Here is a 113,892-nt window from a genome sequence, read left to right on the forward strand (position 1 = left end):
GCCAGCCCGGCGCATTCTACTCGAATTCGCCATCCGTGCAAGCCCTGAATTTCGCTAACTTCTTGATTTGCAAGAGGTTTCGCCTAGGCCCTGCGCCGGAGAAGGTGCGCATTATAGGCACCCAGAAATGCCTGTCAACTGCGTTTCTGAATTATAAGAGCAAACTGTACATATATAGAAAAACTAAGACCCAGGGCGAACACGACATCAATGGAGCGGCGAGACCATATACAAGCTTTGCGGTTCAACGCGAAACGCTCTAAAGAAGTTAACCAGTGCTCATCTTGGGCATGAGCGACCCCGCCCGGGACGCTCCGCCCCATAGTTGTAAACCACTTCACAGTCGCATCAGTGCGTCACGCATAGGATGCGCACCTCATCAGGCGTGCCTGCATTTGCACGCAGCACCTCCAGCGCATGAAGCGCCCTGCAGCACTGCTAAGCAGGAACGAATCGAGTCACGGAATGACGTTTTCTACCAAGCTAGCCGCTCATTATTTAGCGGTAGCGAAATCTCCGATTACAGCAACCTCTTTTGCCGGCGATGACCTCCGCTACGCTGCTGAGTATGAAACGCTTGAACAAGAACTCGGGAAGGCAGCCTCGGTACACATCGCCGGGGCCATCGACTGGGAACTCGTGCGCGAAGGCTGCGAACGGCTGCTAACTACTCAGACAAAAGATCTGCGGATGGCCGCATGGCTAACGTGGAGCCTGTATCAGCGCGATTCGTTCACAGGACTCCATGCCGGCGTCGCCATGCTCAGCTACCTTTGCAGCGCTCATTGGGGTGAGCTCCATCCTCACAAGTCACGCACTCGCTCAGCAGCCATTACCTGGCTAGTACCCCGTATGGAGGATGTGCTGGCCGATCACGTGCCCATGGGAGAGCAGCTACCGCTTTTCGAGCACATCGCACTGGAGCTCCGGAGCCTTGAAAATAGCTTGGCGTCCCACTTAGGTGTTCAGGCCCCCCTCCTTTTACCGCTCTGTCGGCGGCTCGACGACATGGTCAAGCGTGCCGGGATTGCCCACCCGCAGCCAGGCCCCGTCGGCGCGGCCATTGCCCAGGTCAAACAGGCCGCCGCCCAGGTCTTAACCACAACCACTCCGGTCGAACATGAGAAGGACGCGCATAAAAGCTTGCGCGGCCTGCAGGATCAGGCACGACCATTATGCAGCTGGTGGCTGAAGCAAAAAGCAACCGACCTCAAACCGCTTCGACTGGCACGCACCCTGCTGTGGCTGCAGATCGACAGCCTGCCCGAGCGCAACGCTGAGCAAATCACCACTCTGCGTGGTATCCCAGCAGACAAGTTGGCCAATTATCGCGAACGTTTCGCCCAGGGCCTCTACGCCGATCTGCTGGCTGATCTAGAAGCCAGTATCGTTCGCGCACCTTTCTGGCTCGATGGCCAGCGCCTGGCCTGGGAATGCCTGAATGAGCTCGACGCCGAGCAGGCCATGCGTGAGGTTGAAATCCAGCTTGCGCTGTTTCTGCAACGTATGCCGGGTCTCGACGAGCTGCGCTTCCATGACGGCACGCCCTTTGCCGACGCGGAAACTCGCGCCTGGATCAGCGCCAGGGTGATGCCCCACGTGCAACCCGCCCAAGCGCCGAGCGAATCGCTCACTAGCCAGCCCGGCGCCCCCCCCGCTTGGGAGGAAGCCCTCCAGAACGTCCTTCCGCAGCTGCGCAAGGATGGCCTTAAAAGCGCCGTACAGAGCCTCAAGCCGGGTCTCAACCAGGCTCGCGGCGGACGCGAGCGCTTCTTCTGGCAGCTGACTCTGGCCCGGCTGTGCTTCCAAGCTAAGAAATACGACTTGGCCAAGACCCAGCTCGAATCCCTTGATCAGACGCTGCAAGCCTCCGGGCTCGGTGACTGGGAACCCATCAACGGCTGGCTGGCAGAGCAGGAGCTCATCACGACTCGCCACAGCCCGTGGGAATGGGAAGGCTTCGATTTTCTCGAGGATACCGATACCCCCAGCGCTGGGCTGGCCTACTACCTCAATGCGACTCGCCGCTTGTCCGACGATGAGAAGGCCAGCTACCAGGGCGCGATCGACCAGTCCGACAACGGCCCTGTGCGTAGCCGTCTCTACGACATCATCGACACCAACCGCGACAGCAAGATGACCTCGGAAGAGATCCAGGCGGCACTGGCAAAGCCCTGGCACGCCCAATCTATCTCGCAGCTCGTCACGCAGCATGAAAGCGAGTGGTTCTGGGAGGCTTCGCGCTGGGACGAACTCGATGATCTGATGGGCCACAGCCCCGATGATCCGAATCAGGATTGGGTCGAAGAGAAGAACCGCATCAAGACCCTGAGCTGGTGGGGCGATGTGGCCGACAGCCTGAAGCTGGATGCATCGGGCAAGGCCTGGCACTTCCAGCCGATCAACCTGGTGATGATGCAGAACCTTTCGGCCGCCCCGGCTTCCGAGCTGATCAGCGCCGAAGACATGAAGAAGATCTTCCCGTCCTCGCAAGAGGCCGTACGAGAAGAAGTCCGGACGCTATTCAACAAATATGCCGGGCTATTCGAGGTCAACACGCCAGAGCGGATGTCTCAGTTCTTTGCCCAAGTGAAAGCCGAAGTGGGCGACGCCCTCGTGGGCAAGGAAGAAGACCTGTGGTACTCGACGGCAGCGCTTCGCAGCCTGTTTGGCAGATACTTCAGCCATCACCCGCAGGAAGCGGACGAGCTGGGATACAAACGCATCACCATGCAGCAGTACAACGCCCTGCCCACCAGCGCGAAGAGTGGCTACAGGATCATCAAGAACTACGCCTATTCGCAGCTGCCGCAGGAAGACGAAATCGCCAAGCGCATCTACTGCTGTAGCGTGCACGGACAGAACTTCCACCTGACCCCCGGCGGCTGCGCGGAAGGGTTGTCCTACAAGGGCAAAGGCTTCATCCAGCTTACCTGGAAGGAAAACTACAAGTCCGTCGAGCGCCTGCTGAAAGCTAAGATTCCCAACGAAAACATCGACATCGTTGCCCACCCCAACCAGGTGCTGGAAACCAAATACGGCCTGCTGACTGCCCTGGGCTTCTGGGAGTGGCAAAGTCTGAACGCGAAGTCCGGCGACAGTACAACCCACACGGACGGGATCACTAAGGTCGTGAACTTCCACACCAAGAGCTACGACAAGCGGAAAGAAAACTTTGAATTCATCTACGGGATTCTGAAAAATGCACAATAAACTCAGCCTGCTGCATTTTTCGCTCGTTTCCACCCTGGCGCTGGTCAGTGCCATGGCCCACGCTGAAGCGATACGTTCCGAGGGACCGTCCTCGCTTCGGGAGCTGCGCCTCGTGGACAGTGGCGAGGCACGCGCCCAGCGCCTGGTGATCACCGACAGTACGGGCGCTACGGTGCTCGATACGGACAAGGCGCTGCCGCGCATCAAGAACGCCTACTCCCCTCACAGCTACGATGGCTATATCGCCAACCTGATCTCTGAACGGCAGGGAAAGCTAGCGGTGACCGATCTGCAGGGTGAGCGCCATACCCTACTTTCCTCCTCGGCCCAGGCGGGGGATTACCTGGCACTCATCACCCGGGAAGAGGGAAATGGCGCCTATAACTTCAACCTGAAATTCAGGTACGACGGTGCTGCGAAGTCTTTCGATCTGACGCAGATCCTGCTGAACGAAAACAACACCGAGTGCGACCAGTCCCTACTGAACACACATGCAGTCGACCGCGAGGCCCTCGCTTTCACGTCGCTCAGCGATTTTGACGGTACCCGCGCCTTTGACGCCCTGAAGGATCTGCGCCTCGCACACCAGACCTCGGGGCTGGCGGCGGAAAAGTTGATGCCGGAGGTGGCGTCCAGCAATTTCGACGCCGCTCTGAAGACCTACAAGGCGGGTAACGAGGACGAACTGAAAACCCTCGTCAGCTACTTCATGGCAGGGGATGAGGATGGCGCATGCGATCCCGAGAGCTACATCGTCGAAAAATACTACTTCCCGCAACAGGTCGGCTGGTCCAACGGTCTCGGCTTCCTGTTCGAGCAGGCGGGCTATTATCCGGAGGCCGCCGAACTCCTGAAACACATTACCCTGAAACACCCGGACAGAGTCGTTGCCTACCTGAACCTAGCGGACGCGTATTGGGCATTGGGCAAGCGAGCACAGGCCCAGGAAGCTTATAACCAGTATTACCAGAGAATGGCCGCCACCCAAAAGCAATCAAAAATTCCGCATCGAGTCATTTCGAGAAAGTGATGCGGACATGAAGTCAACGCTTCTCTTGAGAATGCTGTCCAGCTCCCTCGACGTCTTAAACATCAGCTGTTACACCAACCGACCACTTCTAGTAAACAGGGTGGATAACGCTCTGCTTATCCACCAGTCAATAGAGCGATGGGCTGGTGTTCACAGGTATTATACAGAGAACACGCGTGCTATTAGCCAATACAAACCAGGTCGAAATAGCGTTCTCCACCTCGAGAGCAACTAGAGTGCTCGGCATGAAAAAAATATCTATTGGTTTGCTCTTTCTTGCATTTCCAGCACTTAGCGATATCACTGGGGATCCATGTGAAAAAATTGAAATATCCCGGCAGGTAGTGCAATGCGCAGAATATAGAAAGGATCAGTCGGATAATATTCTGAATTTATCGTACAAGGCAGCTTTGGATCGAATCAGAAATCAGCACGGAAAGCCCCCCTCGTTGGCGGATCAATATATTTCTCTGTTGAGAGGGGCGCAGCGAGAGTGGATCGAACTACGAGACGCCGATTGCAAGCTCGAAGCTTTTGAAATAGAAGAAATGGAAGAAGCTTATCAGGTGACCATTAATAATTGCATGTCGAGGATGAGTGACGACAGGGCGACTTATTTGAATCGCATAGCGACTGATATATAAGTATCTATACGCACACAAACAAACCCTGAATTTACTCAATCTCAAGCTTATGTTAGTTACCTTATAGTAAAAAATAATAAATTGATCTTCAGATCGTATTGCGAGGCAAGCGGCAATTCCTTTTTAAGCCGAGCTGCCAAGCAAGGAATCGAAACAACTACGAAGCACCCTGAGAATTCAAATGAAATGTTAGTGGTCCGTATACAGATGTAACGAAGGCTCACTGCATTGTGTTCCGATCCTATTAATAAAATTAGAACCGCCCGGCAGGCGCATACGGCTCTGGATCCATAGCGGGGGTGCGCTCAAGCATCAGATCCGTTAGCAGCTGGCACGAAGCGGGTGCCAGCACCAACCCATTGCGGAAATGCCCGCAATTGAGCCAGAGCCCATCATGCCCCGGCACCGGCCCGATGTAGGGTATCCCTTCAGGCGAGGCGGGACGTAACCCGGCCCAGTGTTTGATCACCTCGGCATCGGCCAAGGCAGGAAGTAGATCGATCGCTGTCGCTCTGAGACTTTCGAATGCACTGCTAGACGGCGTCTTGTCAAAGCCGGCGTCCTCAAGCGTGCTGCCAACCAGGACATGGCCATCACGCCGGGGAATCGCATAACGCCGCTTGGCCAGAACCATGCTCGGCAGGAAATCTTCGGCGCATTTGAACAGAATCATCTGCCCTTTCATCGGCTTGACCGGCAATTCCAACCCCAGCGTTGCGAGCATGTCGCCACTCCACGCGCCAGCCGCTACGACCACCCGATCAGCACGCATTTCACCCCGCGCCGTCTCGACGCCAACCACCCGCTCGCAGTCACGAACGAAACCGGTAACCGGGCAATGCTCGATCACCTGCACGTTCGGTAGCTTGGCAAGCGCCACTCGCAAAGCGTCCAAAAGGCGCGGGTTGCGCACGTTGGCGACGTTCGGCATGAACACCGCGCGTGAGAACCCCGTTCCCAACGACGGAACGGAGGCACGAACCTGTTCCATCGGTACTCGATGCAACGGACGACCCTGACGCCCGGCCCAGTCCAGCGCCTCCTCTTCGTCATCCAGATCCAGCCAGTAAAGCCCGGTCTCGTACACTTCCGGATCGATACCGGTTTGCTCGAACAGACTCTCGCCAAGCTGCGGATAAAAATCCTGCGACCAATGAGCCAGAGCCGTGATCGCAGGACTGTAACGCCATGGGTAAAGCGGAGAAACGATTCCGCCACCGGCCCAGGAGGCTTCGGTGCCGACTCTTCCGGACTCCAGCAGGACAATAGTCTGCCCCGCATTTGCAAGACCGTAAGCCGACAACAAACCGATAACGCCGCCACCAACGATGATGGTTTCTCGTTCCACATGCTCCTCCGAGACTCTGGTTCACATTTCCAGCCATTAGCTCTTGGACTGACGCCAAGACTTGTCTAAAAGCTTCCTTTCGCCGTCCTGCGGGTCGGTCGAAGCCAGACGGCACCGCCATCAGGAAGGCGGCACATCATACGTGCAAAGGAACCGCACCATGCCGAACAAGGATCAAGGCTTTACTCTCGTCGAATTGCTGATCACCATCTCGCTGATTGCAATCATCAGCTCCATGGCCATGCCAGCACTGGCCGACCTCATCGCTTACAGCCGACAGCAGGCGCTGCTCACCCAAGTGCAGGATGCCATTCAGAACGCACGCTCCAAAGCGGTACTGCATCGTCAGACGGTCGTACTCTGCGGTACCAGCGATGCAGCCAGTTGCAGCAGCGACTGGAGCAAGGGTTGGCTGACCTTGGTGGAAGCGACCCAGGAAGTACTGGATGTGACTCAACTACCCACCGCCGATGAGCTGCGTTGGAGCGGCTTCGGCGATAGACGCATACGCTTCCATGCCAACGGCACCAGTCCTTTGAGTAATGGGCGTTTCTACCAGTGCCACAAGCAGGCTGTTGCCTGGCAACTGATTCTTAGTCGACAGGGCCGCTTGAAGCAGGGAACTCCGGCAGATAACGCAAGCAGAGCCTCACTCTGCAGCGCCTGACTGCGAATGACAAACATCGCCGCTCCATCCTCAAAGCATGGCTCCAGTCACGCCGGAGCCATCTCATAAGCCTGATAATCGTCCCGACAGCCGGTCATCATCACAAATGCACCGACCATCCCGGCATAACGGACAAAGCGCCCGAGCCACACCATTATCAACCGCTCAAGAATTCAAACGGAGCGCACCATGTCACGCCGCAGCGACATGCATGGATTCACCCTGATCGAACTGATGATCACTCTTGCCCTGCTGACCATAGTGTTAGGCATCGCAGTGCCCAACTTCACTGCGTTCATTCAGAAAACCCAGCTGCAGGGCCAGACCGACGATCTGATCGCCATCCTGCAGTACGCGCGTGGAGAAGCCGTCACACGCCGGACCACTGCCGAAGTACTCGTCGATGACGATGGCCCTTGGGTGGTACGCGTTGCTGGCCAATCCGCCAGAGAGCTAAGTCACACCACCAGCCAGGCCAAAATGGATGCAGATGTCGCAACCATTACTTATCGCGTCAACGGTACTGCCACCCCTGCCCTGATTACCGTCTGCCGGGACGATTCGCCCGAAACGGCCTATGTCGTGGAAGTACGAGCGAGCGGCGCGCCTGTTCGCCATGAGCGCGGCAAAGGCGCCGATGGTAACGCCCTGACCAGTTGCACGTTATGAGGATCGCCATGAGCAATAACAGAGGCTTTAGCTTGATCGAAGTGATGGTCACCCTGGTACTGACCACTATCGGCATTCTCGGCATGGTTGCCATGCAGGGCCGCAGCATTCAGTACACCCAGGATTCGGTACAACGAAACACAGCAATCATGCTGGCCAGCGACTTGGTCGAGATCATTCGCGCCAACCCTGGTGAAGTATTCACGAGGACCCCGCCGGCCGAACCCGTGTATAGCGGCTTCAAGAACACTTCTCTTTTTTACAAAGACAAAGGCAGTGATTTCACGACTGCTCCGGCGGACTGTGTCGCCAACCCTACGAGTGCCATCGAGATGCGCAACTGCTGGGTAGAAACCGTCGAAGCCTCTCTGCCTGGCGCTGAGGAACTCCTCGAATCTGCCTTCTATATCTGCCGCAGCTCCACACTCGGGACCTGTGACGGCAATGGCTCGATGCTGGAAATCCAGCTGGCCTGGACCGTCAAGGCAGGTGCCTGCCCCGATGATCAAGCGCCCAACGCCACCACCTGCATCTACAGAACGCGAGTAGAGCTATGAAAATTTCCCTCGTGCCCCAACAGAGGGGCATCTCCCTGATCGAACTGCTCGTAGCGCTGGCTATCAGCAGCTTCCTGCTACTCGGCATCTCCCAAATTTACTTGGATAACCAGCGTAACCACCTATTCCAGCAAAGCCAGTCCACGAACTTGGAAGGTAGTCGCTTCGTTGCGCTGATGCTCAACGACTATCTCGGCAAGGCAGGCTATCGTCGAGATCCAGCGCAACTGCTCGAAGATGCATTTCCCGAAGTATCGGCAAATAGTGACTGCGAAGCGTTTGCCAAAGGCGCAGTCATTGCTCCCACCAGAAACTCACTCGGTATCTGCCTGCGCTATCAGCCGCTCGTCAGCGGCGAACCTGACTGCCAAGGTGACGACAGCAAGGCGTTCGACGACAGCAAGCCCTTCCAGGCTCCGCCTGAAAGCGCTCTTATCACCTTGGCATTCAGCTACACGCCAGCCACCGAACTGCATCAGGGCTTGCTTGAATGCAAGAACCTTAACGCAAAGTCCCCTGGATCAATGGAACTCCTGGCAGGCATCGCGGATATGCGACTTGAGTTCGGCCTCGGCAGCAAGGACATGTTCGAGAAGAAACTGACGGAAGACAGTGGTCGGTTCATTGATGCCAGCACATGGACGATCAATAGCGGCCCGATCCGAGCAGTGCGTTACTCGATACTACTAGCCAGCCGTGAAGAACAACGCGACGGTGAATCCGCCATATTCGATGCATGGCTGGATAAAGCAGACACCACAAGCAAAGCCCGTCTGACCGCAGAAGACAAGAATCGCATCTACCAGGTTGCCAGCAGCACCCAGACGATCAGGAATCTAATGCCATGAAAGCTTTGAATCACGCCCGGCAACGGGGCGCAACCCTGCTGGTTGCGCTGGTCATGCTGCTAATTCTGACCGTTCTAGCCGTATCCAGCATGCGCGGCGTCGTGCTGGAGTCGCGAATAACGGGGAACAGGGCAGAGACCCAGCGCCTGCAAACCGCCGCGGAGGCCGCGCTACGCGAAGGAGAGTTCCGGTTCTATGGTCCAGCGTATCTGCGCGACAAGCTCGAGCCCCGAGAATCCAATTGTCAAAAGGCGAACAAACTGCAGGCCAATGGCGCCAACCGCCCGTGTCTGCTGGCAATAACCGCAGCAGAAGACCGCCTGGACTTCGTACTCAACCCATTACTCTTCCTGAAAAACAGCTCTGCGGATAACAAGACAGGGGCAGATAGCGATGCTGCTGCAAACACCGCTTTCATAACTTGGATGCCATATCGGGGAACAGTGCCAGGGGAGAATGAAAGCGATGAAAGCAATGTGACCAGTAGCGACCGCAACGCTTACTGGAATACTCATCTGATCGCCATGAACGAAGATGAATCCTCATTGAACCCTGAATACGGCGCAGTCATGGAAGGTCGGGGAACCTACTTCTACGTAGTAAATGGACAAGCGGCAGACGAATGGGCAGTGCAATCCACTACCGCGAATATCTATCTCGGCCTGAATAATTGAGAGTTGAAGAAATGAAAGGAAGACAGGTCAACAGCTCGACCAGTTTTATTATGAGCCTCATTGCAGGAACCACTCTAATGAGTGCAGCAATGAACATACAAGCAGCCGTATCGCAAAGCCCGCTCAGTCTGACGGTAGGTGTTCCACCTAATATCATTTTCACGCTTGATGAGTCGGGCAGCATGTCTTGGGGTTTTGTCCCTGACGCCATAGAGAGTCAAGTCATAAGCGGCAGCACCATAACACGCTTATATGCAGCACCAGAATACAACCCGATGTATTACAACCCCAACATCAAGTACATAGCACCGCCATCATTCGACACGAATGGCAATAAAATCGAGCTAACAACATCCTTCACAAACGCGCCCATAAATGGTTTCAGGCCAAACGACGGAAAACTTGACCTTTCCGATCACTATAGACCTACGGGAAAAGAGTACCGCATGCCAAGCGGCACGCACCAACGAGCCAACAACCCAAGCAATGATTTCAGTGTATCCATATCATTTTCAAGAAATGAGACAAAAACCGAAACTAGCGCTGCAGGAATAAGGTTTAAAGTAACCCGGTCCGGAAACAGCTACACATGTACGATTGAGCAAGCAGGCCCAGTCCTGAACAGTAACGACTTTTCCTGCGCAAGAAACAACAATATTTATACCGCTATAACACCAGCATACTATTATATTTATGATGACTCACTCGCCGGAGATTGTGACAAGACGAAAACAAGTTGCTACAAACTCGTCTTCGCCAAAGACAGCGAGAAGACAAATTTCGCCATCTGGTATTCGTTTTACAGAACAAGGGCGCTAGCGACCTTATCCGCCACCAGCTTGGCTTTTGCCCAACTTTCTCCAACTGTCCGTTTAGGCTGGCAAAATCTGGCATTGTGCACAAGCCTCAACGGGGGTGACACTAAGAACTGTAAAGACAATAAGTTCCGCCAATATGACGCCCAACATAAAGGACAATTCTATAGCTGGCTCAAAGATGTATATTTCAACAGCGGCACGCCACTACCAGCCGCAATGAAAAGGGCCGGAGAATTTCTCAAGGAAGACATTGCCTGGCATAAATTCCCAAATGCTCGCGTCTCATCCGATAAAAACACATCGGACAATACATATGCTTGCCGCCCAAGCTATCACATACTTATGACCGATGGGATGTGGAATGCCACAACTGGCAATCCCAGCTCTTTCAGGCATGACGGCATAGATATCAACTTACCTGACGGTAAGAAATATACCCAGCAACGCCCATATCAAGACGATACACCCAGCACACTTGCAGACTTGGCAATGCATTATTGGGCTACCGACCTCAACACTAAACTAGATAACAGAATCAGCCCTTATTTTGCCGACAAGGAAGGGACGGATACTGAGAAATACTGGAACGCCAAAAATGATCCTGCCACTTGGCAGCACATGAGCAACTTTATAATGGGCTTGGGGCTTACCAGTTCAATGAACGCTAGCGGTCTGCCATGGGAAGGAGACACATTCTCGGGAGGCTACAAGGCCTTGTTGGACGGTACGAAGAGCTGGCCCAAAGCATCATCAGGCTCGAATAATAACGTTTACGATCTATGGCACGCGGCAATCAACTCTCGCGGCGAGTTCTTTAGCGTTGACAGTCCTGACGCCATGGTTTCGGCCTTTGATGAGATTTTGAACCGGATTGCAGAACGAAAATCGACCGCAGCTAGACCTGCAATCAGCTCAGGACTAGTGATCGACGACACCGCTACCAGCGTTTCCTACCAGACCACCTATGCTAGTGACGAAAACTGGTCGGGTGATTTGAAGCGATTTTCCAAAAAGCTGGTAAAGAATGATGACGACCAATACGTAATTGAAAATACACAAGACTGGAGCGCGCAGAAACAGCTTCCGACTCCCGGCGGCCGCACGATAAAGATATCTAACGAAAATGGCGCAGATACCAACAAACTCAAAGACTTCAAGGTCGGTAATGCAGGCGATCCTGAAACCAAGGGCACCCTCGCCTACGCCCTGAACATAAATCCCGAGGTCGCCGGTGAGTCAGCGGACGGTAGATGGCAAGAACGGCTTAGTTACCTGCGCGGGGATAGCAGCAACGAAGGTTCTAACGCAGATAATTTCCGCCAACGCACTGCGGTACTGGGCGACCTATACGGCTCCAGCCCTGTCGTGGTATCAGGCGCCCGCTATCTGGAAGGATTCGCCAACAGGCTGGAAGGGCACATCGACGCTAATGGAGCTGTGACTCCTGGCGATAGCTCGTACTCTGCGTTCTTGGCAAAAACCATCGGAACAACAGACGGAGCGGTCAAACGCACGGGACGGGTCTATGTCGGTGGCAACGACGGTATGCTCCACGGTTTCAACACTGAAACCGGCGTCGAGGAATTTGCCTTCATTCCTTCCGCAGTTTTCGACAAGCTCAACAAGCTAACCGGTAAAAATTACAGCCATCAGTTTTATGTCGACGGCTCGCCTGTGGTAGCAGATGTCTACGATCACGATAACAAAAGGTGGCGCACCATTCTGGTCGGCACTTTGCGTGCCGGCGGCAAGGCGCTATTCGCTCTGGATGTCACTATCCCTGGCAGCGAACAATTACTCTGGGAATTCGATGCGAGCGATATCGAAGATGAAGATGCTGTCAAGCCAGGCTACAGTTTCGCTACCCCGACCATTGCCCGCCTGCATAACGGTCGCTGGGCCGTAGTTACCGGGAACGGCTATGAGAACGGTGCCAGCGATGGCAAGGCAGCGCTTTACGTCATCGACGCCGTGACCGGCGAGCTGACAAAGAGTCTGGAAGTTTCTGGAACCAGCGGCGCGGCAAATGGGCTTTCCAGCCCGGTACTGGCCGACTATAACGCCGATGGCGTCGCCGATTACGCTTATGCCGGAGACCTACAGGGGAACCTCTGGCGCTTCGATCTGCTGGGCCCGAATGCCAACCCTGAACGCGATTTGGCTGAGGGTGGCATCTACGGCGACAAGAACGGTAATGCTGATAACTTCAAGGTTTCTTACGGCGGAAAGCCGATGTTTACCGCAGCGTCCAGCAAGGATGCTGCGGCCCAGTCGATTACCGCCGCGCCTACTCTTATCCGTCATCCCAGCCGCATGGGTTATCTGGTGATTTTCGGCACCGGTAAGTTCTTCGAGGCAGAGGACAAAGATGGCGTCAAAACCCACGCCCAGAGCATCTACGGAATATGGGACACCAAAACCCGCGCGGAGAGTACCAGCGCACTCACTATCCAGCGGACTGATGATGAAGCCAATGGTCATCTGGTGAAACAGACGATCATCGAACAATTAACTGGAACCTATACCCAAGGTGGGACCAACCCGGCGCGCACAATCTCGAATAACCCCATTCAATGGACCACGGCCAATGCTGACGGCGTAGTCAGCGTCAATAAGTACGGCTGGTATCTGGATCTGGTAGTAAACGAGAACAAATTCGACGGCGAGATGCTGATCGAGAAGATGTCCACTCTCGGCCAGACCATTTTCTTCCAGACTTTGGTCCCCAACGATGACCCATGCGCCGACGGCGCAAGCAACTGGACCTACGCACTCAATCCCTTTACCGGCGGCAAGACTCTATTCCATGCTTTCGACCTCAGGCACGTCGACAGCAATAATGTTGTACATGTCGTAAGCGGTATCAAACAGGACGGTGAAGGCGGCATTACCATTTCACAGAACCCCGACAGCGGTTTCGAAGCCTGCACCGGCCTGGTATGCCAGACGATTTACCCGGACCCATCCAGTATTGGCCGCCAATCTTGGCGAGTAATAGGTAATTGAGCATGAAACAGCACAGCAAAGGCTTTACCCTGATCGAGCTGATGATCGTGGTAGGCATCCTGGGGATTCTCGCCGCGATCGCCTACCCCAACTATATGGAGTACGTACAACGCAGCAACCGGAGCGAGGGACAGGCATTGCTACAGGATGCAGCTGCGAGCCAAGAGCGATTCTTTGCGCAAAATAATAGCTATGTAACCGCTGCGGCTGACATCGCCAAACTTGGGCTGCGCGGCACCAATGGCACCACCGTCAAGTCGGATACAGGGAAATATACCTTGACCGTCGGCACAGGCGACGGGGGCTATTCACTGACTGCAACCCAAGCCTTTGGCGACGCTGCATGCGGCAATTTCACACTTAACGCGCTGGGCGTCAAAGGGAACACTGGGGGGAAAACCGTCGATCAATGCTGGAGGTAATGCGCTTTGGCGGCATGAAAAAGCCCGGCATCAATGCTGGGCTTTTTATGTAGAGAAGCAGGACTCACACCACTAATCGCAACTTGGGTGGTAATCAATTGATAGCTCTACACCTGCCTCACCCGCAGCTCCTTCGGCATCGAAAACGTTACGCTCTCCGGTCGCCCATCCAGCTCATTCACCCCGGTGGCGCCCCACTCACGTAATTGATCGATCACACCACGCACCAGCACTTCAGGCGCTGAGGCGCCTGCGGTGATGCCAATGCGGGCGTCTGCAGCGAACCATTCGCGCTTGAGGTCCTCGGCGCCGTCGATCAGGTAGGAGGGCGTATTCATGCGCTCGGCCAGCTCGCGTAGGCGGTTGGAATTGGAGCTGTTGGGGCTGCCGACCACCAGGACCACGTCGCACTCCCCTGCCAGTTGCTTGACGGCGTCCTGGCGGTTCTGGGTGGCGTAGCAGATGTCGTCCTTGCGCGGGCCGCCGATGCTGGGGAAGCGGGTGCGCAGGGCATCAATCACCCGGCTGGTGTCGTCCATGGATAGCGTGGTCTGGGTTACGAAAGCCAGCGCCTCTGGGTTGCGAACCTGCAACTGGGCGACGTCTTCCTCATCCTCGACCAGGTAGATCGAGCCGCCGTTGGCGGTATCGTACTGGCCCATCGTGCCTTCAACTTCCGGATGGCCCTCGTGGCCGATGAGGATGCACTCTCGCCCTTCGCGACTGTATTTGGTCACTTCCAGATGGACCTTGGTCACCAGCGGACAGGTCGCGTCGAAAACCTTCAAACTACGTCTATCAGCCTCTATTTTCACCGCCTGGGATACGCCGTGGGCGCTGAAGATGACGATGAAGCCATCCGGCACCTGATCGAGCTCATCGACGAAAATTGCGCCTCGCTCGCGCAGGTCTTCCACCACGAACTTGTTGTGCACCACTTCATGGCGCACATAGATCGGCGGCCCGAATACTTCCAGGGCACGGTTGACGATCTCGATGGCACGGTCGACACCGGCACAGAATCCGCGCGGGTTGGCGAGTTTGATTTGCATGTGACTTCTCGGCGCTCGGGGCGGGTGAGTTGTTGAGTGTAAATTTTTAGGCAGCAGTAAGAAGCGGGGCTGGCATCAGCACAACGACCATACGCGCGGCAGGGCTACGCACTCTGATTCGCCAGCAGGGATTAGCCGTCCCCAAATTCCTAAAGGAGCAGATTGCCTACGAAGCGAATTATTCAGACCGGCTTGACCTCGAATATCTCCACCTCGAACGTCAACGCCTTGCCAGCCAGCGGATGGTTGAAATCCACGGTCACCTGACGCTCATCGAAGGCTTTGACGATACCTGGCAACTCTGTTTTGGCGGCATCGTTGAAAATCACTAGCAGGCCTTCGGACAGCTCCATGCTTTCGAACTGACTGCGCGGCATGGTCTGCACATTTTGTTGATTGTGCTGACCGAAGCCTTGCTCTGGTGCGATCTGGAAGGTGCGTTTATCACCGGCTTTGAGCCCGAACAACTGCTGTTCGAACCCCGGCAACAAACTTCCATCACCGACCTTGAAGGTCGCCGGCTGCTTGTCAAAAGTCGTATCGACCTGCTCGCCATCTTCCAGACTCAACGCGAAATGGAGGGTGACCTGCATATCCTGCGCGATGCGTTGTTCAGTCATTTACCGCTTCTCCCGTTTTACTACTACGGAACATGTCCAGCGCCAGCATCACTGCGCCGATGGTGATGGCGCTGTCGGCAATATTGAACGCCGGGAAATACCAGCGGTTCTGCCAATGCACCAGGATGAAGTCGACGACATGGCCCAGTACGACGCGGTCATAGAGGTTACCGAGCGCGCCACCTAGCACCAGCGCCAAGGCAACCGCGAGCCAGGTCTCGTTCGGCTTCAAGCGCCTCATCCAGACCACCAGCACGGCACTGACGCCGATGGCGATCGCCGCGAACAACCAACGCTGCCAGCCGGAATGATCGGCCAGAAAGCTGAATGCCGCACCGGTGTTATAGGCCAGCGTCCAGGCGAAGTAATCGGGGATCACGTCGACCTTCTGGTACAGGCTGAAGTTGGCTTCGAAATAGTGTTTGGTCGCCTGGTCCAGGGCGATGACCAACACACTAAGCCATAGCCATGACAGCTTGCCGAAACGCGAAGTCATGCCTCTGCCCTCGAAAGAGCATGGCGGATTGCACCCGCCGTCGGGTCAAATCGTAGGGTGGGCCGGGCGACGCTCCGCTTCAGCCCACCGAGATTGCGTCCGTTCTGCCAACCGTGGGCTGAAGCCCACCCTACGAAGCCGACGCTCGCGACAGGCCGCAAAAGTCCACAGTGGGAACCCATCCTACGATCACGTGCGCTGTCACGCATAGTGACGCACCTCGCCAGCGCCTTCGATATTTTCAACACAGCGGCCGCAGATCTCTGGATGCGCCGCGTGACCACCGATGTCGGGCAGGTGGTGCCAGCAGCGGCCGCACTTGGCATAGTCAGTTTTGCTGACCTGCAGCTTGAGACCCGACAGCTCGCTTTGCACCGCATCGGCAGGTGCGTTGGCTAGAGGCGCTATCTTCACCGCCGAGGTGATCAGCACGAAGCGCAGCTCGTTGCCCAGCTTGGCCAGATCCGCCACCAGGGCGTCTTCGGCGTAGAGCACTACTTCGGCCTGTAGGTTGCCGCCGATGGTCTTGGCCGCGCGCTGGGCTTCCAGTTCCTTGTTCACCGCAGCCTTGACTGCCATGACCTTGCCCCAGAACTCACGGCCAAGTTCGACATTGCCTGGGAGCTCGGCCAGCCCCTCGTACCAGGTATTGAGCATGACCGATTCGTTACGCTCGCCCGGCAGGTACTGCCAGATCTCATCGGCGGTGAACGATAAGATCGGCGCGATCCAGCGCACCAGTGCCTCGGCGATGTGGTACAGCGCGGTCTGGCAGGAGCGCCGCGGCAGGCTGTCAGCGCCAGTGGTGTACTGACGATCCTTGATGATGTCGAGATAGAAACCGCCCAGTTCCTGTACGCAGAAGTTGTGCACTTTCTGGTAGACGTTCCAGAACTTGTAGGTGCCGTAGGCTTCTTCGATTTCCCGCTGCAACAACAGGGCGCGGTCGATGGCCCAGCGGTCGAGCGCAATCAGCTGATCAGCCGGAACCTGATGTTGCGCCGGGTCGAAACCGTCGAGGTTGGAGAGCAGGAAGCGCGCGGTATTACGAATGCGGCGATAGGAGTCGGCGCTGCGCTGCAGAATGACCTTAGAAACCGCCATCTCACCGGAATAATCGGTGGACGCGACCCACAGGCGCAGGATATCGGCGCCCAGGCTGTCGGTAACTTCCTGCGGCGCAACCACGTTGCCCAGCGACTTGGACATCTTGCGGCCGTTTTCATCGACCACGAAGCCGTGCGTCAGCAGCCCCGTGTAAGGCGCGTGGCCGTCGATGGCCGAACCGGTCAGCAGCGACGAGTGGAACCAGCCACGATGCTGATCGGAACCTTCCAGATACAGATCCGCACGCGGACCGTGGTCATGCCCCATCGGATGCGAGCCACGCATCACGTGCCAATGGGTGGTGCCGGAGTCGAACCAGACGTCCAGGGTGTCGCTGATCTTCTCGTAGTGCGCCGCTTCCTCGCCAAGCAGCTCGGCGGCGTCCAGCTTCGACCAGGCTTCGATTCCGCCCTGCTCCACGCGTTGCGCCACAGCTTCCATCAGTTCGACAGTACGCGGATGCAGCTCGCCGCTTTCCTTATGCAGGAAGAACGGGATCGGCACGCCCCAGGTACGTTGACGCGAGATACACCAGTCCGGGCGTCCGGCGATCATGCCGTGCAGTCGCGCCTGGCCCCAGGCGGGGACGAATTCGGTCTGCTCGATGGCATCCAGCGCCCGGCGACGCAAGGAACTGCCGTCGTGAGCAACCTTGTCCATACCGACGAACCATTGCGCGGTGGCGCGGTAAATCAGCGGTGTCTTGTGGCGCCAGCAATGCATGTAGCTGTGCTGGATGGATTCATGCTTGAGCAGCGCACCGACTTCAGCCAGCTTCTCGACAATCGCCGGGTTGGCCTTCCAGATGAACTGGCCGCCAAAGAACGGCAGATCCGATACGTAGACGCCATGACTCTGCACCGGGCTGAGAATATCGTCGTTCTCCATGCCGTAATGCTTGCAAGAGCGGAAGTCGTCTTCACCGTATGCGGGCGCCGAGTGAACGATGCCGGTACCGGCGCCGGTTTCCACGTAGTCAGCCAGATAGACCGGTGCGAAGCGCTCATAGAAAGGATGACGGAAACGGATGAATTCCAGCGCCTTGCCTTCGCAACGGGCGACAATCTCACCGCTCAGGCCGTAACGCTGCAGGCAGGATTCGACCAGTTCTTCGGCCAGCACCAGCAGGCGCTCGCCGATATCGACCAGGGCATAGACGAAGTCGGGATGCACGTTGAGCGCCTGGTTGGCCGGAATGGTCCAGGGCGTGGTGGTCCAGATGACGATACTGGCCGGTTTGGCCAACGCCGCCACGCCGAAGGCCGCTGCCAGCTTGTCCGCGTCCTCGACCTGGAAAGCGACGTCGATAGCGTCGGACTTCTTATCCTGGTACTCAACTTCTGCCTCGGCCAGTGCCGAGCCGCAGTCGAAACACCAGTTCACCGGCTTCAGGCCCTTGAAGACGAAACCACCTTCGACCATCTTCGCCAGCGCTCGGATTTCACCGGCCTCGTTGGCGAAATCCATGGTGCGATACGGATTGTCCCACTCACCGAGCACGCCAAGGCGGATGAAGTCAGCCTTCTGTCCCTCGATCTGCTCAGCGGCATAGGCGCGGCAGCGCTCCCGGGTCAGATCGGCTGGCTGGTTCTTGCCATAGGTGATCTCGACCTTGTGCTCAATCGGCAGGCCATGGCAGTCCCAGCCCGGCACATAGGGGGCATCGAAACCCGCTAGGGTCTTGGAGCGGACGATGAAATCTTTAATGACTTTGTTCACCGCATGGCCGATATGAATGCTGCCGTTGGCGTACGGCGGGCCGTCATGCAGGACGAACTTCGGGCGACCCTCGCCGATCTGCCGCAGCTTCCCGTAGAGGTCAATGCTGTTCCAGCGCTGCAGGGTCTCCGGCTCGCGCTGTGGCAGACCGGCCTTCATCGGAAATGCCGTGGACGGCAGATTGAGGGTCGCTTTGTAATCGGTCATTTCAGTCCTGACTCGTGGTAAAGGGTGAAGCTCGCCAGTATTCGCGAGCCGCGGCGATATCGGCTTCGATCGCCGTCCTGAGCGCCTCCAGCGAGGCAAAGCGCTGTTCGTCACGCAGCTTGCGATGAAAGGTCACGCGTAGCTGACGACCATAGAGGTCGCCCTGGTAGTTGAGCAAATGCACTTCGAGATGTGGCTTGCCGTCACTTTCGACCGATGGGCGCATACCGATATTGGCCACCGCCGGCTGCAGCACGTCATCGACCCCCGTACTCACCATAAACACCCCGCTGAGCGGCGTGCTCTTGCGCTTGAGCTGGACATTGGCGGTCGGCGCGCCAAGCTGACGCCCGAGCGCCTGACCATGCATAACCCGCCCGGCAAGGCTGAACGGACGACCGAGCAGGCGCTCGGCCAGAGCCAGATCGCCATCGGCCAACACTTGGCGCAGCCGCGTACTGCTGACGCGCTCTCCCTCCACCTCAATGGTGGTGGCAGCCTCGACACTGAAGCCTTCGGCAGCGCCCGCTTTCAATAGAAAATTGAAATCCCCGGCACGATCACAGCCGAAGCGGAAGTCATCGCCGACTTCGAGATGCTGGACGTCAAGCCCTTCGACCAGCGTCGCATGGACGAACTCAGCGGCGCTCATCTCGCGCAAACGACGATTGAAGGCCAGGCATAGCACCCGATCGATGCCCTGTTCAGCCAGTAGCTGCAGCTTTTCACGTAGCCGAGTCAGGCGTGCTGGCGCCTTGTCCGGCGAGAAATATTCGCGCGGCTGGGGTTCGAAGATCACCACACAACTGGGCAGGCCGAACTCGGCGGCACGCTCACGCAGGCGGGCCAGAATGGCCTGATGCCCACGATGAACGCCGTCGAAATTGCCGATAGTGGCAACGCAACCCCGATGCCGGGGCCGCAGGTTATGAAGACCTCGAACCAGCTGCATACCGCACTTCTTGCTTGAAAAGTCGCCGATTATACGCATGAGCCGCCAGTCGCGGACAGGTTTGCCGCGAGCCCGGCCCACCAATCAGTGACGAAGATGGCGCGGTCGCAAGCCGAGCACTACTAGCCCTGCAACGAAAGCCCCGATCCCGGCCACCACCAGCAGCCCCAGCTGCAACGCGCGCTGCTGCCACGCCCAGGCGAACCATTCGACCGACGGCGCGTTGAGGCACCAGATCGTCGCCACCATGGCCGCACAACCGCCCGCCAGCCGCAGGAGAAATACGCTCCAGCCCGGCGCAACTCGAAACACGCCGATCTTGTACAAGCCCCAAAACAGCAGTCCGGCGTTGAGCATTGATGACAGCGAAGTCGCCAGCGCCAACCCGACATGCTTGAGCGGCCAGATCAGGATCAGGTTCATCACCATATTGGCGACCATGCAAATAATCGCGACCCGCACCGGCGTCTTCAAATCCTGGCGAGCGAAGAAGCCGGGCGCGAGCACTTTGATCAGCATGAATGCCAGCACCCCAAGCGAGTAAGCCTCAAGCGCACGGGCCGACTGCACCACCGCCTCCTCGCTCATCGCGCCGTAGAAGAACAGGCTGGCAATCAGCGGCTCGGCCAGAATGCCCAACGCGAGCGCCGCAGGAATACCTACCAGCAGCACCATTCGCAGCGCCCAGTTGAGCGTATCGGAAAAAGCTTTGGGGTCTTCGCCGGCGTGCTGGCGCGAAAGGCTTGGAAGAATGACCGTACCAATGGCGATACCGAACGCGCCGAGCGGCAACTCCGAAAGCCGATCCGCGTAATAAAGCCACGACACGCTGCCAGTCTGCAGGAACGAGGCGAGCACCGTATCAAGCAGCAAATTGATCTGACTGACCGACACCCCAAATAACGCGGGAACCATCAACAGCATGATCCGTCGCACGCCCTCGTCACCGAACTTCACCCGAGGCCGCGGCAATAACCCCAGCTTGGCGACATAAGGAAGCTGGAAGGCCAGTTGAGCAAATCCAGCAATGAATACGCCCCAGGCCAGCGCCATGATGGGTTGATCGAAGTAAGGCGTAAGAAACACTGCCGAAGCGATCATGCAGACGTTAAGCAGCACCGGCGTAAAACCCGGCACAGCGAAGCGCCCATAGCTATTGAGCACACCGGACGTGAAGGCCGTCAGGGAAATCAACAGCAGGTACGGAAAGGTGATGCGCAGCAACTCGCCGGCCAACTGCATTTTCTCCGGCTCATCATGAAATCCCGGCGCGAAGAGCATCACGACATAAGGCGATGCCAGAACCCCAATGGCAGTAATGCCGGTCAGGATCAAGCCAAGCATGCCGGCCGTGCGATCGACCAGCAGCTTGACTTCCAGCAGCGTCCGCTTGGTTCGGTATTCTGACAGCACCGGCACGAACGCTTGGGCGAAAGCGCCTTCGGCAAACAGGCGCCGCAGAAAATTGGGAATTTTGAAGGCAATGAAAAATGCGTCCGCCGCAGCACCGGACCCGAAGTAGCTGGCCACGACCATATCGCGTACCATGCCCAGCACCCTGGACAGCAGCGTCATCACACTGACTACCGCGCTAGAACGCAGCAATCCGCTTTTGCCGGACGTATCGGACATTTGTTTTCCCAGAGGTTGCGACAGAGGTTCCGGCCAGCATTGGCCACCGGAATCGACGGGCAATTACGACAGATAAAGAGGCCGCGAGTTTAGCGGCAGCCCTTCTGTCCGGCCAGCGTCATCAATCTTCAGTCATGCTTGACAAGCCCGCGCCGCATCGGCATGATTCGCGGCCTTATTTGCTTTGTAATCCCACGTTTTCGAGGAGTTCGACGGTGGCCAACAGCCCTTCCGCCAAAAAACGCGCAATTCAGGCTGAGAAGCGTCGCAGCCACAACGCCAGCCTGCGCTCCATGGTCCGCACCTACATCAAGAATGTGGTCAAGGCCATTGATGCAAAAGATCTGGAAAAAGCTCGTACTGCTTACACCGCAGCCGTGCCTGTAATCGACCGCATGGCCGACAAGGGCATCATCCACAAGAACAAAGCCGCTCGTCACAAGAGCCGCCTGAACGGCCACATCAAGGCCCTCGGCGAAGCTGCTGCAGCCTAAACTGCAGGTTCTTGAAAAAAACCGGCCTAGCGCCGGTTTTTTTGTGCCTGGTTTTTGGATCGAGCACTGGCGAGCGATTGCCGCTTTAAGCGGCTATGCAGCGAATCATCGATCATATGCGTAGTAAGCCCTCCTCCGCAGGAAAGAGAACGTAAGAAAAACGTACATCAGCCAAGCGACCGTCGAGCTGACAATAGCTTGGTCGGTGTAGGGTGCGCTCCGCGCACCGGGCAAAGCCGGGCCGAAACGAGCCAGGCCTGGACTACGAGGCCCCAAGTTTCGGTGCGCGGAGCGCACCCTACGAGCTACGAACCTTATAGGCGCAATGCCTGGCTTCGCCGCCTATGGATTGTGCATCCAGGGGAGTATCGGAATCGCCGTTACGGCATTCTGCGGGCTACCTTCGATCACCCGGTCGCTATAAACCAGATAAACCAACGTATTACGCGCCTCATCGAAAAAGCGCACCACCTGCATGGTCTTGAACACCAGCGAGGTCCGCTCCTTGAACACCACCTCACCATCTTCAAGCTCATCACTCATGCGAATCGGCCCAACCTGCCGGCAGGCAATGGAGGCCTCGGCGCGATCTTCGGCAAGGCCGAGCCCGCCCTTGATGCCGCCGGTTCTGGCGCGAGACAAATAGCAGGTAACACCCTCGACCTTGGGATCATCGAACGCCTCCACGACGATCTTGTGATTCGGCCCGAGCCACTTGAAAACCGTGTCGACCTCACCCACTTCACGCGCCATGCTGACTGCCGGACAGACCAGCAGCACCATCAAAGCCTTCGCCAACCGCATCGAGCGCCTCATACCAGAATCATGTTGTCGCGGTGAATAAGCTCAGGCTCGTCGACATAACCAAGCAGCTTCTCGATTTCGTCGGATGAATGCCCCAGGATCCGCTGAGCCTCAGCAGCGCTGTAGTTGACCAGACCGCGGGCAACCTCCTGCCCTTCCGGCCCCACGCAGACCACCATTTCGCCCCGCCGAAACCCGCCCTGCGCCGCCTTGACACCGACCGGCAGCAAACTGCGATTCCCCTGCTTGAGCGCCTGCACCGCACCGGCGTCCAGTGTTAGCGACCCCCGCGTCTGCAGATGCCCCGCGAGCCACTGCTTGCGTGCGGCATGACGACTGCACTCCGGCGCCAACAGGGTACCCAACTGCTCTCCAGCCTTCAGCCTCGTCAACACGCTCTCGATGCGCCCACCGACAATCACCGTATGAGCCCCCGAACGCGCCGCCAAGCGCGCCGCGCGCAGTTTGGTCTGCATACCGCCACGGCCCAGCGCGCCGCCCGTCGAACCTGCCACTGCGTCCAGCGCAGGATCATCAGCGCGCGCCTCACTGATCAGATTGGCGTCGGGATTAGTCCGCGGGTCGGCATCGAACATACCGTCGCGATCGGTGAGAATGACCAGCAAGTCAGCCTCGACCAGATTAGCTACCAGCGCGCCAAGGGTATCGTTATCACCGAAACGGATCTCGTCGGTGACGACGGTATCGTTCTCATTGATGACCGGCACCACACCTAGATCTATCAGCGTACGCAGCGTGCTTCGCGCATTCAGATAGCGCTTACGGTCAGACAGATCGTCATGAGTGACCAGCACTTGGGCAGTTTGCTGCTCGCACCGACCGAAACTGGCCTCCCAAGCGCGAATCAGCCCCATCTGCCCCACCGCAGCCGCAGCCTGCAGCTCGTGAACAGCCTTGGGCCGTGCCGCCCAGCCAAGGCGACTCATGCCGGCGGCGACCGCGCCGGAAGAAACCAGCACCAGTTCGACCCCGGCCTGCCGCAGCGCCACCATCTGATCGACCCAGACAGCCATAGCCGCCTGATCGAGACCGCGACCATCAGCGGTCAACAAAGCGCTGCCGATCTTAACTACCCAGCGCCGCGCGCCGCTCACCTTGTCCCGCATCGATCCCGCCTTCTATCCAATATCCGGCCAAAACCATACCGGCGGGCAACGGACGAGCCAGCCCACCGAGCACCCGCACAAAGATCTGCAAACCACCACAACAAGCCTTAACGCACGTAGAAGATTTCCGCGCCGCCCTCGTCATCGTCGTCATCATCGAAGTCGTCGTCATCCACCTCATCTACCGGCTTGACGCCAGCGCGGCGCAACGCCCGCTGATCGTCAAGCGCCTGCAGGCGGGCACGCGCCTCGTCTTCGATCTGCTGATCCAGCTCGGCAAGCGCCTCGGCATAGGCCGGCTCTTCGCTAATACGCAGCGCTCGCTCATCCAGATAACGCATAATCGCCTGGCTCAATTCCTCGGTACCTTCCCGCTCCAACGCGGAAATCACGAAAACCGGCCCAGTCCACTCGAGACGCTCCACCACCTGACGCATGCGCTCCTCGCGCTCCTCGTCGAGCAGCTGATCAGCCTTGTTCAGCACCAGCCAGCGATCACGCTGAGCCAGCGCGGGGCTGAATTTCTCAAGCTCGTTGAGAATGACTTCGGCCGCATCGGCAGGATCACTTTCATCGAGCGGCGCCATGTCAACCAAGTGCAGCAGCAAACGCGTACGCGCCAGGTGCTTGAGGAAACGAATCCCCAAACCCGCACCTTCAGATGCACCTTCGATAAGGCCCGGAATGTCGGCAATCACGAAGCTTTTGTAGCGTCCCACGCTGACCACGCCCAGGTTCGGCACCAGCGTGGTGAACGGGTAATCCGCGACCTTCGGCTTGGCAGCCGACACGGAGCGAATGAACGTGCTCTTGCCGGCATTGGGCAAGCCCAGCAGGCCGACGTCTGCCAGCACTTTCAACTCAAGCTTCAAATCGCGCGCATCACCCGGCTTGCCCGGCGTGGTTTGCCGAGGCGCTCGGTTGGTGCTTGATTTGAAACGTGTGTTACCCAGGCCATGCCAGCCACCCTGCGCGACCAGCAGGCGCTGACCAGGCTTGGTCAGATCGCCGATGACTTCCTGCGTTGCCGCATCGATCACCGTCGTGCCAACTGGTACCGGCAGAACCAAATCCTCGCCCTTGGCACCAGTACATTCGGTGCTGCCACCTTTCTGGCCATTCGGCGCATTGAAGCGGCGGGTGTAGCGGTAGTCGACCAGCGTGTTGAGGTTTTCGTCGGCCATCAGATAAATGGAGCCGCCATCACCACCATCGCCGCCGTTGGGGCCGCCTTTCTCGATGAACTTCTCGCGACGGAAGCTCATCATGCCATTACCACCGTCACCGGCCTTTACAAAAATCGATACTTCATCGACGAATTTCATGGGAACGCCTCCCGCCGCAAGGACGGGCTAGAAAACAGGAATATAAGGGTCTTGCAGAACCATCGAAAACTAGAGCAAAGCAGTGTTTTGCAAGAGCCCTATAGAGGATACAGAAACAAAAAAGCCCCGTCGCATGACAGGGCTTTTCCAGCAACGCCGCAGTTAGGCTGCGACGACGCTCACGTAGCGACGACCAAAAGCGCCCTTCACTTCGAACTTGATCACGCCTTCGACTTTCGCGAACAGGGTGTGATCCTTGCCCATGCCAACGCCGTAACCGGCGTGGAACTGGGTGCCGCGCTGACGCACGATGATGTTACCGGCCTTGATGACCTGGCCGCCGTACATCTTCACGCCAAGTCGTTTGGCTTCTGAGTCGCGACCGTTGCGGGTAGAACCGCCAGCTTTTTTGTGTGCCATGAGTTCAATACTCCTATAAGGGGATTCAGGTCCGATTAGCCCTGAATACCGGTGATTTTGACCTCAGTGAACCACTGACGGTGGCCCTGACGCTTCATGTGGTGCTTACGACGGCGGAATTTGATGATGGTGACCTTGTCGTGACGACCCTGAGCAATCACTTCAGCAGTGACCTTGGCACCATCGACCACCGGAGCGCCGATCTTGACATCATCGCCGTTGCCAACCAGCAGAACGCGGTCAAAAGTGACTGCTTCGCCAGTGGCAACTTCGAGTTTTTCAATCTTGAGGTATTCGCCTTCGGCGACCTTATATTGCTTGCCGCCAGTAACGATAACTGCGTACATCTTGTATCTCCGTTGATCCTGCTCACCCAGCGCTTAAGTGAAATAGTTGGTGGCTGGCATGGCTGCTTGAGGTCCGGAGGGACACTCTTGCAATTGCGTAAGGCAGGGAAATGCCCAGGGGGAATGTTCAGGGTCCGCGATTGTACGCATCCGCCAGACCCGGCGCAATAGCCGCCTGGCCTCGCCTTGACAGTACCAGACCCGCCCCATAGCATGCCGCGCAACCTCCGAGGAGTACTCGTCCCCGATGCACCCCCAGTCCTTTTACCAAGTAGTGGCTGACGATTTTGCCGCAGTCGACGGCATCATCCGTAACCAGCTGACGTCTCGCGTACCGCTGGTTGAAAAGATCGGGGACTACATCACTTCCGCCGGCGGTAAGCGCCTGCGTCCACTGCTGGTCCTGCTCAGCGGTAACGCGCTCGGCCTCAAGGGTGATCAGCTGCGTCTGCTGGCTGCCATCATCGAATTCCTGCACACCTCGACCCTGCTGCATGACGACGTGGTCGATATGTCCGGCATGCGCCGCGGCCGCTCCACCGCCAATGCACTATGGGGCAACGCCCCAAGCGTACTGGTCGGCGACTTCCTTTATGCACGCTCGTTCGAAATGATGGTCGACTTAGGCTCGATGCCAGTTATGCGCATCATTTCCCAGGCCACGCGTGTAATTGCCGAAGGCGAGGTGCTGCAGCTGTCCAAGGTTCGCGACGCCAGCACCACCGAAGAAATTTATATGGAGGTCATTCGCGGCAAGACGGCCATGCTGTTCGAAGCCTCCACCCACAGCGCCGCCACTCTGGCCGAGGCCGATGAGGAACAACGCGAAGCGCTGCGCACCTTTGGCGACTATCTTGGCATTGCCTTCCAGCTGGTCGATGACCTGCTTGATTACCAGGGAGATGCCGAAACCCTGGGCAAGAACGTCGGCGACGACCTGGCTGAAGGCAAGCCGACCCTGCCGCTGATCTATACCATGCGCGAAGGCACTGATGAGCAGGCCGCACTGGTGCGCAAGGCTATCCAGAAAGGCGGTATCGAAGACCTCGAAAGCATCCGCAGCGCCGTACAAGCTTGCGGCGCACTGGACTACACTGCACGCCTGGCGCGCGACTATGCCGATCGAGCAATCGCCTGTCTTGAACTGCTTCCGGCCAACGCGTATCGCGATGCACTGGTAGAGCTCAGCCGCTTCGCCGTCGCTCGCACGCACTGATCCAGCAAAACAGGGTGCAACTGGCACCCTTCAGTTTCCTATCAGCCCACCTCGCCCTTCCTTCAGTCCGCTCCGCCATTGATCCCGACGAGTATTTTTGCGCTTGCATCTTTGCAAATAGCAATTATTCTCATTAAGGAAATCAACTGGAGCCGAACATGACTTATCTGATTGATGCATGGCTGGACCGCCCACAACCCTACCTGCGCATACTCGATCGCGATACCGGTGCGGTGTGCATTTCGTTGGAGGGAGACGCCCTGAACGAACTTCGTGACCAGGGCGATCTGGATCTGCAGGAGCTGAGCACCAGCGAACCCTGCGTGCTCAAGGAACAGGTACGCAACCTGTTCCTGTTCTCCTATGCCCGGGCGTTGCGCCCCTGAGGCCGAACGCATTGGCCGAAATAATTCGGTCCTACAGGCGTTTCGTTCGTGACGGTGAAGGACCACTTCTCCAGGCCCTGTCGAGCCGAACTTGTTCGGCCTTTTGCGTCTGCTGGCCGAATGAATCGGCCAAGGGCAATTCGACCGCGCCGAAACGCCAACAGCGTCCTATGGCGACTTACAGAACCGCGAGCAGTTCGACATCGAAGACCAGCACACTGTGCGGAGGAATGCTGCCGACACCCTGGGCGCCGTAGGCCAGTTCGCTCGGCACATAGAGACGCCACTTGCTGCCGACGCCCATCAGTTGCAGCGCTTCGGTCCAGCCGGCGATTACACCGCCCACAGGAAACTCTGCAGGCTGGCCGCGCTGGTAGGAGCTGTCGAAGACGGTGCCGTCGATCAAAGTGCCGTGGTAATGCGTACGAACCTGGTCCTCGCGGGTCGGCTTAGCGCCTTCACCAGCGGTCAGGACTTCATACTGCAGGCCCGAAGCCAGCGTGGTAACGCCTTCGCGCTTGGCATTATCAGCCAGGAACGCCTTGCCTTCGCCTGCCGCGGCTTCGGCTTTCTGCTGGGCTTCGGCCTGCATGCGCTCGCGGATCACGGCGAAGCTGGCGTTCAGGTCTTCCGGGCTGACTTGGCTGGCCACACCGCCAAAGGCATCGCGGATCCCAGCGATGACCGCATCCAGGCTGATGCCGGGCGGCGGATTCTCGCGCAGCTGATCGCCCAGCTGGCGGCCGATGCCATAGCTCACGCGCGTTTCGTCGGTGGTTAGGTTGAGGTCGGTCATGCCTGGGCTCCGCAGGAAAAAAGGGCAGCTAGCCTAGCACAGCTTGCGGCCCGGCCCGCCCGCCCACGCACGCACGCACGCACGCACGCACGCACTTTGTGGCCTAAACGTGCGGCTTGCAGCTGGACGATTTGCACTCAGTGCTTGGTGATCTTGTCCAGATAACCCATGGCGAAGGCGGAGAATACGAACGTCAAGTGAATGATCACGTACCACATCAATTGCTCGCTCTCTAGCTGCTGAGCATCCATGAACATGCGCAATAGATGAATGGATGAGATCGCCACGATCGATGCCGCGACCTTCATTTTCAACGAGCCGGAATCGATCTTCCCCAGCCAATCTAGCTTTTCCTTGCCCTCATCGACGTTCAGTTGCGATACGAAATTCTCGTAGCCAGAAAGCATCACCATGACCAGCAGGCCACCGACCAGCGCCATGTCGATCAGCGAGAGCAATTTGAGGATCAGATCGCCTTCGCTCAGCGAAAGCACGGCCGGGAGGATGTGCCAGATCTCCTGAAAGAACTTGATCGCTAATGCCAGCAGGGCAAACGCCAGGCCGAAATAGATAGGGGCAAGCAGCCAGCGGGCCGCATACATGGTGTTCTCGACGAAGCGTTCCATCTGTTCTCACTTGAGGAGCTGATATCGGCAGCGAGTATACGCAGCGCCACAGCGCCTTCAAGAATGCCTTTATGACAGCAGATTTTTCTTGTGGATAAGAATCTTGAGCGCCGACTCGATTCGCAAAGTCAGCCCTGCTCGCCCAGCACGAGCGTGGCCAGGAATCAGGTTCTGGATTCCCAACCGCTCAGATAGCGAGCCTGATTGGCGTTGATCTTGCGCAGCTCGGCGTGCATGTGCAACTGCCAGATCGATGGCGAATCGGACTCACAATAGCCCTGCCCGTGAAGATTGCTGGCGATCGCCTGCAGCACCGTCTCGGCCTCGCGAGGCCCATGGAATGGGCCCTGCGCCTTGATCGCGGTGGGTTGGCCGGCGTCGATCCCGGCCGCACAAAGCAAGGTCCACAAGCCTTGTCCGCCGTTTAGTGGACGAATGATGCATTCGATACGGGTAACCAGACCCAGGCATTGACGGTTCAGACAGAGTGTTTGAGACATGACGGCGATCCTCGCGCTCGGTTGCGCACCGTCATCCAGGACGAATGGGCGGGCCAACCTGTTTATCCCCAGAAGTTGTGGATAACCATGTGGACAGAGAGTGGGAATTCTCGTCCACTGCAGACCCGCCGCCGGCCGTATCGTTCCGTCCGGTTTTTGCTCAATGCAGAACCGGTCAGTTCTGCTCGCCCCCCTTCGCTTGTGCCAGCACCTCCTCTGGAGACGCCGCATCGCTTTTACTGTCATCCTCGAGCTCGATCTCGGCGATATCGCGCAAGCGCTCCACCACCCGGTCGTTAACGCTGCCTTGGGGGAAGTTTCCTTCCTTGTCCGCCGCACCTACCGGCTCGCCCACCAGCAGCGAAAGCGCCTCATCCACATGGCGGACCGCATACACGTGGAAGCGCCCCTGACGTACGGCTTCCAGCACACGCTCATCGAGCATCAGAGTGGTCACATTGGCGAAAGGTATGATCGCGCCCTGCTCGCCGGTTAAACCGCGCGCTTCGCAGAGACGGAAGAAGCCTTCGATCTTCTCGTTCACGCCACCAACCGCCTGCACTTCACCGAACTGGTTGATCGAGCCGGTGATGGCGAAGCACTGCTTCAACGGCGTACGTGAAATGGCTGAGATTAACGCGCAACATTCGCCCAGCGATGCACTGTCGCCATCGACGTACCCGTAGGACTGCTCCAGCGCGATGCTGGCGGAAATCTCAAGCGGGAATTCCTGTGCGTAGCGGCTGCCGAGAAAGCCGGTCAGGATCATCACGCCCTTGGAGTGAATCGGCTGGCCGAGGTTGACCTCGCGTTCGATATCGACGATCCCCGAGCCACCCGGATAAACGGTGGCGGAGATGCGCGCTGGCATGCCGAACGCCGAGTCGCCGACTTCCAGCACGGTGAGGCCGTTGCACTTGCCGATGGCCGCACCTTCGCTGTCGATGAGGATGACTCCGGCGAGGATGTCCTCGAGAATTCGCGCCGAGACACGGCCGGTCCGAGTCGCCTTGGCTTTCAGCGCCCGCTCGATGTGGCCAACATCGGTCACCTCGTCCTTGGCCAACTGGCGAATGAAATCCGCTTCACTGACCAATTGGAACAGATCGCCGATACGCGCCGACAAGCGCCCCTGATGCTCGGCCAGACGCGCGCTGTAGGTCGCCAGACGCGCCACCGCCGCTGCGGTCAGCGGCGCCATGCCCTCTTCCGAGGTGCGCGTCTTCATCAGCTGGGCGAACTGTTCGAGGCTGTCCTCGGCCAGCGGAATCTCCTCGTCGAAGTCCACCAGTACGCGGAACATCTCCTGGAAATCCGGATCCAGGTCTTGCAGGGTGTAGTACAGCTGCCGAGAGCCAATGATCACCACCTTGACGTTGAGCGGTATGACTTCCGGCGTCAGGGTGACGGTGGCCAGACGCCCCAGCTCGGCCAGCGGCGATTCCATTTTCAGCTTGCGCGACTGCAACGCACGCTTGAGCGCTTCCCAGACGAAAGGCTCGCCGAGCATCTTTTCCGCTTCGAGCATCAGGAAGCCGCCATTAGCGCGGTGCAGCGCACCCGGACGCAGCTGGCGATAACTGGTGTAAAGCGCGCCCTGATCGGTGCTGTACTCGATGCGACCGAACAGGTTGTCGTAGGTCGGGTGTGGTTCGAATACCACCGGCGCGCCGCCATCCAGCGGATGCCCGACCACCAGGCTCGGGCTGTACTGTTCTTCCAGCAGCTGGCGGGTCTGGGCGTCGGGGCGATTCTCGTCGACCAGCTGTTCCACCACGGTCTTCAGCAAGTTGACCTGCACGGCCTGCAAATAAGCTTCGATGCTCGCGTTTTCACCGTATTTTTCCGACAGCGGTGCCAGCAGCGGCTGCAATGCCTGGCTGATGGTTTCATCGTTGAGCTGACGCAACTGGTTGCTCGATTCGCGCTTCCACTGCGGCAGGCTGGCGAGCCCCTCGTTCAGCTGCACTTCCAGCGCGGAAATATCTTCGTGGTAGCGCTCGCGATCCGCCTCCGGCAGTTGCGCGAACTCGGCTTCGTCCATCGACTTGCCGTCTTTCATCGGCGTGAAGGCGATATTGCTACTGTCGCGGTAAAGTGCGATTTCCTTTTCCAGCGCGAGCTTCTCGATCACATCCAGCGCCTTGTCGTAGCGCTGATTGAAGGCGCGGTCGATGGCGCTCTTCTTCTGCTGGAAGCTCGGATGCTCGAACACCGCCGGGAAGGTCGCCATGAGATTGTCGATCAGTTGACCGATGTCGGCGATGAATTCACCCGCGCCGCCCTGTGGCAGTTCCACCACGCGCGGCTCGCGGGGCTCGTCGAAATTATTCACGTACACCCAATCCGACGGCGTATCCAGACGCTTGCCTTCAGCCTTGAGATAGCGCCGCACGAAGGAGAAACGCCCCGTGCCCGGCTCGCCCATCACGAAGACGTTGTAACCGGGACGCGGCATCGCCACGCCGAATTGCAAGGCCTCGACGGCTCGCTCCTGGCCAAGAACGCCCAGGAAAGGTTCCAGTTCATCAGTGGTTTTGAAGTCGAACTGGCTGGGTTCGAAGGGGCGGGTCAGCGCCTCGGGCGCCAGGCGCAGGCCGGCAGCGTCAGTTTGGGGCATCGGAAATCCTTGCTGGAGTGGCCGTGTGACCACGATTGATGCCGCCATTCTGGCGTTGCCACTGCCCTGCTGCAAGGCTGGCAGGCGAGCGCCCCGAGACGGCGTACGACAAGCGCGCGGCTCAGAGGCGGAAGATCGAGTGGGCATTTTTCTTGACCAGATCACCGGGCTTCAACGCAACTAACGTCGAAACATTTAGTAGCGAGCTAATTGATAGCAAGCGTCTGAAGCTCGCTATCGCTTGACCTGAATCAAGCCGTCGCTCGACGGAAACAGGCCTCCTAGAACCTGCCAACATCTATAAGGAGCCCCACTGATGAGCGCCCCACTTCCTCTGCTGCTCAGCGGTTTGCTGCTGGTCGCCGGCACCGCCCATGCCGACGAACTGCGCGACCGCGCCAACGCCATTTTCCAGCCGATCCCGGATAAGGTCACCGAAGTCCGTGGCCAGACCGTCAGCGAAGACCAGGCGATACTTGGGCACAAGCTGTGGTTCGATCCGCGCCTGTCGCGCAGCCACGTGATCAGCTGCAACACCTGCCACAACCTCAGCATCGGCGGCAGCGACAACGTCACCACCTCCATCGGCCATGGCTGGCAGAAAGGGCCGCGCAACTCGCCGACCGTGCTCAACGCCGTATTCAACGCCGCGCAGTTCTGGGATGGCCGCGCCAAGGACCTGCAGGAACAGGCCAAAGGCCCCGTCCAGGCCAGCGTCGAGATGAACAGCACGCCGGAGCGCGTGGAAGCGACGCTCAAGAGCATTCCCGAATATGTCGCCGAGTTCACCAAGGCGTTCCCCAAGGACAAGGACCCGGTCAGCTTCGACAATATGGCCTATGCCCTGGAGGCCTTCGAAGTTAGCTTGACCACGCCCAACTCGCCGTTCGACCGCTTCCTCAAGGGTGACGACGAGGCGCTGGATGCGCAGCAGAAGGAAGGCCTGGCGCTGTTCATGGATGCCGGCTGCATCGCCTGCCACAACGGCGTCAACGTCGGCGGCCAGAGCTACTTCCCCTTCGGCGTGATCAAGAAGCCGGGCGCCGACATCCTGCCGGAAGATGACAAGGGTCGCTTCGCCGTAACCAACACCGCCGCCGACGAGTACGTCTTCCGCGCCGCGCCGCTGCGCAACATCGCGCTGACGCCGCCGTACTTCCACAGCGGCGAGGTGTGGGATCTTGAACAGGCCGTGGCCATTATGGGTGACAGCCAGCTCGGTCGTCAGCTCAAGGATGACGAGGTCAAGGCCATCACTGCCTTCCTGCACAGCCTGACCGGTGAGCAACCGCAGGTGGCCTATCCGCTACTACCGGCTAGCACGGCGACCACGCCGAAGCCGGAATAAGCCACTCTGCTTCCCCGGCGCCCGCGCCGGGAGTTCCTTTCAGTATCCCTTTACCACCCCAGTGAGCGAACCGCTCAGCTCGCCTTGAACGGCTCCTCCCGGGCACCGACCTGGCCCGAGCAGGGGGCGGCGGCGGCTCGGGCGCTAGGGAGGCGATTCAGGACCGGTTCTGCGCGCGCAACGCATCGCGAATTTCGGTCAACAGTACCTCTTCCTTGGAGGGCGCTGGCGGGGCCGATGGCGCTTCGGCTTCCTTGCGTTTGAGGTGGTTGATGGCCTTGACCGCCAGGAAGATGGCGAAGGCTACGATGGTGAAGTCGAATATTGTCTGGATGAAGCTCCCGTAGCTCAGAGTGACTGCCGGCGTATCGCCCACGGCCTCCTTGAGCACGATTGCCAGGTCCGAAAAGTCCACACCGCCGATCAACAATCCCAGCGGCGGAGTGACCACATCCGCCACGAAGGACGAAACGATTTTGGTGAAGGCTGCACCGACGATGATGCCCACGGCCATGTCGATCACATTGCCCCTGACGGCAAACGCCTTGAATTCGCTGATCAGACTCATATCGAAAAATCCTTACGGTAATTGGCTTGCATCGGAATGCCGTCGTAATACGGCGTAACAACCGTTGTAGAGCATAGGCACCCTTCGGATCGCATACCAGAGCGGGCCGCACTCCGACGGCTGGAGCGCGAGGATATCGATCGCTTGATCGTCGTCAACCGGGTAAATCGGCCGCAACGCTAAGGTAGCTGCTCCCCTGTACATCCCCGGAGCAGCTCCATGCACGTCGAACATCACGCATTGATCAAGGACTTCCCAGAAAAACGCGAGCAGCTGCAAAAACTGCGCATGGAAAACCCAGTCTTCGCCCGTAAGACTGAGGAATACGAAGCGCTGGACAAGCGGATCAGCAGCGCCGCAGACATGGACGACGCAGCGCTCGAGGCGCTCAAGCAGGAGCGTGAGACCTTGAAGGACGATATTGCCCGAGACCTCAAGCGTGCCTCCGGCAGTTGCTGTGGCGGCTGCTGCGGCTAAGTGCCCACAAATACAGCCGAAGCCCGCAGTTATGGCGGGCTTTTTTTTCACTTGCCGCCGAGCCGTGTTTATAGATCTTCGCAGCAAGACTAGGCAGCCTCGCTGTTCCTACAAAAGCAGAGACCGCGTTATACCTTTAGGAGCGAGCTTGCTGGCGAATGGCGTTCGTAGATGGTGATCGGTCTAGAACAACCCACCAAACCGGAATCCCGACCCGACCCAGACGAACGCCACCGCCGTCAGGGTAATCAGCACAATATGCACGCCCAACTGCGGCAGGCGCTGCGCGTCCAGCTTCGGAATCAGCGCCAGCCGCGCGTGCACGCCTAGCGCAGCAGTAAGCGCTAGCAAGACCAGCTTGGCCTGGACCAGGTGAGCGATGGGTGAGTCGCCGAACCACTGCGAATGCGGCAACCAGCGCCGGGCCAGCCAGACGCCCGTGATGATCTGCACCAGCAAGGCAGGAATGCCGACCCGTTCGTAAAGCTGCTCGAAATGGCGCACCGGCTGCACGTCACGACCGCGCAACGCGCCGGGCAATACGCTGAACAGCAGCACCAGATGGCCGCCGACCCAGACGCTGGCGCCCAGCAAATGCAGAAACAACAGATGGCGCATGGCACTTCACTCCTGGTCGTTTGCCCACAGTCTGGCCGTTCGCGCGCCGCTTGTGGCTGATGCCGATCAAGCCAGCCGTTATCATGCGACTCCATTTCCCCGACGCGGAGTTCCCATGGCCAAGGCCAAGCGCATGTACGGCTGCACCGAGTGCGGCTCGACCTTTCCCAAATGGGCCGGCCAGTGCGGCGATTGCGGCGCCTGGAACACCCTTGTCGAAACGATCATCGACGGCGCCGCCCCGCCATCGGGCCGTGCCGGCTGGGCGGGCGAGCAGGCCAACATCAAGACTCTGGCCGAAGTCAGCGTCGAAGAAGTGCCGCGCTTTTCCACCGCGTCCGGTGAACTGGACCGTGTGCTCGGCGGCGGCCTGGTGGACGGTTCAGTGGTGCTTATCGGCGGTGATCCGGGCATCGGCAAGTCCACCATCCTGCTGCAGACACTCTGCGCTATCGCCCAGCGCTTCCCGGCGCTCTATGTCACCGGCGAGGAATCCCAGCAGCAGGTGGCCATGCGCGCGCGGCGGCTGGACCTGCCGCAGGACAAGCTCAAGGTCATGACCGAAACCTGCATCGAATCCATCATCGCCACCGCGCGGCTGGAAAAGCCCAAGGTGATGGTGATCGACTCGATCCAGACCATTTTCACCGAGCAGCTGCAATCGGCGCCCGGCGGCGTTGCCCAGGTACGGGAAAGCGCGGCGCTGCTGGTGCGCTTCGCCAAGCAGAGCGGCACGGCGATCTTCCTGGTCGGCCACGTGACCAAGGAAGGCGCGCTGGCCGGCCCGCGCGTGCTGGAGCACATGGTCGACACCGTGCTGTATTTCGAGGGAGAGTCCGACGGCCGCCTGCGCCTGTTGCGCGCGGTGAAGAATCGCTTCGGTGCGGTCAACGAGCTGGGCGTGTTCGGCATGACCGACAAGGGCCTGAAGGAAGTCACCAACCCCTCGGCGATCTTCCTCACCCGCGCCCAGGAAGCGGTGCCCGGCAGCGTGGTCATGGCCACTTGGGAAGGCACTCGGCCGATGTTGGTGGAGGTGCAGGCGCTGGTGGATACCAGCCACCTGGCCAACCCGCGCCGCGTCACCCTGGGCCTGGACCAGAACCGCCTGGCCATGCTGCTGGCCGTGCTGCACCGCCACGGCAGCATCCCGACCTACGACCAGGACGTGTTCATCAACGTTGTCGGCGGCGTAAAAGTGCTGGAGACCGCGGCGGATCTGGCGCTGATGGCGGCGGTAATTTCCAGCCTGCGCAACCGCCCACTTGATACTGACCTTTTGGTATTCGGCGAGGTCGGCCTGTCCGGCGAAATCCGCCCGGTACCCAGCGGCCAGGAACGCCTGAAGGAAGCGGCCAAGCACGGTTTCAAACGCGCCATCGTGCCCAAGGGCAACGCGCCGAAGGAAGCGCCGGCAGGGCTGCAGATCATCGCGGTGACGCGTCTGGAGCAGGCGCTGGATGCGCTGTTCGAGTAGCGAAACGACTCAGGTACCGGTCAGCAACGGCTGTTGCTCGGCTGCGCCCCATGAGCTGACGCCAAGCATGCACGCCAAGTTCGAGGCCGATCGCGCCTGAGCCGGCTTGGACTACAGCCCCGGCTGCTCTTCCGGGATATTCAACTGAACGCCCATCCTCGTTCCCTCCATGAGAATGTGTCGGCGCATCGCGGCACTGGCCACGGCGCTGTTCTTGTTGCGTATGGCGCGCACTACTGCTTCGTTTTCCTCCAGCCGCTCTGCCAGATGCTCGGGAGAATTGCGCAGCATGTCCGCGCTCTGCTTGAGCGCAATGCTGGTCTGTTGCACCACATTCTGAAAAATCGGGTTGGATGTCAGGGTAAACAGCTCCTCGTGAAAGGCGATGTACGCGTTGGCGCCCGCCTCACTGTCGCTGGCGTCGAGGGCCTCGCGCATGTCCATCAGGATAAGCCGCAACTGGCCAACCTCCTTGCTGCTGATGGCCTGCGCCACGAGTCCGACGATGAAGGGTTCGAGGGAGTAGCGAAGCTGCAGAACGTGCTCCAGGCTGGCGACGGCGACGCTCCCCTGGGCCGCCGGTACGCTTGGCGCATCGAGCACGACGACCCCTTTGCCGGGCATGGTGCGCAACAGCCCCTGGGTTTCCAGGACGATGATCGCCTCGCGCAGGCTCGGACGGCTGATGCCCCACTGCTCGGCGAGTTCACGCTGCCCGGGCAGCATTTCACCTGACCGCCATTGCCCCTGGGTCAGCGCGGAACGAAGCTTCTCTACAATTGAATCGACAACTGTCCGCGAGGTAATCACCGTTCGCTCCATGAAAATTCCAAGTATCGGCCAACCGAGTCTGTCAGCCCAACGCTGACAGACTCAAGCCCTGAGCTGCCGCCCCTCAATGCTGGAGCGGTGAGTTAGCCTTGAGAGCCTGGAAGCCGTAACCCTCATTACCAGCCAGTACCTTGTTCGCCCGCTCGAGGTCGATATCCTTTTCCCAGCGAGCGATAGCCACCGTAGCGACACAGTTGCCGATCAGGTTGGTCAATGCACGGCCGATGCCCATGAACCAATCCACTGCCAGCACCAGTACCAGCCCCACCACCGGAATTGCCGGTACGGCCGTCAGGGTCGCGGCGAGGATGACCAGAGCCGAACCGGGAATGCCATGGGCGCCTTTAGAGGTAATCAGAGAAACCAGCAGTATCGTCAACAGATCGGAGGTCGCCAGCGGCGTTCCGGTTGCGTTGGCGATGAACACGATGGCCAGTGTCAGGTAGATGGAAAAGCCGTCCAGATTGAATGAATAACCAGTCGGGATGACCAGCCCGACAGTCGAGCTGCCGATACCCAGATGCTCAAGCTTGCGCATGATCTGCGGCAACACCGCATCCGACGACGCCGTTCCGAGGACTATGGTCAGTTCTTCACGCAGATACTTGAACAGCGGCACGATTCTCAGCCCGGACAAGCGCATCACGAAACCTAGGACGAGCATGACAAAGGCGATGCAGGTGACGTAGAACAGCGCAACCAGGCCGCCCAGATGCTGCAGCGACTCCAGGCCGTATTTGCTAGTCGTGAATGCAATCGCACCGAACACGCCGATCGGCGCCAGGCGCACGATCATGCCCATGATGCGGAAGATCACGTGGCTCAGCTCATTGATCAGCCTCGAAATGCCGGCAGCCGGTTCGCCCACAAGATTCAATGCGCTACCGAACAGGACCGAGAAGAGCAGCACCTGAAGAATATTGTTCTCGGCAAAGGCACCGATGACGGACGAAGGAATCAGCGCCAACAGGAAGTCGGTCGTTCCCTGCATCTGCTGGCCACGCTCGGCGAACCCGGCGATATCGGCAGCGGCCAGTTCATCGAGATGAATATTGGCGCCACTGCCGACACCAGTACTGAATGCCAGCACCAACCCGATCACCAGCGCGATGGTGGTCAGCACCTCGAAATAGATGACCGACTTGAGACCTATGCGGCCCACCTTTTTCAAGTCACCGGCACCGGAAATACCACTGACGACAACACAGAAGACGATCAGGCCGATCAGCATCTTGATCAGCTTGATAAAGCCATCGCCCAAAGGTTTGAGCTGAGTGGAAAATTCAGGAAAGCTGAGTCCGCAGGCGATGCCAAGCACCAACCCCAGAACAACTTGAAGGAATATCGAACGCGAGCACCATTTGAGCATGGGAAGGATCTCTAGTCGGCGCTCTAGCTTCCGCGACCTGAGTACGGAGCCAGAACTTGATTATTGTGGTCTTACCGGTATGTCCAATGCGAGGCCAGTCTCTGGCGACCTAACGCGTAAAGTCAAGAGATAATCTGAAAATTGGGCTGACCGGTCTTACCAGCGATAACCGAGCTCACCCATCCCCATGGCTCGCTTGGAGACTGCGATGCGAAATCGCGATCGCCAGGCGCTTCAGCGCACGTTGCAGCAACAGACCCCGGCTCGTCGGCTGAGTCCGGCGCTCCACGGATTTATTAATGTTTGGCGAGCAGGCTCGTCCGGCGAGAATCGCCCGTGCCCTGAGTGCCTGGACGGAGACCGTCAGCACAATTCCAAGCGCGCCATCGCGCCAAGGGCGACGCGTCAACGCATGCGTCGACGGGGCCGCATGGTGCGGTTCCGGTAGGCGCTGGACACGCTGTTCAAAAAGCGTTCAACACTGGAGAACAGGTCGCGCCCCCACATGTCTGTCGAACCCCAGGCGTCTTTCATTCAGCCTTCCAGCGTTTTCTGATTTTTTGCTCTATCGGCTCGCGTCGTCACGCTCGCCAAGCGCGGCCAGCTCGCGATCAAGCAGCGTTTCATCACCCAGATTGAGTTCGACTAGACGCCGTAAATGGCTGATCGATTCGACATCGATATGGCGACAGACCAGGCCGATCAGCTCGCCTTCGGCATGCGCCATCTCGACTTCCATGCGCACCTCCGCATCGTCGGATAGACGAATCCGCGCATGGAAGGGTTGCGCGGGGTCGGCATCCCAGCTTGCCGGGCGATGGACCAGCAATCCTTTCAATGACAGATCGTGCAGCTCCACCGGCCAGCGGTTCTGCCCCTGAGCGAGCTCCGTTACGGCGTCGAAGTCGATACGCTGGAAGCGCCGACGGTCGTGGGTGTTTTCGGTCATGATTTCAGCTCCCGGTAAACTTCTGTGAACTGACAAGACGAGCCCGCCCTGCCAAAGCGGCGCTCAGAGCCAGCGGCGCACTCGCCGCCGGTAGGCGCGGTATTCGTCGCCAAACAGACTCGTCAGCAAATGCTCTTCGTGAACGATCACGGTGCGCTGCATGCAGAGAAACAGCAAGGGTAGTAGCAGCCAGGGCCAGAGACTGGCAAGCAGCAGCGCAATGCCGCAATAGATCATCGTATCGGCCAAGTAGATCGGGTTGCGCGAAAAGCCGAACGGCCCGCTCTGCAACAGGCTGCTCGGCTTGCCATAGGGGTTGATGGTGGTGCGATGGCGAAACATCTCCCATGCCGCCCAGACCATCAGCAGGACGCCTATCACAATCGAGGCCCAGCCGGCACAGGACGCCAGCTCATGCACCGGCAGGTCGAGCGGCACCCCGCTCGACAATCCCCAGGCAGAGCCGATGAAGATCAGGTAGACCAGCGGAGGCGGAGGCCTCACTCCGAGTGATTTGTCAGGCATGTAGATTCCGGAGACTATTGGTTGCATTCGATATCGCAGCAGTGGCCAACGGACCACACCGCCTGCGTTTGAGCGTGACAAACGCCGTTAGTGCTGTCCCGGTAACCAGCCATGCACCATCGCATGCTTCATCAGATCCGCAGGCCGATCGATATCGAGCTTGCGGCGGATGCTCAGCCGATGGGTTTCCACCGTCCGAACACTGATTTGCAGCGCACGCGCCATGGTCTTGTTGTTATGCCCCTGGGCGAGCATGAGCAACACCTCGCGCTCGCGTGGCGTCAGTTCGCGCTCTTCGCCGCCGCGGCTGGCCAGTTTCTCGGCAATCCCTTCGCTGTAGTAGGTGTTACCGGCAGCAATCGCCTCGATTGCGACGATGATTTCGCGCGATGGCGCATCCTTCAGCACGTAACCGTGGGCGCCGACTTTCACCGAGGTGGTCACGTACTCCTGATTGTCGTACATGCTCAGAATCAGCACGCGAATCCCTGGAAAGCGCTCGCGCAGCGATTGCGTCAGTTCGAGGCCATTGACGTCCTTTAGCCCAATGTCCATCAGCACCACGTCTGCCGACACACGTTCGAGCAGGTCGATCGCCTCTGCACCGCAGCCGGCCTCCCCTACTACATCCAGTTCGGGCACGGCCATCAGCAGCGCGCGGATGCCGTCCCGAACCAAGGCATGATCGTCGATCAGTACCACCTTTATGCGAGCTTTCGGGTTCATCGAGCGAGCCTCTTATTATTTGGATACCCATGTTTGTCAGCCGGCCCGTGCCGGCAAGGTCACGTCCAGCTCGGTACCGCCGGCGGCCGATAGCAGACTGAAACGTCCACCGAAGTGCTCCACCCGTTCACGGATGTTGCGCAGGCCGATACCGCTGCCCTTCATGCTATCGAGCCGACGCGGGTCAAAGCCGATGCCGTCGTCTCGAACGCGCAAGCGCACCGAGGCTTCGTCCCCGTCCAGGCTGATATGAACAGACTGCGCCGCGGCGTGCCGGTCGATATTGGTCAGCGCCTCCTGCAAGACCCGGAACAGCGCGACGGCCACCGAATCGTCCGGATCTCCGTCGCCAAGCGCATTGCTGTATCGCATCTTCAGCCCGCTGCGCTGCTCGAACTCGGCCACGAGCTGGCCAATCGCCGCCGATAATCCCAACGTGTCAAGCAGCGAGGGATGCAGATCATGGGAGATTCGCCGCACCTCGCCAATCGCCCCGGCCAGCCGCTCGACACCTGCATCCAGGGTCGTCTGTGCCTTGGGATTGCCGCTGGCCAGTTCGTGGCTGGCCAGCTCGAACTGGAACTTTGTCGATACCAGCAACTGACTGATACCGTCGTGCAACTCTCGGGATACGCGTGAGCGCTCTTCCTCCTGCAGGCTGACGATGCGCTGAGTCAGCAGCTGCAACTTGCGGTCGGCCAACCGTCGCTCACTGACGTTCAGCGTCAGCCCGCTAGCGAAAACCAGCAAAACGGCTACCAACGCCACGGCGGCAATCGCCAGCATGGTGGTGTGGATGCCGGCGGCGACCTCTTCGCGCACCTGCAGAATCGCCTGATCCACATCCTCGAGATAGATGCCGGTACCGAGCATCCAGCCCCAGCGTTCGAGCATCACCACATAGGCCAGTTTCGCCGCGAACTGTCCGGTCGAGGGCTTCTGCCAGATGTAGCGCTGGAAGCCCTTGCCGGTCTGGGCGCTGTGCATCAGGGCCTGGATCACCGGCAGACCGTTGGGATCGGTCATGTGCCAAAGATCCTTGCCGACCAGCTCGCTCTGCCGCGGATGCATCAGGTTGCGCCCATTACGGTCGTAGACGAAGAAGTAACCGTCACTACCGAAACTGAAGCGTCCTAACGCGGCGAGCACCTTCCGCTGGGTTTCCTCATCATCGAGGCCAGCGTCGTAGAGCGGCGCGATGGTGCTGAGGGCCATTTCGACGTAGTTCTTCAACTCGGCCTGCTTGCTCGCCAGGATGCTGCTTTCGATCAGTTGCGCCTGTTGCTCACCGAGGCGCTGGTTCTGAAACAGCACCAGCGCGCAGACCACCGCCACGGCCAGCAGCAATGGCAGGATGCTGAGTGCGGCGATCTTGTGTCTGAGCTGCATCGAGCGCCTCCGGATAACACGAATCTTGCTGAACGCTGCCGGATCGTCATCTGGTAAAAACGAAAAAGCCCGGCAAATAACCGGGCTTCTCCATGCTGCGCTGACTATTACTTACCGTAGACCGGGAACTTGGCGCAGACCGTCTCGACCTTGCCGCGCACCGCTTCGATCACCGACTCATCCCCCATCTTGTCGAGGATGTCGCAGATCCAGCTGGCGAGATCACGGCACTCGGTTTCCTTGAAGCCACGGGTGGTGACCGCCGGAGTACCGATGCGCAGGCCCGAAGTGACGAAAGGCGAGCGCGGATCGTTCGGCACGCTGTTCTTGTTCACGGTGATGTGAGCGTTGCCCAGGGCCGCATCGGCGTCCTTACCGGTGATGTCCTGCTTGATCAGGCTCAGCAGGAACAGGTGGTTCTGGGTGCCGCCGGAGACCACGTCGAAGCCGCGCTGGATGAACACTTCGGCCATGGCCTGGGCGTTCTTCACCACTTGCTGCTGGTATTCCTTGAACTCGGGCTGCAGGGCTTCCTTGAAGCACACGGCCTTGGCGGCGATCACGTGCTCCAGCGGGCCGCCCTGGGCGCCGGGGAAGACGGCGGAGTTGAGCTTCTTCTCGATCTCGGCGTTGGCCTTGGCGAGGATCAGGCCGCCGCGCGGGCCGCGCAGGGTCTTGTGGGTGGTGGTGGTGACCACGTCGGCGAAGGGCACCGGGTTCGGGTAGACGCCTGCGGCAACCAGGCCGGCCACGTGGGCCATGTCGACGAACAAGTAGGCACCGACCTTGTCGGCGATCTCGCGGAAGCGCGGGAAATCCAGCTTTTGCGAGTAAGCGGAGAAGCCGGCAACGATCATCTTCGGCTTGTGCTCGACGGCCAGACGCTCGACTTCGTCGTAATCGATCAGACCCTGATCGTTGATGCCGTACTGCACGGCGTTGTACAGCTTGCCGGAGGAGGAAACGGATGCACCGTGGGTCAGGTGACCGCCGTGGGCCAGGCTCATACCGAGGATGGTGTCACCGGCGCTGAGCAGCGCCAGATAGACGGCGGCGTTGGCTTGGGAACCGGCGTGCGGCTGAACGTTGGCGTAGTCGGCGCCGAACAACTCCTTGGCGCGATCGATGGCCAGCTGCTCGACCACGTCGACGTGCTCGCAACCACCGTAGTAGCGCTTGCCCGGATAGCCTTCGGCGTACTTGTTGGTCAGCACCGAACCCTGGGCTTCCATCACCGCCGGGCTGGTGTAGTTCTCCGAGGCGATCAGCTCGATGTGGTCTTCCTGGCGCTGGGCTTCCTGCTCCATGGCAGCGAAAAGATCGGCGTCGTATTTGGCGAGGGTCAAATCACGGCTGAACATGGCGGTCCCCTGAGAATCAGCTGGCGTTGGATAAAAGAGAGGCGCGGATTCTACCCCATCCACCAGATCGCGGGTATGAACTGTGGTCATGGGCAACATGAATGCTGAGACGGGAAAAGCGCAGAAGACTGGAAAGCTGGTCGTTGCGAAAAATACGGTCGGCGTTTCGCGCACCACGCTTAGTCTGCGACAGTTCTGTCGATCGTCCGATCCTCACTCAAATAGATCGACAACCCGTCGGCCGGCATCGGTCGGCCGAGGAAGTAACCCTGCACTTCATCGCAGTCATGCTCGCGCAAAAAATCCAGCTGCGCCTGTGTTTCCACTCCTTCGGCGATCACTGACAGTCTGAGGCTGTGCGCCATGGCGATGATTGCGTGAGCGATCTGCGTGTCCTGCTCGCCCGCCGGCACGCCGTCGACGAAGCTGCGGTCGATCTTCAGCACGTCGATAGGGAACGCCTTCAGATAATTCAGCGAGGAATAGCCGGTGCCGAAATCGTCGATCGCAAGGGAGAGTCCGAGGCGCTTGAGCGAGTCGAGGGTGCGCATCGCTCCATTCACATCCTGCATCAGAATGCTTTCGGTCAGCTCCAGCTCCAGCCGGCCCGGCAGGATGTCGCTGGACGCCAGAATCGCCGCGATGCGCTGACCGAGCCGACCATCGGCGAACTGCCTGGCGGAAAGGTTCACCGAGACTTTCGGCACGACCAGCCCCTGCGCCTGCCACTCGACGATCTGCCGGCAGGCTTCGCGGAGCACCCAGTCGCCGACTTCCACCACCAGCCCAAGCTCTTCCAGCGCCGGGATGAAATCGTCTGGCGGTACCAGGCCACGCAGTGGGTGCTGCCAACGCAACAGCGCCTCCACGCCGGTCAGGGTGTGGCCATCGACGAGGAATTGCGGCTGGTAATGCAGCACCAACTGCCGCTGCTCGAGCGCGTGGCGCAGATCGCTTTCCAGTTCTAAACGTTCCAGCGCGCGGGCATTCATCTCGGCCTGGTAGAACTGGAAGTTGTTCTTGCCGCGCTCCTTGGCGTAGTACATCGCCGTATCGGCGTTCTTCATCAACTGGCTGAGGTCGTTGCCATCCTGCGGGCTGAGCGCGATGCCGATGCTGGCGGTGACGAAGAACTCCCGACCCGACAGCACGAATGGCTCGGCCAGGCTGGCCAGAATGCGTTCGGCAACCTGAATTGCACGGCTCAGGGCTTCATCGCGGTCGCCGCTTGGGCGCAGAAGAAAGGTGAACTCGTCACCGCCCATGCGCGCCACCGTATCGTCCTCGTCGACGCACGAAGCCAGTCGCGCGGCGACATCCTTGAGCATCCGATCGCCCGCGGCGTGGCCCAGCGAGTCGTTAATTGGCTTGAACCGATCCAGGTCGAGAAACATCAGCACCACCCAGCCACCGCGCCGTGCGGCCAGTTGCAGGCTGCTGTGCAGGCGGTCCTGGAACAGCGTCCTGTTGGGTAACTGAGTCAGGCCATCGTAATAGGCCAGGCGATGGATGCGTTTCTCGCTGGCCTTGCGCTCGCTCATGTCGCTAAAGAAGCAGACGTAGCTGACCAGGTCGTTCTCAGCGTCGCGCACGGCGGTAATGCCGACCCAGCACGGATAGGTTTCGCCCTCCTTGCGCTTGAGCCAAAACTCGCCTTCCCAGGTGCCGGCTTGAAGAATCTTGTCGCGAACGAAGGTCATCTGGTTGGCTTGCTGTCGATCCGCGCTGAGGGCAGTCGGCAGCTTGCCCAGTATCTCGTCGGTGCGATAACCGGTGATGCGCTGGAACGCCGCGTTGACCTGGACGATCTGGCCAGCAGGATCGGTGACCACGATAGCGGCGGTGGAATGGTCGAATACCGTCGCCGCGCGGCGCAGCGCCTTCTCCGCCTGGCGCTGCTCGCTTATGTCACGGGCGATGCACAAAGTGCCATCGAAACGATTGTTCTCGTTCCAGAGCAACATGACTCGCAACTCGAGCGCGAGCGTGCGACCGTCGGCGGCCACGCAATCGAAGTACAGCATTTCGCCTTGCAGGCTCTGGCCGAGCTCAGCGATCGCTGCCGGATTGGCCGAAGCCTTGCGCACTCGGCGCATCAAATCGTAGAACCCGGCGGCCTGGCGCGGCTTGGTCACCACCCGATCCAGACCATGACGAGCCACCCATTCCGGCCTGTAGCCCAGCATGGTCTGCACCGATGGGCTGATGTAATTGATGCGTACCGCGCTGTCAGTGGTGAAGATCAGATCGCGCAGGCTGTCGGCCAGCATGCGGTACCGACGTTCACTGACACGCAGGGAATGGCTGTGCTCGATATTGGCGGTGACGTCCCGGGCCACGCCGATCAGCCGCTGCACCCGTCCCTGCTCATCGCGCGCCAGCACCTGTTCGGAAACGCTGAACCAATGCCATTTGCCGTTACGATGGCGCCAACGCAGCAGAGATTCCTGGCTCTGACCGTCGGTCATCGAGCCGCGCAGGGCGAGCAGCCGCGCGATGTATTCCTGGTCGTCCGGGTGACTGATGCGCTGCCAGAAGAAATTGGCTTCCTCGCCACGCTCCTCTTCGCTGTAACCCAGGCGCGAGGCCAGATTGTTATTACTGAACAGCAGCTTGCCCGCCGCTAGATCCTGCACGTAAAGCGTGTCGGGCACCGCACGCAGCACCTCGGACCAGAAGCGCTCCCGCTCCGCCAGCGCTTTCTGCGCCTGCTGCTCACGCGTGATGTCGCGCATGACCCAGACGAAACCGGAAGGCTGCGCATTGCCGCCCAGGCACAGTGCTCGGCGGGTCATGGAATATAGGTGTGTTTCCCCATCCTGCAGCCGGCGCACGGGCTCCAAATCGAGATCGGAGCGCGGATCTCCGGCCTCGAATGCATCGCGGCAGAGCGTCGGCAGCAGCTCCTGCAGTCGATAACGTCCCACGTCTCGATTGTTCAGGCCGAACATCGACCCGGCCTGGCTATTGAGATACTGCAGCCGACCGGTGAGGTCGCTGATGACGATACGCTCTTCGATGGCGTCCAGTATGGAGTCCGAATAGCGCAACGCTTGCCAACGGGAAACAGAACGCCGGGGCGACAAACAGCGGCTAAACACCCGGCCCGCCAGCTGGCCGAGCCTGGTGAACCACTCGGGACGGGACGAGCGCGGCTGAAGGGGATCAGTATCGGCCAAGCGGATCGGACCTATGTGATAAGGCGAGAAAAGCCATACAGCTAACGCGAAAAGAACGCAATGATGCCCCGTTGAGCGGCAAAATGCCATCACACTGAGGCATGGCCGGTGGTTTGCCCTGCCATGAGCATTCCGGTAGCTTTGCCGAACTGTTCTGACCCGTCCCTGCGACGGGGTCTTCCTTCCTCTATTTCTTTGTCACGGGCATTCGTTTCCATGGCTCAATACGTCTATACCATGCATCGGCTGAGCAAGGTCGTTCCGCCGAAACGCGAGATTCTCAAGAACATTTCCCTGTCCTTTTTCCCTGGCGCCAAGATCGGCGTGCTCGGTCTCAACGGCGCGGGTAAATCCACGCTGTTGAGAATCATGGCCGGCGTCGACAAGGAGTTCGACGGAGAGGCGCGGGCGATGCCCGACCTGAACGTGGGTTACCTGCCCCAGGAACCCGAGCTCGACCCGAGCAAAACGGTTCGCGACGTGGTTGAAGAAGCAGTCAGCAGCATCAAGGACGCCCAGGCGCGCCTCGATGAGGTCTACGCTGCCTACGCTGAACCCGATGCCGACTTCGACAAGCTGGCCGCCGAACAGGCCAAGCTCGAAGCCATCCTGCAGGCCAGCGACGGCCACAACCTGGAGCGCCAGCTGGAAGTAGCCGCCGACGCCCTGCGTCTGCCGCCCTGGGACGCCAAGGTCGAGCACCTGTCCGGTGGCGAAAAGCGCCGTGTCGCGCTGTGCCGCCTGCTGCTCTCGGCACCCGACATGTTGCTGCTGGACGAACCGACCAACCACCTGGACGCCGACTCGGTGGCCTGGCTGGAACACTTCCTCCACGACTTCCCCGGCACCGTGGTGGCGATCACCCACGACCGTTACTTCCTCGACAACGTCGCTGGCTGGATTCTCGAACTCGACCGCGGCGCGGGCATCCCTTACGAAGGCAACTACTCCGGTTGGCTGGAAACCAAATCCAACCGTCTGGCCCAGGAATCCAAACAGCAGTCGGCCCATGAGAAGGCCATGAAGGAAGAACTGGAGTGGGTGCGTAAAGGCGCCAAGGCCCGCCAGTCCAAGTCCAAGGCACGCTTGCAGCGCTTCGAGGAAATGCAATCGCAGGAATTCCAGAAGCGCAGCGAAACCAACGAAATCTACATCCCGGCCGGGCCGCGCCTGGGCGACAAGGTCATCGACTTCAAGAACGTGACCAAGGGCTACGGCGATCGCGTACTGATCGAAGACCTTTCGTTCAGCATGCCCAAGGGTGCCATCGTCGGCGTGATCGGCGGCAACGGCGCGGGCAAATCGACGCTGTTCCGCATGATCATGGGCAAGGAGCAGCCGGACTCGGGCAGCATCGAAATCGGCGACACCGTGCAGGTCGCCTGCGTGGACCAGAGCCGCGAGGACCTGGATGGCAGCAAGACGGTGTGGGAAGCGGTGTCCGACGGCTCCGACATGATCCGCATCGGCAGCTATGAAGTGCCGTCGCGCACCTACGTGGGGCGTTTCAACTTCAAGGGCGGTGACCAGCAGAAGTTCGTCAAGGACCTGTCCGGTGGTGAGCGCGGTCGCCTGCATCTGGCGTTGACGCTCAAGGAAGGCGCCAACGTGCTGCTGCTCGATGAACCGTCCAACGACCTCGACGTGGAAACGTTGCGTTCACTGGAAGAAGCCTTGCTGGACTTCCCCGGCGCGGCGATCGTGATTTCCCACGACCGCTGGTTCCTGGACCGGGTCGCCACGCACATCCTCTCCTACGAGGACAACGGCGATATCGTCTTCTTCGAGGGGAACTACACCGAGTACGAGGCCGACCGCAAGAAGCGCTTGGGCGACGCCGCCGCTCAGCCGCATCGCGTCAAATACAAGAAGTTGGCGCAGTAACGCAAACGGAGCCGAAAGGCTCCGTTTTCGTATCGGCTTTCTTACTGGTCAGAAGGGCCGAGCCTCGATGCGGGCCAAGCGAGCCATAACGCTAGTCCTGGTTGCATCCTGTCGCAGCAAGCGCCTTGACGATCTGCTCGACGAGCGCGTCCGGTTCATGGCGGATATCCATGATCAGCGCCTCGCTCTTCTCTGGCGGCTCGAGATTGGCGAGCTGATCATCCAACAGCGCAGATGCGAAAAAATGCCCGCGACGATTGGCGATGCGCTCCTCCAGCACGTCACGAGGCCCCTGCAGAAAAACCAGTCTCACATCGGCAACTTCGCCACGCAGCACATCGCGATATCGACGTTTGAGCGCCGAGCAGGCGAACACATGATCCCTTCCCTGGCGTGCCCGTTCGGCGATGGCTTCATGCATCGCTTGCAACCAAGGCTGGCGATCCTCATCGGTGAGCGGGATTCCGGCGGCCATTTTCGCCTTGTTGGCAGGTCCGTGATACTCATCGGCATCCGAGAAACCGCACCCCAGACGAGCGGCCAACTGCTCGCCAATGGTCGTTTTGCCGCTTCCAGATACACCCATGATCACGACAATCACTTGCACCCCTTGGTTTTCTTCCGGCAGTTAAAAATTCGAGGCCAGCGACAGACCCCCAGCGCCGCGCCAAGGCACGCACGCCTTCTTTTTTCGGTCATACGGGCGCACCGAAGTTCCTTGCTTCGCGGCGCGCAGTTCACAGCCGCACCGGACCATTCACGCACCAAGATGCGACACTTCGGACCATGTGGCACCTTCACGGTGCAAAAGTTGTTTGTTAGAGTCGCCGCCCAAAAAAATTTTAATGACTGCTGCTAGCGGTCCGACGAGGGCTCTTTAAATGATCGAATCCGTTGACGCCTTTCTTGCCCGTGTTAAGCAGCGCGACCCCCACCAACCAGAGTTCCATCAGGCCGTAGAAGAGGTCGTTCGCAGCCTCTGGCCCTTTCTGGAAGCCAACCCGCGCTACATGCAAGCCGGGATTCTGGAGCGGATGGTCGAGCCCGAGCGGGCAATCATGTTCCGGGTGCCCTGGGTCGACGACCAGGGTCAGGTACGGGTCAACCGCGGTTTCCGCATTCAGATGAACAGCGCCATCGGCCCCTACAAAGGCGGCCTGCGCTTCCACCCTTCGGTCAACGTCGGCGTTCTTAAATTTCTCGCGTTCGAACAGGTCTTCAAGAATTCCCTGACCTCGCTACCCATGGGCGGCGGCAAGGGCGGCTCGGACTTCAACCCCAAGGGCAAGAGCGACAACGAAGTCATGCGCTTCTGCCAGTCGTTCATGAGCGAGTTGTATCGCCACATCGGCGCCGACCTCGACGTGCCGGCTGGTGACATCGGTGTCGGCGGACGTGAAATCGGCTTCATGTTCGGCCAGTACAAACGCCTGTCCAACCAGTTCACTTCGGTCCTTACCGGCAAGGGCCTGGCCTACGGCGGCAGCCTGATTCGCCCGGAAGCCACCGGCTACGGCTGCGTCTACTTCGCAGAAGAAATGCTCAAGAGCGTACGCAGCAGCTTCGAAGGCAAGCGAGTCTCGATTTCCGGCTCCGGCAACGTCGCGCAATACGCCGCGCAGAAGGTCATGGAGATGGGCGGCAAGGTCATTTCCCTTTCCGACTCGGGCGGCACCCTGCATTTCGCTGACGGCATGACCGAAGAGCAGTGGGCCTACCTCATGGACCTGAAAAACGTGCGTCGCGGTCGCCTGGAAGAAATGGGTGCTCACTTCGGCGTGTCCTATCTGGCCGACCAGCGCCCGTGGGGCCTGCCGTGCGACATCGCCCTGCCCTGCGCCACTCAGAACGAACTGGACGGCGAAGATGCCCGCACACTGCTGAAAAACGGCTGCATCTGTGTGGCCGAGGGCGCCAACATGCCTTCCACCCTGGAAGCGGTGGATCTGTTCATCGAGGCCGGCATCCTCTACGCGCCGGGCAAAGCCTCCAACGCCGGCGGCGTGGCCTGTAGCGGCCTGGAAATGAGCCAGAACGCCATGCGCCTGCACTGGACCGCCGGCGAGGTGGACACCAAGCTGCACAGCATCATGCAGTCCATCCATCACGCCTGCGTCGCCTACGGCGAAGAAAACGGCCGCATCAACTACGTCAAAGGCGCCAACATCGCCGGCTTCGTCAAGGTTGCGGACGCCATGCTGGCGCAGGGCGTGGTTTAAAAGCAGCTGGAAGCCTGAAGCTGAAAGCAAAGCCCCTGCCGGATCGTCCGGCGGGGGTTTTTCGTTTTCTAAGGCTGGCTTTGTAGGGCGGGCCGGCGGCGTTCCGCCTCAGTCCACCGCGACAACAGCAAGGTTGGTGGGCTGAAGCCCACCCTACCTATTGACACCAAATGCGCCCGCAACCGTAGGGTGGGCTTTAGCCCACCACGACAGCCTCAAGCTCGGAACATTGGGCTGAAGTCCACCCTACGCTTCTTCGTCCAGCCTTAAAGCCTCCAGCGCTTTTCGGTTTTCCCTTACCAATAATTCTCCACCGCCACCTGACCCGGCCTGCGGGTTAGCGCCAGGTTGAGGTCGCGTGTCTTGAGGATGGTGCGGGTATCTTCAATCATCTGCGGGTTGCCGCAGAGCATGATGCGCGAATGCTCCGGCTCCAGCTTCAGATCGGCGGCGCGCTCCAGCTCGCCGCTTTCGATCAGCGTGGTGATGCGCCCGTTCAGCGCACCGGGTACTTGCTCGCGGGTAACGACCGGCAGGTAGGTCAGCTTGCTGCCTAGCCCATCCAGATATTCGCGCTCCGGCAGTTCGCGGATCAGCTGCTGATATGCCAGCTCCGCTTCAGTACGTGCGCTGTAGACAAGCACGATGCGCTCGAAGCGTTCCCACACCTCTAAACCCTGCAGGATCGAGAGAAACGGCGCCAGCCCGGTACCGGTGGCCAGTAACCAGAGATCGCGCCCGTCGGGAAAACGGTCCAAGGTCAGAAAGCCGAAGGCCTGCTTGTCGATCAGCAGCTCGTCGCCGGGCTCCAGACGGCTCAGCTCGCTGGTGAACTCGCCGTCCGGCACCACGATGGAGAAGAAGTCGAGAAACTCGTCGTGCGGTGCCGACACCATCGAATAGGCCCGCCAGACGATGCTGCCACTGGGCTTGCGCACACCCAGCCGGGCGAACTGTCCGGCGGTGAAACGGAAGCCTGGATCGCGCGTGGTGCGCAGGGTGAACAGGCTGGGCGTCAACGTCTGCACCTCGAGCAGGCGCTGGCGGGTGAACTTCTCTTCGCTGACGGTCATACTTCGCTCCCTTCGCGGACATCTGCGGATTCGAGGGTTAGGCCCTTGATACACCTTTCCGACGCCCACAAACACCGCCAGTTCTTATGCCTATTCTCGAATCCCCGTATGCGCGCCTCGACCTGATCCGCCAGCCCGAGCAACCGAACGAACCACTACAGGCGTTCGATGCCGCCGACGAGTATCTGCTCGCACATCTACACGCGCAGGGGTTGCCGGCCGACGCGCGGGTGCTGGTACTCAATGACGGTTTCGGCGCCCTGGCCGCCTCGCTGGCACCCCACGCGAAGGTGACCAGCAGCGGCGACTCCCATCTCGCGAACCTGGCGTTGCAGAAGAATCTGGCACGCAACGGCATGCCGGCCGACAGCGTTGCCTTCATTCCCGCCAGCCAGGTCGCCGGCGGCCCGTTCGATTTGGTGTTGATTCGCGTGCCCAAGACCCTGGCACTGCTGGAAGAACAGCTGATTCGTTTGTACGGCCAGCTGGCATCCGGCGCTCAGGTAATCGCCGCTGCGATGATCAAGCATCTGCCGCGAGCAGCCGGCGATCTGCTGGAAAAGTACATCGGCCCGGTGCAGGCCTCGCTGGCGGTGAAGAAAGCGCGTTTGCTGACGGCGACCCCCGTCGAAAAACCGGTACCAATATCGCCCTACCCCACGCGCTACCGTCTCGATCAGCCAGCCATCGAATTGACCAACCACGCCAACCTGTTCTGTCGCGAAGACCTGGACATCGGCACGCGCGCCTTCCTGCCGCACCTGCCCAAGGCACTCGGCGATCTGCGTGTGGCGGATCTGGGATGCGGCAACGGCGTGCTCGGCATCGTCTATGCGCTGAGCAATCCGCAGGCGCAACTGACGCTGGTGGATGAGAGCTATATGGCGGTGCAGTCGGCCCAGGAGAATTGGCAGGCGATCCTCGGCGAACGCCCCGCTGACATTCGCGCTGGTGACGGTCTGGCCGAACAGCCGGCCGGCTCGCTGGATCTGGTGCTGTGCAACCCACCCTTTCACCAGCAACAGGTGGTCGGCGACTTCCTCGCCTGGCGCATGTTCACCCAGGCCAAGGCGGCGCTGAGCAAGGGCGGCGAGCTGTGGATCGTCGGTAACCGCCATCTGGGTTATCACCTGAAACTCAAACGGCTGTTCGGCAAGGTCGAGCAAGTCGCGGCGACGCCCAAGTTCGTGATCCTGCGAGCGATCAAGGCGTGAGCGAGGCACCGGTTCGCCTGAGCACGCAGGGTGGACCGGGCGGCGCTCCGCTTCAGACACCACGAGGCTGCCAGTATCACTCTATGGTGGTGGTCTAAAGTCCACCCTACGGGCTGTAGCGTTCCGCGCCCCCCAATGTAGGGTGGGCTTCAGCCCACCAGAGACGCTCACCGCTTCCAGCCGCCCTAGAGCAACTTATCCATCGTGATCGGCAGATCCCGCACCCGTTTCCCCGTGGCGTGATAGATGGCATTAGCCACCGCTGCCGCGACACCGACATTGCCGATCTCGCCGACGCCCTTGGAGCCGAGCGCGTTGACGATCTCGTCTTTTTCCTCGACGAAGATCACGTCCACCTCACCGATATCGGCGTTCACCGGAACGTGATACTCGGAAAGGTTGTGGTTCATGTAGCGGCCCAGCGCGTGGTCGATCATGGTCTCCTCGTGCAGCGCCTGGCTGATGCCCCAGACCACGCCGCCAGCGATCTGGTTACCGGCTGTTTTCGGGTTGACGACGCGCCCGGCTGCCACAGCGCTGACCACGCGACTCACCTTGACGGTGCCCAACGTCTCGTCCACCCGCACTTCGACGAACACGGCCGAATGCGTGGCAGTGGAATATTCGTTGCGCTTCTCGCCCGGTTCGATGCTCACTTCGGCCTCGAGTACGCCAGTGACCGCGACGACCTGCTCGATCTCGACGCTGTGCGCGGGCGCCGCCTTCAGCCGCATCTGGCCGTCGACGAACTCCACGTCGTCGAGTTTGGCTCCGGTGAACGGCGACACCGGTGTCTGCTGCGCGGTATCCAGTATCTTCTGGCACAGCGCTTCACAGGCCTGCTGCACAGCGCTCCCCACCGAGGAAACGGTCGCCGAGCCGCCCTCCAGCGGAGCCTGGGAAAGGTTCGAATCGCCCAGGCGGAACTCCACGCGCTCCATCGGCAGTCCCATAGCGGCCGCCGCGATCTGCGTCATCACCGTGTAGGTGCCGGTGCCGATATCCGCCGTGGCGCTGCTAACCACGAGCCGGCCATCGGGCTCGATGCAGGCCTTGGCGCTGGCCGGCATCTGCATCGCCTCCCAGACGCCGGTGGCCAGTCCCCAGCCGATCAGCTGATTACCGTCGCGCATGGAACGCGGCTCCATCGACCGGTGCGACCAACCGAAGCGTTCGGCGCCCTGCTCGTAACACTGGCGCAGTTCCTTGCTGGAATAGGGCTTGTCCTCGTTACCGTTGCGCTCGGCATAGTTGGTCAGGCGCAGCGTTAGCGGATCGACCTTTGCCGCATAGGCCAGCTCATCCATGGCGCATTCCAGGGCGAATACGCCGATGGCCGCGCCGGGCGCGCGCATGTCCAGAGGGGTGTAAACGTCCAGCGGCACCAGCTGGTAATCCAGCTTCACGTTGGGACATTGATAAAGCATCCCCGACCACTCGACTTCATGTTCGGTGAAGTCTTCGAACGACGACGTCTGGCCGATCGCCTGGTGGCTGATCGCCTCCAGCTGGCCGTTGGCCGCCGCGCCGATGACAAAACGCTGCACAGTCCGCGGGCGATAACCAAATGTGAACATCTGCTGGCGCTTGAGCGTGACGCGCACCGAGCGCTTGAGCTTGAGCGCCGCCATCACTGCCAGCGGCAGCTGATGCTGCGGTCGCAGGCCGGAACCAAAAGCGCCGCCGACAAAGGGCGAGAGCACGCGGATCTTACCCTCCATGCCGAACACGCCTTCCACATAGCGCATGCAGTTCTGCACGCCCTGGGTCTTGTCGTAGATTTCCAGCTTGCCTTCGGGCAGGTAGTGAACGGTGGATGCGTGCGGCTCCATCGGGTTGTGATGTTCCACCGGCGTGCTGTATTCCAGATCGAGCCTGAGTGGTGTGCCACGCAGCGCGGCGTCCACGTCGCCACGCGGCGGCGGCAGTTCGGCCGGCGCCTTGTGCGCGTTTTGCAATTCACTGAGCAGGTCGGTCCGGTGGGGCTCGCGGTCGTATTCCACCCGCACCAGGCTGCCGGCATAACGGGCCAGCTCGAGGTTTTCCGCCACCACCAGCGCAATCGGCTGGCCGCTGTAGAGGATGCGGTCGTTGAACAGCGGACGGAATGGCGAGCCTTCCGCCGCATCGTCGTCCTCGTAAGGTTCGTCATAACTGGCGATTGGCGGGCGATTCTGGTGGGTCAGCACCAGCACCACGCCGGGCACCGCTTCGGCCGCGCTGGCATCGATGTTGACGATCCGGCCACGAGCAATGCCGCTGTTGACGACGCTGCCATAGAGCAGGCCCGGCACATGGAATTCGCCGGCATAGCGTGCCTGGCCGGTGACCTTGAGCGGTCCGTCGACGCGATCGATGGGCTGGCCAAAAGGGGAAGTGGCGGGTCTCATCGGGCGGCTCCTTTGGCGGCGTCGGTCAGGGCTCGGACGATGACGCGCCGGCTCAGCTCGATCTTGAAGGCGTTGTGCTCGAAGCCGCTGGCGCCTTCGAGCAGGGCATCGGCCGCTGCGGTGAAGGCGGGCTCATCCGGCGCCTTGCCGATCAGCAGGGCTTCAGCTTCATGCTTGCGCCACGGCTTATGCGCCACGCCGCCCATGGCGATGCGGGCGCTGCGAATGGTGTCGCCGTCCAGCTCCAGCGCGGCTGCGACCGAGACCAGTGCAAAGGCATAGGAGGCGCGGTCGCGCAGCTTGAGGTAGCTGCAATGTGCGGAAAAGCCCTGCGCCGGCAGCTCGACTGCAGTGATCAGTTCGCCCTCGGCCAGCGTGTTGTCGCGCTCCGGCGTTTCATCGGGCAAGCGATGGAAATCAGCAAAGGCAATACGCCGCTCGCCCTGCGGGCCCTGCACAATCACTACGGCCTCCAGTGCCGCCAGCGCCACGCACATGTCGGAGGGATGTACCGCGATGCAGGCCTCGCTGTGGCCGAGAATCGCGTGAATGCGATTGAGGCCATCACGCGCCGGACAGCCGCTGCCGGGCTCACGTTTGTTGCACGGCGTGGGGCTGTCATAAAAGTAGTAACAACGGGTGCGCTGCAACAGGTTGCCGCCAGTGGTGGCCATGTTGCGCAGCTGCGGCGAGGCGCCGGCGAGAATCGCTTGGGACAGCAGCGGATAGTGTTGTTGCACCCGCGGATGCCAGGCCAGATCCGAATTGCTCACCAGTGCGCCGATACGTAGACCGCCATCGGCAGTTTCCTCGATATCACTCATCGGCAACTGGGTGATGTCGATCAGCTGCGCCGGACGGGTGACGTTTTCCTTCATCAGATCGAGCAGATTGGTGCCGCCGGCGATATAGCGGCTGTCCGGGCGAAACAGACTTATGGCTTCGTCGATCGCGGCGGGGCGCGCATAGCTGAAAGGATTCACGGCTTTACCTCCCGTACGGCGGTCAGGCGGTCGCGGGTCTGCGGCATTGCGTCTTCGATAGCCGCAAGGATGTTCGGATAGGCGCCGCAGCGGCACAGGTTGCCGCTCATCTGTTCGCGTAGCTCATCGCGTGTCCGAGCGTGACCTTCGGCGACCAGCCCCACCGCCGAGCAAATCTGCCCTGGCGTGCAATAGCCGCACTGAAAGGCGTCGTGGCTGACGAAGGCAGCCTGCATCGGATGCAGTTCTTCGCCTCGGGCCAAGCCCTCGATAGTGGTCAGCTGCGCACCGTCGTGCATGATCGCCAGGGTCAGGCAGGAATTGATCCGTTTGCCATTGAGCAACACCGTACAGGCGCCGCATTGACCGTGGTCGCAGCCCTTTTTGGTGCCGGTCAATGACAGCTGTTCGCGCAGCAGATCGAGCAGCGTGGTCCAGGGATAGACCTCGACTTGGCGGTTCTCGCCATTCAACTCAAGGGTAATGGAGCAGGCGGCAATCCCACCTGCAGCGGAAGATGTTTCGCTCATGGCAGCCTCACGGTTCGGGAGTCATCCGCGACCTGTTCTGCGCAGGTTCGCCGAGGACCTCAGGCATCTGGTGCGCTGTCCGTGCGTCTTGGCGTACGACTGCCCAGGCAGGAAGAACGTTCAGCCGGATGACGGGGTGGCCCGTGAGCGAATGCCCGTAAGGCGATGGCAATCGATGTGCCAGCTGGCGAAACCCGCTGGTCACGCAATGGGAAATTCAACCCGCCGCGGGGCCGGTGTAAGATGCGCCGCCTTGGCGAGTAACCCGCTTATAGGCTTTGCTGTAGCGAGACTGCCCCCGAGAGGCAGACATCACCCAACCGCCAGGCCACGACCGGCACACAAGGGGATTCACCATGCTGGAGAAGCTGTTCCAACTCAAGGCGCACAACACCACGCTGCGCACCGAGGTTTTGGCCGGTATCACCACCTTCCTGACGATGGCCTACATCCTCTTCGTCAACCCGAGCATCCTCGCCGAAACCGGCATGGATCACGGCGCGGTGTTCGTCGCCACCTGTCTCGCCGGTGCCATCGGTTCGGCAATCATGGGGCTGCTGGCCAACTACCCGATCGCGCTGGCGCCGGGCATGGGCCTGAACGCCTTCTTCACCTACACCGTGGTGCTGACCATGGGTTACACCTGGCAGACGGCGCTGGGTGCAGTGTTTCTCTCCGGTGCGATCTTCTTCCTGCTGTCGATCTTCAAGATCCGTGAATGGATCATCAACAGCATTCCACTGCCCCTGCGCGCCGGCATTGCGGCAGGCATTGGCCTGTTCCTGGCGATCATCGCGCTGAAGAACGCCGGCATCGTGGTGGACAACCCGGCCACCCTGGTGGGCCTGGGCGACCTTTCTGCCGGCGGCCCCCTGCTGGCCTGCCTGGGCTTCTTCGTCATCGCTGCGCTGGCGTACCGCAAGGTCACTGGCGCGGTGATGATTGGCATCCTGCTGGTGACCGGCCTGTCGATCCTGCTCGGGCTGTCGGAGCTCGATGCCGTGGTCTCGATGCCGCCATCGCTGGCGCCGACCTTCATGCAGCTGGATATCGCCGGCGCGCTGGATATCGGCCTGATCAGCGTGATCTTCGCCTTTCTCTTCGTCGATCTGTTCGACACCTCCGGCACCCTGATCGGCGTGGCGCAGAAGGCCAATCTGCTGGACAAGGACGGCAAGATGCCGCGCCTGGGCCGCGCCCTGCTGGCCGATAGCACCGCGACCATGGCCGGTGCGGCGCTCGGCACCTCCACCACCACCAGCTACATCGAATCCGCCGCCGGCATCAGTACCGGCGGCCGCACCGGCTTGACCGCCTGCGTGGTCGCGCTGCTGTTCCTGCTCAGCCTGTTCTTCGCGCCGCTGGCCGGTGCCGTGCCGGCTTATGCCACGGCGCCGGCCCTGCTGTTCGTCGCCGTGCTGATGATGAGCAGCCTGGCCGGCATCGACTGGGACGACATGACCGTCGCCGCGCCGGTGGTGGTTGCCGCCCTGGCCATGCCACTGACCTTCTCCATCGCCAACGGCATCGCCTTCGGCTTCATCGCCTGGACCGCGGTCAAGCTGCTGGCCGGTCGCTGGCGCGAACTGAGCCCGGCAATGTGGATCCTGTCGATTCTGTTCGTGATCAAGCTGGGCTTTTTCAACGGCTGAGCTAGCGGTGTTATCGGTGGGCTGAAGCGGACCGCCGCTCGGTCCGCCCTACGAGGTTATGCACTGTTATCGGTGGGCTAAAGCCCACCCTACAAGGCCATGCACGGTAGCGTGGGCCGGGCGGCGGTCCGCTTCAAGCTCACCTTTTCCGCCCCATCCCGCCCCACCTCACCCACCCGCAGCCCCTGACAATACCGCCCCAGCTCCGTACAATCGGCGCCCCCATCGGTGGGCGCGAGCCCAGCCTTCGTCATCGATCGCCGCGCGGACACGCCGCGGCCACCACGCAACGGCCGCCACCATGACTCATCTTCGCTTCGACCCCGCCACCTACGACACTCAACTCGCCACCAAGGCCGAGCGGCTGCGCGAGCTGCTGACGCCGTTCGACGCGCCGGCGCCGGAAGTCTTCGATTCGCCGCGCGAGCACTACCGGCTGCGCACCGAATTCCGTCTGTGGCGCGAGGCTGGTCAGCGCCATTACGCCATGTTCGAGCCGGGCGATAACCGAACGCCGATCCTGATCGACGACTTTCCCATCGCCAGCCGCCGCATCAACGAGTTGATGCCGCAACTGAAAGCCGCCTGGCAGGCCAGCGAAGCACTGAGTTTCAAGCTGTTCCAAGTGGAATTTCTCACCACCCTGGCGGGCGATGCACTGATCACCCTCGCCTATCATCGTCCGCTGGACGAGGCCTGGCAGACCGCCGCCGAGCAGTTGAGCGAGGAACTGGGCGCGAGCATCGTCGGCCGCTCGCGCGGCAAGCGCATCGTCATCGGCTGTGATTACGTGGAAGAGGAACTGGTGGTGGCTGGCCGCAGCTTCCGCTATCGCCAGCCGGAAGGCGCCTTTACCCAGCCCAACGGCAAGGTCTGCCAGAAGATGCTGAACTGGGCGTTCGAGGCGTTGGGCGAGCGCGACGACGACCTGCTGGAGCTCTACTGCGGCAACGGCAACTTCACCCTGCCGCTGGCCACTCGCGTGCGTAAAGTGCTGGCCACCGAGATCAGCAAGTCCTCGGTGAATGCCGCACTAAGCAACCTCGACGACAATGGCATCGACAACGTCAGTCTGGTGCGCCTCTCGGCCGAGGAACTGACCCAGGCGCTCAACGAGGTGCGCCCGTTCCGCCGGCTGGCTGACATCGACCTGAAGAGCTATGACTTCGGCAGCGTTTTCGTCGACCCGCCTCGCGCCGGCATGGATCCGGACACCTGCGAGCTGACCCGTCGCTTCGAGCGCATCCTTTACATCTCCTGCAACCCAGAGACGCTGGCGCAGAACATTGCCCAGCTGCACGACACTCATCGCATCGAACGCTGCGCGCTGTTCGACCAATTCCCCTATACCCACCACATGGAATCGGGCGTGCTGCTGGTGCGCCGCGGCTAACGCCTGAACCCAGCAGCAGCGCGCGGACTGGTTATCTGACGGGCGAATCCGGCGTCGTTTCCAGCGATGGGCCGTCTGGATCACCCCGCCGGAACGGCTCAAGGCCTGACGCAGGCTCATGGTCGGCTGGCGCCGCTGGTCCGTCACCCAGGCGAAACGGCTTGGGCGGCCCGTCATCGATCAGGGGCCGTTTGGGCCGGGGTTCCACTTCTGGCTCGGTAACAGGCACACCCACCGAACGTTCACGCATCAGCAGCAACGCGACTGCAGCGAGCAACGCGGCACCTACCCGATAGATCAACGAGGCCAGGTCGAAACCGATCAACTCACCGCCGTCCAGCCACAAGGATCCAAGCCGCCCCGCAACCAGCGCCAGCATCGTGATCACCAGCATCGTCAGCGCCGCCCGGACACGCTCCGGCGCGCGCATGGCCCAGAGCAGAAACAGCGCCAGCCCCAACTGCAACCCACCGTAATAGACGCGCATATGGCTGACCGAGGCGGTCTCCATCAGCAGCATCCCGTTCAGATTGGCCATCTCATAAGGCCGCAGCCAATAAGCCAGGCTCAAACCAATCATGACCACGGCCTGAACAATCAGAACGAAACGGGCAAAACGCATCGAAAACTCTCCTGATAGCGGCTGCGCACCACAGTGGTCATCGGACCGAAACGCCCCGCTTTGGTTCGCCCCACAATTAAACCAATGCGCCCGAAACTGCGACATTTGCACACAGGCCGATACTTGGGCACCAAGGCGTCTTGGCGGTATGCTGCCGCGAATCCCGCCCGGAGGAATTTCCATGCGCCGTCTTCTGTTCGCTACCGCCCTTTTCGCCAGCCTTGCTCAGGCAGCCGAGCCCATCGCCATCGATGTACACCGCGACGCCAACTGTGGCTGCTGCAAGTCCTGGATCAAGCATCTCGAGGAAAACGGCTTCGAAGTGACCGATCACGTCGAAACCGACATGGCATCGGTCAAAGCCAAGCTTGGCGTGCCGCACCGCCTGGGCTCTTGCCACACCGGCGTGATCGACGGCAAGTTCGTTGAAGGCCATGTACCTGCCAGCGATATTCTCAAGCTTCGTGCTCAGCTGGATTTGCTAGGCGCGGCCGTGCCCGGCATGCCCATGGGCTCCCCAGGTATGGAGATGGGTGGCCGCAAGGATGCCTACCAGGTCATTGGCCTGAGCAAAGACGGCGAACAGTCGGTACTCACCGACTACCCGGTGCGTTGAGCGAAAACAGACGAAGCGCAAGCCGCCGGCTGAATTAGCGGCCAACATGAGAGGTCTATCCACCAGCACTGTCTGGTAGAAGGACTCATGTATGCGTTGGAAGAAAGCACGACGCAGTGACAACGTGGTGGATGCTCGTGGCCGACGTGGCGGCATCGGGGGCGGCCGTCTGAGTCTGGCAGGCGTGGCGGTGGTGGTCGTGATCGGACTGTTGTCCGGTCAGGATCCACTGCAGATTCTTGGCCAGCTGGCCAACCAGGCAGGCCCGGCTCCCACTCAGCAGAGCGACACACCGGCGCGCGGCGACGATCCGCAGGTGGCCTTCGTCCAGGCGATCCTGGGAGATACCGAAGACACTTGGCGCGCCTTGTTTCAGCAAGCCGGCGAGCAATACCGCGACCCGACGCTGGTGCTTTTTCGCGGCGGCGTCAATTCAGCATGTGGTTTCGCCAGTTCGGCGGTCGGACCCTTCTATTGCCCTGGCGACCGCCAGGTGTACCTCGATCTGCAATTCTTCGACGAGATGGCCTCACGGTTCTCCGCGGCAGGGGACTTCGCTCAGGCATACGTCATCGCTCACGAAGTGGGTCATCACGTGCAGACGTTGCTAGGCGTGTCTCAGCAGATGCAGGCCGCACGCCAGCGCGGCGCCCGCATGGAAGGCGACAACGGTTTGCTGGTTCGCCAGGAGCTGCAGGCCGATTGCTTCGCGGGTGTCTGGGCATACCATGCGCAGCAGCGCCATGACTGGCTCGAAGAAGGCGATCTGGAAGAAGCCCTGAATGCGGCCAATGCCATCGGCGACGACAACCTGCAGAAGCAGAGCCAGGGACGCGTCGTGCCGGATGCCTTCACCCATGGCACCTCGGCGCAGAGGGTGAAGTGGTTCCGTACCGGCTTCGACAGTGGCGAGCCGGGCCGCTGCGACACCTTTCAGGCAAGTCGTCTCTGAGCGATCAATCCCCCTCGCCCACCCAACTGTAGATCGGCGCGTCGGCGCTGCTCTGCACCTTGACCTGAGCATTGTGGCGCAGGCGCACCAACAGGCGCTTCGCCACCTGCGCGCTGCCGCTCATGGCTTCCAGCTCGGCCAACAGCTGCGGCCCCTCCATTCGCCCCACATCGCGTAACAATTGCTGAGCGCCGAGCCAGTGCGGGTCGATGCCGTCTTCGGTTGATGCCTGCATACTCTGCACGTTGGCGCTCGCCGGCAGCTGCCGCGCCAGCTGTGCCCAATCCTGTTCATCCAGTTCCACACTAAGATCCACCGGCAACTCACCGATATGCCCACGAATTCGAATCATCTCTCATCTCCCGAAAAGCCATGGCATGGTCACATGACTATTAACGGGCTGGCCAGTCTCGGTACGCATTTGTTATAACGTAACGACTTTAAAGTCGGGAGCTCGTCATGTATCACCTTTCGCTCGCACTACCCTTCATCCTTTTATCCACCCTCGCCCAGGCACACCCGGCACCTGATCATCAGCACGGCAACCTGGGGGCCCATGTACATGGCGCAGCGGAGCTGGATGTTGCATTGGAGCGCGCTGAGCTGGACATCGAACTGCGCAGCCCGGCGATGAATCTGGTCGGCTTCGAGCATACGCCGGGCAGCACGGCGGACGAGCGCAAGGTTGCCGACGCGCGCAAGCAGCTCGAACAGCCAGCCGCACTGTTTGGTTTACCTGCATCCGCCGGCTGCGAGTTGAAAACGGTCGAGCTGGAAAGCCCGCTGTTCCACCCAAACGCCGAAACGGCTGAGCACGCGCATGAACATCACGACCATGACAGCCAGCACAGCGACATTCACGCTCGCTACCGCTATGACTGCGCGAATCCCGAGGCGCTGCAGGGAATCAATCTGCAGAAGCTGTTCGAAGCCTTTCCGGCTACCGAGCAGATCCAGACACAACTGATCGGTCCAAACGGCCAGCGCGGCGCGCAGCTGACTACCGAACATCCACAGCTGGACTTCTGACCCGACGCGGCCTGCCGCAACCCGATCATGAGCCAGTAAACTCCCGAATCACCCGTAACGATCCAGAACATTCAATGACCGCTCCACTGCTCGAACTCAACGAACTCGGCTTCGCCTGGCCAAACCAGGCGGAGCTGCTCGACATCCCCAAATTCGAACTGGAGCGAAACCAGAGTTTGTTTCTCAAAGGACCGTCCGGCAGCGGCAAAACCACACTGCTCGGCCTGATCGGCGGCGTGCAGAAAGCCCAGCGCGGAACGGTTCGCCTGCTCGGCTCGGATCTCGCCACGCTGTCTTCCGGTGCACGGGATCGCTATCGGGTCGATCACACCGGCTATATCTTTCAGCAATTCAATCTGCTGCCATTTCTTTCTGTCGCTGAGAACGTCAGCCTGCCTTGCCGCTTTTCGACACTGCGCGCCGAGCGTGCCCGTCAGCGTCACGGTAGCGTTGCGCAGGCGACCGCGAGCCTGTTGGCGCATCTTGGGCTATCCGAAGCGTTGTTCGAACGACGCGCCGAAGCGCTGTCCATCGGACAGCAGCAACGTGTCGCCGCGGCGCGGGCGTTGATCGGCCAACCGGAGCTGGTCATTGCCGACGAACCCACTTCGGCGCTGGATGCGGACAGCCGCGAAGCCTTTCTCCAGTTGTTGTTCGCCGAATGCCGCGAAGCCGGTTCGAGCCTGTTGTTCGTCAGCCACGACCAGAGCCTGGCGCCGCTGTTCGACCGCAGCCTGTCGCTGAGCGACCTCAACCGCGCCAGCCGCGCCATGGAGGTTTGATCGTGTACCTGTTGCGTCTGGCCCTGGCGAGCCTGATCAATCGCCGCTTCACCGCCCTGCTCACGGTATTCGCCATCGCCTTGTCGGTGTGCCTGTTGCTCGCTGTCGAGCGCGTGCGCACCGAAGCCCGCGCCAGCTTTGCCAGCACTATCAGCGGCACCGATCTGATCGTCGGCGCCCGCTCCGGCTCGGTGAATCTGTTGCTGTACTCGGTGTTTCGTATCGGCAACGCGACCAACAACATTCGCTGGGATAGCTTCGAGCATTTCGCCGAGCATCCGCAGGTGGACTGGGCGGTTCCCATCTCGCTGGGTGACTCCCACCGTGGCTATCGCGTGCTGGGCACCAGCGCCGACTATTTCGAACATTACCGCTACGGTCGCAAGCAAGCCCTGCAACTTGCCGAAGGCCGGCCCTTTGCCGACGATCCCTTCGAAGTGGTCCTTGGCGCCGAGGTCGCGCGGGCATTGAACTACACGCTGGACGAACAGCTGGTGCTGGCACACGGAGTCGCGACGGTCAGCCTGATCAAGCACGACGACAAACCGTTCCGTGTGGTGGGCATCCTGCAACGCACCGGGACACCGGTCGATCGCACCTTGCACATCAACCTCGCTGGGATGGAAGCGCTGCATATCGACTGGCAGAACGGCATGCCGGCGCGGGGCGCTGCGCGTATCGATGCCGAACAGGCACGCCAGCTCGCGTTGCAACCGCAACAGATCACCGCATTTCTGCTCGGCCTGAACAGCAGGATCGCGACCTTCACCCTGCAGCGCGAGATCAACCAGTATCGCGGCGAGCCGCTGCTGGCGATCCTGCCCGGCGTCGCCCTGCAGGAGCTCTGGAGCCTGATGGGCACGGCGGAAAAGGCACTGTTCGTGGTTTCGCTGTTTGTCGTGCTGACCGGACTCATCGGAATGCTGACGGCGATCCTGACCAGCCTCAACGAGCGACGCCGGGAGATGGCAATCCTGCGTTCGGTAGGCGCTCGGCCCTGGCATATCGGCGGCCTGCTGGTGGCCGAGGCCTTCAGCCTGGCGCTGGCCGGTGTGCTGCTCGGCCTGTTGTTGCTATATGTAGCCATCGCCGTGGCCCAGACGCCGCTGCAGGCCGAGTACGGCCTTTACCTGCCGCTGGCTTGGCCCAGCGCTTATGAATGGTCGCTGCTTGCCGCGATACTGCTGGCCGGGCTGCTGATGGGCAGCGTGCCCGCCTGGCGTGCTTATCGGCAGTCGCTGGCCGATGGCCTGTCGATACGACTATGAGGATGACCGTGCCAAATCTGTTGCTTGCTGCCCTGCTGATCCTTGCGGCCAATCTCGCAATCGCCGATGTGCGCGAGTTGCAGTGGTCGGACCTGATTCCCGCCGACGCCCCGCCACCCCCGCCTCCCGTCGCGATGCACGATATGTCGCAACTGGCCGATGCGCTGGCTGCCGAAACCGGCCCAGCCGCCACGCAACAATCTCCCGCCGCACCAGTGGTCGAAGCACTGGACGGCATCCAGGCGAAGTTGCCGGGCTACATCGTGCCGCTGGACATGAGTGAGGACGGTCGCGTTACCGAGTTTCTGCTGGTGCCTTATTTCGGTGCGTGCATTCACGTTCCACCACCACCCTCGAACCAAATCGTGCATGCCACCAGCGAGTTGGGTGTGAAGGTCGATCAGCTCTATCAGCCCTTCTGGATCGAAGGTCCGCTTCGCGTCGAGCACGCCAGCAGCGAATTGGCCGAAGCCGGGTATCGAATGTCGGCAGAGAAGATCTATTTCTACGAACTGGAGTGAGAAAGCAACGCTGTCCGCTTCCTGGGGACGCGGCGCGCCGGATACGAAGCTTGAGCTTTGTAGGGTGCGTTCCACGCACCGAGCGGATCAAAGAGCGAAATGATCCAGAGGGGGCGTCCATATACATCAACATCGGTGCGCGGAGCGCACCCTACGATGACTCGCTTACGTTTCAGTTGACGCGGGCGATCTGACGCTCGCGCTCGAAACTCAGCTCACCTTCGGCCCATTCACGCCAAGCGCGTACCTGGCGCCGCTCTGCTCCGGCACGCTCGGCTTGTTTCAGCGCGTCGAGCCCGGCCTGCCAGCGGGCCTGCTCAAGCTCCAGCTGAGCCACATTCATCCAAAACTTGGCGCTCGCCGTCTGCGCGGCCAGCTGACGATAGATCGTCGCGGCAGCAGCCCGCTCGCGCGCCTGCCACCAGAGCATGCCCAAGCGCTCGTGACGGCTGGCATTGCTCGCCAGCAAACGCGACTCAAGCATCCCTTCAAGCAGCTTGGCACCCTGCCAGGGCTGATCCGCAGCGCTGGCCAGCAGCACCAGATTATCCAGCTCCGATTCACTGAAACGCAGGCCTTTGGCATGCGCGGCACGCAGCGTGGCAAGCGCCTTGTCCTCATCACCCGCCATCTGCTGCAGCCCGGCCAGTTGACGCCAAATCTTGGCCTCATTCGGATGGCGCGACAGCAACTTGCGCTGCCACCGCTCCGCTGTCTCATAACGCTTCAGCTCGGCGTTGCCCGCAACCAGGAACTGCAGCCAGGTATCCGCCGCGCTGGGGTTGGCCTGCACGTAGCGCTCGGCCAGCGGAAGTGCCTTGCTGTGCTGGCCGAGGCCCTGATAGGCCTGCACCAGCATTTGCAGTACTTCCTCGCTTGCCTGGGCCGGCGAACCCAGCAGGCTGATCACCTTGGCATAACGTCGCTCGATCAGATTAAGTTTCGCCAGATTGAGCCGTTCGTTGGGCAGCACCGCCTCGTCCAGTTTGCCGCTCCTGATCGCCTTGTCGAGCAACTCCAGCGCCTGACGGTTGTTGCCTTCGGCCCAGGCCAGATACGCCCGGCTACGCCACAACAGCGCCTCTTCGACACTGCCGACTTTGGCCTCGGCTTGCGTAAGCGCGTTTCGCGCGGCGTTGTAATCGCCTTTTTCCTGCGCGGTCTGCGCGCGCTCAAGCGCCTTGAACACCAACGGGTCGATGGTCTGGGCCGCCTGCGTCGAGACAGCGAACAACAATGAGATCAACAGCAGCAAACGAGGCATGTCAGCGTTCTCCTTGCAGGCGGAAGTGCAGAGTTTTTACCGCTTCACGCGATACCGCCGCGCCGTTTTCGGTACGCGGCGCGAAACGCCAGCGCGCGGCGGCACGGCGAGCTTCACGATCGAACACATTGCGTGGCGAGGCTTCCAGAACACGGATGTTCTCGACTTTGCCAGCTGGCGTGATGGTAAAGGCCAGCTTGATATGACCTTCGATGCCACGCTGGCGAGCGCGATACGGATACTCGGGACGGACATCATTCAGCGGCATGACTTCCTGCTCTGGGCCGCCGGATGGCGCCGCTGCTTCCCCAACTGCGGCCGCAGCGGGTGGAGGCGCCGGCGTTGCGGCCGGTGCCGCTGCGGTCAGACCGCTCAGGCTCGGCGCTGGCGCGCTGGCGACAGACAGACCGCTATCGATATTGGGCAATTGCAGGTCGAGTTTCGGCAGATTGGCACTGGGGCTGGCCATGCTCGGCGTGGGCGGGGTTGGCGGTTGTGGTGTCTTCGGTTGCGGCGGCTCTGGAGCCTGCTGTCGCGAACGAGTCGAGGCGCTTTCGTTGCGGCTGTCCATGCGCACGAAATTGGCGATCGCCACAGGATCGTCTGCCACCTCACTGCGCGGCGGGGTGACCATGCTCAACATCAAGGCGAACAACAGCAACGCCACCACGCAAGCAGCGACGAACGACAACCCGATCCGGCCCAGTCCGCGGACCATCACTGCACTCCCGAACTGGCAGCGAGCGCCACGTCCCGGACCCCGGCCAGACGCGCCTGATCCATGACCTGAACCACGAGACCGGTGCGCGCATCCTGATCGGCCTGCACCACCACGGCGCCCTCGGGCTGGTCGACGCGCATGCGCTCGACGTGCGCACGCACGCTGCGTACATCCACCGCCTGCTTATCTATCCAGACCTGACCTTCAGCCGTTACCGCAATCAGGATGTTGCCCTTGTCCTGCGCGCTGGCGGTATCGGCCTGCGGGCGTTGAACCTCGACACCGGACTCCTTGATGAAGGAGCTGGTGACGATGAAGAAGATCAGCATGATGAAGACCACGTCGAGCATCGGCGTCAGGTCGATGCCGGTGTCTTCTTCCTGCTGGTGGTGACGACGCATACGCATCCGTTAATCCTCAATCGTGACGCAGCTGGTCGGCCAGCCGGTCGAGAGCCAGTCGCGCGATTCGCTCGAGGCGCGCCAGGCTGAACAGTCCAGTGATGGCCAGCACCATGCCGGCCATCGTCGGCAGGGTCGCCTGCCAGACGCCCGCGGCCATGCCACGAGGGTTGCCGGTGCCGTTAAGCGCCAGCACGTCGAATACCGCGATCATGCCGCTGACGGTGCCAAGCAGGCCGAGCAGCGGACACATCGCCACCAGGGTCTTGCTCATCCGCAACGGGCCGGAGAGCTGCTGCTGGGCCTGGGCCAGCCAGGTACTGCGCACCGCGCGCTGCCAGCTACCGGGCTCATCGCCCAGCCGCGCCCAAGCCTGGCGACGTGTCTCGGCCCAGCGCGGAAAGACCCGCCGCATGAACCACAGGCGTTCGAACACCAGCGTCCAATAGAGCACGCACAATCCAGCCAGCGCCCACATCACCACGCCACCCGCAGCCATGAAGTCGAGCAGCGCGTGTCCGCTATCGACCAGACGCAGCCAGCTACCGTGCAGATCATTCACGGCGCGGTGTCCCCGACAGATGCAGCGCGATCAGGCCGGCGCTTTGTTGTTCCAGCAATTGAATCAGCGCCTTGCTGCGGCTGGCCAGCAAGCTATGCAGAAACAACAGCGGAATCGCCACAACCAGCCCCAGCACCGTAGTCACCAGCGCCTGGGAGATGCCGTCAGCCATCAGCCGCGAATCACCGCCACCGCTTTGGGTAATGGCTTGGAAGGTCACGATCATGCCGGTCACGGTACCCAGCAACCCGAGCAGCGGCGCTACGGCGGCCAGGAGTTTGAGTAGCGGTTGCCCACGCTCCAGCGGCGGCGTTTCTTGAAGAATCGCTTCGTCGAGTTTCAGTTCGAGGGTTTCCAGATCGGACAATTGCGGCTTAGGCCCGAGCACTCCAATGATACGGCCCAGCGGGTTGTCATCGCGCGGCTTGTTCAGCTCATTCATCTGCCGGCCCACACCGCGCCCGACACCAGTCAGGTAGACCATGCGCCAGATCGCCAACAGCAGGCCGATGGCGCCGAGCACCAAGATGACCCAGCCGACTAGACCGCCCTGCTGAACCCGATCCCATAATTGCGGCTGGCGCTGCAGCTGTGCCAGCAACGAGCCGCGGGTTGGATCGATCGGCAGTGTCGCCAGCGCGTCGCCGTCGCTCAGGTAATCATCGACCAGGCCCAACCCGGCAGGTTGCCGCGCCGGAGCCAGAAGCTCACCGGCATCACTGTCGTAACGCAGGAAGGCATCATCAGTGAATACGGAGAAAGCACCGACCCGTAGCACCGATTCAACGCTGCGCTGACCGTCGGCGCCCACGACCGGTAGCTCAACCCGCTCGACTCGCCCACTGGCGGCAAGGTCTTCGAGCAAGGTCATCCAAAAGCCATCCAGATCTTCTGCGGACGGAAGCGCACGGCTTTCGGCCAGCGCCTTCAGCCGCGCCAGTCGATCCGGATACTGCGCATTGAGCAGACTGTCCTGCCACTGGCCAGCGATATCACCTGCGCTCTGGCGAACCACGCCGAACAGCTCGCCGAGATGCCCAACCCGCTGTGCCAGTAGTGTTTCCTGCTCAGCCAGTTCGGCCTCCTGACGATCGAACTCGGCTTTCAGACGCTCGGCTTCGGCCTTCTGCCTTTCAAGCGCGGCGTTGGCACGCGCCAGCAGTTGCGCTTGCTCACTGCGATTCTGGATAAACGCCTGCTCACGCGCCTGCATGGCCTCGACCTCCGCGGCGCGCTCGCTGCGAATGCGTTGCAGCAGCTGATCTGGAGTCAGCGGTTCGGCTGCCTGAGCCAGCGCCGGCAACAAGCCGATCAGCAAAACGGTCAATAAACGGTTCATTGCGTCGCCTCCTTGGCCAGGGTCTTCACCGGCAGTTCGAGCCAGCTGGGCGCTTGCTGCTGACGCGCAATGGCAATTGCCTTGGTGATTGGCCGGCGGGCGCTTGCATCAAGCGTCTCCCACGCACCGGTTTGGGGATTCCACCAACCGCTCTCATGCGCATCGAGTGTCTGGTAATAGAGCATCGTCCGTCCTAGACGCAGAAATTCAACGCTACGGCTGCCGCCCTCGACCGGCAGCTCGCCGCGCCAGGCCTCCAGCGTTCTGCCGTAATCGCTTTCGATCTGATAGGCCTCGAGGATTCGACGGTATTTCTCGGCCAGACTGATATCCGCGCGCGCCTGCATGTCCTGCAAGCTGGCCAGGCGGTCGGCGCGCTCGTCGGGAAGGAACGGCAAGTCCGCCGCGATGAACTCTTCGAGCACATCGATCATCTGCCCCATCTGAGGCGCAACGGCCTCCTGGGTGCGCTCGATACTGTCCAGCTGACGCTGAAAACCTTCGAGTTCCTTACGTTGCCCCGCGGTGAGCTCGGTCAGCTGCTTGTTATAGGCCTCCAGCGCCTCCGCCTGCTGCACAGCGTTGCGATAGTCGTTGAGCATCTGCCGAGTGGCATCGTCGAGCTGCTCGATGCGTGCTTGCGATGCCTTGGCCTCCGCTGCCAGACGCTGACTTTCGTCCAGTGCAGCATCCAGCGGAGCTGCGTGAAGCTGAACGCAGCATGGCAACACGGCGACCGCCAAGAGGCGGGGGATAAGGGCTTGCATTAAATGGATCCTTGCAGACGAAGGTCAAACTCGAAAGAGAAACATTATCATCTAGGTGAACAAAGGAAGGCAACCCAGGGCAATACGTCGCAGCCCAGGCAAAGCGAAGCGTTTCGTTGAGCTGGATCAAATTCGGCGGAGTAGCGCGCCCTACCATGGCTCCAACGCAACAGATCACGTCTCGATGGAGCTCATTATGCGCAAGACCCTGTTTACCGCTTCCGTGCTGGCCATGGCCCTCGCCGCCCCCCTCGCCCAGGCCCATCAGGCGGGTGATGTGATTCTGCGCGCCGGTGCCATTACGGTTGATCCGCATGAGGATAGCGGCGATATCTATGTAGGCGCGCTTTCGACCAGCGTTCCAGGAACAAAGGCTACCCTCGATAGCGACACCCAGCTGGGCCTGAACTTCGCCTATATGTTGACCGACAAGATCGGCATTGAATTGCTCGCTGCAAGCCCCTTCACCCACGACGTGGGGGTTTCCGGCATGCCTGGCGGGTTTGCAGGCCTGAACGGAAAGTTGGGCGAACTCAAGCACCTACCGCCGACCCTCAGCCTCGTTTACTACCCGCTCGACAGCAAGTCCGCATTCCAGCCCTACGTCGGTGCGGGGATCAACTACACATGGTTCTTTGACGACAAGCTCACCAGCGAAGCTGAGGGCAAGGGCTTCAACGGGCTGGACATGAAGGATTCATGGGGCTTAGCGGCCCAAGTGGGCATAGATTACATGCTGACCGAGAACGTGATGATCAACGCTCAGGTACGCTATATCGATATCGACACTACCGGCACAACGAGCTATGGCGGAGCCAAAGTTAAGGTCGATGTAGATGTCGACCCGATGGTCTACATGGTCGGTCTCGGCTACAAATTCTGACGAAACCAGAACCACCGGATCGTTGAGCAAAGCAAAGGCGCCCTAGGGCGCCTTTTTCCATTTCGCAGCTTTACTAGCGACCCAGCAATTTCGCCAGCCCCATCCGCATATCAGTCGCTGGCTCCGGCAACCGAAAGCGCTGCAGCAGGCGTGCATTGTCGGCTCGCGAGTGGCGGATATCGCCACTTCGCGCCGCCTGGTAACTGACCGGCGGCAGCCCGCCCAGCACATCGCCAATGGACGCCAGCAACTCGTTCAGCGAAGTGGCGCGATTGAGCCCGACATTGATCGCACCCGCGTCCACTTCAGTGCTCTCCAGCGCCTGCACCAGCACCTCGACCAGATCGCCGACGTAAAGGAAATCGCGGGTCTGTTCGCCGTCGCCGAACACCGCGATCGGCAGGCCTTTCTGCGCACGCTCGGTGAAGATGCTGATCACCCCGGAGTACGGCGATGAAGGGTCCTGACGAGGGCCGAAGATATTGAAGAACCGGAAGATGACCGGCTCCAGTCCATGCTGGCGGCGGTAGAAATCCAGGTAATGCTCGCTGGCAAGCTTGTCCGCCGCATAAGGTGTCAGCGGCGCTTTCGGGGTTTCTTCATCAATGGGCTGCCCTTCGCCATTGTTGCCGTAGACGGCAGCGCTCGACGCAAAGACGACTCGGCGAATACCTTCGTCGCGCATGGCCTCGCACAGGTTCAACGTGCCGACCAGATTGCTCTGGTGTGTACCCACCGGGTCATCGACCGATGCTTGCACCGATGCCACGGCAGCCAGATGCACCACGGCTCGCACGCCACGGACAGCCCGCCGCATGACCTGCGCGTCGGCGACGTCGCCCTCGATCAACTCCACGCGCACACCGTCCGGCAGGTTGCTGCGTTTGCCCGTGGACAAGTTGTCCAGCACCCGCACCGCATAGCCGCGAGCAACCAATGCATCGACGAGGTTCGAGCCGATGAAACCGGCGCCCCCGGTAACCAGAATCGGTGATTCAACCATGTCGGTAGTAACGCTCCAGGAGGCTCGGCAATCCGGTACGCCAGGCGCGCGGCTTGATTCCGAAAGTATTGAAGATTTTCTTGCAGGCCAGCACACCATGCTGCGGCTCGTCCTGAGCGTCTGGACAGCTTGCGTGCGCGACCGGGGTCAGGCTATCGATTTTCAACTGACGATGGTGGGCGGCCTCGGCAAGCAGCGCCTGACCGACCACCAATGGTGTCGACGCCTCGTGCCCACCATAGTGATAGGTGCCCCACAGCGGCGCCCTACAGTCCAGCTGCTTCAGCACGGCAAGGATGACACGCGCCGCATCGTCGACAGGCGTCGGATTGCCACGGCGGTCATCGGCAACAGACAGCTCATCGTCCTGTTCGAGACGCTGCAGAAACCGCCCAAGCAAACCGTCCGAACTATCGTCCAGCAACCAACCGAACCGCAGCAGAACGTGTCGCGGGCAGAGCGCGCGAACGCTCTGCTCGATACGCCAGAGCGCACGGCTGCGCGCATCCAGCGGCGCCACTTCGTCCTTCTCGCTGTAAGCGGTGGTGCGAGCGCCATCAAACACGCGGTAGCTGGAGGGCTGCATCAGTACGAACTCGTGATGCTGGCAAAGCTCTGCCAACCGCTCTACCGCTCGCTCCTGATGGGCAAGCACAGCTTCATCGACATGGCCGATCTGAAACCAGTCGAAATAATAGGCGAGGTTGATCACGACATCCGGGCGATTGTCGTCGAGCAATTTGGTCAGGCTGGGCGCGTCCCAACCCTGGTCGGGCGGGCGCGGTGCGAGGAAGCTTATATCTTCCTCGGCGCCGAGGCGGATAAGCGCCTGACCCAGGGCATTGCCGCCGCCCAACAGCATCAGGCGCATTCGCATGGAGAGAACTCTAGAACGGGATATCGTCGTCGAAGCTGTCGTAGTCCGGTGCCGGCTGCTGAGCTGGCTGCGGCTGAGACTGCGGGCGCGACTGCTGTTGCGGCTCGCGTTGCGGACGCGGCTGGGATTGACGTGGCGCATCGTCGGAACTGCCACCACGGCCGCCGAGCAGCTGCATGGTGCCGCCCATATCAACCACAATCTCGGTGGTGTAGCGCTTGACGCCGTCCTTTTCCCATTCGCGGGTTTGCAGGCGGCCTTCGATGTAGCACTGCGAGCCCTTGCGCAGGTACTCGCCAGCGATTTCAGCCACCTTGCCGAACAACACGACACGGTGCCACTCGGTGCGCTCTTGCTGCTGGCCGGTCTGCTTGTCCTTCCAGCTGTCGGTGGTGGCCAGCGTAATGTTGGTCACCGCATTGCCATTGGGCATGTAGCGGGTTTCCGGGTCGCCGCCGACATTGCCGATCAAGATGACTTTATTCACCCCTCTGGCCATGGGTAACTCCTTTGTTTGAACATGAGTTTGGGTTGGCTCACTGGAGAGCGCTCCGTGACGGAGCGAAAGCCAATGGCCGTGAATCTTACCTCACCGCCCCTTGCCGGCCAACCGGGATGGTCTCAGGCAGAGGCACAGTCGGCAGCGAGAGGCGCGCCCGGCCCGCATCAGCGAAAGGGTGTTCAGGCGACCAGGCGGTCGAGCGCTTCCCGATCCAACACCTGCATGTCGACCTTAACGTAGGCGGCCGACTCATCGGCAATCACCACAGCATCCGACACACCAGGCACCGCCAATATATGCTCGGCAAGGGCGGGGTTTCGCAACGCATCGGTCGACAATGGCAGCCGCAAACCGGTGACGTAAGGCGGCTCGCGCATGCCCCAGACCACCATCAGCCACAGCCCGCAGAGCACGGCGCAGCCGGCGAAAACCAGCGCAAGGCCACCCTGCTGGTAAAACCATCCACCCAAGACGCCGCCAATACCGGCACCGAGAAACTGGCTCGTTGAGTAAACACCCATCGCCGTACCCTTGCCACCGGCCGGCGCCACCTTGCTGATCAGCGAAGGCAAGGAGGCTTCCAGCAGATTGAATGCGATGAAGAACACGATCATGCCGACGACCAATGCCCAGAGCCCGTGACCGAGCCACCAGAAGAACAGCTCGGCGAATAGCAGAACCCCCACGGCGCCCAAGACGACGCGCTTCATCTGCCGCTTTTTTTCGCCATAAATGATGAAGGGCACCATGCCGAAGAATCCGACCACCAGGGCGGTGAGATAGACCCACCAGTGCTCATCCCTGGGCAGCGCCGCTTCGTCCACCAAGGCCAGCGGCAATGCGACGAAACTGGCCATGAGAATCGCATGCAATACGAAGATGCTGAAATCCAGGCGCAGGAGGCTCGGATGACGCAGCGTCTCGCCGAGCGCCTGCCTGGCCACACCCGACTCACGATGGCGCAGATGACGATGGGCGCGCGGCAACGTGGCGACGACCAGCATACCCAGCAGCGCCATCCCCGCCGTCGCCCAGAACAGGCCGGACAGACCGAACGCACGCGTCAGCAGCGGCCCGAGAATCATCGCCACAGCGAATGAAACACCAATGCTCATACCGATCATCGCCATCGCCTTGGTGCGATGCTGCTCGCGGGTGAGATCAGACAGCAGCGCCATCACCGCCGCGGAAATGGCGCCAGCTCCCTGCAGCACGCGGCCGGCGATGACGCCCCAAACGGAATCAGCCGTCGCGGCGAGTACCGCACCCGCGGCAAAGATCAGCAAGCCAAAGTAGATCACCGGCAGACGGCCAATTCGATCAGAAAGCATGCCGAACGGAATTTGTAGCACCGCCTGGGTCAAACCATAGGCACCGATAGCGAGACCGATCAGTGCCGGTGTGGCTCCCTGCAGCTCCATGCCATAGGTCGCCAGTACTGGCAGCACCATGAACATGCCGAGCATGCGAAACGCGAAAACCAGGGCCAGCCCGGATGCTGCGCGAGTTTCGCTGGCGCTCATGCGCTCGCTGTAGGGATCCTGCATGTGGGGTCTCGCCTGAATGAACCGGCGGCGATTCTAACAGCCATCCCGCGGTTCGGCACAGGCTGGCTACTTTGCCGCTGTGTCGCACCTGGCCGTATAATTTCGGGTTTTCGCCCGCGACGCGAGGCTGCTTTGGACAAGATTCTGATTCGTGGGGCTCGTACCCATAACCTGAAAAACATCGACCTGACCCTGCCACGCGACAAGCTGATCGTGATCACGGGTCTGTCGGGTTCCGGCAAATCCTCGCTGGCCTTCGATACGCTTTATGCCGAAGGTCAGCGGCGCTATGTCGAATCGCTCTCGGCGTACGCCCGGCAATTTCTATCGATGATGGAAAAGCCCGACGTCGACACCATCGAAGGCCTCTCCCCGGCCATCTCCATCGAGCAGAAGTCGACTTCCCACAATCCCCGGTCGACCGTCGGCACCATTACCGAGATCTACGATTACCTGCGCTTGCTCTATGCACGCGTCGGTACGCCGCGCTGTCCGGATCACGATGCACCGCTGGAAGCCCAGACGGTCAGCCAGATGGTCGATCAGGTGCTGGCACTACCGGAAGGCCGCAAGCTGATGCTGCTCGCCCCCGTCATTCGCGAACGCAAGGGCGAGCATCTGGCGGTGTTCGATGAGCTGCGCGCGCAGGGCTTCGTACGGGCGAGGATCAACGGGCGGCTCTACGAACTCGATGAACTGCCGAAACTCGATAAGCAAAAGAAGCACTCCATCGATGTCGTGGTGGATCGTTTCAAAGTGCGCAGCGACTTGCAGCAGCGTCTCGCCGAATCCTTCGAGACGGCACTCAAGCTCGCCGATGGCATCGCCCTGGTCGCCTCGATGGACGACGAGAGTGACACTGAGGAAATGATTTTCTCAGCCCGCTTCGCCTGCCCAATTTGCGGGCATTCGATCAGCGAGCTCGAGCCCAAGCTGTTCTCGTTCAACAACCCGGCCGGCGCATGCCCGACCTGCGACGGCCTGGGCGTCAAACAGTTCTTCGATGCCAAACGCCTGGTCAATGGCGAGCTGACCCTGGCTGAGGGCGCCATTCGCGGCTGGGATCGGCGCAACGTCTATTACTTCCAGATGCTCGGCTCGCTCGCATCGCATTATGGTTTCAGTCTTGACGAGCCATTCGACTCCCTGCCGGCGGAGCAGCAGAAAGTCGTCTTGCGCGGCAGTGGAAAGGAGAATGTGGACTTCCGCTATCTGAACGACCGCGGCGATATCGTCAAACGCTCTCACCCCTTCGAGGGAATCATCCCCAACCTCGAGCGTCGCTACCGGGAAACCGAATCCAATTCGGTACGTGAAGAACTGGGCAAATATCTCAGTACTCAGCCCTGCCCGGAATGCCGCGGCACCCGCCTGCGTCGCGAAGCACGCCATGTATGGGTCGGGGACAAGACCCTGCCGGCGGTGACTGGCCTGCCGATCGGCGATGCCACCGAGTATTTCGGTGACCTCTCGCTCACCGGACGTCGCGGTGAGATCGCCGACAAGATTCTCAAGGAGATTCGCGAACGGCTGCAGTTCCTGGTCAACGTAGGCCTCGACTACCTGACGCTGGACCGCAGCGCCGACACCCTGTCCGGCGGCGAAGCTCAGCGCATCCGCCTAGCCAGCCAGATCGGCGCGGGTCTGGTCGGGGTCATGTACATTCTCGACGAACCCTCTATCGGCCTGCATCAGCGCGACAATGAACGCCTGCTCGGCACCCTGCGTCACCTGCGCGACATCGGCAATACGGTGATCGTCGTCGAGCATGATGAAGACGCTATACGCCTCGCCGACTACGTGGTCGACATAGGTCCCGGCGCCGGCGTGCATGGTGGACAGATCGTGGCGCAAGGCACGCCGGACGAGGTGATGAACAATCCCGCCTCGCTGACTGGCGGCTATCTTTCCGGCCGGGTGAATATTCTCTACCCCGCGCAACGCACCCCTCGCGATACGAGCAAGCTGCTCAGGCTCAAGGGCGCACGCGGCAACAATCTGCGCAACGTCGATCTGGAAATCCCCGTGGGCCTGCTGACCTGCATCACCGGGGTGTCGGGCTCGGGCAAGTCGACGCTGATCAACAACACGCTCTTTCCGATCACCGCCACGGCCCTGAACGGCGCGACGACGCTCGAGGTGGCACCTCATGATTCGTTCGATGGTCTGCAGCATCTGGACAAGGTGGTGGACATCGACCAGAGCCCGATAGGACGCACACCGCGCTCTAACCCTGCGACCTATACCGGACTGTTCACGCCGATCCGCGAGCTTTTCGCTGGCGTACCTGAAGCCCGCTCTCGCGGTTACGGCCCGGGGCGGTTCTCCTTCAACGTCAAGGGCGGGCGCTGCGAGGCCTGCCAGGGCGACGGCGTGATCAAGGTGGAAATGCACTTCCTGCCGGATATCTACGTGCCCTGCGACGTGTGCAAGGGCAAGCGCTACAACCGCGAAACGCTGGAAGTGAAGTACAAAGGCAAAAGCATTACCGAAGTGCTGGATATGACCATCGAAGAGGCGCGGGAATTCTTCGCTCCAGTGCCAGCCGTCGCACGCAAGCTGCAGACGCTAATCGATGTGGGGCTGTCCTACATCAAGCTCGGACAGAGCGCGACCACCCTATCAGGAGGCGAGGCACAACGGGTCAAGCTGTCGCGCGAGCTGTCCAAACGGGATACCGGCAAGACGCTGTACATCCTCGACGAGCCCACCACGGGGTTGCACTTCGCCGATATCCAGCAGTTGCTGGATGTGTTGCACCGCCTTCGCGATCACGGCAATACGGTGGTAGTCATCGAGCACAATCTGGACGTGATCAAGACGGCGGATTGGCTGGTGGATCTCGGCCCCGAAGGGGGCTCGAAAGGCGGTCAGATCATCGCTACGGGCACCCCCGAAAACGTTGCCGAGATGCCGCAGTCGCATACCGGTCACTTTCTTAAACCGTTGCTTGAGCGTGATCAAGCCCGGCATAAATGAACGCTACAGGTTTGCCCCGAGCCCTATCGTAAATCCGACCCGATACGAAAGCCCGCAGCATGCTGCGGGCTATTTCGTCACAGAAGGCTTAAGCCAGCGCCTCCTCGACAGGGAGGTCCAACGCCTTGGCGATACCGGTACCGTAGGCTGGATCAGCCAAGTAGCAGTGCTTGATATGCCGCAGCTTGATATGCCGTGCCGCATCGCCCATCGCCCGCGCTGTGTTCTCGAATAGACGCTGCTGTTCGTCCGCCTCCATCAACCGGAACAGATCGCCTGGCTGAGTGAAGTAGTCCGCATCGTCCAACCGGTAATCGTAACGGGCGGCGGCGCCTTCGAGCGCCAACGGCGGCTCGCTGAAGTCTGGCTGCTCACGCCATTCCCCGTAAGTGTTCGGCTGGTAATGCAAGCGACCACCGTGGTTGCCATCGACCCGCATCGCGCCATCGCGATGGAAGCTGTGCACTGGGCAGCGCGGCGCGTTCACCGGGATCTGGTGATGGTTGACGCCCAAGCGGTAGCGCTGCGCATCGCCGTAGGAAAACAGGCGCCCCTGAAGCATGCGGTCCGGCGAGAAGCTGATGCCCGGCACCACGTTCGCGGGCGTGAATGCCGCCTGCTCGACATCCTGGAAGTAATTGTCGGCGTTGCGGTTGAGCTCGTAGTAACCCACTTCGATCAGCGGGTAATCCTTCTTCGACCAGACCTTGGTCAGATCGAACGGATGGAAACGATAGCTTGCCGCCTCAGCTTCGGGCATTACCTGCACGTACATGGTCCAGCGAGGGAAATCGCCACGCTCGATCGCCTCGAACAGATCACGCTGAGAGCTTTCACGATCGCCAGCAACGATAGCTGCTGCTTCGGCGTCGGTGAGGTTCTTGATGCCCTGCTGGGTTTTGAAATGGAACTTGACCCAGTACCGCTGGTGATCGGCGCTGATAAAGCTGTAGGTGTGCGAGCCGAAACCATGCATGTGCCGGTAGGAGGCCGGTATCCCACGGTCGCCCATCACATAGGTAATCTGGTGCAGCGCCTCCGGCAGGCCGGTCCAGAAGTCCCAGTTATTATTGGCACTACGCATGTTGGTGCGCGGGTCGCGTTTGACCGCGTGGTTCAGATCGGGGAATTTCAGTGGATCGCGGAAAAAGAACACTGGCGTGTTGTTGCCGACCATGTCCCAGTTGCCTTGCTCGGTGTAGAACTTCAGGGCATAGCCGCGAATATCACGTTCGGCATCGGCAGCACCGCGCTCGCCGGCAACGGTAGAGAACCGCGCAAACATCGGTGTTTTTTTGCCCACTTCCGAGAAAATCACCGCCTTGGTGTAGCGGGTAATGTCATGAGTAACAACGAACTCACCAAAGGCGCCAGAGCCTTTGGCATGCATACGCCGCTCAGGGATCACTTCACGATCGAAATGTGCGAGCTTCTCTAGAAACCACACGTCCTGCAGCAACATGGGACCGCGCGGACCGGCGGTCATGGAATTCTGGTTTTCGGCTACCGGGGCACCGGCGACGGTAGTGAGTTTGGGCTGATCGGTCATGGCTACTACTCCGTGGCAATTCGAGAACTATCCAGTGTCGGTCACGTCACCGGCTGGTTGAGTGCCATCATATGAATCGCAACCAATACACTCTAATGATCAAGATCAACGCTACCGATAGCCAAAATCTTCAGACGAAAAAAAACCGAGCCTGAAGGCTCGGTTTTCTTGACGAAGCTAGCTTACTCAGCTGCTTCGACTTCACCGGTAACCGGACGGTCAACCAGCTCCACATAAGCCATGGGCGCATTGTCCCCAGCGCGGAAACCGCACTTGAGAATACGCAGGTAACCACCTTGGCGGGTGGCATAACGCGGACCCAGGTCATTGAACAGTTTGCCAACGATAGCCTTCGAGCGAGTACGGTCGAAAGCCAGACGACGGTTGGCGACGCTGTCTTCCTTGGCCAGGGTGATCAGCGGCTCGGCAACGCGACGCAGTTCCTTGGCCTTAGGCAGGGTTGTTTTGATCAGTTCGTGCTCGAACAGCGACACCGCCATGTTCTGGAACATGGCCTTGCGGTGTGCGCTTGTGCGGCTGAGATGACGGCCACTTTTACGATGACGCATGATTGAAATTCCTTACCAAACGATCAGTTCGGTGACTATGGGCGATCAGGCCGTAGCCTTATCGTCCTTCTTGAGACTTGCCGGCGGCCAATTGTCGAGACGCATGCCCAGGGACAGACCACGAGAGGCCAGAACGTCTTTGATTTCGGTCAGAGACTTCTTGCCCAAGTTCGGCGTTTTCAACAGCTCGACTTCGGTGCGCTGAATCAGATCACCGATGTAGTAGATGTTTTCTGCTTTGAGGCAGTTGGCCGAACGAACGGTCAGCTCCAGATCATCAACCGGACGCAGCAGGATCGGATCGATCTCGTCTTCCTGCTCGACTACAACCGGCTCGCTGTCTCCCTTGAGGTCGACAAATGCGGCCAGCTGCTGCTGCAGAATAGTCGCGGCACGACGGATCGCCTCTTCGGGATCCAAAGTGCCATTGGTTTCCAGGTCAATGACCAGCTTGTCCAGGTTGGTACGCTGCTCGACACGAGCGTTTTCGACCACATAAGCCACGCGACGGACCGGGCTGAAGGTGGCGTCGAGCTGCAGACGACCGATGCTACGGCTTTCGTCCTCGTCGCTCTGACGCGCATCAGCAGGCTCGTAACCACGGCCGCGAGCGACCTTGAGCTTCATGTTGATCGAACCATTAGCCGCCAGGTTGGCGATCAGATGATCGCCATTGACGATTTCGACATCGTGATCCAGCTGGATATCGGCAGCGGTAACAGCGCCCGCGCCCTTCTTCACCAGGCTCAAGGTCACTTCATCACGGCCGTGCAGCTTGATGGCGATACCTTTGAGATTGAGCAGGATTTCAATGACATCTTCCTGCACGCCCTCGATAGCGCTGTACTCGTGGAGCACACCGTCGATCTCAGCCTCGACCACAGCACAGCCGGGCATGGAGGACAACAGAATACGACGCAGCGCGTTGCCCAGGGTATGGCCGAAACCACGCTCGAGAGGTTCGAGCGTGATCTTGGCACGGGTCGGACTGACCACCTGCACATCGATATGGCGGGGGGTCAGGAACTCATTTACCGAAATCTGCATGGATACACCTATTTTCTAGCCCTTACTTGGAGTAGAGCTCGACAATCAGGTTTTCGTTGATGTCGGCGGACAGATCACTGCGAGCCGGAACATTCTTGAAAACGCCGGATTTCTTGTCGGCATCTACTTCGACCCACTCAACACGACCGCGCTGTACGCACAGTTCCAGGGCTTGGGCGATACGCAGCTGGTTACGGCACTTCTCGCGAACGGCAACCACGTCACCAGCTTTGACCTGGTAGGACGGAACGTTCACGGTCTTGCCATTTACACTGATTGCCTTGTGGGAAACCAGCTGACGCGATTCAGCACGAGTAGAGCCGAAGCCCATGCGGTAAACCACGTTATCCAGACGGCACTCCAGCAGTTGCAGCAAATTCTCGCCGGTAGCGCCCTTGCGGCTAGCCGCTTCCTTGTAGTAACCGCTGAACTGGCGCTCGAGCACTCCATAGATACGACGGACCTTCTGCTTCTCACGCAGCTGAGTACCGTAATCAGACAGACGTCCACGGCGCTGGCCGTGAACACCTGGCGGGGTTTCAATGTTGCATTTCGATTCGAGCGCGCGCGCACCACTCTTCAGAAAGAGATCGGTGCCTTCACGACGAGACAGTTTGCACTTGGGACCAATATAACGAGCCATTCTTCACTGTCTCCTGATTACACGCGACGCTTCTTCGGCGGACGGCACCCGTTATGCGGGATCGGCGTCACGTCGGTGATGCTGGCGATTTTATAACCACAACCGTTCAAAGCACGAACAGCGGATTCACGACCCGGGCCTGGACCTTTGACGTTGACATCAAGGTTCTTGAGACCATATTCCAGAGCGGCCTGACCGGCGCGCTCAGCAGCTACCTGAGCAGCGAACGGGGTGCTTTTACGCGAACCACGGAAGCCCGAGCCACCGGAAGTAGCCCAGGACAATGCGTTGCCCTGGCGATCGGTGATCGTGATGATGGTGTTATTGAAAGACGCATGGATATGGGCGATGCCATCAACCACTGTCTTTTTGACTTTTTTACGAGGACGAGCAGCAGGTTTTGCCATTACTTAAATTCCTACGCGATTACTTGCGGATCGGCTTGCGCGGGCCCTTACGGGTGCGGGCGTTGGTCTTGGTACGCTGACCGCGCACCGGCAGACCACGACGATGACGCAGGCCGCGGTAGCAACCTAGGTCCATCAAGCGCTTGATCTTCATGTTGACTTCGCGACGCAGATCACCCTCAACGATGAACTTTGCCACTTCGCCGCGCAGCAGTTCGACCTGCTCGTCGGAGAGATCTTTGATTTTCGCTGCCGGGTTTACGCCGGTAGCTGCGCAGATAGTCTGCGCACGAGTGCGACCAACACCATAGATGTAGGTCAGCGAGATAACAGTGTGCTTGTTATCTGGAATGTTTACGCCTGCAATACGGGCCATTCAGTGAAACTCCAATTGACAGCTACCCAACGCCCCGGAAGCCAAGAAAAGGGCGCGAGATACTAACGCTGTAATAACAAATAATCAACCCGGCAGCGCACTAGCTACCGGGCTCGAGCCTTAGCTCACAATCAGCCTTGGCGCTGCTTGTGACGCGGTTCTGCACTGCAGATCACCCGAATGACGCCTTCGCGACGGACAATTTTGCAGTTGCGGCACAGTTTTTTGACCGATGCACGAACTTTCATGACAACTCCTGGAACCTTACGAACTACCTTCAGCGGAGCATTCCGCTGCCATAGCCCTTCAGGTTGGCTTTTTTCATCAGGGAATCGTACTGGTGAGACATGAGGTGCGACTGCACTTGAGACATGAAGTCCATTACAACCACGACCACAATCAGCAACGATGTCCCGCCAAGGTAGAACGGCACATTTGCAGCAACCACAAGGAACTGAGGCAGCAAGCATACAGCCGTCATGTACAGGGCGCCGAACATGGTCAAGCGAGTCAATACGCCATCAATATAGCGCGCCGACTGCTCGCCAGGCCGAATCCCCGGGATAAACGCACCGGACTTCTTCAGATTTTCCGCAACATCTTTCGGATTGAACATCAATGCCGTGTAGAAGAAGCAGAAGAAGATGATACCGGCGCTGAACAACAGGATATTCAACGGCTGACCAGGAGCGATCGACTGAGAAATATCAGCCAACCAACCCATGCTCTCCGACTGACCGAACCACTGCCCCAGCGAAGCAGGGAACAGCAGAATGCTACTGGCGAAGATGGCTGGAATAACTCCAGCCATGTTGACCTTCAGCGGCAGGTGGCTCGTCTGCGCAGCAAAGACCTTACGACCCTGCTGACGCTTGGCATAGTGCACGGCGATACGCCGCTGCCCACGCTCGATGAAGACCACAAAACCGATGATGGCAACAGCCACCAGCCCAACAGCCAGCAGCGCGATGATATTCACATCACCCTGCCGCGCGGACTCGAAGGACTGCCCCAGCGCACCCGGAAGACCCGCAACGATACCTGCAAAGATCAACATCGAAATGCCGTTACCGACACCCCGCTCGGTGATCTGCTCGCCCAGCCACATCATGAACATCGCACCAGCCACAAAGGTGGTGATTGCCACGAAGTAGAAGCCGAAGTCATTGCTGAATGCGACTCCCTGTCCGGCGAGGCCGACCGACATGCCAATAGCCTGCACCACGGCAAGCACCAGCGTACCGTAACGCGTGTACTGGCTGATCTTGCGGCGACCGGCCTCACCCTCTTTCTTCAACTGCTCCAACTGAGGGCTGACGGCGGTCATGAGCTGCATGATGATCGACGCCGAAATGTACGGCATGATCCCCAACGCAAAGATACTCATGCGCTCCAGCGCACCACCGGAAAACATATTGAACAGGCTAAGGATGGTCCCTTCGTTCTGACGGAACAGCTCGGCCAACCTGTCGGGATTGATACCCGGCACCGGGATATGCGCTCCAATCCGATAGACGATGATCGCCATCAGCAGAAAACGCAGACGAGCCCAGAGTTCGGACAGCCCGCCGTTACTCAGAGCGGAGAGAGCACCTTGCTTAGCCATTTATTCCTCGAACTTGCCGCCAGCTGCTTCGATAGCCGCACGCGCACCTTTAGTGGCGGCGATGCCCTTCAGAGTTACCGCACGACCAACCTCGCCCGACAGCATGACTTTTACACGCTGAACGTTCTGATTGATGATGTCGGCATCCTTGAGGCTCTGCAGAGTAACTACGTCGCCCTGAACCTTTGCCAGTTCGGATGTACGCACCTCGGCGCGATCCATGGCTTTCAGCGAGACGAAGCCGAACTTCGGCAGACGGCGGTGCAACGGCTGCTGGCCGCCCTCGAACCCGGGAGCGATCTTGCCGCCGGAGCGGGAAGTCTGACCTTTGTGACCACGGCCACCGGTCTTGCCGAGGCCGCTGCCGATACCACGGCCCGGACGCAGCTTTTCGCGACGGGCGCCCGGCGCAGAACGCAGATCGTTCAGTTGCATGGCTTAGCCCTCCACACGGAGCATGTAGTAAGCCTTGTTGATCATGCCGCGGTTTTCAGGAGTGTCCTGAACCTCAACGGTATGACCAATGCGACGCAGGCCGAGACCCTTGACGCAAAGCTTGTGATTAGGAATACGACCGCTGACGCTTTTGATCAGCGTGACCTTGACGGTGTTAGCCATGATCAGGAAATCTCCTCAACGCTCTTGCCACGCTTGGCAGCGATCGACTCAGGCGACTGCATGGCTTTCAGACCTTTGAACGTAGCGTGAACCACGTTGACCGGGTTGGTAGAGCCGTAGCACTTGGCCAAGACGTTCTGCACGCCAGCGACTTCAAGAATGGCGCGCATTGCACCACCGGCGATGACACCGGTACCTTCCGAAGCAGGCTGCATGTAAACCTTGGAGGCGCCATGCGCGGCCTTGGTCGCGTACTGCAGGGTAGTACCGTTCAGGTCAACCTGGATCATGTTGCGGCGAGCCGCTTCCATGGCCTTCTGAATGGCAGCCGGCACTTCGCGGGACTTGCCACGACCGAAACCTACGCGACCTTTACCATCACCTACTACAGTCAGTGCGGTGAAGGTGAAGATGCGACCACCTTTTACTGTCTTGGCGACGCGGTTAACTTGAACCAGCTTCTCAATGTAGCCTTCGTCGCGCTTTTGCTCGTTATATGCCATAACTTAGAACTCCAGCCCGCCTTCACGAGCAGCATCAGCCAGTGCCTTGACACGACCATGGTACTTGAAGCCAGAACGGTCGAACGCCACCTGGGTGACACCTGCGGCCTTAGCACGCTCAGCGACCAGCTGACCAACTTTCTTGGCAGCGTCGACGTTGCCGGTGGCACCGCCGCGCAGTTCTTTGTCGAGAGTCGAGGCACTGGCCAGGACCTTGCCGCCGTCGGCCGAAAGGACCTGGGCGTAGATGTGCTGGGAAGAGCGGTACACACAAAGGCGTACGACTTCCAGCTCGCGCATCTTCAGGCGTGCCTTGCGAGCGCGACGCAGACGAGTAACTTTCTTTACGCTCATTTGCTATGCCCTACTTCTTCTTAGCTTCTTTACGACGGACCACTTCGTCCGAGTAACGTACGCCTTTGCCCTTGTAAGGCTCAGGGCGACGGAAGTCACGGATTTCAGCAGCCACCTGACCGACCAGTTGCTTATCGACTCCCTTGATCAGGATATCGGTCTGGCTGGGGGTCTCAGCGGTAACGCCTTGCGGCAGCTCATATTCCACCGGGTGCGAGAAGCCGAGAGCCAGGGACAGCACTTGACCTTTGGCTTGCGCCTTGTAACCAACACCAACCAGCTGAAGCTTGCGCTCGAAGCCTTGGCTGACGCCAATCACCATGTTGTTAACCAGCGCACGGGTGGTACCGGCCATGGCACGGTTCTGCTGATCGCCATTACGCGCAGCAAAACGGAGCTCACCAGCCTCATGGATCACTTCCACAGAGGAGTGTACGTTCAGTTCAAGAGCGCCCTTGGCACCCTTCACCGAAAGCTGCTGGCCAGACATGTTGAATTCAACACCAGCGGGCAGCTTGACGGGGTTCTTAGCAACGCGAGACATGCTTATCCCCCCTTAGAACACTGTGCAGAGCACTTCGCCGCCAACGCCAGCAGCGCGAGCAGCACGATCAGTCATCACACCTTTATTGGTGGACACGATCGAAACACCCAGACCGCCACGAACTTTCGGCAACTGATCAACGGATTTGTACTGGCGAAGGCCAGGACGGCTTACGCGCTTCAGCTCTTCGATAACCGGACGACCTTCGAAGTACTTCAGCTCGATAGACAGCTGCGGCTTGGCATCGCTGCTGACGTTGTATCCTGCGATATAGCCTTCACCTTGAAGAACGTTGGCTACAGCCACCTTCAAAGTGGAAGACGGCATGCTTACGACGGACTTTTCGGCCATCTGGGCATTACGGATACGAGTTAGCATGTCCGCTAACGGGTCCTGCATACTCATGGGCTCTTGGCTCCTAATTCTAAAAAATAAGCCCGCGAGGGCTCGTGTCGCCTACTAGATGAACGCGCCTCGAAAGGCGTGAGTCGGGCGAGCCGGACATTCTAGAGACAGTCCAGAAACGAATCAAGCCCCATGAGGGGCTTGATTCGATAGCGGCAGTTCCGGCAGCAATGCCGGAACCTCGTTACCAGCTGGCTTTTACCAGGCCCGGTACGTCGCCACGCATTGCGGCCTGACGCAACATGCTGCGCGCAAGACCAAACTTGCGATACACACCATGCGGACGACCCGTCAGACGGCAACGATTGCGCAGACGCGAAGCGCTGGCATCACGCGGCTGCTTCTGCAGGGCGACCTGGGCCTCCCAACGCGCCTCAGGAGACGACTCGGGATTAGCGATGACAGCTTTCAGCGCGGCACGCTTCTGGGCGTACTTAGCAACCGTTTGCTGACGCTTCAGCTCACGGTTCTTCATGCTTTGCTTAGCCATTTCCTACTCCTATCAGTTACGGAACGGGAAGTTGAAAGCACGCAGCAGCGCGCGCCCCTCTTCGTCCGTCCGAGCAGTAGTGGTCAGCGTAATGTCCAGACCACGCAGGGCATCAATCTTGTCGTAATCGATTTCCGGGAAGATGATCTGCTCTTTTACACCCATGCTGTAATTGCCACGACCATCGAAGGACTTGGCATTCAGGCCGCGGAAATCGCGAACCCGAGGCAGGGAAATGGCGAGCAGACGATCCAGGAATTCATACATGCGATCATTGCGCAGCGTGACCTTGACACCGATCGGCCAGCCTTCACGAACCTTAAAGCCCGCAATGGATTTCCGAGCGTGGGTCACTACAACCTTCTGACCGGTGATCTTCTCCAGGTCGGCAACTGCGTTATCGATGATTTTCTTATCACCGATCGCTTCGCCGATACCCATATTCAGGGTGATCTTGGTGATGCGCGGAACTTCCATCACGTTGCCAAGCTGAAGCTCTTCTTTCAGCTTGGGAGCGATTTGCTTCCGATAAACTTCTTTTAGTCGTGCCATGGTTATCTACCTAGCAGTCTCAAGCTTCAACCGGCTTTTGGGTCGACTTGAAGACACGAATTTTCTTGCCGTCTTCAATCTTGAAGCCAACGCGATCAGCCTTGTTGGTTTCACCATTGAAAATAGCGACGTTAGAGGCGTGCAGAGGCGCCTCTTTCTCGACGATACCGCCCTGAACGCCCGACATTGGGTTCGGCTTGGTATGACGCTTTACGAGGTTGATACCACCAACGACCAAGCGGTCGTCAGCGAGAACCCGAAGCACCTTACCGCGCTTGCCCTTGTCCTTGCCGGCGATGACGATGATCTCGTCGTTGCGACGAATCTTTTGCATGCGGCTACTCCTTAGAGCACTTCAGGCGCGAGCGAGACGATTTTCATGAACTTCTCGTTACGAAGCTCACGCGTCACCGGCCCGAAAATACGGGTACCGATAGGCTCTTGCTTGTTGTTCAGCAGAACAGCAGCGTTGCCATCGAAGCGAATGATGGAACCGTCCGGACGACGAACACCGTGACGGGTACGGACCACAACAGCGGTCATCACCTGGCCTTTCTTGACCTTGCCACGCGGAATCGCTTCCTTGACGGTAACCTTGATGATGTCACCGATGCCGGCATAACGGCGGTGTGAACCGCCCAGGACCTTGATACACATGACACGACGAGCGCCACTGTTGTCCGCCACATCGAGCATTGATTGAGTCTGAATCATATAATTTCTCCGACCCCTAGCCCTTAGACTTCGACGGCACGTTCAACGACATCAACCAGCATCCAGCACTTGGTCTTCGCCAGAGGACGAGTCTCGCGAATCGTGACCTTGTCACCGATACGGCACTGGTTGGTTTCGTCGTGTGCGTGCAGTTTGGTCGAACGCTTCACGTATTTACCGTAGATCGGGTGCTTAACGCGACGCTCGATCAATACGGTGATGGTTTTGTCCATTTTGTCGCTGACGACGCGGCCAGTCAGCGTGCGGACAGTCTTTTCAACTTCAGCCATGATCACTTACCTGCCTGCTGGTTGAGCACAGTCTTGACACGAGCGATGTCGCGCTTGACTTGTGAGAGCAGGTGAGACTGCCCCAACTGGCCAGTTGCCTTCTGCATACGCAGATTGAACTGGTCGCGCAGCAGCTCGAGCAACTGCTCGTTCAGCTGCTGAGCGGATTTTTCACGAAGCTCATTCGCTTTCATCACATCACCGTCCGCTTAACAAAGGAGGTGGCGAGCGGCAGCTTTGCAGCAGCCAGGGCGAAAGCCTCACGCGCCAGCTCTTCGGAAACACCCTCGATCTCGTAGAGCACCTTGCCCGGTTGAATCTGGGCTACCCAGTACTCGACGTTACCCTTACCTTTACCCATCCGGACTTCCAGAGGCTTCTTGGTGACAGGCTTGTCGGGGAACACGCGGATCCAGATCTTGCCGCCACGCTTGACGTGACGAGTCAGCGCACGACGTGCGGACTCGATCTGGCGGGCAGTCAGACGACCACGGGAAACAGACTTCAGAGCGAACTCGCCGAAGCTGACCTTGCTACCGCGCTGAGCCAGACCACGATTGTGGCCAGTCATCTGCTTGCGGAATTTTGTACGCTTTGGTTGCAACATTTGGCGTACTCCTTACTTGGCAGCTTTTTTACGAGGCGCAGGCGCTTGCGGCTTGAGTTCTTCGTGGCGGCCACCAATGACCTCACCCTTGAAGATCCAGACCTTGACGCCGATCACACCGTAAGTGGTGTGTGCTTCGTAGGTGTTGTAGTCGATATCGGCACGCAGGGTGTGCAGCGGCACACGACCTTCCCGATACCATTCCGTACGGGCGATTTCAGCCCCACCCAGACGACCGCTCACCTGGATCTTGATGCCTTTGGCACCAATGCGGATCGCGTTCTGTACGGCGCGCTTCATGGCGCGACGGAACATCACACGACGCTCCAGCTGCTGAGCAACGTTCTGTGCTACCAGCATTGCATCGAGCTCCGGCTTGCGGATTTCTTCGATGTTGATGTGCACAGGCACACCCATTTGCTTGGTCAGGTCCTGACGCAGCTTCTCTACATCCTCACCCTTCTTGCCGATCACGATGCCGGGACGAGCGGTGTGGATGGTGATGCGTGCTGTCTGAGCCGGGCGATGGATATCGATACGGCTTACGGACGCGCTTTTTAATTTGTCTTGGAGGTACTCGCGCACGTTCAGATCTGCAAGCAGATAATCGGCGTACGTACGACCGTCTGCGTACCAGACGGAGGTGTGCTCCTTGACGATTCCCAGGCGAATGCCAGTGGGATGTACTTTCTGACCCATCTGATCGACTCCGTTACTTGTCCGCAACCTTGACAGTGATATGGCAAGACCGCTTGACGATGCGATCAGCGCGGCCTTTGGCACGCGGCATGATGCGCTTAAGCGAACGCCCTTCGTTGACGAAAACAGTGGAAACCTTCAGGTCGTCCACGTCAGCGCCTTCGTTGTGCTCGGCGTTGGCCACGGCCGACTCCAGCACTTTCTTCATGATCTCGGCGGCTTTCTTACTGCTGAAAGCCAACAGGTTGAGCGCTTCGCCCACCCCTTTCCCGCGGATCTGGTCGGCGACCAGGCGGGCTTTCTGGGCGGAGATGCGAGCGCCCGACAACTTAGCGGCTACTTCCATCTTTCCTTACCCCTTAGCGCTTGCCTTTCTTGTCCGCTACGTGCCCGCGATAAGTGCGGGTACCAGCGAACTCGCCGAGTTTATGACCGACCATGTCTTCGTTCACGAGAACGGGGACGTGTTGGCGACCGTTATGCACAGCGATGGTCAGACCGACCATTTGCGGCAGGATCATTGAACGACGCGACCAGGTTTTCACCGGCTTGCGATCATTCTTTTCCGCTGCCACCTCGACCTTCTTCAGTAGGTGAAGATCGATAAAAGGACCTTTTTTCAGAGAACGTGGCACTGTCGTATCCCTCTAGTTACTTGCGGCGACGGACGATCATGTTGTCGGTGCGCTTGTTCGAGCGAGTCTTCGCGCCCTTAGTCGGGAAGCCCCACGGCGACACCGGATGACGACCACCAGAGGTACGACCTTCACCACCACCATGCGGGTGATCGACCGGGTTCATCGCCACACCGCGAACGGTCGGACGAACGCCACGCCAGCGCTTGGCACCGGCTTTACCCAGCGAACGCAGGCTATGCTCGGCGTTCGAAACCTCACCCAGAGTGGCGCGGCACTCAGCCAGAACCTTGCGTGTTTCGCCAGAGCGAAGACGCAGCGTTACGTATGCACCCTCACGCGCTACCAACTGAGCCGACGCACCAGCGGAACGAGCGATCTGGGCACCTTTGCCCGGCTTCAGCTCCACACCGTGGATGGTAGAACCCAGCGGAATGTTGCGCAGCGGCAGGCTGTTACCAGCCTTGATTGGCGCATTGATGCCAGACACCAACTGATCGCCAGCACTTACGCCCTTGGGGGCGATGATGTAGCGGCGCTCGCCGTCGGCATACTTCAGCAACGCAATGTGCGCAGTACGGTTCGGATCGTATTCGATGCGCTCAACGACAGCGGGAATGCCATCCTTATTGCGACGAAAATCGACCAGACGGTAATGCTGCTTGTGACCACCACCAACGTGACGAGTGGTGATACGGCCGTTGTTGTTACGGCCGCCGGACTTTGACTTCTTCTCGAGCAGCGGAGCATAAGGAGCGCCTTTGTGCAGCTCCTGACCGACCACCTTGACCACAAAACGGCGGCCTGCGGAAGTCGGTTTGCATTTAACGATTGCCATGATGCACCCCTTCCTTACTCAGCGTTGCCGGAGAAATCGAGATCCTGGCCCGGCTGAAGCGCAATGTATGCCTTCTTCCAGTCGTTGCGCTTGCCCAGACCGCGAGCGGTACGCTTGGTCTTACCCTGAACATTCAGGGTACTGACCTTGGCGACCTTCACGTTGAACAGGCTCTCGACGGCCTTCTTGATTTCCAGCTTGGTTGCATCAGTAGCAACCTTGAAAACGAACTGGCTCTTGCTGTCAGCCAGCATGGTTGCCTTCTCGGAGACGTGCGGACCAAGCAGGACTTTGAATACGCGTTCCTGGTTCATCCCAGCAGCTCCTCGAATTTCTTCACAGCCGACACGGTGATCAACACCTTGTCATAGGCGATCAGGCTGACTGGATCGGAACCTTGAACGTCACGAACATCGACGTGCGGCAGGTTGCGAGCCGCCAAATACAGGTTCTGATCGACAGCATCGGAAACGATCAGTACGTCATTCAGACCCATACCAGTCAGCTTGTTAGCAAGCAGCTTGGTCTTAGGGCTGTCGACGGCGAAATCTTCAACGACCACCAGACGCTCGGAACGAACCAACTCGGAAAGAATGGAGCGTAGCGCTGCGCGGTACATCTTCTTGTTGAGTTTCTGCTCATGGTTCTGCGGACGAGCTGCGAAAGTTACACCGCCGCCACGCCAGATCGGTCCACGCGAAGTACCGGCACGCGCACGGCCAGTGCCCTTCTGGCGCCAGGGACGCTTGCCGCCACCGGACACATCGGAGCGAGTCTTTTGCTGCTTACTACCCTGACGGCCGCCAGCCATGTAGGCGACGACTGCTTGGTGCACCAGCGTCTCGTTGAACTCACCACCAAAGGTACGCTCGGAGACTTCTATGGCTTGTGCGCCATTAACATTCAATTGCATGTGAACTCCCCCTTACCCGCGAGCCTTGGCGGCCGGACGCACGATCACGTCACCACCAGTGGCGCCGGGCACTGCGCCCTTGACCAATAGCAAGTTACGCTCGGCATCGACACGCACGATTTCCAGGGACTGCACGGTTACGCGCTCGGCGCCCATGTGCCCGGACATCTTCTTGCCCTTGAAAACACGACCCGGAGTCTGGCACTGGCCAATCGAACCCGGAACGCGGTGGGATACGGAGTTACCGTGTGTATTGTCCTGACCACGGAAGTTCCAGCGCTTGATGGTGCCGGCAAAGCCTTTACCCTTGGACTGACCGGTGACATCCACCATCTGTCCAGCCTGAAAAATCTCGGCATTGATCTGATCGCCCGCCTGGAACTCTTCGCCATCGAGGCGGAATTCCCAGACCCCACGACCGGCAGCGACATTCGCCTTAGCGAAGTGACCAGCCTGAGCCTTGGAGACACGCGAGGCGCGACGCTCGCCGACAGTGACCTGCACGGCGCGATAGCCATCGCTCTCTTCATTCTTGAACTGGGTGACACGATTCGGCTCGATCTCAATGACCGTAACCGGAACAGAGACACCATCTTCGGTGAAAATGCGGGTCATGCCGCACTTACGACCGACTACACCAATAGTCATATTGTAACCTCTTGAGTGTACGGGGCTTTCACCCGCTATGGCCGCCCATTTCAGAGCGTTACACGACTAAAACTCAAGGTTTTAGCCGAGGCTGATCTGCACTTCCACGCCAGCCGCAAGATCAAGCTTCATCAGCGCATCGACGGTTTTGTCGGTTGGCTGAACAATGTCCAGCACACGCTTATGAGTGCGGATCTCGTACTGGTCGCGCGCGTCCTTGTTGACGTGCGGAGAAACCAGAACGGTAAACCGCTCTTTGCGGGTCGGCAGTGGTATCGGACCACGCACCTGAGCACCAGTACGTTTCGCGGTTTCCACGATTTCCTGGGTTGATTGATCGATCAGGCGATGGTCAAAAGCCTTCAACCGAATACGGATTTGTTGGTTTTGCATTTTGACCTCAGACTCCAATTAGCCATCCCTACCAAACGCAATACGCCCGGTAAAAGGAGGCGCAATTGTACGGATGCGTCCAGGGGGTGTCAATAAATGATCAATAATAGAAAAAGGGCCCCAGGGGGCCCTTTTTTACCACCGATTGATTATTCGATGATCTTGGCAACCACGCCGGCACCAACGGTACGACCACCTTCGCGAATCGCGAAGCGCAGGCCGTCTTCCATGGCGATCGGAGCGATCAGGGTGACAACCATTTTGATGTTGTCGCCCGGCATGACCATTTCCACGCCTTCCGGCAGCTCGCAGTTACCGGTTACGTCAGTAGTACGGAAGTAGAACTGCGGACGGTAGCCCTTGAAGAACGGAGTGTGACGCCCGCCTTCTTCCTTGCTCAGCACGTACACTTCGCCTTCGAACTTAGTGTGCGGCTTGATGGTGCCCGGCTTGGCCAGAACCTGACCACGCTCGACATCATCACGCTTGGTGCCGCGCAGCAGCACGCCAACGTTCTCACCAGCACGACCTTCGTCGAGCAGCTTGCGGAACATTTCGACGCCGGTGCAGGTAGTCTTGGTCGTGGCACGGATACCAACGATCTCGATTTCTTCCTGGACCTTGACGATGCCACGCTCGACACGACCAGTAACAACGGTACCGCGGCCAGAGATCGAGAACACGTCTTCGATCGGCATCAGGAACGGCTTGTCGATGGCACGCTCAGGCTCGGGGATGTAGGCATCCAGAGTTTCGACCAGCTTGCGCACGGCCGACACACCCATTTCGTTGTCGTCCTGACCGTTCAGCGCCATGAGCGCGGAACCGATGATGATCGGAGTGTCATCGCCCGGGAAGTCATAGGTCGACAGCAGGTCGCGAACTTCCATCTCGACCAATTCCAGCAGCTCGGCGTCGTCAACCATGTCGGCCTTATTCAGGAACACGACGATGTAGGGAACACCAACCTGACGGGACAGCAGGATGTGCTCACGAGTCTGCGGCATAGGGCCGTCAGCAGCGGAGCAAACCAGGATAGCGCCGTCCATCTGCGCCGCACCGGTGATCATGTTCTTCACGTAGTCAGCGTGACCTGGGCAATCGACGTGAGCGTAGTGACGGATCGAGGAATCATATTCAACGTGGGAGGTGTTGATGGTGATACCACGGGCCTTCTCTTCCGGCGCGTTGTCGATCTGCGAGAAATCACGCGCAGAGCCGCCCCACGTCTCAGCACAGACCTTGGTCAGCGCTGCGGTGAGCGTGGTCTTGCCATGGTCAACGTGACCAATGGTGCCGACGTTCAGGTGCGGTTTGTTACGTTCGAATTTTTCTTTAGCCACGACAGTAAACCTCTTACTTAAAGGGCTGAATCAACCTTGTTTTTTAACCAGTGCTTCGACGATATTCGACGGAGCCTCGGAGTACTTGGAGAATTCCATGGAGTAGCTTGCACGACCCTGGGACATAGACCGAACGTCAGTCGCATAACCGAACATTTCACCCAGCGGAACCTCGGCACGGATTACCTTACCAGTAACCGTATCTTCCATTCCCTGAATCAGGCCGCGACGACGATTCAGGTCACCCATCACGTCACCCATGTAGTCCTCAGGGGTTACCACTTCTACCTTCATGATCGGCTCGAGCACCACTCCACCGCCCTTCTGGGCCAGCTGCTTGGTTGCCATAGAAGCCGCCACTTTGAACGCCATCTCGTTGGAGTCGACATCATGGTAGGAACCGTCGAAAACGGTCGCCTTCAGGCCAATGAGCGGATAACCGGCAACAACGCCGTTCTTCATCTGCTCCTCGATACCCTTCTGGATAGCCGGGATGTATTCCTTAGGAACCACACCGCCCACGACCTCGTTCACGAATACCAGTCCTTCCTGACCTTCGTCTGCCGGCGCAAAGCGGATCCAGCAATGACCGAACTGACCACGACCACCGGACTGACGCACAAACTTGCCTTCGATTTCGCAGTTCTTGGTGATCTTCTCACGGTAGGAAACCTGCGGCTTACCGATGTTGGCTTCGACGTTGAACTCGCGCTTCATGCGATCAACAAGGATATCCAGGTGCAGCTCACCCATGCCAGAGATGATCGTCTGGCCGGTTTCTTCATCGGTCTTGACACGGAACGACGGGTCTTCCTGAGCGAGCTTGCCCAGTGCGATACCCATCTTCTCCTGGTCAGCCTTGGTTTTCGGCTCTACTGCTACCGAGATAACCGGCTCCGGGAAGTCCATACGCTCAAGAATGATCGGCTTGTCAGCGTTGCATAGGGTGTCACCGGTAGTGACGTCTTTCATGCCGATCAGAGCAGCGATGTCGCCAGCGCGCACTTCTTTAATCTCTTCACGCTGGTTCGCATGCATCTGCACCATACGACCAACGCGCTCTTTCTTGCCCTTGACCGAGTTGATCACCGAGTCGCCCGAGGCTAGGACACCCGAGTAGACACGCACGAAGGTCAAAGTACCAACGAACGGGTCGGTGGCAATCTTGAACGCCAGAGCCGAGAACGGCTCATCATCGTCCGCATGACGCTCATCAAAGTCAGCATCAGCGAGCTCTTCTTTAGGCTTGTCGATGATGTCCGGATGAATACCCTTGATCGCAGGAATCTCGGTCGGAGCAGGCAGGAACTCGATAACGGCGTCGAGAACCAGAGGAACACCCTTGTTCTTGAAGGAAGAACCACAGACAGCCGGAACGATCTCGTTGGCAATGGTGCGCGCGCGCAAACCAGCCTTGATCTCTTCGACGGTCAGCTCTTCGCCTTCCAAGTACTTGTTCATCAGCTCTTCACTGGACTCGGCAGCCGCCTCAACCATGTTGGAGCGCCACTCTTCCGCCAGCTCCAGCATATCGGCAGGAATTTCTTCCTCACGATAGGTGGTGCCTTTATCGTCGTCGTTCCAGTAGATAGCCTTCATCTTGAGCAGGTCGACTTGGCCCTGGAAGCTATCTTCCGAACCAATAGCCAGCTGAATCGGTACTGGAGTGTGACCCAGACGATTCTTGATCTGAGCGACGACGCGCAGGAAGTTTGCACCCGCACGGTCCATCTTGTTCACGTACACAACACGCGGAACGCCGTACTTGTTGGCCTGACGCCATACGGTTTCGGACTGCGGCTCAACACCCGAGGTGCCGCAGAACACCACGACAGCGCCGTCGAGCACACGCAGCGAACGTTCTACTTCGATGGTGAAGTCAACGTGGCCAGGGGTATCGATGACGTTTACGCGATAGTTGTCGTACTGACCGGCTGAGCCCTTCCAGAAAGTGGTAACAGCAGCGGAGGTAATGGTGATACCGCGCTCCTGCTCCTGCACCATCCAGTCAGTAGTAGCCGCACCGTCATGCACCTCACCCATTTTATGGCTGAGACCTGTGTAGAACAGGATCCGCTCAGTCGTCGTGGTCTTGCCCGCATCAACGTGCGCACAAATACCAATGTTACGGTAGCGGTTAATTGCTGTGTTACGAGCCATAAAGCCCTCGCAAGTTGAGTGGTGCCAGAATTAGAAACGGTAGTGCGAGAACGCTTTGTTGGCTTCAGCCATACGGTGCACGTCTTCACGCTTCTTCACAGCAGCTCCCTTGCCTTCAAACGCATCCGACAGTTCGCCGGCCAAACGCAGAGCCATGGACTTCTCACCACGCTTGCGCGCAGCGTCCACCAGCCAGCGCATCGCCAGAGCGTTACGACGGGAAGGACGAACCTCGACCGGAACCTGGTAAGTCGCACCACCTACGCGGCGCGACTTCACTTCGACCAGCGGAGCGATGGCGTCGAGTGCTTTTTCGAAGATTTCCAGGGGATCGGTGTTCTTACGCTCTTTAACCTTTTCCAAGGCACCATAAACGATACGTTCTGCGACGGCTTTTTTGCCGCTCTCCATCACGTGGTTCATGAATTTGGCCAGGATCAGACTTCCGTATTTCGGATCGTCAAGGATCTCGCGCTTGGCTGCTACACGACGTCTTGGCATTGATAAGCCCTCAAACGGTCTTCAGGTTAGCTCGGAACTGTAACCGCGAGGTTACGCCCGACCTTACTCTTATCGACTCAAATAAATAAAAATACGGTTACTTCGGACGCTTGGTGCCGTACTTGGAACGGCCCTGTTTACGATCCTTGACACCGGAGGTATCCAGCGAACCGCGCACGGTGTGATAGCGCACACCCGGAAGGTCTTTTACACGACCGCCACGGATCAGCACGACACTGTGCTCTTGCAGGTTGTGACCTTCACCACCGATGTAGGAAGCGACTTCAAAACCATTGGTCAGGCGAACACGGCATACTTTACGCAGCGCAGAGTTCGGTTTCTTTGGCGTGGTGGTGTACACACGAGTGCACACGCCACGGCGTTGCGGGCAGTTCTGCAGCGCAGGGACGTCGCTCTTCTCGACGACGCGCTTGCGCGGCTGGCGTACCAGCTGGTTAATCGTTGCCATCTACTAGCTCCACTGTTGTCTTTCGACACAAACGAAAATGGCAGAGCATAAAGCCCCGCCAAATTAGGGGTACAAGAGTCTAAAGAGCTTCCCACACCCCGTCAAGGCGCGCCCCGATTTGCATCGGGACTAACCTCAAGTCAGTTGCCGCTGAAATTCAGCGCTTCGGTCAGCGCCGCTTCCACTTCATCAGCACTCACACGAACCGGCTTTTCAGCATCGCGCTTGCGCTTGCGCTCGCTGTGATACTGCAGGCCGGTACCGGCCGGGATCAGGCGACCCACGACCACGTTCTCCTTCAAACCACGCAGGTAGTCGCGCTTGCCAGTAACCGCCGCCTCCGTCAGCACGCGAGTGGTCTCCTGGAACGACGCCGCGGAGATGAACGACTCGGTTGACAACGACGCCTTGGTGATCCCCAGAAGCACTCGTACGTATTTAGAAACGAACTTGTCCTCCATGGACAGGCGCTCGTTCTCTTCCAGTACCTGAGTCAGCTCCATCTGATCGCCCTTGATGAAGCTGGAGTCACCCGACTCAGCCACTTCAACCTTGCGCAGCATCTGCCTCAGGATGGTCTCGATGTGCTTGTCGTTGATCTTCACGCCCTGCAAGCGGTACACGTCTTGAATCTCGTTGACGATGTACTTGGCCAGCGCACTAACGCCCAGCAGACGCAGGATGTCGTGCGGGTTGCTCGGACCGTCAGAGATCACTTCGCCCTTATTCACCTGCTCGCCTTCGAAGACGTTGAGGTGACGCCACTTTGGAATCAGCTCCTCGTAAGGATCGGTGCCATCGGTTGGCGTGATGACCAAGCGGCGCTTGCCCTTGGTTTCCTTGCCGAACGAAATGGTGCCGCTGATTTCCGCCAGGATCGATGGCTCCTTCGGACGGCGCGCTTCGAATAGGTCGGCAACACGCGGCAGACCACCGGTGATGTCACGGGTCTTAGAGGTCTCCTGCGGGATACGCGCGATAACGTCACCGACGTTGATCTCAGCACCATCCGCCACCCCGACCAGCGCGTTGGCTGGAAGGAAGTACTGGGCTGGCACGTCGGTACCCGGCAGCAACAACTCCTTACCACTGGCGTCGACCATTTTGATAGCCGGACGAATGTCTTTGCCTGAGGCCGGGCGATCCTTCGGATCCATCACCTCGATGTTGGTCAAACCGGTAAGCTCGTCGGTCTGACGCTTGATGGTGATGTTTTCTTCCATTCCGACGAAGGTCACGACACCCTTCATCTCGGTGACGATCGGGTGGGTGTGCGGATCCCATTTTGCGACCACCGCACCGGCATCCACTTTGTCGCCTTCCTTGATGGAAATCACCGCACCGTAAGGCAGCTTGTAGCGCTCGCGCTCGCGCCCATAGTCATCTGCCACAGCCAGCTCACCGGAGCGGGAAACGGCAACCAGAGCGCCATCGGCACGCTCTACGTACTTGAGGTTATGCAGGCGAATGGTACCGCCATTCTTCACCATCACGTTGTCGACAGCCGAGGTCCGGCTCGCCGCACCACCGATGTGGAAGGTACGCATGGTGAGCTGAGTACCCGGCTCACCAATGGATTGCGCCGCGATGACGCCAACGGCTTCACCGATGTTCACCTGATGCCCGCGCGCCAGATCGCGACCGTAGCACTTGGCACAAATGCCGTAACGGGTTTCACAGGAAATCGGCGAGCGCACAATCACTTCGTCGATGCTGTTCAGCTCGATGAAATCGACCCATTGCTCGTCGATCAAGGTGCCCGCCGGCACCAGCACGTCGTCAGTGCCCGGCTTGAGAACATCACGCGCAATCACACGCCCCAGCACACGCTCGCCCAGCGGCTCGACCACGTCGCCGCCTTCGATGTGAGGGGTCATGTGCAGGCCTTGTTCGGTTCCGCAGTCGATCTCGGTCACTACCAGATCCTGCGCCACGTCGACCAGACGACGGGTCAGATAACCGGAGTTCGCGGTTTTCAGAGCGGTATCGGCCAGACCTTTACGAGCACCGTGGGTGGAGATGAAGTACTGGAGTACGTTCAGGCCCTCACGGAAGTTCGCGGTAATCGGCGTCTCGATGATAGAGCCGTCCGGCTTGGCCATCAGGCCACGCATACCGGCCAGCTGGCGGATCTGGGCAGCGGAACCCCGCGCACCCGAGTCGGCCATCATGTACATCGAGTTGAACGAATCCTGCTCGGCTTCGTTGCCGTCACGGTCGATGACCTTCTCTTTCGAGAGGTTGGCCATCATCGCCTTGGAAACTTCGTCGTTGGCCTTGGACCAGAGGTCGATCACCTTGTTGTACTTCTCGCCCTGGGTCACCAGGCCGGACGCGTACTGGCTCTCGATCTCCTTCACTTCCTCGGTTGCCGCGTCGATGATGTGCGCCTTTTCATCGGGGATGACGAAGTCGTTCACGCCGATCGATACACCGGAGATAGTCGAGTAGGCGAAACCGGTGTACATCAGCTGGTCGGCGAAGATGACGGTGTCCTTCAGACCCACCGTGCGATAGCACAGGTTGATCAGCTTGGAGATCGCCTTTTTCTTCATCGGCTGGTTGACCACATCGAACGCCATGCCGGCCGGAACGATCTGGAACAGCAGAGCACGGCCGACGGTGGTGTCGACGATGCGAGTGTTCCGGGTAATGGAGCCGTCACGATCCTTGATGGTCTCGTTGATGCGCACCTTGACCCGCGCGTGCAGAGAAGCCTCACCGGCGCGGAACACGCGGTCGACTTCCTGCAGATCGGCGAACACCCGGCCTTCGCCTTTGGCATTGATGGCTTCGCGGGTCATGTAATACAGACCCAGTACCACGTCCTGCGACGGCACGATGATCGGCTCGCCGTTAGCGGGCGAGAGGATGTTGTTGGTCGACATCATCAGCGCACGCGCTTCGAGCTGGGCTTCCAGCGTCAGCGGGACGTGAACGGCCATCTGGTCACCGTCGAAGTCGGCGTTGTACGCCGCACAGACCAGCGGGTGCAGCTGGATCGCTTTACCTTCGATCAGCACCGGCTCGAACGCCTGGATACCCAGACGGTGCAGGGTCGGCGCACGGTTGAGCAGCACGGGATGTTCGCGGATGACTTCGGCGAGAACGTCCCAAACTTCAGGCAGCTCGCGCTCGACCATCTTCTTGGCGGCCTTGATGGTGGTCGCCATGCCGCGCATTTCCAGCTTGCCGAAAATGAACGGTTTGAACAGCTCGAGGGCCATCTTCTTTGGCAAGCCGCACTGGTGCAGACGCAGGGTCGGGCCGACGGTGATAACCGAACGACCGGAATAGTCCACGCGCTTGCCCAGCAGGTTCTGACGGAAACGACCCTGCTTGCCCTTGATCATGTCGGCCAGGGATTTCAGCGGGCGCTTGTTCGAACCGGTAATGGCACGGCCGCGACGGCCGTTGTCCAGCAGCGCGTCGACCGCTTCCTGCAGCATGCGCTTTTCGTTGCGCACGATGATGTCCGGCGCGGACAGATCGAGCAGGCGCTTGAGGCGGTTGTTACGGTTGATGACGCGGCGATACAGATCATTCAGATCGGAGGTCGCGAAGCGGCCGCCATCCAGAGGAACCAGCGGACGCAGATCCGGCGGCAGCACCGGCAGAACGGTAAGCACCATCCACTCGGGCAGGTTTCCCGAGCCATGGAAGGCTTCCATCAACTTGAGACGCTTGGATAGCTTCTTGATCTTGGTTTCCGAGTTGGTCTGCGGAATCTCTTCACGCAGGCGACCAATCTCGTGCTCCAGGTCGATTTCGTGCAGCAGCTCGCGCACGGCTTCGGCACCCATGCGGGCGTCGAAGTCGTCACCGAACTCTTCGAGCGCTTCGAAGTACTGCTCGTCGTTCAACAGCTGGCCTTTTTCGAGCGTGGTCATGCCCGGATCGATTACCACGTAGCTCTCGAAATAGAGCACGCGCTCGATATCACGCAGGGTCATATCCAGCAGCAGACCGATACGGGACGGCAGCGACTTCAGGAACCAGATGTGAGCGACCGGCGAAGCCAGTTCGATGTGCGCCATGCGCTCACGGCGCACCTTGGCAAGCGCAACTTCAACGCCGCACTTCTCGCAGATCACACCGCGGTGCTTGAGGCGCTTGTACTTGCCGCACAGGCACTCGTAGTCCTTGACCGGACCAAAGATCTTGGCGCAGAACAGGCCGTCGCGCTCAGGCTTGAACGTACGGTAGTTGATGGTCTCCGGTTTCTTCACTTCACCGAAGGACCAGGAACGGATCATCTCGGGCGACGCCAACGCGATCTTGATGGCATCGAACTCTTCGATTTGACCCTGGTTTTTCAATAGATTCAGCAGGTCTTTCAAGGCCTTTCCTCCCAGCGGAGCAGGGAGCGAACCAACGTTCACTCCCGATATGCGTCGCGTGTTATTCGGTTTCCAGATCGATGTCGATACCCAACGAACGGATCTCTTTGATCAGTACGTTGAAGGACTCCGGCATACCCGGCTCCATGCGGTGATCGCCGTCCACGATGTTCTTGTACATCTTGGTCCGACCGTTCACGTCGTCCGACTTGACGGTCAGCATTTCCTGCAGGGTGTAGGCCGCGCCGTAGGCTTCCAGCGCCCAGACCTCCATCTCCCCGAAACGCTGACCACCGAACTGTGCCTTACCACCCAGCGGCTGCTGGGTAACCAGGCTGTAGGAACCGGTAGAACGCGCATGCATCTTGTCGTCGACCAGGTGGTTGAGCTTGAGCATGTACATGTAGCCGACGGTAGTGGTGCGCTCGAACTTGTTGCCGGTACGTCCATCGAACAGCTGCATCTGGCCGCTTTCCGGCAGATCGGCCAGTTTCAGCATGGCCTTGATCTCGCGCTCCTTGGCCCCATCGAACACCGGAGTGGCCATAGGCACACCCTTGCGCAGATTGCTGGCCAGGTCGAGCACTTCCTGATCGTTCAGATCGTCCAGGCTTTCCTGACGACCGCCGATCTCGTTGTAGATCTCATGCAGGAACTTGCGCAGCTCGGCAACCTTGCGCTGCTCTTCGAGCATCAGGTTGATCTTCTCGCCCAAGCCCTTGGCCGCGAGGCCCAGGTGGGTTTCAAGGATCTGACCGACGTTCATCCGCGAAGGTACGCCCAGCGGGTTCAGTACGATATCCACCGGTGTACCGTTGGCATCGTGCGGCATGTCTTCCACCGGCATGATCACCGAGACTACACCCTTGTTACCGTGGCGACCCGCCATCTTGTCGCCCGGCTGGATGCGACGTTTGATAGCCAGGTAGACCTTGACGATCTTCAGCACGCCCGGCGCTAGGTCATCGCCCTGCTGCAGCTTGCGCTTCTTGTCTTCGAACTTGTCGTCGAGCAGCACGCGACGGTCGGAAATGTAGGCCTGGGCCTTTTCCAACTGCTCGTTGAGCGCGTCGTCGGCCATGCGCAACTTGAACCACTGACCATGCTCGAGACCGTCAAGGATCTCGTCGGTAATCACGGCGCCCTTCTTCAGGCCTGCGCCACCTTCGGCGGTCGCGCCGACCAGGGCCGAACGCAGACGCTCGAAGGTGGCGCCCTCGACGATGCGGAACTCCTCGTTGAGGTCCTTGCGGATCTCGTCGAGCTGCATCTTCTCGATGGCCAGCGCGCGCGAGTCGCGCTCCACGCCGTCACGGATGAACACCTGCACGTCGATGACAGTGCCCTTCGTGCCGGTTGGCACACGCAGGGAGGTGTCCTTCACGTCGGATGCCTTCTCACCGAAGATCGCACGTAGCAGTTTCTCTTCCGGCGTCAGCTGGGTTTCGCCCTTCGGCGTGACCTTGCCCACCAGAATGTCGCCCGGACCGACTTCGGCACCCACGTATACGATGCCCGCCTCGTCCAGCTTGTTCAGCGCAGCTTCACCCACGTTGGGGATATCCGCAGTGATTTCCTCTGGGCCGAGTTTGGTATCACGCGATACGCAGGTCAGCTCCTGAATGTGAATGGTGGTGAAGCGATCCTCCTGAACCACGCGCTCCGACAGGAGGATGGAGTCCTCGAAGTTGTAGCCGTTCCAGGGCATGAACGCGACGCGCATGTTCTGCCCCAGTGCCAGCTCACCCATATCGGTGGACGGGCCGTCAGCCATGATGTCACCACGCTCGACCACATCACCCTTGCTCACCAGCGGACGCTGGTTGATGCAGGTGTTTTGGTTGGAACGGGTGTATTTGGTCAGGTTGTAGATATCGACACCGGCTTCGCCCGTCTCAACCTCATCATCATGAACGCGCACGACCACGCGACTGGCATCGACCGAATCGATGACACCGCCACGGCGAGCGACCACGCAGACGCCGGAGTCCCGCGCTACGTTGCGCTCCATCCCGGTGCCTACCAGCGGCTTGTCCGAACGCAGAGTCGGCACAGCCTGACGCTGCATGTTGGAGCCCATGAGTGCGCGGTTGGCGTCGTCGTGCTCAAGGAACGGGATCAGCGAGGCTGCGACGGAAACCACCTGCTTCGGCGATACGTCCATCAGCGTCACGTCTTCCGGCGCCTTGACGGTGAATTCGTTCAAGTGGCGCACGGCAACCAGCTCGTCGACCAGCTTGCGGCCTTCCAGCTTGGCGCTGGCCTGGGCAATCACATGGTCAGCCTCTTCGATGGCTGACAGGAATACGATTTCATCGGTGACTTCGCCTTCCTTGACCACACGGTACGGGCTTTCCAGGAAGCCGTACTGGTTGGTGCGCGCATAGGCGGCCAGCGAGTTGATCAGACCGATGTTCGGACCTTCAGGGGTTTCGATCGGGCAGACGCGACCGTAATGGGTCGGGTGTACGTCACGCACTTCGAAGCCGGCACGCTCGCGGGTCAGACCACCTGGGCCGAGTGCGGAGACGCGGCGCTTGTGAGTGATCTCGGACAGCGGGTTGTTCTGGTCCATGAACTGCGACAGCTGGCTGGAACCGAAGAACTCCTTCACCGCCGCCGCAACCGGCTTGGCGTTGATCAGGTCCTGCGGCATCAGGCCTTCGCTTTCAGCCATGGACAGACGTTCCTTGACCGCACGCTCGACGCGCACCAGGCCAACACGAAACTGATTCTCGGCCATTTCGCCGACGCAACGTACGCGGCGGTTACCCAAGTGGTCGATGTCGTCGACGATGCCCTTGCCGTTACGGATATCGACCAGGGTCTTGAGCACGGCAACGATGTCCTCGCGGCTCAGCACGCCGGAACCTTCGATCTCGGCGCGACCGATACGGCGGTTAAACTTCATCCGGCCGACAGCTGACAGATCGTAACGCTCAGAGGCGAAGAACAGGTTGTTGAACAGCGTCTCAGCGGCGTCCTTGGTTGGCGGCTCGCCAGGACGCATCATGCGATAAATTTCGACCAGCGCTTCGAGCTGATTGGTGGTCGAATCGATCTTCAAGGTGTCGGAGATGAACGGACCACAATCGATGTCGTTGGTATATAGGGTCTCGAAGCGGACCACCTGCGCCTTGACGATCTTGGCCAGCACTTCGACGGTCAGCTCGGTGTTGCACTCGGCGATGATCTCGCCAGTCGCCGGATGCACGATCGCCTTGGCCACAGTGCGGCCCAGCACGTAGTCCATCGGCATCTCAAGTTCCTTGATGCCGGACTTGTCGAGCTGATTGATATGGCGAGCAGTGATACGACGACCTTGTTCGACGATGACCTTGCCGCTTCCGTCGGTGATGTCGAACGACGCGATCTCGCCGCGCAGACGCTGCGCGACCAGCTCGAGCGAGAGCAATTCACCCTTCACGTGGAAGACGTTGGTGTCGTAGAAGGCGTCGAGGATTTCTTCGGTGCTGTAGCTCAGCGCGCGCAGCAATACCGAGGCAGGCAACTTGCGGCGGCGGTCGATACGCACGAATACGGCATCCTTCGGATCGAACTCGAAGTCTAGCCAGGAACCGCGATAAGGAATGATGCGCGCGGAATACAGCAGCTTGCCTGAGCTATGAGTCTTGCCACGGTCGTGGTCGAAGAAGACACCCGGCGAGCGGTGCAACTGGGAGACGATGACGCGCTCGGTACCGTTGATGATGAAGGTACCGTTCTCTGTCATCAGGGGGATTTCCCCCATGTAGACTTCCTGTTCTTTGATGTCCTTGATTGCCTTGCTCGACGATTCCTTGTCGAAAATGATCAGGCGCACCTTGACTCGCAGCGGAACCGCAAAGGTCACGCCGCGCAGCACGCACTCCTTGACGTCGAATGCCGGCTCGCCGAGGCGGTAGCCGACGTACTCCAGCGCTGCATTGCCGGAATAGCTGATAATCGGAAAAACGGATTTGAAGGCTGCGTGCAAGCCAATATCGCGGAACTGATCCTTTGTCGCTCCCGCCTGCAGGAATTCGCGATACGAATCCAGCTGGATGGCCAAAAGATACGGCACGTCCATCACGTGCGGTAACTTGCTAAAGTCCTTGCGGATTCGTTTTTTCTCAGTGTATGAGTAAGCCATCAGCGTTCCCCAGCTTGGTCACCTGCTTGTTTGGCTTCTCCCGACGGGAGCAGCCAGAAAATCTTGCGAATCCCATGATTCGCGCCGCCCATCGGAGCGGCTTTTCCAGTCCAGCCGCCCGACAAACATCGCGCAGCTATAACGGAAAAAGGCCGGTGGCAAAAGCCACCAGCCGTCAGCCTTACGCGAGTCGCTTCGGCTGTAGACGCAAGGTCGGCGCTTACTTGAGCTCGACTTTGGCGCCAGCCTCTTCCAGAGCCTTCTTGGCTGCTTCCGCTTCGTCCTTGGAGACGCCTTCCTTGACCACGCCAGGGGCGCCATCAACAACGGCCTTGGCTTCTTTCAGGCCCAGGCCGGTCAGCTCGCGAACGGCCTTGATCACGTTCACTTTCTTGTCGCCAGCTTCAAGCAGCATAACGTTGAACTCGGTCTGCTCTTCAGCAGCAGCAGCGGCCGGGCCAGCTGCAGCAACGGTCGCGGCAGCAGCAGTAACGCCGAACTTTTCTTCCATTGCCTTGATCAGTTCAACAACCTGCATCACGGACATTTCGGAAACGGCGTTGATGATATCTTCGTTGGTCAGAGCCATGACTCTAGTTCCTGTATATAGGTGACGGCCTGCGGCCATCTAATTCAAAAGAGATTGGAAAGAACCACGCACGCCTTAAGCGGCAGCGGCTTCCTTCTGGTCGCGAACGGCCGCCAGAGTACGAGCCAGCTTGCTGGTAGCGCCTTGAATCACGCTCATCAGCTGCGAAATGGCTTCGTCGTAGGTCGGCAGGGTTGCCAGCACGTCGATCTGATTGGCTGCGAGGAACTGACCCTCGAACGCAGCGGCCTTGATCTCGAACTTGTCCTGACCCTTGGCAAATTCCTTAAAGATACGGGCAGCAGCGCCCGGATGCTCATTGGAGAATGCGATAAGGGTCGGGCCTTTGAACACGTCGTTGAGCACGTCGAACTGAGTGCCTTCAACGGCGCGCTTGAGCAGGGTGTTACGTACGACACGTACGTAAACGCCGGCTTCGCGGGCCTCTTTACGGAGTCCGGTCATGGCCCCTACGGTCACGCCACGGGCATCAGCCACGACAGCGGACAGGGCAGCACTGGCAGCCTCGTTGACTTCAGCGACGATGGCCTTCTTGTCTTCGAGTTTGATTGCCACGGGTTTTACTCCTGGATGTTACCGGTTCATCCGGTCGAAACCGGACGGGTTTTGGTGTCTGATTCGGTACGAATCGGGAGCACCTCTGCGTAGGCTTGAAGAAGCGAGCTTCAACGGTTTAAGGCTTGCGCCGCCTACGGTCTTGGATAGCCCCCGCCAGGCAGGGACCCCAATCTTGCACCGCCCCGATTACCGGAGCGGATCGTCTTACGCGTCGAGGGAAGCCTGGTCGATGACCAGTCCCGGACCCATGGTGGTGCTCAGGGTCACGCGCTTGACGTAAATACCTTTGGAAGTGGACGGCTTCAGACGCTTGAGGTCGGACAGCAGCGCCTCAACGTTCTGCTTGAGCTGACCGGCCTCAAAACCAACCTTGCCCACGGAGCTGTGGATGATGCCGTTCTTGTCAGTGCGGAAACGAACCTGACCAGCCTTGGCATTCTTGACTGCGGTCGCAACGTCCGGAGTCACGGTACCGACCTTGGGGTTCGGCATCAGGCCACGCGGACCAAGGATCTGGCCCAGCTGACCGACAACGCGCATCGCGTCCGGGGAAGCGATGACCACGTCATAGTTCAGGTCGCCGCCTTTCATTTCGGCAGCCAGCTCGTCCATGCCAACGCGATCAGCGCCGGCAGCCAGAGCGGCTTCCGCGCCCGGACCTTGGGTGAATACGGCTACGCGAACGGTCTTGCCGGTACCGTTCGGCAGAACGGTTGCACCACGAACGACCTGGTCGGATTTACGCGGATCCACACCCAGGTTGATGGCGATGTCGAAGGATTCGGTGAACTTGACGGCCGACAGTTCGGACAGCAAGGTTGCTGCCTCTTCAAAACCGTACTGCTTGCCCGCTTCGATCTTCTGGGCAATTGTCTTCTGACGCTTGGTCAACTTAGCCATTACACGCCCTCCACGTTCAGGCCCATGCTGCGAGCCGAACCAGCGATGGTCCGTACGGCAGCTTCCATTTCGGCAGCGGTCAGATCAGCCTGCTTGGTCTTGGCGATCTCTTCCAGCTGGGCACGGGTAACAGTGCCGACCTTCTGGGTGTTGGGACGAGCCGAACCGCTGGTGACGCCAGCAGCTTTCTTCAGCAGCACAGCTGCCGGAGTGCTCTTGGTTTCAAACGTGAAGCTGCGATCGCTGTAAACAGTGATAATCACAGGAGTCGGCAGACCAGGCTCCTGGCCTTGGGTGCGGGCGTTGAACGCCTTGCAGAACTCCATGATGTTCACGCCATGCTGACCCAGTGCAGGGCCGACCGGCGGCGACGGGTTGGCCTGACCGGCCTTTACCTGAAGCTTGATATAAGCTTGAATCTTCTTAGCCATAGCTACTCCGTTACGGGTTCAAGCGCCTTTCGGCTCCCCTGTTTACTTGTTTATCCCAGCGACAACAAAACCCCGCAGCGGCTAGCTGCGGGGTGGGGATACTTTCTTCAGTTAGACCTTCTCGACCTGACTGAACTCCAACTCTACCGGTGTAGAGCGACCGAAGATAAGAACAGCCACCTGAATACGGCTCTTCTCGTAGTTGACTTCTTCGACCACACCATTGAAATCTGCGAATGGACCATCCGCGACACGCACAACCTCGCCAGGCTCGAACAAGGTTTTCGGCTTGGGCTTGTCGCTACCGTCAGCAACACGACGCAGAATGGCCTCAGCTTCCTTGTCGGTAATAGGCGCAGGCTTGTCCGCCGTACCACCAATGAAGCCCATTACTCGCGGCGTATCCTTGACCAAGTGCCACGCACCCTCGGCCATGTCCATCTGCACCAGCACATACCCAGGGAAGAACTTGCGCTCACTCTTGCGCTTCTGCCCGTTACGCATCTCCACGACTTCTTCGGTGGGGACCAGAATCTCGCCGAAATGCTCTTCCATACCGGCAAGCTTGACGCGCTCGATCAGCGAGCGCATGACATGCTTCTCGTAACCCGAGTAAGCATGAACCACATACCAACGCTTAGCCACGGGACACCCTTAACCTACGACCATAGAAACCAGCCAACCGAGCAGGGAATCCAACCCCCACAACAGCAGCGCCATAACCAGCACGACCGCCAAAACAATCAATGTGGTCTGAGTGGTTTCTTGACGGGTCGGCCAAACGACTTTGCGAATCTCGACGCGCGCCTCCTTCAGCAGAACGAAGAAAGCACGACCTTTTGATGTCTGCAGCGCAACCAAAGCAGCGACGACCGCAACGACAAGAAGGGCAATAACCCTATACAGAATCGGCTCCGCAGCGTAGTACTGATTACCCACGACAGCCACGACCACCAAAGCAGCAACAACAAACCACTTCACCAAATCGAAGCGCGTGTCTTTGGCTTCTGCTTTGACATTCATCTGCGAGAACCCTGTAAAAAACTGCCAAATTCGATATTGAAGTTGGCAGGCCAGGAGGGAATCGAACCCCCAACCTGCGGTTTTGGAGACCGCCGCTCTGCCAATTGAGCTACTGGCCTAACAAGAGTCAGGCCGACTATTATGCCGGCCCGATTGAAACAGATCAAACGATTATTCGATGATCTTGGCAACCACACCAGCACCAACGGTACGGCCACCTTCGCGAATCGCGAAGCGCAGGCCGTCTTCCATGGCGATCGGAGCGATCAGGGTGACAACCATTTTGATGTTGTCGCCCGGCATGACCATTTCCACGCCTTCCGGCAGCTCGCAGTTACCGGTTACGTCAGTAGTACGGAAGTAAAACTGCGGACGGTAGCCCTTGAAGAACGGAGTGTGACGCCCGCCTTCTTCCTTGCTCAGCACGTACACCTCGCCTTCGAACTTGGTGTGCGGCTTGATGGTGCCCGGCTTGGCCAGAACCTGACCACGCTCGACATCATCACGCTTGGTGCCGCGCAGCAGCACGCCAACGTTCTCACCAGCACGACCTTCGTCGAGCAGCTTGCGGAACATTTCGACGCCGGTGCAGGTAGTCTTGGTCGTGGCACGGATACCAACGATCTCGATTTCTTCCTGGACCTTGACGATGCCACGCTCGACACGACCAGTAACAACGGTACCGCGGCCAGAGATCGAGAACACGTCTTCGATCGGCATCAGGAACGGCTTGTCGATGGCACGCTCAGGCTCGGGAATATAGGCATCCAGAGTTTCGACCAGCTTGCGCACGGCCGACACACCCATTTCGTTGTCATCCTGACCGTTCAGCGCCATGAGCGCGGAGCCGATGATAATCGGAGTGTCATCGCCCGGGAAGTCATAGGTCGACAGCAGGTCGCGAACTTCCATCTCGACCAATTCCAGCAGCTCGGCGTCGTCAACCATGTCAGCCTTGTTCAGGAACACGACGATGTAGGGAACACCAACCTGACGGGACAGCAGGATGTGCTCACGAGTCTGCGGCATCGGGCCGTCAGCAGCGGAGCAAACCAGGATAGCGCCGTCCATCTGCGCCGCACCGGTGATCATGTTCTTCACGTAGTCAGCGTGACCTGGGCAATCGACGTGGGCGTAGTGACGGATCGAGGAATCATATTCAACGTGGGAGGTGTTGATGGTGATACCACGGGCCTTCTCTTCCGGCGCGTTGTCGATCTGCGAGAAGTCACGCGCAGAGCCGCCCCAAGTCTCAGCACAGACCTTGGTCAGCGCTGCAGTCAGGGTAGTCTTGCCATGGTCGACGTGACCAATGGTGCCGACGTTCAGGTGCGGTTTGTTACGTTCGAATTTTTCTTTAGCCATCGAGACCGTCTCCCATCGTTGAATTGAGCTAGTCACGCCACCATTAAAACAAAGGCAGATATTTACATATCTGCCTTTGATATTGGAGCTCATGAGCGGATTTGAACCGCTGACCTCACCCTTACCAAGGGTGTGCTCTACCAACTGAGCTACATGAGCAATGCTCGCTGCGAAGACACTTTAAACGTGGAGCGGGTAGCGGGAATCGAACCCGCATCATCAGCTTGGAAGGCTGAGGTTCTACCACTAAACTATACCCGCGTCAGCTTGTGCCTACGCTGAAATCTGGTGGAGGGGGAAGGATTCGAACCTTCGAAGTCGATGACGTCAGATTTACAGTCTGATCCCTTTGGCCGCTCGGGAACCCCTCCAAAACGAGGCGGCATTTTGTTTGCCACCACCTCTTCTGTCAAGCTTTTTCTCATTTAAAACCTGAGGTTAGCTCCGATGACAGTGCCTACTGCACGCCCCAAGGGAGGTGCTGCTGAGCGGGCGCCATTCTATGTAAACTATGTCGAAGTTGCAATGCTTGAGCAGGGTATTTGCTGAGACTCTAGGGCAGGAAAGCTTCCGACAAGCTCTGCGAGTAGTTCGTCGCTCAGCAAGTGCTTACGTTCTCCGGCCACCCGCACCCAATAACGGCGGTGACTTCTAGGCAGCTCACGAACCAAGGCTGTGTAATCAACTCCCTGCAGACGAGTCACGACGCTTTCCGCAGAATCCTTGCGAGAGAATATTCCCAAGGATATTCCGTTCGACAAATCCCCTACGGTGATGATGTAACTATCTATATTACGCGATTGCAGTTCTCGCAACTGACGTAACGACGCTTGTCGAGAGACAAGAGGAGGAAGATACACCCAGTAGTCAACACCGGCAGCCTCATCAACAGCCTCAACCTGAGAATCAATATCCAGACTAAGCAGGCGCTGCTCAACGGCTTGCGCAAGCGACTCCTCATTAAAACCACCAAGCAACAGACAAACGTTGCTCGCGTCGTGTGCGGACCTACGCCGGACGAAGGAATCCGCCTCGCTTAGCAGCTTAATATCAGCCTCTCGAGAGGGAGCACTTAGCTGAGCGCCGCCGCCATCCACTGGCCGGATTTGATTTAGGTGAAGCAGATAAAGCAGTAGGTTCAGCATCACCAGGAGCATTAGAAGCCAGCGCATCGATACCTCTTTAGGGGCAGGCCAACGCCAAGCCTCTGAAAACCAGATCAGCCACGCACTTTACTTCGCGGACATCGGCAACAAGCGGCGCGTCACCACCAGTAACATAGGTGACAAAGTCGCCACCCAAATAGCTTTCGGCGAAGGTAATCTGACTGCAGACATAACTACGAGCCATGATCAAGCAGCCTCGGTCAACAGCCTCAGCGGTAGACCTTCCGGGAGAAAAATCGCTCAACACAAGCGCTGTTTCCTCAGAGTCGTACTGAATGCGGCGCGTATGAGCAAGCAAGCGCCCCCGCAGCAGGGCGACGCCAGGCGCGATGTACCCACCAAGATGCGTACCGTCGCGAGCT

Annotated in this window: 117 protein-coding genes and 4 tRNA genes (1 of these 121 only partly in view); 29 read left to right on the forward strand and 92 right to left on the reverse strand. The window is 59.4% G+C overall.

The genetic code is table 11. The features are described from left to right. The first annotated feature begins 465 nt into the window (after window positions 1-465). The 3 genes from tssA (at window position 466) to E0D86_RS20415 (ending at window position 4,887) form a co-directional block, all read left to right on the forward strand. A complete protein-coding gene (gene tssA, locus E0D86_RS21720; protein ID WP_131651861.1) occupies window positions 466-3,213 on the forward strand; it encodes a type VI secretion system protein TssA in 2,748 nt (915 codons plus the stop codon). Further along, window positions 3,203-4,243, forward strand: a complete 1,041-nt coding sequence (locus tag E0D86_RS20410) for a tetratricopeptide repeat protein (protein WP_131651862.1) — start codon at window positions 3,203-3,205, stop codon at window positions 4,241-4,243. The genes tssA and E0D86_RS20410 overlap by 11 nt, the downstream gene beginning before the upstream one ends. A 245-nt stretch (window positions 4,244-4,488) precedes the next feature. Next, window positions 4,489-4,887 carry a lysozyme inhibitor LprI family protein gene (locus E0D86_RS20415; RefSeq protein ID WP_131651863.1) on the forward strand — a complete coding sequence of 133 codons (399 nt, stop codon included), beginning with the start codon at window positions 4,489-4,491 and terminating at the stop codon, window positions 4,885-4,887. A gap of 253 nt (window positions 4,888-5,140) precedes the next feature. Here E0D86_RS20415 and thiO read toward each other — a convergent pair whose 3' ends face one another. Beyond that, a complete protein-coding gene (gene thiO / locus E0D86_RS20420) occupies window positions 5,141-6,235 on the reverse strand; it encodes a glycine oxidase ThiO (RefSeq protein ID WP_131651864.1) in 1,095 nt (364 codons plus the stop codon). Window positions 6,236-6,395: 160 nt separating this feature from the next. On the opposite strand from thiO, the gene E0D86_RS20425 reads away from it, so the two are divergent. The 7 genes from E0D86_RS20425 (at window position 6,396) to E0D86_RS20455 (ending at window position 13,896) form a co-directional block, all read left to right on the forward strand. Further along, window positions 6,396-6,902, forward strand: coding sequence for a GspH/FimT family pseudopilin (locus E0D86_RS20425; protein WP_131651865.1), 507 nt, complete (start codon window positions 6,396-6,398; stop codon window positions 6,900-6,902). Window positions 6,903-7,091: 189 nt separating this feature from the next. After that, on the forward strand, window positions 7,092-7,571 hold the full coding sequence (locus E0D86_RS20430; protein ID WP_131651866.1) for a GspH/FimT family pseudopilin: 480 nt from the start codon (window positions 7,092-7,094) through the stop codon (window positions 7,569-7,571). Between the two features lie 8 nt (window positions 7,572-7,579). After that, the gene (gene pilV / locus E0D86_RS20435) at window positions 7,580-8,128 is read left to right on the forward strand and encodes a type IV pilus modification protein PilV (protein ID WP_131651867.1); all 549 of its coding nucleotides are present in this window, start codon (window positions 7,580-7,582) and stop codon (window positions 8,126-8,128) included. Then, window positions 8,125-8,976 (forward strand): prepilin-type N-terminal cleavage/methylation domain-containing protein, encoded by an 852-nt coding sequence (locus E0D86_RS20440; RefSeq protein WP_131651868.1) that lies wholly within the window; start codon window positions 8,125-8,127, stop codon window positions 8,974-8,976. The genes pilV and E0D86_RS20440 overlap by 4 nt, the downstream gene beginning before the upstream one ends. Beyond that, window positions 8,973-9,650 (forward strand): PilX N-terminal domain-containing pilus assembly protein, encoded by a 678-nt coding sequence (locus tag E0D86_RS20445; RefSeq protein ID WP_131651869.1) that lies wholly within the window; start codon window positions 8,973-8,975, stop codon window positions 9,648-9,650. Before E0D86_RS20440 ends, E0D86_RS20445 begins: the two co-directional genes overlap by 4 nt. A 77-nt stretch (window positions 9,651-9,727) precedes the next feature. Continuing rightward, the gene (locus E0D86_RS20450; protein ID WP_256681287.1) at window positions 9,728-13,474 is read left to right on the forward strand and encodes a pilus assembly protein; all 3,747 of its coding nucleotides are present in this window, start codon (window positions 9,728-9,730) and stop codon (window positions 13,472-13,474) included. A gap of 2 nt (window positions 13,475-13,476) precedes the next feature. After that, window positions 13,477-13,896 (forward strand): type IV pilin protein, encoded by a 420-nt coding sequence (locus tag E0D86_RS20455; protein WP_131651871.1) that lies wholly within the window; start codon window positions 13,477-13,479, stop codon window positions 13,894-13,896. Between the two features lie 107 nt (window positions 13,897-14,003). On the opposite strand, the gene ispH is transcribed toward E0D86_RS20455, so the two are convergent. From ispH to murJ, 6 genes are all read right to left on the reverse strand, one after another. After that, window positions 14,004-14,948 carry a 4-hydroxy-3-methylbut-2-enyl diphosphate reductase gene (gene ispH, locus E0D86_RS20460; protein ID WP_131651872.1) on the reverse strand — a complete coding sequence of 315 codons (945 nt, stop codon included), beginning with the start codon at window positions 14,946-14,948 and terminating at the stop codon, window positions 14,004-14,006. Between the two features lie 182 nt (window positions 14,949-15,130). Next, complete coding sequence (fkpB, locus tag E0D86_RS20465; protein ID WP_131651873.1) at window positions 15,131-15,568, reverse strand: FKBP-type peptidyl-prolyl cis-trans isomerase; 438 nt, start codon at window positions 15,566-15,568, stop codon at window positions 15,131-15,133. Beyond that, complete coding sequence (lspA, locus tag E0D86_RS20470) at window positions 15,561-16,064, reverse strand: signal peptidase II (RefSeq protein WP_131651874.1); 504 nt, start codon at window positions 16,062-16,064, stop codon at window positions 15,561-15,563. Before lspA ends, fkpB begins: the two co-directional genes overlap by 8 nt. Before the next feature lie 201 nt (window positions 16,065-16,265). Next, entirely contained in the window at window positions 16,266-19,097 is a 2,832-nt protein-coding gene (ileS, locus tag E0D86_RS20475) for an isoleucine--tRNA ligase (protein ID WP_131651875.1), read from the reverse strand. A 1-nt stretch (window position 19,098) separates the two neighbouring features. Next, complete coding sequence (gene ribF / locus E0D86_RS20480; RefSeq protein ID WP_131651876.1) at window positions 19,099-20,049, reverse strand: bifunctional riboflavin kinase/FAD synthetase; 951 nt, start codon at window positions 20,047-20,049, stop codon at window positions 19,099-19,101. A gap of 84 nt (window positions 20,050-20,133) precedes the next feature. Then, the gene (murJ, locus tag E0D86_RS20485; RefSeq protein WP_131651877.1) at window positions 20,134-21,681 is read right to left on the reverse strand and encodes a murein biosynthesis integral membrane protein MurJ; all 1,548 of its coding nucleotides are present in this window, start codon (window positions 21,679-21,681) and stop codon (window positions 20,134-20,136) included. Window positions 21,682-21,896: 215 nt separating this feature from the next. On the opposite strand from murJ, the gene rpsT reads away from it, so the two are divergent. Next, entirely contained in the window at window positions 21,897-22,175 is a 279-nt protein-coding gene (gene rpsT / locus E0D86_RS20490) for a 30S ribosomal protein S20 (RefSeq protein ID WP_014854146.1), read from the forward strand. Window positions 22,176-22,517: 342 nt separating this feature from the next. On the opposite strand, the gene E0D86_RS20495 is transcribed toward rpsT, so the two are convergent. The 5 genes from E0D86_RS20495 to rplU all read right to left on the reverse strand — a co-directional run bounded on the left by E0D86_RS20495 (window position 22,518) and on the right by rplU (window position 26,198). Further along, window positions 22,518-22,979 (reverse strand): CreA family protein, encoded by a 462-nt coding sequence (locus E0D86_RS20495; RefSeq protein ID WP_131651950.1) that lies wholly within the window; start codon window positions 22,977-22,979, stop codon window positions 22,518-22,520. Between the two features lie 8 nt (window positions 22,980-22,987). Further along, window positions 22,988-24,106 carry a glutamate 5-kinase gene (gene proB, locus E0D86_RS20500; RefSeq protein ID WP_131651878.1) on the reverse strand — a complete coding sequence of 373 codons (1,119 nt, stop codon included), beginning with the start codon at window positions 24,104-24,106 and terminating at the stop codon, window positions 22,988-22,990. A gap of 107 nt (window positions 24,107-24,213) precedes the next feature. After that, complete coding sequence (gene cgtA / locus E0D86_RS20505; RefSeq protein WP_131651879.1) at window positions 24,214-25,431, reverse strand: Obg family GTPase CgtA; 1,218 nt, start codon at window positions 25,429-25,431, stop codon at window positions 24,214-24,216. A 162-nt stretch (window positions 25,432-25,593) separates the two neighbouring features. Beyond that, window positions 25,594-25,851: a 50S ribosomal protein L27 gene (gene rpmA / locus E0D86_RS20510; RefSeq protein ID WP_025240448.1), complete on the reverse strand. Its 258-nt coding sequence runs from the start codon at window positions 25,849-25,851 to the stop codon at window positions 25,594-25,596. Window positions 25,852-25,886: 35 nt separating this feature from the next. Further along, window positions 25,887-26,198 carry a 50S ribosomal protein L21 gene (gene rplU, locus E0D86_RS20515; RefSeq protein ID WP_019339712.1) on the reverse strand — a complete coding sequence of 104 codons (312 nt, stop codon included), beginning with the start codon at window positions 26,196-26,198 and terminating at the stop codon, window positions 25,887-25,889. Window positions 26,199-26,445: 247 nt separating this feature from the next. Here rplU and E0D86_RS20520 point away from each other — a divergent pair, with 247 nt between their 5' ends. Beyond that, window positions 26,446-27,414 carry a polyprenyl synthetase family protein gene (locus tag E0D86_RS20520; RefSeq protein WP_131651880.1) on the forward strand — a complete coding sequence of 323 codons (969 nt, stop codon included), beginning with the start codon at window positions 26,446-26,448 and terminating at the stop codon, window positions 27,412-27,414. A gap of 158 nt (window positions 27,415-27,572) precedes the next feature. Then, window positions 27,573-27,800, forward strand: a complete 228-nt coding sequence (locus E0D86_RS20525; protein WP_131651881.1) for a hypothetical protein — start codon at window positions 27,573-27,575, stop codon at window positions 27,798-27,800. A 178-nt stretch (window positions 27,801-27,978) separates the two neighbouring features. Here E0D86_RS20525 and E0D86_RS20530 read toward each other — a convergent pair whose 3' ends face one another. The 4 genes from E0D86_RS20530 to E0D86_RS20545 all read right to left on the reverse strand — a co-directional run bounded on the left by E0D86_RS20530 (window position 27,979) and on the right by E0D86_RS20545 (window position 32,342). Next, window positions 27,979-28,596, reverse strand: coding sequence for an FKBP-type peptidyl-prolyl cis-trans isomerase (locus E0D86_RS20530; RefSeq protein ID WP_131651882.1), 618 nt, complete (start codon window positions 28,594-28,596; stop codon window positions 27,979-27,981). 137 nt (window positions 28,597-28,733) lie between these two features. Then, entirely contained in the window at window positions 28,734-29,222 is a 489-nt protein-coding gene (locus tag E0D86_RS20535) for a TIGR00645 family protein (protein ID WP_131651883.1), read from the reverse strand. A 164-nt stretch (window positions 29,223-29,386) separates the two neighbouring features. Further along, window positions 29,387-29,722 (reverse strand): hypothetical protein, encoded by a 336-nt coding sequence (locus E0D86_RS20540; protein WP_131651884.1) that lies wholly within the window; start codon window positions 29,720-29,722, stop codon window positions 29,387-29,389. Window positions 29,723-29,897: 175 nt separating this feature from the next. After that, window positions 29,898-32,342, reverse strand: a complete 2,445-nt coding sequence (locus E0D86_RS20545) for a Lon protease family protein (protein WP_131651885.1) — start codon at window positions 32,340-32,342, stop codon at window positions 29,898-29,900. Window positions 32,343-32,658: 316 nt separating this feature from the next. Between E0D86_RS20545 and E0D86_RS20550 the strand changes: the two genes are divergently transcribed. Then, entirely contained in the window at window positions 32,659-33,690 is a 1,032-nt protein-coding gene (locus E0D86_RS20550; RefSeq protein ID WP_131651886.1) for a cytochrome-c peroxidase, read from the forward strand. 157 nt (window positions 33,691-33,847) lie between these two features. On the opposite strand, the gene mscL is transcribed toward E0D86_RS20550, so the two are convergent. Next, complete coding sequence (gene mscL / locus E0D86_RS20555; RefSeq protein WP_131651887.1) at window positions 33,848-34,258, reverse strand: large-conductance mechanosensitive channel protein MscL; 411 nt, start codon at window positions 34,256-34,258, stop codon at window positions 33,848-33,850. A gap of 219 nt (window positions 34,259-34,477) precedes the next feature. Between mscL and E0D86_RS20560 the strand changes: the two genes are divergently transcribed. Beyond that, window positions 34,478-34,735 carry a YdcH family protein gene (locus E0D86_RS20560; protein WP_131651888.1) on the forward strand — a complete coding sequence of 86 codons (258 nt, stop codon included), beginning with the start codon at window positions 34,478-34,480 and terminating at the stop codon, window positions 34,733-34,735. A gap of 183 nt (window positions 34,736-34,918) precedes the next feature. Here E0D86_RS20560 and E0D86_RS20565 read toward each other — a convergent pair whose 3' ends face one another. After that, complete coding sequence (locus E0D86_RS20565) at window positions 34,919-35,353, reverse strand: CopD family protein (protein ID WP_131651889.1); 435 nt, start codon at window positions 35,351-35,353, stop codon at window positions 34,919-34,921. Between the two features lie 115 nt (window positions 35,354-35,468). Between E0D86_RS20565 and radA the strand changes: the two genes are divergently transcribed. Then, window positions 35,469-36,830 carry a DNA repair protein RadA gene (radA, locus tag E0D86_RS20570; protein WP_131651890.1) on the forward strand — a complete coding sequence of 454 codons (1,362 nt, stop codon included), beginning with the start codon at window positions 35,469-35,471 and terminating at the stop codon, window positions 36,828-36,830. Window positions 36,831-36,941: 111 nt separating this feature from the next. Here the strand turns inward: radA and E0D86_RS20575 are convergent, their stop codons facing one another. From E0D86_RS20575 to E0D86_RS20610, 9 genes are all read right to left on the reverse strand, one after another. Further along, window positions 36,942-37,640, reverse strand: a complete 699-nt coding sequence (locus E0D86_RS20575; protein ID WP_131651951.1) for a FadR/GntR family transcriptional regulator — start codon at window positions 37,638-37,640, stop codon at window positions 36,942-36,944. A gap of 85 nt (window positions 37,641-37,725) precedes the next feature. After that, window positions 37,726-39,030, reverse strand: coding sequence for a C4-dicarboxylate transporter DctA (locus E0D86_RS20580; RefSeq protein WP_131651891.1), 1,305 nt, complete (start codon window positions 39,028-39,030; stop codon window positions 37,726-37,728). A gap of 405 nt (window positions 39,031-39,435) precedes the next feature. Further along, complete coding sequence (locus E0D86_RS21725) at window positions 39,436-39,564, reverse strand: hypothetical protein (protein ID WP_256681289.1); 129 nt, start codon at window positions 39,562-39,564, stop codon at window positions 39,436-39,438. Window positions 39,565-39,595: 31 nt separating this feature from the next. Beyond that, window positions 39,596-39,979, reverse strand: coding sequence for a PilZ domain-containing protein (locus E0D86_RS20585; protein ID WP_131651892.1), 384 nt, complete (start codon window positions 39,977-39,979; stop codon window positions 39,596-39,598). Window positions 39,980-40,042: 63 nt separating this feature from the next. Then, window positions 40,043-40,504, reverse strand: coding sequence for an isoprenylcysteine carboxylmethyltransferase family protein (locus E0D86_RS20590; protein ID WP_131651893.1), 462 nt, complete (start codon window positions 40,502-40,504; stop codon window positions 40,043-40,045). Between the two features lie 87 nt (window positions 40,505-40,591). After that, on the reverse strand, window positions 40,592-41,230 hold the full coding sequence (locus E0D86_RS20595; protein ID WP_131651894.1) for a response regulator transcription factor: 639 nt from the start codon (window positions 41,228-41,230) through the stop codon (window positions 40,592-40,594). A gap of 36 nt (window positions 41,231-41,266) precedes the next feature. Next, complete coding sequence (locus E0D86_RS20600) at window positions 41,267-42,619, reverse strand: cache domain-containing protein (RefSeq protein WP_131651895.1); 1,353 nt, start codon at window positions 42,617-42,619, stop codon at window positions 41,267-41,269. A gap of 107 nt (window positions 42,620-42,726) precedes the next feature. After that, window positions 42,727-43,980, reverse strand: coding sequence for a serine hydroxymethyltransferase (gene glyA / locus E0D86_RS20605; RefSeq protein ID WP_131651896.1), 1,254 nt, complete (start codon window positions 43,978-43,980; stop codon window positions 42,727-42,729). 179 nt (window positions 43,981-44,159) lie between these two features. After that, window positions 44,160-47,159 (reverse strand): EAL domain-containing protein, encoded by a 3,000-nt coding sequence (locus tag E0D86_RS20610; RefSeq protein WP_256681290.1) that lies wholly within the window; start codon window positions 47,157-47,159, stop codon window positions 44,160-44,162. A gap of 216 nt (window positions 47,160-47,375) precedes the next feature. Between E0D86_RS20610 and ettA the strand changes: the two genes are divergently transcribed. Next, window positions 47,376-49,043 carry an energy-dependent translational throttle protein EttA gene (gene ettA / locus E0D86_RS20615; RefSeq protein ID WP_131651898.1) on the forward strand — a complete coding sequence of 556 codons (1,668 nt, stop codon included), beginning with the start codon at window positions 47,376-47,378 and terminating at the stop codon, window positions 49,041-49,043. A gap of 91 nt (window positions 49,044-49,134) precedes the next feature. Here the strand turns inward: ettA and E0D86_RS20620 are convergent, their stop codons facing one another. Then, window positions 49,135-49,644, reverse strand: coding sequence for a gluconokinase (locus E0D86_RS20620; RefSeq protein WP_131651899.1), 510 nt, complete (start codon window positions 49,642-49,644; stop codon window positions 49,135-49,137). A 280-nt stretch (window positions 49,645-49,924) separates the two neighbouring features. On the opposite strand from E0D86_RS20620, the gene gdhA reads away from it, so the two are divergent. Then, window positions 49,925-51,262 (forward strand): NADP-specific glutamate dehydrogenase, encoded by a 1,338-nt coding sequence (gdhA, locus tag E0D86_RS20625; RefSeq protein WP_131651900.1) that lies wholly within the window; start codon window positions 49,925-49,927, stop codon window positions 51,260-51,262. A gap of 296 nt (window positions 51,263-51,558) precedes the next feature. Here gdhA and E0D86_RS20630 read toward each other — a convergent pair whose 3' ends face one another. Beyond that, entirely contained in the window at window positions 51,559-52,335 is a 777-nt protein-coding gene (locus E0D86_RS20630) for a ferredoxin--NADP reductase (RefSeq protein ID WP_131651901.1), read from the reverse strand. An 86-nt stretch (window positions 52,336-52,421) separates the two neighbouring features. Between E0D86_RS20630 and E0D86_RS20635 the strand changes: the two genes are divergently transcribed. Next, a complete protein-coding gene (locus E0D86_RS20635; RefSeq protein WP_131651902.1) occupies window positions 52,422-53,549 on the forward strand; it encodes a class I SAM-dependent methyltransferase in 1,128 nt (375 codons plus the stop codon). A 185-nt stretch (window positions 53,550-53,734) separates the two neighbouring features. Here the strand turns inward: E0D86_RS20635 and E0D86_RS20640 are convergent, their stop codons facing one another. From E0D86_RS20640 to E0D86_RS20650, 3 genes are read right to left on the reverse strand one after another with little or no spacing between them, the layout of a single operon-like run. Beyond that, window positions 53,735-55,939 carry a xanthine dehydrogenase family protein molybdopterin-binding subunit gene (locus E0D86_RS20640; protein WP_131651903.1) on the reverse strand — a complete coding sequence of 735 codons (2,205 nt, stop codon included), beginning with the start codon at window positions 55,937-55,939 and terminating at the stop codon, window positions 53,735-53,737. Further along, a complete protein-coding gene (locus E0D86_RS20645; protein WP_131651904.1) occupies window positions 55,936-56,922 on the reverse strand; it encodes a xanthine dehydrogenase family protein subunit M in 987 nt (328 codons plus the stop codon). Before E0D86_RS20645 ends, E0D86_RS20640 begins: the two co-directional genes overlap by 4 nt. Beyond that, entirely contained in the window at window positions 56,919-57,452 is a 534-nt protein-coding gene (locus E0D86_RS20650) for a (2Fe-2S)-binding protein (RefSeq protein WP_131651905.1), read from the reverse strand. The genes E0D86_RS20645 and E0D86_RS20650 overlap by 4 nt, the downstream gene beginning before the upstream one ends. Before the next feature lie 356 nt (window positions 57,453-57,808). Here E0D86_RS20650 and E0D86_RS20655 point away from each other — a divergent pair, with 356 nt between their 5' ends. Both E0D86_RS20655 and trmA read left to right on the forward strand, forming a co-directional pair. Next, window positions 57,809-59,104 carry an NCS2 family permease gene (locus E0D86_RS20655; RefSeq protein WP_131651906.1) on the forward strand — a complete coding sequence of 432 codons (1,296 nt, stop codon included), beginning with the start codon at window positions 57,809-57,811 and terminating at the stop codon, window positions 59,102-59,104. A 301-nt stretch (window positions 59,105-59,405) separates the two neighbouring features. After that, complete coding sequence (gene trmA, locus E0D86_RS20660; RefSeq protein ID WP_131651907.1) at window positions 59,406-60,497, forward strand: tRNA (uridine(54)-C5)-methyltransferase TrmA; 1,092 nt, start codon at window positions 59,406-59,408, stop codon at window positions 60,495-60,497. Window positions 60,498-60,528: 31 nt separating this feature from the next. Here the strand turns inward: trmA and E0D86_RS20665 are convergent, their stop codons facing one another. Continuing rightward, window positions 60,529-61,119 carry a DUF4345 domain-containing protein gene (locus tag E0D86_RS20665; RefSeq protein WP_131651908.1) on the reverse strand — a complete coding sequence of 197 codons (591 nt, stop codon included), beginning with the start codon at window positions 61,117-61,119 and terminating at the stop codon, window positions 60,529-60,531. 181 nt (window positions 61,120-61,300) lie between these two features. Here E0D86_RS20665 and E0D86_RS20670 point away from each other — a divergent pair, with 181 nt between their 5' ends. Together E0D86_RS20670 and E0D86_RS20675 are read left to right on the forward strand one after the other, a co-directional pair. Continuing rightward, window positions 61,301-61,735 (forward strand): DUF411 domain-containing protein, encoded by a 435-nt coding sequence (locus E0D86_RS20670; RefSeq protein ID WP_131651909.1) that lies wholly within the window; start codon window positions 61,301-61,303, stop codon window positions 61,733-61,735. A 91-nt stretch (window positions 61,736-61,826) separates the two neighbouring features. After that, complete coding sequence (locus E0D86_RS20675; RefSeq protein WP_131651910.1) at window positions 61,827-62,687, forward strand: neutral zinc metallopeptidase; 861 nt, start codon at window positions 61,827-61,829, stop codon at window positions 62,685-62,687. Between the two features lie 4 nt (window positions 62,688-62,691). Here the strand turns inward: E0D86_RS20675 and E0D86_RS20680 are convergent, their stop codons facing one another. After that, window positions 62,692-63,039 (reverse strand): hypothetical protein, encoded by a 348-nt coding sequence (locus tag E0D86_RS20680; protein WP_131651911.1) that lies wholly within the window; start codon window positions 63,037-63,039, stop codon window positions 62,692-62,694. Between the two features lie 107 nt (window positions 63,040-63,146). On the opposite strand from E0D86_RS20680, the gene E0D86_RS20685 reads away from it, so the two are divergent. The 4 genes from E0D86_RS20685 (at window position 63,147) to E0D86_RS20700 (ending at window position 66,287) form a co-directional block, all read left to right on the forward strand. After that, window positions 63,147-63,716: a DUF2796 domain-containing protein gene (locus tag E0D86_RS20685; RefSeq protein ID WP_131651912.1), complete on the forward strand. Its 570-nt coding sequence runs from the start codon at window positions 63,147-63,149 to the stop codon at window positions 63,714-63,716. A 74-nt stretch (window positions 63,717-63,790) separates the two neighbouring features. After that, window positions 63,791-64,498 (forward strand): ABC transporter ATP-binding protein, encoded by a 708-nt coding sequence (locus E0D86_RS20690; protein WP_131651913.1) that lies wholly within the window; start codon window positions 63,791-63,793, stop codon window positions 64,496-64,498. A gap of 2 nt (window positions 64,499-64,500) precedes the next feature. Further along, entirely contained in the window at window positions 64,501-65,766 is a 1,266-nt protein-coding gene (locus E0D86_RS20695; protein ID WP_131651914.1) for an ABC transporter permease, read from the forward strand. A gap of 8 nt (window positions 65,767-65,774) precedes the next feature. Next, a complete protein-coding gene (locus E0D86_RS20700) occupies window positions 65,775-66,287 on the forward strand; it encodes a DUF3299 domain-containing protein (RefSeq protein ID WP_131651952.1) in 513 nt (170 codons plus the stop codon). Window positions 66,288-66,459: 172 nt separating this feature from the next. Here E0D86_RS20700 and E0D86_RS20705 read toward each other — a convergent pair whose 3' ends face one another. Genes E0D86_RS20705 through E0D86_RS20730 form a run of 6 tightly spaced genes read right to left on the reverse strand, consistent with a single transcriptional unit; the run spans window position 66,460 to window position 71,341 of the window. Further along, window positions 66,460-67,551 (reverse strand): lipopolysaccharide assembly protein LapB, encoded by a 1,092-nt coding sequence (locus tag E0D86_RS20705; protein ID WP_131651915.1) that lies wholly within the window; start codon window positions 67,549-67,551, stop codon window positions 66,460-66,462. 1 nt (window position 67,552) lies between these two features. Continuing rightward, window positions 67,553-68,269, reverse strand: a complete 717-nt coding sequence (locus E0D86_RS20710; RefSeq protein ID WP_131651916.1) for an energy transducer TonB — start codon at window positions 68,267-68,269, stop codon at window positions 67,553-67,555. Continuing rightward, entirely contained in the window at window positions 68,269-68,679 is a 411-nt protein-coding gene (locus E0D86_RS20715; protein ID WP_131651917.1) for a biopolymer transporter ExbD, read from the reverse strand. Before E0D86_RS20715 ends, E0D86_RS20710 begins: the two co-directional genes overlap by 1 nt. 10 nt (window positions 68,680-68,689) lie before the next feature. Next, window positions 68,690-69,172: a MotA/TolQ/ExbB proton channel family protein gene (locus tag E0D86_RS20720; protein ID WP_231752250.1), complete on the reverse strand. Its 483-nt coding sequence runs from the start codon at window positions 69,170-69,172 to the stop codon at window positions 68,690-68,692. A gap of 55 nt (window positions 69,173-69,227) precedes the next feature. Continuing rightward, a complete protein-coding gene (locus E0D86_RS20725) occupies window positions 69,228-70,574 on the reverse strand; it encodes a MotA/TolQ/ExbB proton channel family protein (RefSeq protein WP_131651919.1) in 1,347 nt (448 codons plus the stop codon). Beyond that, window positions 70,571-71,341, reverse strand: coding sequence for a DUF3450 domain-containing protein (locus E0D86_RS20730; protein ID WP_131651920.1), 771 nt, complete (start codon window positions 71,339-71,341; stop codon window positions 70,571-70,573). The genes E0D86_RS20725 and E0D86_RS20730 overlap by 4 nt, the downstream gene beginning before the upstream one ends. A gap of 196 nt (window positions 71,342-71,537) precedes the next feature. On the opposite strand from E0D86_RS20730, the gene E0D86_RS20735 reads away from it, so the two are divergent. Continuing rightward, entirely contained in the window at window positions 71,538-72,224 is a 687-nt protein-coding gene (locus tag E0D86_RS20735; RefSeq protein ID WP_131651921.1) for an OmpW family protein, read from the forward strand. A 73-nt stretch (window positions 72,225-72,297) separates the two neighbouring features. Here the strand turns inward: E0D86_RS20735 and E0D86_RS20740 are convergent, their stop codons facing one another. The 4 genes from E0D86_RS20740 to E0D86_RS20755 all read right to left on the reverse strand — a co-directional run bounded on the left by E0D86_RS20740 (window position 72,298) and on the right by E0D86_RS20755 (window position 76,153). Then, window positions 72,298-73,227, reverse strand: coding sequence for an NAD-dependent epimerase/dehydratase family protein (locus E0D86_RS20740; protein ID WP_131651922.1), 930 nt, complete (start codon window positions 73,225-73,227; stop codon window positions 72,298-72,300). Further along, a complete protein-coding gene (locus E0D86_RS20745) occupies window positions 73,220-74,104 on the reverse strand; it encodes a sugar nucleotide-binding protein (protein WP_131651923.1) in 885 nt (294 codons plus the stop codon). Before E0D86_RS20745 ends, E0D86_RS20740 begins: the two co-directional genes overlap by 8 nt. A gap of 10 nt (window positions 74,105-74,114) precedes the next feature. After that, window positions 74,115-74,603, reverse strand: coding sequence for a single-stranded DNA-binding protein (locus tag E0D86_RS20750; protein WP_131651924.1), 489 nt, complete (start codon window positions 74,601-74,603; stop codon window positions 74,115-74,117). Window positions 74,604-74,785: 182 nt separating this feature from the next. Then, entirely contained in the window at window positions 74,786-76,153 is a 1,368-nt protein-coding gene (locus E0D86_RS20755; protein ID WP_131651925.1) for an MFS transporter, read from the reverse strand. Between the two features lie 132 nt (window positions 76,154-76,285). Between E0D86_RS20755 and uvrA the strand changes: the two genes are divergently transcribed. Then, entirely contained in the window at window positions 76,286-79,132 is a 2,847-nt protein-coding gene (uvrA, locus tag E0D86_RS20760; protein ID WP_165914271.1) for an excinuclease ABC subunit UvrA, read from the forward strand. Between the two features lie 88 nt (window positions 79,133-79,220). Here uvrA and E0D86_RS20765 read toward each other — a convergent pair whose 3' ends face one another. From E0D86_RS20765 to E0D86_RS21000, 48 genes are all read right to left on the reverse strand, one after another. Continuing rightward, the gene (locus tag E0D86_RS20765; RefSeq protein WP_131651927.1) at window positions 79,221-80,681 is read right to left on the reverse strand and encodes a catalase; all 1,461 of its coding nucleotides are present in this window, start codon (window positions 80,679-80,681) and stop codon (window positions 79,221-79,223) included. 182 nt (window positions 80,682-80,863) lie between these two features. Further along, window positions 80,864-81,250, reverse strand: coding sequence for a 50S ribosomal protein L17 (gene rplQ, locus E0D86_RS20770; RefSeq protein ID WP_019339959.1), 387 nt, complete (start codon window positions 81,248-81,250; stop codon window positions 80,864-80,866). Window positions 81,251-81,295: 45 nt separating this feature from the next. Beyond that, the gene (gene rpoA, locus E0D86_RS20775; RefSeq protein WP_019339960.1) at window positions 81,296-82,297 is read right to left on the reverse strand and encodes a DNA-directed RNA polymerase subunit alpha; all 1,002 of its coding nucleotides are present in this window, start codon (window positions 82,295-82,297) and stop codon (window positions 81,296-81,298) included. 22 nt (window positions 82,298-82,319) lie between these two features. Continuing rightward, window positions 82,320-82,940: a 30S ribosomal protein S4 gene (gene rpsD, locus E0D86_RS20780; RefSeq protein ID WP_131651928.1), complete on the reverse strand. Its 621-nt coding sequence runs from the start codon at window positions 82,938-82,940 to the stop codon at window positions 82,320-82,322. Between the two features lie 17 nt (window positions 82,941-82,957). Further along, window positions 82,958-83,347 (reverse strand): 30S ribosomal protein S11, encoded by a 390-nt coding sequence (gene rpsK / locus E0D86_RS20785; protein WP_014854207.1) that lies wholly within the window; start codon window positions 83,345-83,347, stop codon window positions 82,958-82,960. A gap of 19 nt (window positions 83,348-83,366) precedes the next feature. Further along, on the reverse strand, window positions 83,367-83,723 hold the full coding sequence (gene rpsM, locus E0D86_RS20790) for a 30S ribosomal protein S13 (RefSeq protein ID WP_014854208.1): 357 nt from the start codon (window positions 83,721-83,723) through the stop codon (window positions 83,367-83,369). 131 nt (window positions 83,724-83,854) lie between these two features. Then, window positions 83,855-83,971, reverse strand: coding sequence for a 50S ribosomal protein L36 (gene rpmJ, locus E0D86_RS20795; protein WP_021209367.1), 117 nt, complete (start codon window positions 83,969-83,971; stop codon window positions 83,855-83,857). A 29-nt stretch (window positions 83,972-84,000) separates the two neighbouring features. After that, window positions 84,001-85,329, reverse strand: coding sequence for a preprotein translocase subunit SecY (secY, locus tag E0D86_RS20800; RefSeq protein WP_131651929.1), 1,329 nt, complete (start codon window positions 85,327-85,329; stop codon window positions 84,001-84,003). Then, entirely contained in the window at window positions 85,330-85,764 is a 435-nt protein-coding gene (gene rplO, locus E0D86_RS20805) for a 50S ribosomal protein L15 (RefSeq protein ID WP_045160597.1), read from the reverse strand. It abuts the gene before it with no gap. Between the two features lie 3 nt (window positions 85,765-85,767). After that, window positions 85,768-85,947 (reverse strand): 50S ribosomal protein L30, encoded by a 180-nt coding sequence (rpmD, locus tag E0D86_RS20810; RefSeq protein ID WP_003281818.1) that lies wholly within the window; start codon window positions 85,945-85,947, stop codon window positions 85,768-85,770. Window positions 85,948-85,949: 2 nt separating this feature from the next. Continuing rightward, window positions 85,950-86,450, reverse strand: coding sequence for a 30S ribosomal protein S5 (gene rpsE / locus E0D86_RS20815; protein ID WP_019339966.1), 501 nt, complete (start codon window positions 86,448-86,450; stop codon window positions 85,950-85,952). A 3-nt stretch (window positions 86,451-86,453) separates the two neighbouring features. Further along, a complete protein-coding gene (rplR, locus tag E0D86_RS20820) occupies window positions 86,454-86,804 on the reverse strand; it encodes a 50S ribosomal protein L18 (protein ID WP_131651930.1) in 351 nt (116 codons plus the stop codon). Between the two features lie 10 nt (window positions 86,805-86,814). Next, the gene (rplF, locus tag E0D86_RS20825) at window positions 86,815-87,348 is read right to left on the reverse strand and encodes a 50S ribosomal protein L6 (protein ID WP_019339968.1); all 534 of its coding nucleotides are present in this window, start codon (window positions 87,346-87,348) and stop codon (window positions 86,815-86,817) included. A 12-nt stretch (window positions 87,349-87,360) separates the two neighbouring features. Continuing rightward, the gene (gene rpsH / locus E0D86_RS20830; protein WP_003281824.1) at window positions 87,361-87,753 is read right to left on the reverse strand and encodes a 30S ribosomal protein S8; all 393 of its coding nucleotides are present in this window, start codon (window positions 87,751-87,753) and stop codon (window positions 87,361-87,363) included. 184 nt (window positions 87,754-87,937) lie between these two features. Next, window positions 87,938-88,243: a 30S ribosomal protein S14 gene (gene rpsN / locus E0D86_RS20835; protein WP_131651931.1), complete on the reverse strand. Its 306-nt coding sequence runs from the start codon at window positions 88,241-88,243 to the stop codon at window positions 87,938-87,940. Window positions 88,244-88,255: 12 nt separating this feature from the next. Next, on the reverse strand, window positions 88,256-88,795 hold the full coding sequence (rplE, locus tag E0D86_RS20840; RefSeq protein ID WP_131651932.1) for a 50S ribosomal protein L5: 540 nt from the start codon (window positions 88,793-88,795) through the stop codon (window positions 88,256-88,258). A 19-nt stretch (window positions 88,796-88,814) separates the two neighbouring features. Then, the gene (rplX, locus tag E0D86_RS20845) at window positions 88,815-89,129 is read right to left on the reverse strand and encodes a 50S ribosomal protein L24 (RefSeq protein ID WP_131651933.1); all 315 of its coding nucleotides are present in this window, start codon (window positions 89,127-89,129) and stop codon (window positions 88,815-88,817) included. Window positions 89,130-89,140: 11 nt separating this feature from the next. Further along, a complete protein-coding gene (rplN, locus tag E0D86_RS20850) occupies window positions 89,141-89,509 on the reverse strand; it encodes a 50S ribosomal protein L14 (protein ID WP_014854220.1) in 369 nt (122 codons plus the stop codon). A 23-nt stretch (window positions 89,510-89,532) separates the two neighbouring features. Next, entirely contained in the window at window positions 89,533-89,799 is a 267-nt protein-coding gene (gene rpsQ, locus E0D86_RS20855; protein WP_014854221.1) for a 30S ribosomal protein S17, read from the reverse strand. Between the two features lie 2 nt (window positions 89,800-89,801). Then, a complete protein-coding gene (gene rpmC, locus E0D86_RS20860; RefSeq protein WP_003289209.1) occupies window positions 89,802-89,993 on the reverse strand; it encodes a 50S ribosomal protein L29 in 192 nt (63 codons plus the stop codon). Beyond that, window positions 89,993-90,406 carry a 50S ribosomal protein L16 gene (gene rplP / locus E0D86_RS20865; RefSeq protein WP_014854222.1) on the reverse strand — a complete coding sequence of 138 codons (414 nt, stop codon included), beginning with the start codon at window positions 90,404-90,406 and terminating at the stop codon, window positions 89,993-89,995. The genes rpmC and rplP overlap by 1 nt, the downstream gene beginning before the upstream one ends. Before the next feature lie 12 nt (window positions 90,407-90,418). Continuing rightward, the gene (gene rpsC, locus E0D86_RS20870) at window positions 90,419-91,105 is read right to left on the reverse strand and encodes a 30S ribosomal protein S3 (protein ID WP_131651934.1); all 687 of its coding nucleotides are present in this window, start codon (window positions 91,103-91,105) and stop codon (window positions 90,419-90,421) included. 13 nt (window positions 91,106-91,118) lie between these two features. Beyond that, window positions 91,119-91,451, reverse strand: a complete 333-nt coding sequence (gene rplV / locus E0D86_RS20875; protein WP_131651935.1) for a 50S ribosomal protein L22 — start codon at window positions 91,449-91,451, stop codon at window positions 91,119-91,121. Between the two features lie 13 nt (window positions 91,452-91,464). Further along, complete coding sequence (gene rpsS / locus E0D86_RS20880; protein WP_014854225.1) at window positions 91,465-91,740, reverse strand: 30S ribosomal protein S19; 276 nt, start codon at window positions 91,738-91,740, stop codon at window positions 91,465-91,467. A gap of 16 nt (window positions 91,741-91,756) precedes the next feature. After that, on the reverse strand, window positions 91,757-92,578 hold the full coding sequence (gene rplB, locus E0D86_RS20885; protein WP_131651936.1) for a 50S ribosomal protein L2: 822 nt from the start codon (window positions 92,576-92,578) through the stop codon (window positions 91,757-91,759). A 14-nt stretch (window positions 92,579-92,592) separates the two neighbouring features. Further along, a complete protein-coding gene (gene rplW, locus E0D86_RS20890) occupies window positions 92,593-92,892 on the reverse strand; it encodes a 50S ribosomal protein L23 (RefSeq protein ID WP_021209378.1) in 300 nt (99 codons plus the stop codon). Next, a complete protein-coding gene (rplD, locus tag E0D86_RS20895) occupies window positions 92,889-93,491 on the reverse strand; it encodes a 50S ribosomal protein L4 (RefSeq protein WP_131651937.1) in 603 nt (200 codons plus the stop codon). The genes rplW and rplD overlap by 4 nt, the downstream gene beginning before the upstream one ends. Window positions 93,492-93,503: 12 nt before the next feature. After that, window positions 93,504-94,139: a 50S ribosomal protein L3 gene (gene rplC, locus E0D86_RS20900; RefSeq protein ID WP_131651938.1), complete on the reverse strand. Its 636-nt coding sequence runs from the start codon at window positions 94,137-94,139 to the stop codon at window positions 93,504-93,506. An 81-nt stretch (window positions 94,140-94,220) separates the two neighbouring features. Then, entirely contained in the window at window positions 94,221-94,532 is a 312-nt protein-coding gene (gene rpsJ / locus E0D86_RS20905; protein ID WP_003186070.1) for a 30S ribosomal protein S10, read from the reverse strand. A gap of 149 nt (window positions 94,533-94,681) precedes the next feature. Continuing rightward, window positions 94,682-95,875 (reverse strand): elongation factor Tu, encoded by a 1,194-nt coding sequence (gene tuf, locus E0D86_RS20910; RefSeq protein ID WP_131651939.1) that lies wholly within the window; start codon window positions 95,873-95,875, stop codon window positions 94,682-94,684. Window positions 95,876-95,905: 30 nt separating this feature from the next. Further along, complete coding sequence (fusA, locus tag E0D86_RS20915; RefSeq protein WP_131651940.1) at window positions 95,906-98,035, reverse strand: elongation factor G; 2,130 nt, start codon at window positions 98,033-98,035, stop codon at window positions 95,906-95,908. A 30-nt stretch (window positions 98,036-98,065) separates the two neighbouring features. Beyond that, window positions 98,066-98,536: a 30S ribosomal protein S7 gene (rpsG, locus tag E0D86_RS20920; protein WP_019342051.1), complete on the reverse strand. Its 471-nt coding sequence runs from the start codon at window positions 98,534-98,536 to the stop codon at window positions 98,066-98,068. A 97-nt stretch (window positions 98,537-98,633) separates the two neighbouring features. Beyond that, on the reverse strand, window positions 98,634-99,005 hold the full coding sequence (gene rpsL / locus E0D86_RS20925; RefSeq protein WP_025240342.1) for a 30S ribosomal protein S12: 372 nt from the start codon (window positions 99,003-99,005) through the stop codon (window positions 98,634-98,636). Window positions 99,006-99,145: 140 nt separating this feature from the next. Then, window positions 99,146-103,345, reverse strand: coding sequence for a DNA-directed RNA polymerase subunit beta' (gene rpoC / locus E0D86_RS20930; protein WP_131651941.1), 4,200 nt, complete (start codon window positions 103,343-103,345; stop codon window positions 99,146-99,148). A 61-nt stretch (window positions 103,346-103,406) separates the two neighbouring features. Next, window positions 103,407-107,477, reverse strand: coding sequence for a DNA-directed RNA polymerase subunit beta (gene rpoB / locus E0D86_RS20935; protein ID WP_131651942.1), 4,071 nt, complete (start codon window positions 107,475-107,477; stop codon window positions 103,407-103,409). Between the two features lie 220 nt (window positions 107,478-107,697). Further along, complete coding sequence (rplL, locus tag E0D86_RS20940) at window positions 107,698-108,066, reverse strand: 50S ribosomal protein L7/L12 (protein WP_131651953.1); 369 nt, start codon at window positions 108,064-108,066, stop codon at window positions 107,698-107,700. 75 nt (window positions 108,067-108,141) lie between these two features. Then, the gene (gene rplJ / locus E0D86_RS20945) at window positions 108,142-108,642 is read right to left on the reverse strand and encodes a 50S ribosomal protein L10 (protein WP_014854237.1); all 501 of its coding nucleotides are present in this window, start codon (window positions 108,640-108,642) and stop codon (window positions 108,142-108,144) included. A 207-nt stretch (window positions 108,643-108,849) separates the two neighbouring features. Beyond that, on the reverse strand, window positions 108,850-109,545 hold the full coding sequence (gene rplA / locus E0D86_RS20950; RefSeq protein ID WP_131651943.1) for a 50S ribosomal protein L1: 696 nt from the start codon (window positions 109,543-109,545) through the stop codon (window positions 108,850-108,852). Next, window positions 109,545-109,976 (reverse strand): 50S ribosomal protein L11, encoded by a 432-nt coding sequence (rplK, locus tag E0D86_RS20955; protein ID WP_125840149.1) that lies wholly within the window; start codon window positions 109,974-109,976, stop codon window positions 109,545-109,547. The genes rplA and rplK overlap by 1 nt, the downstream gene beginning before the upstream one ends. 111 nt (window positions 109,977-110,087) lie before the next feature. Next, entirely contained in the window at window positions 110,088-110,621 is a 534-nt protein-coding gene (nusG, locus tag E0D86_RS20960) for a transcription termination/antitermination protein NusG (RefSeq protein WP_131651944.1), read from the reverse strand. A gap of 9 nt (window positions 110,622-110,630) precedes the next feature. Continuing rightward, window positions 110,631-110,999, reverse strand: a complete 369-nt coding sequence (gene secE / locus E0D86_RS20965) for a preprotein translocase subunit SecE (protein WP_131651945.1) — start codon at window positions 110,997-110,999, stop codon at window positions 110,631-110,633. Between the two features lie 43 nt (window positions 111,000-111,042). After that, window positions 111,043-111,118: transfer RNA gene (locus E0D86_RS20970), tRNA-Trp, on the reverse strand. A gap of 52 nt (window positions 111,119-111,170) precedes the next feature. Then, a complete protein-coding gene (gene tuf / locus E0D86_RS20975) occupies window positions 111,171-112,364 on the reverse strand; it encodes an elongation factor Tu (protein ID WP_131651939.1) in 1,194 nt (397 codons plus the stop codon). Between the two features lie 83 nt (window positions 112,365-112,447). Continuing rightward, window positions 112,448-112,523: transfer RNA gene (locus tag E0D86_RS20980), tRNA-Thr, on the reverse strand. Between the two features lie 28 nt (window positions 112,524-112,551). Further along, window positions 112,552-112,625: transfer RNA gene (locus E0D86_RS20985), tRNA-Gly, on the reverse strand. A gap of 25 nt (window positions 112,626-112,650) precedes the next feature. Further along, window positions 112,651-112,735 (reverse strand) — tRNA-Tyr (locus E0D86_RS20990). 138 nt (window positions 112,736-112,873) lie between these two features. Then, a complete protein-coding gene (locus tag E0D86_RS20995; RefSeq protein WP_131651947.1) occupies window positions 112,874-113,536 on the reverse strand; it encodes an SPOR domain-containing protein in 663 nt (220 codons plus the stop codon). A gap of 10 nt (window positions 113,537-113,546) precedes the next feature. Further along, a protein-coding gene (locus E0D86_RS21000) for a type III pantothenate kinase (RefSeq protein ID WP_131651948.1) crosses the window boundary here: on the reverse strand, window positions 113,547-113,892 show its final stretch. Its footprint extends 395 nt past the window's final position; only the last 346 of its 741 coding nucleotides appear in the window; its start codon lies off the right edge, out of view; it ends in the stop codon at window positions 113,547-113,549.

Source organism: Pseudomonas sp. IC_126, assembly GCF_004331835.1.
Classification (GTDB): Bacteria; Pseudomonadota; Gammaproteobacteria; order Pseudomonadales; family Pseudomonadaceae; genus Stutzerimonas.

Coding starts and splice junctions, on each gene's coding strand:
- tssA (WP_131651861.1), top strand. CDS start 466: ATGACGTTTTCTACCAAGCTAGCCGCTCATTATTTAGCGGTAGCGAAA.
- E0D86_RS20410 (WP_131651862.1), top strand. CDS start 3,203: ATGCACAATAAACTCAGCCTGCTGCATTTTTCGCTCGTTTCCACCCTG.
- E0D86_RS20415 (WP_131651863.1), top strand. CDS start 4,489: ATGAAAAAAATATCTATTGGTTTGCTCTTTCTTGCATTTCCAGCACTT.
- E0D86_RS20425 (WP_131651865.1), top strand. CDS start 6,396: ATGCCGAACAAGGATCAAGGCTTTACTCTCGTCGAATTGCTGATCACC.
- E0D86_RS20430 (WP_131651866.1), top strand. CDS start 7,092: ATGTCACGCCGCAGCGACATGCATGGATTCACCCTGATCGAACTGATG.
- pilV (WP_131651867.1), top strand. CDS start 7,580: ATGAGCAATAACAGAGGCTTTAGCTTGATCGAAGTGATGGTCACCCTG.
- E0D86_RS20440 (WP_131651868.1), top strand. CDS start 8,125: ATGAAAATTTCCCTCGTGCCCCAACAGAGGGGCATCTCCCTGATCGAA.
- E0D86_RS20445 (WP_131651869.1), top strand. CDS start 8,973: ATGAAAGCTTTGAATCACGCCCGGCAACGGGGCGCAACCCTGCTGGTT.
- E0D86_RS20450 (WP_256681287.1), top strand. CDS start 9,728: ATGAGTGCAGCAATGAACATACAAGCAGCCGTATCGCAAAGCCCGCTC.
- E0D86_RS20455 (WP_131651871.1), top strand. CDS start 13,477: ATGAAACAGCACAGCAAAGGCTTTACCCTGATCGAGCTGATGATCGTG.
- ispH (WP_131651872.1), bottom strand. CDS start 14,948: ATGCAAATCAAACTCGCCAACCCGCGCGGATTCTGTGCCGGTGTCGAC.
- fkpB (WP_131651873.1), bottom strand. CDS start 15,568: ATGACTGAACAACGCATCGCGCAGGATATGCAGGTCACCCTCCATTTC.
- lspA (WP_131651874.1), bottom strand. CDS start 16,064: ATGACTTCGCGTTTCGGCAAGCTGTCATGGCTATGGCTTAGTGTGTTG.
- ileS (WP_131651875.1), bottom strand. CDS start 19,097: ATGACCGATTACAAAGCGACCCTCAATCTGCCGTCCACGGCATTTCCG.
- ribF (WP_131651876.1), bottom strand. CDS start 20,049: ATGCAGCTGGTTCGAGGTCTTCATAACCTGCGGCCCCGGCATCGGGGT.
- murJ (WP_131651877.1), bottom strand. CDS start 21,681: ATGTCCGATACGTCCGGCAAAAGCGGATTGCTGCGTTCTAGCGCGGTA.
- E0D86_RS20495 (WP_131651950.1), bottom strand. CDS start 22,979: ATGCGGTTGGCGAAGGCTTTGATGGTGCTGCTGGTCTGTCCGGCAGTC.
- proB (WP_131651878.1), bottom strand. CDS start 24,106: ATGCGGGACAAGGTGAGCGGCGCGCGGCGCTGGGTAGTTAAGATCGGC.
- cgtA (WP_131651879.1), bottom strand. CDS start 25,431: ATGAAATTCGTCGATGAAGTATCGATTTTTGTAAAGGCCGGTGACGGT.
- rpmA (WP_025240448.1), bottom strand. CDS start 25,851: ATGGCACACAAAAAAGCTGGCGGTTCTACCCGCAACGGTCGCGACTCA.
- rplU (WP_019339712.1), bottom strand. CDS start 26,198: ATGTACGCAGTTATCGTTACTGGCGGCAAGCAATATAAGGTCGCCGAA.
- E0D86_RS20520 (WP_131651880.1), top strand. CDS start 26,446: ATGCACCCCCAGTCCTTTTACCAAGTAGTGGCTGACGATTTTGCCGCA.
- E0D86_RS20525 (WP_131651881.1), top strand. CDS start 27,573: ATGACTTATCTGATTGATGCATGGCTGGACCGCCCACAACCCTACCTG.
- E0D86_RS20530 (WP_131651882.1), bottom strand. CDS start 28,596: ATGACCGACCTCAACCTAACCACCGACGAAACGCGCGTGAGCTATGGC.
- E0D86_RS20535 (WP_131651883.1), bottom strand. CDS start 29,222: ATGGAACGCTTCGTCGAGAACACCATGTATGCGGCCCGCTGGCTGCTT.
- E0D86_RS20540 (WP_131651884.1), bottom strand. CDS start 29,722: ATGTCTCAAACACTCTGTCTGAACCGTCAATGCCTGGGTCTGGTTACC.
- E0D86_RS20545 (WP_131651885.1), bottom strand. CDS start 32,342: ATGCCCCAAACTGACGCTGCCGGCCTGCGCCTGGCGCCCGAGGCGCTG.
- E0D86_RS20550 (WP_131651886.1), top strand. CDS start 32,659: ATGAGCGCCCCACTTCCTCTGCTGCTCAGCGGTTTGCTGCTGGTCGCC.
- mscL (WP_131651887.1), bottom strand. CDS start 34,258: ATGAGTCTGATCAGCGAATTCAAGGCGTTTGCCGTCAGGGGCAATGTG.
- E0D86_RS20560 (WP_131651888.1), top strand. CDS start 34,478: ATGCACGTCGAACATCACGCATTGATCAAGGACTTCCCAGAAAAACGC.
- E0D86_RS20565 (WP_131651889.1), bottom strand. CDS start 35,353: ATGCGCCATCTGTTGTTTCTGCATTTGCTGGGCGCCAGCGTCTGGGTC.
- radA (WP_131651890.1), top strand. CDS start 35,469: ATGGCCAAGGCCAAGCGCATGTACGGCTGCACCGAGTGCGGCTCGACC.
- E0D86_RS20580 (WP_131651891.1), bottom strand. CDS start 39,030: ATGCTCAAATGGTGCTCGCGTTCGATATTCCTTCAAGTTGTTCTGGGG.
- E0D86_RS21725 (WP_256681289.1), bottom strand. CDS start 39,564: ATGAAAGACGCCTGGGGTTCGACAGACATGTGGGGGCGCGACCTGTTC.
- E0D86_RS20585 (WP_131651892.1), bottom strand. CDS start 39,979: ATGACCGAAAACACCCACGACCGTCGGCGCTTCCAGCGTATCGACTTC.
- E0D86_RS20590 (WP_131651893.1), bottom strand. CDS start 40,504: ATGCCTGACAAATCACTCGGAGTGAGGCCTCCGCCTCCGCTGGTCTAC.
- E0D86_RS20595 (WP_131651894.1), bottom strand. CDS start 41,230: ATGAACCCGAAAGCTCGCATAAAGGTGGTACTGATCGACGATCATGCC.
- E0D86_RS20600 (WP_131651895.1), bottom strand. CDS start 42,619: ATGCAGCTCAGACACAAGATCGCCGCACTCAGCATCCTGCCATTGCTG.
- glyA (WP_131651896.1), bottom strand. CDS start 43,980: ATGTTCAGCCGTGATTTGACCCTCGCCAAATACGACGCCGATCTTTTC.
- ettA (WP_131651898.1), top strand. CDS start 47,376: ATGGCTCAATACGTCTATACCATGCATCGGCTGAGCAAGGTCGTTCCG.
- gdhA (WP_131651900.1), top strand. CDS start 49,925: ATGATCGAATCCGTTGACGCCTTTCTTGCCCGTGTTAAGCAGCGCGAC.
- E0D86_RS20630 (WP_131651901.1), bottom strand. CDS start 52,335: ATGACCGTCAGCGAAGAGAAGTTCACCCGCCAGCGCCTGCTCGAGGTG.
- E0D86_RS20635 (WP_131651902.1), top strand. CDS start 52,422: ATGCCTATTCTCGAATCCCCGTATGCGCGCCTCGACCTGATCCGCCAG.
- E0D86_RS20640 (WP_131651903.1), bottom strand. CDS start 55,939: ATGAGACCCGCCACTTCCCCTTTTGGCCAGCCCATCGATCGCGTCGAC.
- E0D86_RS20650 (WP_131651905.1), bottom strand. CDS start 57,452: ATGAGCGAAACATCTTCCGCTGCAGGTGGGATTGCCGCCTGCTCCATT.
- E0D86_RS20655 (WP_131651906.1), top strand. CDS start 57,809: ATGCTGGAGAAGCTGTTCCAACTCAAGGCGCACAACACCACGCTGCGC.
- trmA (WP_131651907.1), top strand. CDS start 59,406: ATGACTCATCTTCGCTTCGACCCCGCCACCTACGACACTCAACTCGCC.
- E0D86_RS20665 (WP_131651908.1), bottom strand. CDS start 61,119: ATGCGTTTTGCCCGTTTCGTTCTGATTGTTCAGGCCGTGGTCATGATT.
- E0D86_RS20670 (WP_131651909.1), top strand. CDS start 61,301: ATGCGCCGTCTTCTGTTCGCTACCGCCCTTTTCGCCAGCCTTGCTCAG.
- E0D86_RS20675 (WP_131651910.1), top strand. CDS start 61,827: ATGCGTTGGAAGAAAGCACGACGCAGTGACAACGTGGTGGATGCTCGT.
- E0D86_RS20680 (WP_131651911.1), bottom strand. CDS start 63,039: ATGATTCGAATTCGTGGGCATATCGGTGAGTTGCCGGTGGATCTTAGT.
- E0D86_RS20685 (WP_131651912.1), top strand. CDS start 63,147: ATGTATCACCTTTCGCTCGCACTACCCTTCATCCTTTTATCCACCCTC.
- E0D86_RS20690 (WP_131651913.1), top strand. CDS start 63,791: ATGACCGCTCCACTGCTCGAACTCAACGAACTCGGCTTCGCCTGGCCA.
- E0D86_RS20705 (WP_131651915.1), bottom strand. CDS start 67,551: ATGCCTCGTTTGCTGCTGTTGATCTCATTGTTGTTCGCTGTCTCGACG.
- E0D86_RS20710 (WP_131651916.1), bottom strand. CDS start 68,269: ATGGTCCGCGGACTGGGCCGGATCGGGTTGTCGTTCGTCGCTGCTTGC.
- E0D86_RS20715 (WP_131651917.1), bottom strand. CDS start 68,679: ATGCGTATGCGTCGTCACCACCAGCAGGAAGAAGACACCGGCATCGAC.
- E0D86_RS20720 (WP_231752250.1), bottom strand. CDS start 69,172: ATGGCTGCGGGTGGCGTGGTGATGTGGGCGCTGGCTGGATTGTGCGTG.
- E0D86_RS20725 (WP_131651919.1), bottom strand. CDS start 70,574: ATGAACCGTTTATTGACCGTTTTGCTGATCGGCTTGTTGCCGGCGCTG.
- E0D86_RS20730 (WP_131651920.1), bottom strand. CDS start 71,341: ATGCAAGCCCTTATCCCCCGCCTCTTGGCGGTCGCCGTGTTGCCATGC.
- E0D86_RS20735 (WP_131651921.1), top strand. CDS start 71,538: ATGCGCAAGACCCTGTTTACCGCTTCCGTGCTGGCCATGGCCCTCGCC.
- E0D86_RS20740 (WP_131651922.1), bottom strand. CDS start 73,227: ATGGTTGAATCACCGATTCTGGTTACCGGGGGCGCCGGTTTCATCGGC.
- E0D86_RS20745 (WP_131651923.1), bottom strand. CDS start 74,104: ATGCGAATGCGCCTGATGCTGTTGGGCGGCGGCAATGCCCTGGGTCAG.
- E0D86_RS20750 (WP_131651924.1), bottom strand. CDS start 74,603: ATGGCCAGAGGGGTGAATAAAGTCATCTTGATCGGCAATGTCGGCGGC.
- E0D86_RS20755 (WP_131651925.1), bottom strand. CDS start 76,153: ATGCAGGATCCCTACAGCGAGCGCATGAGCGCCAGCGAAACTCGCGCA.
- E0D86_RS20765 (WP_131651927.1), bottom strand. CDS start 80,681: ATGACCGATCAGCCCAAACTCACTACCGTCGCCGGTGCCCCGGTAGCC.
- rplQ (WP_019339959.1), bottom strand. CDS start 81,250: ATGCGTCATCGTAAAAGTGGCCGTCATCTCAGCCGCACAAGCGCACAC.
- rpoA (WP_019339960.1), bottom strand. CDS start 82,297: ATGCAGATTTCGGTAAATGAGTTCCTGACCCCCCGCCATATCGATGTG.
- rpsD (WP_131651928.1), bottom strand. CDS start 82,940: ATGGCTCGTTATATTGGTCCCAAGTGCAAACTGTCTCGTCGTGAAGGC.
- rpsK (WP_014854207.1), bottom strand. CDS start 83,347: ATGGCAAAACCTGCTGCTCGTCCTCGTAAAAAAGTCAAAAAGACAGTG.
- rpsM (WP_014854208.1), bottom strand. CDS start 83,723: ATGGCCCGTATTGCAGGCGTAAACATTCCAGATAACAAGCACACTGTT.
- rpmJ (WP_021209367.1), bottom strand. CDS start 83,971: ATGAAAGTTCGTGCATCGGTCAAAAAACTGTGCCGCAACTGCAAAATT.
- secY (WP_131651929.1), bottom strand. CDS start 85,329: ATGGCTAAGCAAGGTGCTCTCTCCGCTCTGAGTAACGGCGGGCTGTCC.
- rplO (WP_045160597.1), bottom strand. CDS start 85,764: ATGCAACTGAACGATCTGCGTTCTGCGCCGGGCGCCCGTCGCGAAAAG.
- rpmD (WP_003281818.1), bottom strand. CDS start 85,947: ATGGCTAACACCGTCAAGGTCACGCTGATCAAAAGCGTCAGCGGTCGT.
- rpsE (WP_019339966.1), bottom strand. CDS start 86,450: ATGGCATATAACGAGCAAAAGCGCGACGAAGGCTACATTGAGAAGCTG.
- rplR (WP_131651930.1), bottom strand. CDS start 86,804: ATGAGCGTAAAGAAAGTTACTCGTCTGCGTCGCGCTCGCAAGGCACGC.
- rplF (WP_019339968.1), bottom strand. CDS start 87,348: ATGTCTCGCGTTGCTAAGAACCCCGTCAAGCTGCCCGCTGGTGTTGAA.
- rpsH (WP_003281824.1), bottom strand. CDS start 87,753: ATGAGTATGCAGGACCCGTTAGCGGACATGCTAACTCGTATCCGTAAT.
- rpsN (WP_131651931.1), bottom strand. CDS start 88,243: ATGGCTAAGCAAAGCATGAAGAACCGTGAGCTGAAGCGTCAGCAAACG.
- rplE (WP_131651932.1), bottom strand. CDS start 88,795: ATGGCACGACTAAAAGAAGTTTATCGGAAGCAAATCGCTCCCAAGCTG.
- rplX (WP_131651933.1), bottom strand. CDS start 89,129: ATGCAAAAGATTCGTCGCAACGACGAGATCATCGTCATCGCCGGCAAG.
- rplN (WP_014854220.1), bottom strand. CDS start 89,509: ATGATTCAGACTCAATCAATGCTCGATGTGGCGGACAACAGTGGCGCT.
- rpsQ (WP_014854221.1), bottom strand. CDS start 89,799: ATGGCTGAAGTTGAAAAGACTGTCCGCACGCTGACTGGCCGCGTCGTC.
- rpmC (WP_003289209.1), bottom strand. CDS start 89,993: ATGAAAGCGAATGAGCTTCGTGAAAAATCCGCTCAGCAGCTGAACGAG.
- rplP (WP_014854222.1), bottom strand. CDS start 90,406: ATGTTGCAACCAAAGCGTACAAAATTCCGCAAGCAGATGACTGGCCAC.
- rpsC (WP_131651934.1), bottom strand. CDS start 91,105: ATGGGTCAGAAAGTACATCCCACTGGCATTCGCCTGGGAATCGTCAAG.
- rplV (WP_131651935.1), bottom strand. CDS start 91,451: ATGGAAGTAGCCGCTAAGTTGTCGGGCGCTCGCATCTCCGCCCAGAAA.
- rplB (WP_131651936.1), bottom strand. CDS start 92,578: ATGGCAATCGTTAAATGCAAACCGACTTCCGCAGGCCGCCGTTTTGTG.
- rplW (WP_021209378.1), bottom strand. CDS start 92,892: ATGAACCAGGAACGCGTATTCAAAGTCCTGCTTGGTCCGCACGTCTCC.
- rplD (WP_131651937.1), bottom strand. CDS start 93,491: ATGCAATTGAATGTTAATGGCGCACAAGCCATAGAAGTCTCCGAGCGT.
- rplC (WP_131651938.1), bottom strand. CDS start 94,139: ATGACTATTGGTGTAGTCGGTCGTAAGTGCGGCATGACCCGCATTTTC.
- rpsJ (WP_003186070.1), bottom strand. CDS start 94,532: ATGCAAAACCAACAAATCCGTATTCGGTTGAAGGCTTTTGACCATCGC.
- fusA (WP_131651940.1), bottom strand. CDS start 98,035: ATGGCTCGTAACACAGCAATTAACCGCTACCGTAACATTGGTATTTGT.
- rpsG (WP_019342051.1), bottom strand. CDS start 98,536: ATGCCAAGACGTCGTGTAGCAGCCAAGCGCGAGATCCTTGACGATCCG.
- rpsL (WP_025240342.1), bottom strand. CDS start 99,005: ATGGCAACGATTAACCAGCTGGTACGCCAGCCGCGCAAGCGCGTCGTC.
- rpoB (WP_131651942.1), bottom strand. CDS start 107,477: ATGGCTTACTCATACACTGAGAAAAAACGAATCCGCAAGGACTTTAGC.
- rplL (WP_131651953.1), bottom strand. CDS start 108,066: ATGGCTCTGACCAACGAAGATATCATCAACGCCGTTTCCGAAATGTCC.
- rplA (WP_131651943.1), bottom strand. CDS start 109,545: ATGGCTAAGTTGACCAAGCGTCAGAAGACAATTGCCCAGAAGATCGAA.
- rplK (WP_125840149.1), bottom strand. CDS start 109,976: ATGGCTAAGAAGATTCAAGCTTATATCAAGCTTCAGGTAAAGGCCGGT.
- secE (WP_131651945.1), bottom strand. CDS start 110,999: ATGAATGTCAAAGCAGAAGCCAAAGACACGCGCTTCGATTTGGTGAAG.
- tuf (WP_131651939.1), bottom strand. CDS start 112,364: ATGGCTAAAGAAAAATTCGAACGTAACAAACCGCACCTGAACGTCGGC.
- E0D86_RS20995 (WP_131651947.1), bottom strand. CDS start 113,536: ATGCGCTGGCTTCTAATGCTCCTGGTGATGCTGAACCTACTGCTTTAT.